At 69.9% G+C, this 81765-nt stretch carries 66 protein-coding genes and 4 tRNA genes; 57 read left to right on the top strand and 13 right to left on the bottom strand.

The window, feature by feature from the left end; all coding sequences use genetic code 11:
• Positions 1-91: 91 nt before the first annotated feature.
• The gene (locus AB0D34_RS34550) at positions 92-1189 is read right to left on the bottom strand and encodes an acyltransferase family protein (RefSeq protein WP_362668857.1); all 1098 of its coding nucleotides are present in this window, start codon (positions 1187-1189) and stop codon (positions 92-94) included.
• 365 nt (positions 1190-1554) lie between these two features.
• Here AB0D34_RS34550 and AB0D34_RS34545 point away from each other — a divergent pair, with 365 nt between their 5' ends.
• Positions 1555-1749, top strand: a complete 195-nt coding sequence (locus tag AB0D34_RS34545) for a hypothetical protein (protein WP_020136157.1) — start codon at positions 1555-1557, stop codon at positions 1747-1749.
• Between the two features lie 350 nt (positions 1750-2099).
• Here AB0D34_RS34545 and AB0D34_RS34540 read toward each other — a convergent pair.
• Positions 2100-2173: transfer RNA gene (locus AB0D34_RS34540), tRNA-Gly, on the bottom strand.
• A 577-nt stretch (positions 2174-2750) separates the two neighbouring features.
• On the opposite strand from AB0D34_RS34540, the gene AB0D34_RS34535 reads away from it, so the two are divergent.
• The 5 genes from AB0D34_RS34535 to clpX all read left to right on the top strand — a co-directional run bounded on the left by AB0D34_RS34535 (position 2751) and on the right by clpX (position 7408).
• Positions 2751-2827: transfer RNA gene (locus tag AB0D34_RS34535), tRNA-Pro, on the top strand.
• A 196-nt stretch (positions 2828-3023) separates the two neighbouring features.
• Positions 3024-4409 carry a trigger factor gene (gene tig / locus AB0D34_RS34530; RefSeq protein WP_362668854.1) on the top strand — a complete coding sequence of 462 codons (1386 nt, stop codon included), beginning with the start codon at positions 3024-3026 and terminating at the stop codon, positions 4407-4409.
• 213 nt (positions 4410-4622) lie between these two features.
• Positions 4623-5231, top strand: coding sequence for an ATP-dependent Clp protease proteolytic subunit (locus AB0D34_RS34525; RefSeq protein WP_030052245.1), 609 nt, complete (start codon positions 4623-4625; stop codon positions 5229-5231).
• A gap of 49 nt (positions 5232-5280) precedes the next feature.
• Entirely contained in the window at positions 5281-5961 is a 681-nt protein-coding gene (locus tag AB0D34_RS34520) for an ATP-dependent Clp protease proteolytic subunit (protein WP_123760725.1), read from the top strand.
• Positions 5962-6121: 160 nt separating this feature from the next.
• A complete protein-coding gene (clpX, locus tag AB0D34_RS34515; protein ID WP_362668851.1) occupies positions 6122-7408 on the top strand; it encodes an ATP-dependent Clp protease ATP-binding subunit ClpX in 1287 nt (428 codons plus the stop codon).
• A gap of 71 nt (positions 7409-7479) precedes the next feature.
• Here clpX and AB0D34_RS34510 read toward each other — a convergent pair whose 3' ends face one another.
• Positions 7480-8490: a hypothetical protein gene (locus AB0D34_RS34510; RefSeq protein WP_362668849.1), complete on the bottom strand. Its 1011-nt coding sequence runs from the start codon at positions 8488-8490 to the stop codon at positions 7480-7482.
• Positions 8491-8626: 136 nt separating this feature from the next.
• Here AB0D34_RS34510 and AB0D34_RS34505 point away from each other — a divergent pair, with 136 nt between their 5' ends.
• The 11 genes from AB0D34_RS34505 (at position 8627) to AB0D34_RS34455 (ending at position 24022) form a co-directional block, all read left to right on the top strand.
• Positions 8627-11251 carry a valine--tRNA ligase gene (locus AB0D34_RS34505; RefSeq protein ID WP_362668847.1) on the top strand — a complete coding sequence of 875 codons (2625 nt, stop codon included), beginning with the start codon at positions 8627-8629 and terminating at the stop codon, positions 11249-11251.
• 159 nt (positions 11252-11410) lie between these two features.
• The gene (locus tag AB0D34_RS34500; protein ID WP_362668845.1) at positions 11411-12895 is read left to right on the top strand and encodes a folylpolyglutamate synthase/dihydrofolate synthase family protein; all 1485 of its coding nucleotides are present in this window, start codon (positions 11411-11413) and stop codon (positions 12893-12895) included.
• 9 nt (positions 12896-12904) lie between these two features.
• Positions 12905-13288, top strand: coding sequence for a DUF4233 domain-containing protein (locus tag AB0D34_RS34495; protein ID WP_362668843.1), 384 nt, complete (start codon positions 12905-12907; stop codon positions 13286-13288).
• A gap of 64 nt (positions 13289-13352) precedes the next feature.
• Positions 13353-13766, top strand: coding sequence for a nucleoside-diphosphate kinase (gene ndk, locus AB0D34_RS34490; RefSeq protein WP_362668841.1), 414 nt, complete (start codon positions 13353-13355; stop codon positions 13764-13766).
• 320 nt (positions 13767-14086) lie between these two features.
• Complete coding sequence (locus AB0D34_RS34485; protein ID WP_004931372.1) at positions 14087-15106, top strand: rod shape-determining protein; 1020 nt, start codon at positions 14087-14089, stop codon at positions 15104-15106.
• A 115-nt stretch (positions 15107-15221) separates the two neighbouring features.
• Complete coding sequence (gene mreC, locus AB0D34_RS34480; RefSeq protein ID WP_362668839.1) at positions 15222-16169, top strand: rod shape-determining protein MreC; 948 nt, start codon at positions 15222-15224, stop codon at positions 16167-16169.
• 12 nt (positions 16170-16181) lie between these two features.
• Positions 16182-16859 (top strand): rod shape-determining protein MreD, encoded by a 678-nt coding sequence (gene mreD / locus AB0D34_RS34475; RefSeq protein WP_362668837.1) that lies wholly within the window; start codon positions 16182-16184, stop codon positions 16857-16859.
• Between the two features lie 80 nt (positions 16860-16939).
• Positions 16940-19195 carry a penicillin-binding protein 2 gene (gene mrdA, locus AB0D34_RS34470; RefSeq protein WP_362668835.1) on the top strand — a complete coding sequence of 752 codons (2256 nt, stop codon included), beginning with the start codon at positions 16940-16942 and terminating at the stop codon, positions 19193-19195.
• A complete protein-coding gene (rodA, locus tag AB0D34_RS34465; protein WP_362668833.1) occupies positions 19192-20391 on the top strand; it encodes a rod shape-determining protein RodA in 1200 nt (399 codons plus the stop codon). Before mrdA ends, rodA begins: the two co-directional genes overlap by 4 nt.
• Positions 20392-20454: 63 nt before the next feature.
• Positions 20455-21954 carry a CYTH and CHAD domain-containing protein gene (locus AB0D34_RS34460; RefSeq protein WP_362668831.1) on the top strand — a complete coding sequence of 500 codons (1500 nt, stop codon included), beginning with the start codon at positions 20455-20457 and terminating at the stop codon, positions 21952-21954.
• An 88-nt stretch (positions 21955-22042) separates the two neighbouring features.
• Positions 22043-24022 carry a TIGR03960 family B12-binding radical SAM protein gene (locus tag AB0D34_RS34455; RefSeq protein ID WP_362668828.1) on the top strand — a complete coding sequence of 660 codons (1980 nt, stop codon included), beginning with the start codon at positions 22043-22045 and terminating at the stop codon, positions 24020-24022.
• A gap of 61 nt (positions 24023-24083) precedes the next feature.
• Here AB0D34_RS34455 and AB0D34_RS34450 read toward each other — a convergent pair whose 3' ends face one another.
• Positions 24084-24668, bottom strand: a complete 585-nt coding sequence (locus tag AB0D34_RS34450; RefSeq protein ID WP_362668826.1) for a DinB family protein — start codon at positions 24666-24668, stop codon at positions 24084-24086.
• Between the two features lie 79 nt (positions 24669-24747).
• On the opposite strand from AB0D34_RS34450, the gene AB0D34_RS34445 reads away from it, so the two are divergent.
• The gene (locus tag AB0D34_RS34445) at positions 24748-25290 is read left to right on the top strand and encodes an ATP-binding protein (protein ID WP_362668824.1); all 543 of its coding nucleotides are present in this window, start codon (positions 24748-24750) and stop codon (positions 25288-25290) included.
• A gap of 33 nt (positions 25291-25323) precedes the next feature.
• On the opposite strand, the gene AB0D34_RS34440 is transcribed toward AB0D34_RS34445, so the two are convergent.
• Both AB0D34_RS34440 and AB0D34_RS34435 read right to left on the bottom strand, forming a co-directional pair.
• Positions 25324-26022: a DUF899 family protein gene (locus AB0D34_RS34440; protein WP_362668821.1), complete on the bottom strand. Its 699-nt coding sequence runs from the start codon at positions 26020-26022 to the stop codon at positions 25324-25326.
• A gap of 143 nt (positions 26023-26165) precedes the next feature.
• Complete coding sequence (locus AB0D34_RS34435; RefSeq protein ID WP_362668819.1) at positions 26166-26750, bottom strand: TerD family protein; 585 nt, start codon at positions 26748-26750, stop codon at positions 26166-26168.
• A gap of 92 nt (positions 26751-26842) precedes the next feature.
• Here AB0D34_RS34435 and AB0D34_RS34430 point away from each other — a divergent pair, with 92 nt between their 5' ends.
• The 8 genes from AB0D34_RS34430 (at position 26843) to AB0D34_RS34395 (ending at position 37675) form a co-directional block, all read left to right on the top strand.
• Positions 26843-27370 carry a GNAT family N-acetyltransferase gene (locus tag AB0D34_RS34430; RefSeq protein ID WP_362668817.1) on the top strand — a complete coding sequence of 176 codons (528 nt, stop codon included), beginning with the start codon at positions 26843-26845 and terminating at the stop codon, positions 27368-27370.
• 15 nt (positions 27371-27385) lie between these two features.
• Positions 27386-28399, top strand: a complete 1014-nt coding sequence (locus AB0D34_RS34425; RefSeq protein ID WP_362668815.1) for a hypothetical protein — start codon at positions 27386-27388, stop codon at positions 28397-28399.
• 48 nt (positions 28400-28447) lie between these two features.
• Positions 28448-29212: a TIGR03936 family radical SAM-associated protein gene (locus AB0D34_RS34420; protein ID WP_362668813.1), complete on the top strand. Its 765-nt coding sequence runs from the start codon at positions 28448-28450 to the stop codon at positions 29210-29212.
• A 262-nt stretch (positions 29213-29474) separates the two neighbouring features.
• Positions 29475-33473 (top strand): Rne/Rng family ribonuclease, encoded by a 3999-nt coding sequence (locus AB0D34_RS34415; protein WP_362668810.1) that lies wholly within the window; start codon positions 29475-29477, stop codon positions 33471-33473.
• A gap of 211 nt (positions 33474-33684) precedes the next feature.
• On the top strand, positions 33685-34752 hold the full coding sequence (locus AB0D34_RS34410; protein ID WP_362668808.1) for a glucose-1-phosphate thymidylyltransferase: 1068 nt from the start codon (positions 33685-33687) through the stop codon (positions 34750-34752).
• Complete coding sequence (gene rfbB / locus AB0D34_RS34405; RefSeq protein WP_330266958.1) at positions 34749-35735, top strand: dTDP-glucose 4,6-dehydratase; 987 nt, start codon at positions 34749-34751, stop codon at positions 35733-35735. Before AB0D34_RS34410 ends, rfbB begins: the two co-directional genes overlap by 4 nt.
• Positions 35732-36616 carry a dTDP-4-dehydrorhamnose reductase gene (gene rfbD / locus AB0D34_RS34400; protein WP_362668806.1) on the top strand — a complete coding sequence of 295 codons (885 nt, stop codon included), beginning with the start codon at positions 35732-35734 and terminating at the stop codon, positions 36614-36616. Before rfbB ends, rfbD begins: the two co-directional genes overlap by 4 nt.
• Before the next feature lie 264 nt (positions 36617-36880).
• Positions 36881-37675, top strand: coding sequence for a class I SAM-dependent methyltransferase (locus tag AB0D34_RS34395; protein WP_362668803.1), 795 nt, complete (start codon positions 36881-36883; stop codon positions 37673-37675).
• Positions 37676-37762: 87 nt separating this feature from the next.
• Here AB0D34_RS34395 and rfbC read toward each other — a convergent pair whose 3' ends face one another.
• Both rfbC and AB0D34_RS34385 read right to left on the bottom strand, forming a co-directional pair.
• Positions 37763-38356, bottom strand: a complete 594-nt coding sequence (rfbC, locus tag AB0D34_RS34390; protein WP_362668800.1) for a dTDP-4-dehydrorhamnose 3,5-epimerase — start codon at positions 38354-38356, stop codon at positions 37763-37765.
• A 68-nt stretch (positions 38357-38424) separates the two neighbouring features.
• Entirely contained in the window at positions 38425-40455 is a 2031-nt protein-coding gene (locus AB0D34_RS34385; RefSeq protein ID WP_362668798.1) for a glycosyltransferase family 2 protein, read from the bottom strand.
• Between the two features lie 330 nt (positions 40456-40785).
• On the opposite strand from AB0D34_RS34385, the gene rplU reads away from it, so the two are divergent.
• The 7 genes from rplU to AB0D34_RS34350 all read left to right on the top strand — a co-directional run bounded on the left by rplU (position 40786) and on the right by AB0D34_RS34350 (position 50546).
• Complete coding sequence (rplU, locus tag AB0D34_RS34380) at positions 40786-41106, top strand: 50S ribosomal protein L21 (RefSeq protein ID WP_007381993.1); 321 nt, start codon at positions 40786-40788, stop codon at positions 41104-41106.
• Between the two features lie 14 nt (positions 41107-41120).
• Complete coding sequence (rpmA, locus tag AB0D34_RS34375; RefSeq protein WP_004950923.1) at positions 41121-41375, top strand: 50S ribosomal protein L27; 255 nt, start codon at positions 41121-41123, stop codon at positions 41373-41375.
• Positions 41376-41492: 117 nt separating this feature from the next.
• The gene (obgE, locus tag AB0D34_RS34370) at positions 41493-42929 is read left to right on the top strand and encodes a GTPase ObgE (RefSeq protein ID WP_362668796.1); all 1437 of its coding nucleotides are present in this window, start codon (positions 41493-41495) and stop codon (positions 42927-42929) included.
• Positions 42930-43237: 308 nt separating this feature from the next.
• The gene (locus tag AB0D34_RS34365; RefSeq protein WP_362668793.1) at positions 43238-44785 is read left to right on the top strand and encodes an alkaline phosphatase D family protein; all 1548 of its coding nucleotides are present in this window, start codon (positions 43238-43240) and stop codon (positions 44783-44785) included.
• A 660-nt stretch (positions 44786-45445) separates the two neighbouring features.
• Positions 45446-46945 carry a bifunctional cytidylyltransferase/SDR family oxidoreductase gene (locus AB0D34_RS34360; RefSeq protein ID WP_362668791.1) on the top strand — a complete coding sequence of 500 codons (1500 nt, stop codon included), beginning with the start codon at positions 45446-45448 and terminating at the stop codon, positions 46943-46945.
• 129 nt (positions 46946-47074) lie between these two features.
• Positions 47075-49189, top strand: a complete 2115-nt coding sequence (locus AB0D34_RS34355) for a hypothetical protein (RefSeq protein WP_362668789.1) — start codon at positions 47075-47077, stop codon at positions 49187-49189.
• 163 nt (positions 49190-49352) lie between these two features.
• Positions 49353-50546, top strand: a complete 1194-nt coding sequence (locus AB0D34_RS34350) for a glycosyltransferase (RefSeq protein ID WP_362668787.1) — start codon at positions 49353-49355, stop codon at positions 50544-50546.
• Here AB0D34_RS34350 and AB0D34_RS34345 read toward each other — a convergent pair.
• On the bottom strand, positions 50530-52548 hold the full coding sequence (locus AB0D34_RS34345) for a hypothetical protein (protein ID WP_362668881.1): 2019 nt from the start codon (positions 52546-52548) through the stop codon (positions 50530-50532). The two genes, AB0D34_RS34350 and AB0D34_RS34345, sit on opposite strands and share 17 nt — an antisense overlap.
• A gap of 250 nt (positions 52549-52798) precedes the next feature.
• Between AB0D34_RS34345 and proB the strand changes: the two genes are divergently transcribed.
• From proB to AB0D34_RS34320, 5 genes are all read left to right on the top strand, one after another.
• A complete protein-coding gene (proB, locus tag AB0D34_RS34340; protein WP_362668878.1) occupies positions 52799-53905 on the top strand; it encodes a glutamate 5-kinase in 1107 nt (368 codons plus the stop codon).
• Between the two features lie 558 nt (positions 53906-54463).
• Entirely contained in the window at positions 54464-54925 is a 462-nt protein-coding gene (locus tag AB0D34_RS34335) for a hypothetical protein (RefSeq protein WP_362668875.1), read from the top strand.
• Between the two features lie 102 nt (positions 54926-55027).
• On the top strand, positions 55028-56314 hold the full coding sequence (locus AB0D34_RS34330; protein ID WP_362668785.1) for a glutamate-5-semialdehyde dehydrogenase: 1287 nt from the start codon (positions 55028-55030) through the stop codon (positions 56312-56314).
• A 67-nt stretch (positions 56315-56381) separates the two neighbouring features.
• A complete protein-coding gene (locus AB0D34_RS34325; protein ID WP_362668783.1) occupies positions 56382-56963 on the top strand; it encodes a hypothetical protein in 582 nt (193 codons plus the stop codon).
• Between the two features lie 78 nt (positions 56964-57041).
• Positions 57042-58109 (top strand): hypothetical protein, encoded by a 1068-nt coding sequence (locus tag AB0D34_RS34320; protein ID WP_362668780.1) that lies wholly within the window; start codon positions 57042-57044, stop codon positions 58107-58109.
• Positions 58110-58123: 14 nt separating this feature from the next.
• Here AB0D34_RS34320 and AB0D34_RS34315 read toward each other — a convergent pair whose 3' ends face one another.
• Positions 58124-59221: a M48 family metallopeptidase gene (locus AB0D34_RS34315; RefSeq protein ID WP_362668778.1), complete on the bottom strand. Its 1098-nt coding sequence runs from the start codon at positions 59219-59221 to the stop codon at positions 58124-58126.
• A 159-nt stretch (positions 59222-59380) separates the two neighbouring features.
• Between AB0D34_RS34315 and AB0D34_RS34310 the strand changes: the two genes are divergently transcribed.
• The 7 genes from AB0D34_RS34310 (at position 59381) to AB0D34_RS34280 (ending at position 63748) form a co-directional block, all read left to right on the top strand.
• Positions 59381-59539: a hypothetical protein gene (locus tag AB0D34_RS34310; protein ID WP_356587255.1), complete on the top strand. Its 159-nt coding sequence runs from the start codon at positions 59381-59383 to the stop codon at positions 59537-59539.
• Positions 59540-59669: 130 nt separating this feature from the next.
• Entirely contained in the window at positions 59670-59834 is a 165-nt protein-coding gene (locus AB0D34_RS34305; RefSeq protein ID WP_362668775.1) for a hypothetical protein, read from the top strand.
• 79 nt (positions 59835-59913) lie between these two features.
• Positions 59914-60552 carry a nicotinate-nucleotide adenylyltransferase gene (nadD, locus tag AB0D34_RS34300; protein ID WP_362668773.1) on the top strand — a complete coding sequence of 213 codons (639 nt, stop codon included), beginning with the start codon at positions 59914-59916 and terminating at the stop codon, positions 60550-60552.
• A gap of 16 nt (positions 60553-60568) precedes the next feature.
• Positions 60569-62368, top strand: coding sequence for an LCP family protein (locus AB0D34_RS34295; protein WP_362668771.1), 1800 nt, complete (start codon positions 60569-60571; stop codon positions 62366-62368).
• A gap of 112 nt (positions 62369-62480) precedes the next feature.
• A complete protein-coding gene (gene rsfS / locus AB0D34_RS34290; RefSeq protein ID WP_362668769.1) occupies positions 62481-62924 on the top strand; it encodes a ribosome silencing factor in 444 nt (147 codons plus the stop codon).
• On the top strand, positions 62921-63580 hold the full coding sequence (locus AB0D34_RS34285; RefSeq protein ID WP_362668767.1) for a histidine phosphatase family protein: 660 nt from the start codon (positions 62921-62923) through the stop codon (positions 63578-63580). The genes rsfS and AB0D34_RS34285 overlap by 4 nt, the downstream gene beginning before the upstream one ends.
• A 95-nt stretch (positions 63581-63675) precedes the next feature.
• Positions 63676-63748: transfer RNA gene (locus AB0D34_RS34280), tRNA-Ala, on the top strand.
• A gap of 23 nt (positions 63749-63771) precedes the next feature.
• Here AB0D34_RS34280 and AB0D34_RS34275 read toward each other — a convergent pair.
• Complete coding sequence (locus tag AB0D34_RS34275) at positions 63772-64623, bottom strand: helix-turn-helix transcriptional regulator (RefSeq protein ID WP_362668764.1); 852 nt, start codon at positions 64621-64623, stop codon at positions 63772-63774.
• Positions 64624-64848: 225 nt separating this feature from the next.
• Between AB0D34_RS34275 and AB0D34_RS34270 the strand changes: the two genes are divergently transcribed.
• From AB0D34_RS34270 to AB0D34_RS34255, 4 genes are all read left to right on the top strand, one after another.
• Positions 64849-66216, top strand: coding sequence for an MFS transporter (locus AB0D34_RS34270; RefSeq protein ID WP_362668873.1), 1368 nt, complete (start codon positions 64849-64851; stop codon positions 66214-66216).
• 69 nt (positions 66217-66285) lie between these two features.
• On the top strand, positions 66286-66459 hold the full coding sequence (locus AB0D34_RS34265) for a hypothetical protein (protein ID WP_306981341.1): 174 nt from the start codon (positions 66286-66288) through the stop codon (positions 66457-66459).
• Positions 66460-66462: 3 nt separating this feature from the next.
• The gene (locus AB0D34_RS34260) at positions 66463-66696 is read left to right on the top strand and encodes a hypothetical protein (RefSeq protein WP_003976229.1); all 234 of its coding nucleotides are present in this window, start codon (positions 66463-66465) and stop codon (positions 66694-66696) included.
• Between the two features lie 99 nt (positions 66697-66795).
• A tRNA-Ala gene (locus tag AB0D34_RS34255) sits at positions 66796-66868 on the top strand.
• 106 nt (positions 66869-66974) lie between these two features.
• Here AB0D34_RS34255 and AB0D34_RS34250 read toward each other — a convergent pair.
• Positions 66975-68588 carry an NADH-ubiquinone oxidoreductase-F iron-sulfur binding region domain-containing protein gene (locus AB0D34_RS34250; RefSeq protein ID WP_362668762.1) on the bottom strand — a complete coding sequence of 538 codons (1614 nt, stop codon included), beginning with the start codon at positions 68586-68588 and terminating at the stop codon, positions 66975-66977.
• A complete protein-coding gene (locus tag AB0D34_RS34245) occupies positions 68585-69916 on the bottom strand; it encodes a cytochrome b/b6 domain-containing protein (protein ID WP_362668760.1) in 1332 nt (443 codons plus the stop codon). Before AB0D34_RS34245 ends, AB0D34_RS34250 begins: the two co-directional genes overlap by 4 nt.
• A 448-nt stretch (positions 69917-70364) precedes the next feature.
• Between AB0D34_RS34245 and leuS the strand changes: the two genes are divergently transcribed.
• The 8 genes from leuS (at position 70365) to holA (ending at position 81318) form a co-directional block, all read left to right on the top strand.
• Positions 70365-73241: a leucine--tRNA ligase gene (gene leuS, locus AB0D34_RS34240; RefSeq protein ID WP_362668758.1), complete on the top strand. Its 2877-nt coding sequence runs from the start codon at positions 70365-70367 to the stop codon at positions 73239-73241.
• A 149-nt stretch (positions 73242-73390) separates the two neighbouring features.
• Positions 73391-74125, top strand: coding sequence for a hypothetical protein (locus tag AB0D34_RS34235; protein ID WP_362668755.1), 735 nt, complete (start codon positions 73391-73393; stop codon positions 74123-74125).
• 72 nt (positions 74126-74197) lie between these two features.
• Positions 74198-75043, top strand: coding sequence for a DegV family protein (locus AB0D34_RS34230; protein ID WP_362668753.1), 846 nt, complete (start codon positions 74198-74200; stop codon positions 75041-75043).
• 129 nt (positions 75044-75172) lie between these two features.
• Complete coding sequence (locus tag AB0D34_RS34225) at positions 75173-76264, top strand: ComEA family DNA-binding protein (protein ID WP_362668751.1); 1092 nt, start codon at positions 75173-75175, stop codon at positions 76262-76264.
• Between the two features lie 80 nt (positions 76265-76344).
• Positions 76345-78945 carry a ComEC/Rec2 family competence protein gene (locus AB0D34_RS34220; protein ID WP_362668871.1) on the top strand — a complete coding sequence of 867 codons (2601 nt, stop codon included), beginning with the start codon at positions 76345-76347 and terminating at the stop codon, positions 78943-78945.
• Positions 78946-78949: 4 nt separating this feature from the next.
• Entirely contained in the window at positions 78950-79804 is an 855-nt protein-coding gene (locus AB0D34_RS34215; RefSeq protein WP_362668748.1) for an arylamine N-acetyltransferase, read from the top strand.
• 16 nt (positions 79805-79820) lie between these two features.
• Positions 79821-80066 carry a hypothetical protein gene (locus AB0D34_RS34210; RefSeq protein WP_362668746.1) on the top strand — a complete coding sequence of 82 codons (246 nt, stop codon included), beginning with the start codon at positions 79821-79823 and terminating at the stop codon, positions 80064-80066.
• A gap of 262 nt (positions 80067-80328) precedes the next feature.
• Positions 80329-81318 carry a DNA polymerase III subunit delta gene (gene holA / locus AB0D34_RS34205; protein WP_362668743.1) on the top strand — a complete coding sequence of 330 codons (990 nt, stop codon included), beginning with the start codon at positions 80329-80331 and terminating at the stop codon, positions 81316-81318.
• The last annotated feature ends 447 nt before the right edge of the window (positions 81319-81765 follow it).

Below are 81765 nucleotides of genomic sequence, written 5' to 3'. Positions count from 1 at the left end.
CCTCCGCCTTGCAGCTGCACGCACCAGACCCCGCTCACCTGCGCTGACAAGGCGCCGTTCCTTGGAGCCGGCCTGATCCGCCGGACAGGCCCTAGACGCCGACCTTCTCCCGCGGAGCCGGCGCCTTCTGCTCGCGCTGCCGGGCCACTTCGACCGTGTCCGGCCGGAACGCCCAGTTCATGTCGGGCTCCATCACACACCGGAAGACCCGGCGCACCGGCGCGGTGCACAGCAGGGTGACGGCGAGCGCGGCGAGAGCACTGACGAAGAGCTCGCCGAGCGGCCGGTGCAGCCAGGCGTGGTCGAACCAGCCCGCGAAACCGGCGCCCTTGATCAGGAAGCCGTGCAGCAGATAGCCGTACAGCGTGCCCGCGCCGAGCGCGGTGAACCACAGCGGCCGGCCCGGCACCCAGGCGAAGAAGCAGGCCGTCAGCAGCAGCGAGGCACCGAACATGGCCAGCACCATGACCGGCCCCGTCCACCAGGGAGCGCCCAACTCCTGGACGGCGTCGCGGTGGTAGAACCACTCGGTGTTCATCCGCGGCACCGCCCACCAGCCGACGGCGAGGGCGGCCGCGAACACCGGCACCGCCGCGATCCGCATCGAGCGGCGCCGCACCATCCGGAAGTGCTCGGGCTTCATGACCAGGCCAAGGACGAAGTACGGCAGGAACTGCAGCACCCGCTGGAGGTCCAGGTCGTCACCGATGTTCGGGGTCACGGACGCCAGCATCGCGATGCCGAGCGCGAGCGGCAGCGGTCGGCGCACCAGCTTCCAGATCGGCGTGGTCAGCCGCCAGATGAACAGCGCCACCAGGAACCAGGTCAGAAACCAGGGGTCCAGGAGGCTGATGTCCATCCCCGGGTCGTGGTCGGCGTAGCGCTTGAAGAGGGAGTACGCCGTCTCGAAGACGACGTACGGCACGGCGACACCGGTGATCAGCCGCCGCAGCCGGTCGGGGCGCATGTCGAAACTGCGGGAGAAGAACCCCGAGATGATGATGAACGCCGGCATGTGGAACGAGTACACGACCGTGTACACGCCCTCCAGGATGCGGCTGTCACTCTTGAGTGGCTCCCAGGAGTGCGCGACGGCCACCAGGACGATGGCCAGGTACTTGGCGTTGTCGAAGAAGGCGTCGCGCTGTTTGCGCGGAGGGGGGACTGCGTCGGCGGCGGCTGAAAACATCTGAGGCACCCTAGCCGCGGCTGTGTGCTGCCGTAAAACTGTCTGTTTCGTTGCCCGTTGTTCACGTCTGGGTCGGCTTCAACAGGCCTGCATTATCAGGATTCATCCGGCCGAACCGGGCCATAACTCCGACTGTCGTACGTCTGTGTCGGCCATTCGAATTTGCTGCGAACGGGATGTGTGGACGCGGTGGGCGGGTACCGAAAGGAACCGGCCAGTGGGTGCGGAGCGTGTATCGGCATGGCCAAACGTTGCCTCACCGGCCGCATATGCGGGCCGCGTTGGTGGCACGATGGTTCTGGCGGGGGTCGCGGGGTCGCGTCCCCGGGCCGGGAGAGCGGGACCGACCGAGGGTGTGATCAGTTGTGGCCATTTCGCTGTCAGTGGTGCTGCTGTTGGGGATCATCCTCGTGGTGTTGATGCGAGGGGGCTCCATCAAGGCCGGGCCCGCCATCGTGGCGGTGCTCTTCGGCTTCTTCCTCGCCTCGACCGGCATGGCCGACGACATCCAACGCTTCCTGGACTCGATAGCGGACACCATCAACTCGATCCAGTTCTAGTCGCCGCTTCGACCGACGGTGGAAGTGGTCGAGGACGGCGCCTGCGGCCGTCGCCGCGCCCACGAGCAGCAGGAGGATGGACACGTACCGCATCGCCCCCTCGCCATACAGGGCCTGGTAGCCGAACCAAGCTACGGCGACACAGTTCATCAGGCCGTTGCCGAGTCTCTTGAGGCGCGGGTCCATACGCACTCCTGAGTCAGGTGTGCCCGAAACCGGGCCTGCTGAGTGTGGCACGGGTGGCTGGATCGCACTGCGGTGGCCACCGCGATGGCGGACGGGATGGAAGCCCCACGGAAACGATCAGGGCCAGGCGGAGGATTGATCCTCTGACCTGGCCCTGAGCCGTATGGAGCGGGCGACGGGAATCGAACCCGCGTAGCTAGTTTGGAAGACTAGGGCTCTACCATTGAGCTACGCCCGCACAGCACGCGCCGCGGATCACTGACCGACGGCACGCAAGCATCGTAGCGGGTCGTCACCCCTCGTCGCACACCCCTTCCACCTCACCCGCCGAACGGGCCCGCGCTCCCGACGGATCGGCCGGGGCCGAGGAACCGGGCTTCCAGCCGTCGACAGGCCCACTCCGGACCGAGCCCACCTCGCGCGCCCTGCACCGGGCCCCGGTACCGACACCACCACCCGCCGCGACGAGCTGCGGAGCCGATGTGGCGGGTCGCGCAACCCCGGTCGGCGTGTAAATGGGCCGGTCGTACGAGCGCGCCACCGCATCTGCCCTGCCTCTGCCCGCCCCGCCCCACCCGTCCCGCGCTCGCCCACAGGGAATGGCACCGTTCAGCCGCGCGGCACGCCCGGGGCCGATCGCCCGCAGGGCGCGGCACGTCGCGATGTTGCGGAGTTGCGAATGTTCTGGCCGCGCCCCCGGCGCACGCCCCGCCGCGGACCTGCCCCGGCGACCCGTACGTACTCCGGACGCGTGGTGCTCGTGAAATGCGGTAACCCCGCTGCCTGCGGGCATGTACCCTACGTGTCGCACCAGACGGGGTGTGGCGCAGCTTGGTAGCGCGTCCGCTTTGGGAGCGGAAGGCCGTGGGTTCAAATCCCGCCACCCCGACCACCTGCGCGATCACCTCGCGCCGCCGTACCCAGTGATCGCCTTTGGGGCGTGTCGCCGCTGCCGTTACTATGCAAGCTGCACGCCCGTGTGCCTCATCCACTGGATCTCCACTGGAAAGTCCTCCGGGCGGCGAATCCGCCGGAGCCGCTCTGGCTCCGGCAGAAACCAAGAAGTCAGCCCCCAAGGAGACCGAACCGTGAAGAGCGCCGTGGAGACCCTGAACCCGACCCGGGTTCGGCTCAGCATCGAGGTGCCCTTCGAGGAGCTCAAGGACAGCCTCGACGCGGCGTACAAGAAGATCAACCAGCAGGTCACGGTGAAGGGCTTCCGCAAGGGCAAGATCCCGGCCCGCGTCATCGACCAGCGGTTCGGCCGCGGTGCGGTGCTGGAGGAGGCCGTCAACGACGCGCTTCCGAAGTTCTACACCGAGGCGGTCAACGAGGCCGAGATCGACGTCCTCGGCCAGCCCGAGGTCGACATCACCGAGCTGAAGGACGGCGAGACGCTGAACTTCACCGCCGAGGTCGACGTCCGCCCCGCCATCGAGATCCCGGACTACTCCGGCATCGAGGTCGAGGTCGACGCCGTCGAGGTCACCGAAGAGGACATCGACAAGTCGGTCGAGCAGCTCCGCGAGCGCTTCGCCTCGACCTCCCCGGTCGAGCGTGCCGCCGAGGACGGCGACGTCATCACGATCGACCTGCAGGCCAAGGTCGAGGGCGAGGTCCTGGAGGACGGCGTCGCCGACGGCGTCTCCTACACGATCGGCTCCGGCGAGCTCCTCGACGGCATCGACGACGCCGTGAAGGGCCTGGAGGCCGGTGGCGAGGCCACCTTCACCTCCGAGCTCAAGGGCGGCTCCGCGGCCGGCAAGGAGGCCGAGGTCACCGTCAAGGTCACCCAGGTCGCCGCCCGCGAACTGCCCGAGCTGGACGATGAGTTCGCGCAGCTCGCCTCCGAGTTCGACACCCTGGAGGAGCTGCGGGCCGACAGCCGCAAGCGCCTCGAGAACATGAAGCAGTACGACCAGGCCACCCAGGCCCAGGAGCGCGTCCTGGAGAAGCTCCTGGAGCTCGTCGAGGTGCCCGTCCCCGAGAAGCTCCTCGAGGACGAGATCAACACCCGCAAGCACAACCTGGAGCACCACCAGCTCGGCCAGATGGGCCTCGACCTCGAGAAGTACCTCGAGATCCAGGGCAAGACGGCCGAGGAGTTCGACACCGAGACCAAGGACGCCGCGGTCAAGGGCATCAAGACCCAGTTCGTCCTCGACGAGCTCGTCAAGCGCGAGAAGCTGAACGTCAACCAGGAGGAGCTCACCGAGCACCTCATGCGGCGTGCGGCCTCCTCCGGCATGTCCCCCGACCAGTTCGCCCAGGCGGTCGTCGAGGGCGGTCAGGTCCCGCTCCTCGTCGGCGAGGTCGCCCGCGGCAAGGCCCTGGCCGTCGTGGTCGAGGCCGCCACGGTCAAGGACACCAACGGCGAGGTCGTCGACCTGGACGACGACGAGGACGAGACGGCCGAGACGGTCGAGGCCACCTCCGAGGAGACCCCGGCCGAGGACGAGAAGACCGAGGCCTGATCGCCTACGGCGCCTCGAACGACGTACGACGGGCCCCGGGAGCATCCGCACCCGGGGCCCGTCGGCCTACCCGCCGCGGTCTCTACGCCCCCGGCGAACAGCCCTCTATCCGGGATTCCCCGAAGGGACCAGCGCGTTAGGGTCCGTGAATAGGGAAACGTAAGACGGCCCGGCGCCGTCGTAAGACGAGCAGGTGGATACGTGACGAATCTGATGCCCTCAGCCGCCGGCGAGCCCTCCATCGGTGGTGGCCTCGGCGACCAGGTCTACAACCGGCTGCTCAACGAGCGGATCATCTTCCTCGGCCAGCCGGTCGACGATGACATCGCCAACAAGATCACCGCACAGTTGCTTCTCCTTGCCGCGGCCGACCCGGACAAGGACATCAACCTCTACATCAACAGCCCGGGCGGCTCGATCACGGCCGGCATGGCGATCTACGACACCATGCAGTTCATCAAGAACGACGTGATGACGATCGCGATGGGCCTCGCCGCCTCCATGGGGCAGTTCCTGCTCAGCGCGGGCACCCCGGGCAAGCGGTTCGCCCTTCCGAACGCCGAGATCCTGATCCACCAGCCCTCCGCCGGTCTGGCCGGTTCGGCCTCCGACATCAAGATCCACGCCGAGCGGCTGCTGCACACCAAGAAGCGCATGGCCGAGCTCACGGCCCAGCACACGGGCCAGACCGTCGAGCAGGTCACCCGTGACTCGGACCGCGACCGCTGGTTCGACCCCGAGGAGGCCAAGGAGTACGGCCTCATCGACGACGTCATCACCACGGCTGCCGGTATCCCGGGCGGTGGCGGCACCGGGGCCTGAGCCCCGTAGAGCCCCCCAGCCGACCGCCTGAGCCCCTAGGAGACAGACAGTGAACGACTTCCCCGGCAGCGGCCTCTACGCCCGCACCGAGGCCGAGTACACCGGCCCGCGCGCCGAGTCCCGGTACGTGATCCCCCGCTTCGTCGAGCGCACCTCGCAGGGCATCCGCGAGTACGACCCGTACGCGAAGCTCTTCGAGGAGCGCGTGATCTTCCTCGGCGTGCAGATCGACGACGCCTCCGCCAACGACGTCATGGCACAGCTGCTGTGCCTGGAGTCGATGGACCCCGACCGGGACATCTCGGTCTACATCAACAGCCCCGGCGGCTCCTTCACCGCGCTGACGGCCATCTACGACACGATGCAGTTCGTGAAGCCCGACATCCAGACGGTCTGCATGGGTCAGGCTGCCTCCGCCGCCGCGATCCTGCTGGCCGCCGGCACGCCGGGCAAGCGCATGGCGCTGCCCAACGCGCGTGTGCTGATCCACCAGCCGTACAGCGAGACCGGCCGCGGTCAGGTCTCCGACCTGGAGATCGCCGCCAACGAGATCCTCCGGATGCGCGCGCAGCTGGAAGACCTGCTGGCCAAGCACTCCACCACGCCGATCGAGAAGATCCGCGAGGACATCGAGCGCGACAAGATCCTCACGGCCGAGGACGCCCTGTCGTACGGCCTGATCGACCAGATCATCTCCACCCGGAAGATGAACAACGCCGCCGTCCGCTAGGCGGAAGCCGTAGGATATGCCGCCCCTTGGCACCGTGCACGTCAAAGTGAACCCTGCCAAGGGGGGCCCGAACGGGGGGCCCGGCAAGGTACCGTCGGACATAAGGCAGCACCAGGAGCCGCTGGACCTAGGCGTCTCCCAGGCGAAGGGGAAGCACACCGTGGCACGCATCGGTGACGGCGGCGATCTGCTCAAGTGCTCGTTCTGCGGCAAGAGCCAGAAGCAGGTCAAGAAGCTCATCGCAGGGCCTGGTGTGTACATCTGCGACGAGTGCATCGATCTCTGCAACGAGATCATCGAGGAAGAGCTCGCGGAGACCAGCGAGGTGCGCTGGGAGGAACTCCCCAAGCCCCGCGAGATCTTCGAGTTCCTCGAGGGCTACGTGGTGGGCCAGGACGCGGCCAAGAAGGCCCTCTCCGTGGCGGTGTACAACCACTACAAGCGCGTCCAGGCCGGCGAGAACGGCGGCGGCAACGGCCGTGACGACGCGATCGAGTTGGCGAAGTCCAACATCCTCCTGCTGGGCCCCACCGGCTCCGGCAAGACCCTCCTCGCGCAGACGCTGGCCCGCATGCTGAACGTCCCGTTCGCGATCGCCGACGCGACCGCGCTCACCGAGGCGGGCTATGTCGGCGAGGACGTCGAGAACATCCTGCTGAAGCTGATCCAGGCGGCCGACTACGACGTCAAGAAGGCCGAGACCGGGATCATCTACATCGACGAGATCGACAAGGTCGCGCGGAAGAGTGAAAACCCCTCCATCACGAGGGACGTGAGCGGCGAGGGCGTCCAGCAGGCCCTGCTGAAGATCCTGGAGGGCACCACGGCCTCCGTGCCGCCGCAGGGCGGACGCAAGCACCCGCACCAGGAGTTCATCCAGATCGACACGACGAACGTCCTGTTCATCGTGGGCGGTGCCTTCGCGGGCCTGGAGAAGATCATCGAGTCCCGGGCGGGCGCCAAGGGCATCGGCTTCGGCGCGACGATCCGCTCCAAGCGCGAGCTGGAGGCCAAGGACCAGTTCGAGGACGTCATGCCCGAGGACCTGGTGAAGTTCGGGATGATCCCCGAGTTCATCGGCCGTCTCCCGGTCATCACCTCGGTCCACAACCTCGACCGCGAGGCCCTCCTCCAGATCCTGATCGAGCCGCGCAACGCCCTGGTCAAGCAGTACCAGCGGCTCTTCGAACTCGACGGCGTGGAGCTGGACTTCGAGCGCGAGGCGCTGGAGGCCATCGCCGACCAGGCCATCCTCCGCCAGACCGGCGCGCGCGGCCTGCGCGCCATCATGGAAGAGGTCCTGCAGGGCGTCATGTACGAGATCCCCTCCCGCAAGGACGTGGCCCGCGTCGTCATCACGGCGGACGTCGTCCACTCCAACGTCAACCCGACACTGATCCCGAGGGACGCCCGCGGGCGCGGTTCGGGCGAGCAGAAGACGGCGTAGCACCACAGGACATACGAAGGGGCCCCGGTCAACCGACCGGGGCCCCTTCGCCGTTGAGGTGCCGGCGTCCGTCAGGCCTTGACGCGTACGTCGTTGCGGAGCTTCGCCGCCAGGGCGGCCGCGTCCTCCATGGAGGTGCTCTTGCCCTGCGCCAGGCCGGCCAGGTCGAACGACAGCACATAGGTGACGGTGCTGTGGTCGGCCCAGATGCAGAACGGCATCGTCACGGTCTGCCCGGACTCGGTGGTCTTGATCTCCTGGCACTTCATGACGCCGTTCTCGAAACCGGCGGGCTTGAACTCCTTCGGGCTGCCGACGAGTTCGCCGCCACTGGAGCTCTTCGACGCCTCCGACTTGCTCTGGGCGAACATGGAGTCGATGACCTTCTCCGGGTCGTCGATGGTCCCGTACACGCCCGAGAACGTCAGGTTCTTGGAGGCCAGGCCCGAGCCCGAGGTGTAAGTCCCGGTGACCTCCTGGGGGTTCTCCACACCCCAGGACTCCGCGTCCTTGATCTCGTCGTCGCTCAACCCCCCGGCCCCGGCGTCGGAACCCTTCTTGTACTCCCCGCCGAGGACGGTCGCCGGCGCGGTCAGCTTGTGCGCGCCGTCGTCCGGGATGTCCGAACCGCTGCCGCCGCTCCCGCCACCGCCGATCACCAGATACGCCCCGACCCCGATCGCGGCCACGACCGCCACCGCGCCGACGATGATGCCGATCTTCTTGCCGTTGCCGCCGCCCGGCGGCGGGGGCTGCGGGACGCCGTAGGGGGCCTGGCCGTACGGCGGCTGCTGCTGGCCGTACGGGGCCTGCTGGCCGTAGGGAGCCTGCGGCTGGCCGTACGGCGGGGTCTGCGGAGGGACGCCGCCCTGCTGCGGATAGCCGTAACCGGGCTGCTGTGCGGGCTGCTGGGGCGGCGGTGGCTGCTGGGGGTAGCCGTAGCCGGGCTGGGGCTGGCCCTGCGGCGCCTGCGGGGTCTGCGGCGGCTGGCCGTAGGGGCCCGGCTGGCCGTACGGCCCGGGCTGCTGCGGCTGCCCCGGCTGCTGGGGCTGCCCGTACGGGCCCGGCTGGTTGTGACTCATCTCTGGGTTCCCCTCCAGATGTTTATGTGTTGCCGACATCCTGGCCCAGGTGCGGTCGGCGCACTGCGCCGGGGGCCCCACCGTTACAGAACAAACGCGTTTCGGGGCATGCCCGCGGCACCCCTAAACTGACCCCGTGACCGAGAACGCTCAGCAGCAGCCCACAGCGCCCAGCACCGAACTGCCGACCCAGTACGCGCCGGCCGAGGTAGAGGGGACGCTGTACGAGCGCTGGGTGGAGCGCGGTTACTTCGCCGCCGACGCGAAGAGCGACAAGCCCCCGTACACCATCGTCATCCCGCCGCCGAACGTCACCGGCTCGCTCCACCTGGGCCACGCCTTCCAGCACACGCTCATGGACGCCCTCACCCGCCGCAAGCGCATGCAGGGCTACGAGGCGCTGTGGCTGCCGGGCATGGACCACGCCGGTATCGCCACCCAGAACAAGGTCGAGCAGCAGCTCGCCGAGGAGGGCAAGTCCCGCCACGACCTGGGCCGCGAGGAGTTCGTCGAGCGCGTCTGGCAGTGGAAGGAGGAGTACGGCGGCCGGATCCTCGGCCAGATGCGGCGCCTCGGTGACGGCGTCGACTGGGACCGCGAGCGGTTCACCATGGACGAGGGCCTCTCCAAGGCCGTCCTCACCATCTTCAAGCGGCTCTACGAGGACGAGCTGATCTACCGCGCCGAGCGCATCATCAACTGGTGCCCGCGCTGTCTGACGGCCATCTCCGACATCGAGGTGGAATACCAGGAGGACGCGGGCGAGTTGGTCTCCATCCGCTACGGCGAGGGTGAGGACAGCCTCGTCGTCGCGACCACCCGCGCGGAGACGATGCTCGGTGACACCGCCGTCGCCGTCCACCCCGACGACGAGCGCTACCAGCACCTCATCGGCAAGCAGATCAAGCTCCCGCTGACCGACCGCACCATCCCGGTCGTCGCCGACACCCACGTCGACCCCGAGTTCGGCACCGGCGCGGTCAAGGTGACCCCGGCGCACGACCCGAACGACTTCGAGATCGGCCGCCGCCACGACCTGCCGTCCCTGACGATCATGGACGAGCACGGCGTCATCACCGTCCACGGCCCCTTCATCGGCCTGGACCGCTACGAGGCCCGCTCGGCCGTCGTCGGCGCCCTCAAGGAGCAGGGCCGGATCGTCGCAGAGAAGCGCCCGTACATGCACTCCGTCGGCCACTGCTCGCGCTGCAAGACCACGGTCGAGCCGCGCCTGTCCCTGCAGTGGTGGGTCAAGGTCGCCCCGCTCGCCAAGGCCGCCGGTGACGCGGTCCGCGACGGCCGCGTCAAGATCCACCCCGAGGACATGTCGAAGCGCTACTTCGACTGGGTCGACAACATGCACGACTGGTGCATCTCGCGCCAGCTGTGGTGGGGCCACCGCATCCCGATCTGGTACGGCCCCGACGGCGAGGTCGTCTGCGTCGGCCCCGACGAGGAGCCGCCCACCGGCGAGGGCTGGACCCAGGACTCCGACGTCCTGGACACCTGGTTCTCCTCCGGTCTGTGGCCCTTCTCCACGCTCGGCTGGCCCGAACAGACCGAGGACCTGCGGAAGTTCTATCCGACCGACGTCCTGCTCACCGGCCACGACATCATCTTCTTCTGGGTCGCCCGGATGATGATGTTCGGCCTCTACGCCATGGACGGCCAGGCTCCCTTCCACACCATCGCGCTGACCGGCCTGGTCCGCGACGAGTTCGGCAAGAAGATGTCGAAGTCGAACCCCAACGCGGTGGACCCGCTGGTCTGGATGGACGCCTACGGCTCCGACGCCGTCCGCTTCACCCTCGCCAACGGCGCCAACCCGGGCGCGGACGTGCCGATCGGCGAGGACTGGGTCAAGGCGTCCCGGAACTTCACCAACAAGATCTGGAACGCCACCCGCTTCGCCCTCATGAACGGCGCCACGGTCGAGGGCCCGCTGCCGGACGCCTCCGAGATGTCGGCGACGGACCGCTGGATCCTCTCGCGCCTGAACACCACGGTCGCCCAGGTCGACGCGTACTACGACGACTACCAGTTCGCCAAACTCGCCGACGCGCTCTACCACTTCGCGTGGGACGAGGTCTTCGACTGGTACGTCGAGCTGTCGAAGACGACGTTCTTCGCGGGCGGCGAGCAGGCCCGGGTCTCCGGCCGGGTCCTCGGCGAGGTCCTCGACGTGACGCTGCGTCTGCTCCACCCGGTCATCCCGTTCGTCACGGACGCCCTGTGGACCACCCTCACGGGCGGCGAGTCCCTGGTCATCGGTGACTGGCCGGCCGACAGCGGCTTCCGCGACAGGGACGCCGAGCAGGAGATCGCGCTGGTCCAGCGGGTCATCACGGAGGTCCGCCGGTTCCGTAAGGACCAGGGCCTCAAGGACGGCCAGAAGGTCCCGGCCCGCCTGGACCTGACCGGCACCGCGCTCGCCCCGCACGAGCCCGCCATCCGCCAGCTCCTCCGCCTCCAGCCCGAGGACGAGACCTTCGCGGCCACGGCGACCCTCCCGGTCGCCGGAGCCACGGTCGCCCTCGACCTCTCCGGCACGATCGACGTGGCGGCGGAGCGCAAGCGCCTCGCGAAGGACCTGGCGGCGGCTGAGAAGGAAAAGGCCCAGGCGACGGGGAAGCTCGGCAACGAGGCGTTCCTCGCGAAGGCCCCGGACAACGTGGTGGACAAGATCCGCGGCCGCCTGGCCAAGGCGGACGAGGACATCGAGAGGATCAAGGCCCAGCTGGATCGCTTGCCTCAGGCGTAAGGCTTTGTGGGCCCCGGGGTCTTCTGGACTCCGGGGCCCTGCTGTTTTCAGGGGCGCGGGGAACTGCGCGACCAGCCCCCACCAACCCGCAGCCGCCCGCGAAGCCCAGCCACCCACTCCGTAGGCACGCTGTCAGTCCGCGTCCGTAGACTGGGCCCCGTGAGTGAGACCGACCCCTTCGACGAGATCGTCGCCGCCGAGACCGACCGCGACCCCGACCTCGCGGTCATCGAGGCCGGCAGCCGCACCCTGCGCACCCAGGGCGCCCCGCCGGAGGCCGACGTACCCGCACGCCCCGAGGACCCCGAGGTCGACAAGGCCCTGCGCCAGGTCGAGGCGGACCTCGCGACAAGGTGGGGCGAGACCAAGCTGGAACCCTCCGTCAGCCGCATCGCCGCCCTGATGGACGTCCTCGGCGAGCCGCAGCGGTCGTACCCCTCGATCCACATCACGGGCACGAACGGCAAGACCTCGACGGCCCGCATGATCGAGGCCCTCCTCGGCGCCTTCGAACTGCGCACCGGCCGCTACACCAGCCCCCACGTCCAGTCGATCACCGAGCGCATCAGCCTGGACGGCGCCCCGATCTCCGCCGAGCGGTTCATCGAGACGTACGACGACATCAAGCCGTACGTCGAGATGGTCGACGCCCAGCAGCAGTACCGGCTGTCGTTCTTCGAGGTGCTGACCGGCATGGCGTACGCCGCCTTCGCGGACGCGCCCGTGGACGTGGCCGTCGTCGAGGTCGGCATGGGCGGCTCCTGGGACGCGACCAACGTCATCGACGGCGATGTCGCCGTGGTCACCCCCATCGACCTGGACCACACCGACCGGCTCGGCGAGACCCACGCGGCGATCGCCACCGAGAAGGCCGGGATCATCAAGCAGGACGCGACCGTGATCCTGGCCCAGCAGCCGGTGGACGCGGCGCAGGTGCTGCTGAAGAAGGCCGTGGAGGTCGACGCCACCGTGGCCCGCGAGGGCCTGGAGTTCGGTGTGGTCGCGCGCCAGGTCGCCGTCGGCGGCCAGCTGGTGACCCTGCGCGGTCTCGGCGGTGAGTACGAAGAGGTGTACCTCCCGCTGCACGGCCCCTACCAGGCGCACAACGCGGCCGTGGCGCTCGCCGCCGTGGAGGCGTTCTTCGGGGTCGGCGCCCAGCGTCCGGACCGCCTGGACATCGACACCGTCCGCAAGGCCTTCGCGGCCGTCTCCTCCCCGGGCCGCCTCGAAGTCGTACGGCGTTCCCCGACCGTCGTCCTGGACGCGGCCCACAACCCGGCGGGCGCCCGCGCCACCGCCGAGGCGGTCGGTGAGGCCTTCGACTTCAGTCGGCTGATCGGCGTGGTGGGCGCGAGCGGCGACAAGAACGTGCGAGGGCTGCTCGAAGCCTTCGAGCCGATCTTCGCCGAAGTCGTGATCACGCAGAACTCCAGCCATCGCGCGATGGACGCCGACGAGCTCGCCGCGATCGCCGTCGAGGTGTTCGGCGAGGAGCGGGTGCAGGTCGAGCCCCGGCTGCCGGACGCGCTGGAGGAGGCGATCACGCTGGCCGAGGAGGACGGCGAGTTCGCGGGCGGCGGAGTGCTGGTCACCGGGTCGGTCATCACGGTCGGCGAGGCCCGGCTGCTCCTCGGAAGGGGCTGAGCCGCAGCCATGCGTACGCTCTGTGCATCAACCCTGATCGGCGAGTTCTTCGTCATCGGCTTCGCCGCCCTGGTCGCGATGAAGGACCCCGACCTGGCCACGTCCACGGTGTGGACGGTCAGCGGCATCGCCATGTTCCTGTGTGTCGCGCTGTGCGGGGTGGTGACCCGGCCCGGCGGCATCGCCCTCGGCTGGGCGCTGCAGATCGCCCTGATCGCCTCCGGCTTCGTCATCCCGACCATGTTCTTCATGGGCGCGATCTTCGCGGCGCTGTGGTGGGCCTCGGTGCACTACGGCCGGAAGATCGACGAGGCGAAGGCGAGATTCGCCGCCCAGGCTGACCAAGCCGCCCAAGCCACGCAGGCCGACTCCGCTACACCTGACGCTGTGTGACGAACGCGCCGACACGCCCTGTAATCTCGTCCCACCGCATATGACAGCAGGCAAGGAGCCCCTCGTGAGCCAGCGCACCCTCGTCCTCCTCAAGCCCGACGCCGTCCGTCGTGGCCTGACCGGCGAGATCATCAGCCGTATCGAGCGCAAGGCCGGCTGGGAGATCACCGCGCTGGAGCTGCGCACCCTGGACCAGGACACGCTGGAGCAGCACTACGGCGAGCACAAGGGCAAGCCCTTCTACGAGCCGCTGGTGGAGTTCATGGCCTCCGGTCCGGTCGTCGCCCTGATCGTCGAGGGCGAGCGGGTGATCGAGGGCGTCCGCGCGCTCGCCGGCCCGACCGACCCGATCGCCGCCGCGCCCGGCTCCATCCGTGGCGACTTCGGTGTGATCGTCCGCGAGAACCTCATCCACGCGTCCGACTCGGAGGAGTCCGCCGAGCGCGAGGTGAAGATCTTCTTCCCCGGCCGCGCATAGGCCCGCGCACAGGCCTGTGCGTAGGTTTGGTGGCATTTTCTGACGGCGTGTCAGTTCACCCGACTGCCTGACCTGGGACGGCCGTACATTTTCGGCCGTCCCTCGGCATATGCGTGCCGATCGGGGGAACGAGTGGCCCTTATGGACCGTCTCCACAAGCGAGGCGGCTTTACATCTGCTGACAATGGCGAAGACCCTCGCGCAGTGTTCGTGCAGGCGCGTCTACGATGGAAGCCTTCACGTCACAGCACCCACTTCGCCGACCTGAAATGCCCTCAAAAGCTCCCGGGAAGGCCAGACGAATCCTGATGGGGAACTCAATGTCGTTCATCGGCCGTGACATGGCTGTCGACCTCGGGACCGCCAACACGCTGGTGTACGTCAGGGGTCGCGGGATCGTACTCAACGAGCCGTCCGTCGTCGCGATCAACACGAACACCGGTGGAATTCTGGCAGTCGGTGCCGAGGCCAAGAAGATGATCGGGCGGACCCCCGGCAACATCGTTGCCGTGCGGCCGCTGAAGGACGGCGTGATCGCCGACTTCGAGATCACCGAGCGGATGCTGCGCTACTTCATCCTGAAGATCCACAAGCGGCGGTATCTCGCGAGGCCGCGCGTCGTCGTGTGTGTCCCCTCGGGCATCACCGGCGTCGAGCGCCGCGCCGTCATCGAGGCGTCGTCCCAGGCCGGCGCCCGCCAGGTGCACATCATCGAGGAGCCCATGGCGGCCGCCATCGGCTCCGGCCTGCCGGTCCACGAGGCCACGGGCAACATGGTGGTGGACATCGGCGGCGGCACCACGGAGGTCGCGGTCATCTCCCTCGGCGGCATCGTCACCGCCCAGTCGATCCGGGTCGCGGGCGACGAACTGGACAACGCGATCATCCAGCACATCAAGAAGGAGTACTCCCTCCTGCTGGGTGAGCGGACGGCCGAGCAGATCAAGATCACGATCGGTTCGGCGTACGACCTCGACGCTGACGAGCACACCGAAATCCGCGGCCGGGACCTCGTCTCCGGGCTGCCCAAGACCGTCGTCATCTCGGCCGCCGAAGTCCGCAAGGCGATCGAGGAACCCGTCAACGCCATCGTCGACGCCGTCAAGACGACCCTCGACAAGTGCCCTCCGGAGCTCTCCGGCGACATCATGGACCGCGGCATCGTCCTCACCGGCGGCGGCGCCCTGCTGCGCGGGCTCGACGAGCGGCTGCGCCGGGAGACCGGCATGCCGATCCACATCGCCGAGGATCCGCTGGACAGCGTGGCGCTCGGTTCCGGCAAGTGCGTCGAGGAGTTCGAGGCACTCCAGCAGGTGCTGGACGCCCAGCCGCGCAGATGACGTAACTCTTCGATTCCGCCGTACGGGATGATCTCCTCTCGTGCGGCGGATCGTTGATATCGAGGCATAAGCTCCCACAAACGCAACTCCAATGAGAAGGGCACGGCCGCCGCACGTGAGGGACACACGAGAGAGCCGGCTGCTCCTGGTGCTGCTGATCGCCGTCGCGTTCGCGCTGATCACGGTGGACATCCGCGGCGGGGAGGACTCACCGGTCGACGGTGCCCGCCAGGCCGCGGCCGCCGTGTTCGGTCCGATAGAGGACGGTGTGTCGACCGCGGTCGATCCGGTCGGCAACGCCGTGTCGGCCATCCGCGACTCCGGCGAACGGCACGACCGGCTCGCCGCGCTGGAGAAGGAGAACGCGGCCCTCAAGGCGAGACTCGGCAGCGACGACCGCAACTCCAGCCGGCTCAAGCAGCTCGACAAGATGATGAAGATCGCCGGCGAGGGCCAGTACGGCATCAAGGGCGCCCAGGTCATCGCCATAGGAGCGGCCCAGGGCTTCTCCTGGACCATTACCGTGGACGTCGGCGCCAACGACGGCATCAAGCGCGACATGACCGTCCTCAACGGCGACGGCCTGGTCGGCCGCGTCACCACGGTCGGCCCGAACACCGCCACCGTGCTGCTCGCCAACGACCCCGACTTCACCGTCGGCACCCGCATGGAGGCCAGCGACGAGCTCGGCTTCGCCTCCGGACAGGGCGACCGCCCGCTGCGCGTCGAACTCCTCAACGGCAAGGCCGAGATCAAGAAGGGCGACCGTCTGGTCACCTTCGGCTCCCAGGCCGACAAGCCCTTCGTGCCCGGCGTCCCGGTCGGCGTGGTCTCCCGCGTCGAGCCCTCCGGCGGCGACCTCACCAAGACCCTCTACGTCACGCCGTACGTCAGCTTCACCAAGCTCGACATCGTCGGAATCGTCGTCGAGGCCCCGAAGAAGGACCCGCGCGACACGGTGCTGCCCGCCAAGCCGAAGCCGACGCCCACGCCGACCGTGACGGTCACCGTCACCCCGTCCGCCAATGCGCCGGTCGACGGCGAGATCCAGCAAGAGCAGTAGGAGCTGTAAGCCATGCGCGTCAACCGGATCCTGCTCTCGTCGGCCCTGATCGTCGTCGCCCTGGTCCTCCAGGTGAGCGTCCTCGCCCGCCTCCACCTCCCGGGCGCCGTCCCCGACCTGCTGCTCCTCACCGTCCTCGGCCTGGCTCTCGTCTACGGCCATGTCGGCGGCGCCCTCGTCGGCTTCGGCGCCGGTCTCCTCGCCGACCTCGCCCCGCCCGCCGACCACGCCGCCGGGCGCTACGCCCTGGTGCTGTGCGTCATCGGCTACCTCGCCGGGCTCGCCAAACCGGAGAACGGCAGACTCAAGTCGGCCACCGGCCCCATGGTCGTCGTGGTCGCCGCCGCCATCGGCACCACCCTGCTGTACGCCGGTGTCGGCGCCCTCGTCGGCGACACCGCCGCCCGCCATGTGGGCCTCGGCAGCCTGCTGTTCACGGCCGCCCTGTACGACCTGCTGCTCGCCCCGTTCGTCGTCCCCGGCATCATGGCGCTCGCCCGCCGCGCCGAGAACGACCCGCTGGCCGAGACCAGTTCGGCGGCCAAGTCGACGGACATCTCCTCGGGCTGGCTGTCCTCGGGCACGGGTCTGAAGATCGGCGGTCAGCGCGGCGGCCTCGGCAGCCTGAAGACCAAGGCACGGACCCGTACGGCCCGGGTGGGCCGCATCAAGGGAGTCAGGCGGCTGTGACCCCACGGAAGTTGGCGGACCCCGTTCACAGGTTCGCCGTATATGACACATACACACACTGAGAGGGGGCGGCAGCCGCAGTGACCAACATCCCCGAGACCGGACGGACCCCACGGGTCCAGATCCGCCTCGTCGTCATCCAGATCCTGGTGCTGTCCCTCCTCGGCACCCTCGGCGGGCGCCTGTGGTACCTCCAGATCCGGGAGGGCGACGAGTACGCCAAGGAGGCCTCCGGCAACCACGTCCAGCAGGTCGTCGAACCCGCCGTACGCGGCTCGATCCTGGACGCGCGCGGAGTACCCCTCGCGGACAACGAGACCCGGCTCGTGGTCTCCGCCTCCCGCACCGACCTGCTGAAGATGAAGGACGACGGCAAGGCCGTCCTCACCAAGCTGGCCGGCGTCCTCGGGATGAAGCCCGCGGAGGTCATGCAGAAGGTCCGGCTCTGCGACGCCAAGACCCCCCAGCCCTGCTGGAACGGCTCGCCCTACCAGCCGATCCCCATCACCGACGAGGCCACCGCCAAGCAGGCCCTGCAGATCCGCGAGCGCGCCGAGGACTTCCCCGGCATCACCGCCGAACCCGAGGCCGTGCGCCGCTACGGCGCCCCCGCCAAGTCCAACGCCGCCCAGGTCCTCGGCTACCTCTCGCCGGTCACCGACGACGAGATCACCAAGGCCCAGAACACCGACTCGCCCTACCTGCGCTCCGACCAGGTCGGCCGCTCGGGACTTGAGCGCGAGTACGACAAGGAACTGCGCGGCAAGGCCGGCGTCACCCGCTACGAGGTCGACAACCTCGGCCGCGTCATCGGCCAGGCCGAGGCCGACGAGGCCCAGCCCGGCGCCAACCTCGTCACCAGCATCGACGCCCGCGTCCAGCGTGTCGCCGAGTACGAGCTCAACGACGCGATGAAGGAAGCCCGCAAGCAGTGGGACCGCAACACCAACGAGAAGTACAAGGCCGACTCCGGCGCGGTCGTCGTCATGGAGGCCAAGACCGGCCGGATCGTCGCCATGGCCTCCAACCCGACGTATGACCCCAACGCCTGGGTCGGCGGCATCTCCGCCAAGGACTACGCGAAGCTCACCGGCAAGTCCTCCAACTACCCGCTGCTCAACCGGGCCATCCAGGGTCTGTCGGCGCCCGGCTCCACCTTCAAGGTGATCTCCACGGCCGCCGCCGTGGAGGCCGGCTACGACTTCGACGGCCGCTACCCCTGCACGAGTTCGTACTCCGTCGGCGGCCAGGTCTTCAAGAACTTCGAGTCGGAGAACTTCGGCCCCATCTCGCTCGGCCGGGCCCTCGAGGTCTCCTGCGACACCGTCTTCTACGGCCTCGCCCACCAGCAGTGGCAGCGGGACGGCGGCATCAACCCGAAGAAGGGTGAGCCCAAGGACTACTTCTTCAAGGCCGCCCACCAGTTCGGCCTCGGCAAGACCACCGGCATCGACCTGCCCAACGAGGTCGCCGGGCGCATCCCCGACCGCCAGTGGAAGCAGGACTACTGGAAGGCCAACAAGGACGCCTGGTGCAAGACCGGCAAGAAGGACGGCAGTTACGTCGAGAAGATCGCGTACGAGAACTGCCTCGAAGGCAACAAGATGCGTGCCGGTGACGAGATCAACTACTCCATCGGCCAGGGCGACACCATGGTCACCCCCATCCAGATGGCCACGATCTACGCGGCGATCGCCAACGGCGGCACCCTGCACGACCCGACGGTCGGCAAGGCCGTCGTGAGCGCCGACGGCAAGAGCGTGCAGGAGATCAAGCCCAAGTCGCACGGCAGGCTGCCGATAAGCCAGGCCACGCTCAAGAAGATGGACACGGCCCTCGCGGGCGTCGCCACCTCGGGCACCGCCGCCTGGCGCTTCGCCCAGGTCGGCTGGCCGCAGGACAAGATCCCGATGCACGCCAAGACCGGTACCGCCGAGGTCTACGGCAAGCAGACGACGTCCTGGTTCGCCACGTACACCAAGGACTACACCGTCGTCATGACGATCTCCCAGGGTGGTACGGGTTCCGGCGCCTCGGGCCCCGCCGTCCGCAACATCTACGACGCGCTGTACGGCGTCTCCGACGACGGTGCCATCAACAAGAAGAACGCCCTGCTGCCGACCCCCGAGAAGAGCCTGCCGAAGATCCAGACCGACGGGACCATCAAGGCCCCGAAGGTCGCCAAGGACCCGGCCAAGGACCAGCGGGCGAGCCAGGAGGGCGCACCCGAGCCGGACGAGACACAGCAGGCCGCGACCGTGAACACGTCGACCGGCGGGAACCGTGACACCCGCCGCCGGCGCCGCAAGAGGGGGAGCCGGAGGATGCTGACATGACCGGGGCGAACAGCTTCCAGGTCTCCGGGTACGGCCCCGCGCGCGCGGGCTGGACCCGGCTGCTGGCCCGCGACTCGCTCGCCCGCCGCCTCGACTGGCCGATACTGTTCTCGGCCCTCGCCCTGTCCATGATCGGCTCGCTGCTGGTCTTCTCGGCGACCCGCAACCGCACCGAGATCAACCAGGGCGACCCGTACTACTTCCTGATCCGGCACCTCATGAACACCGGCATCGGGTTCGCCCTGATGATCGGCACGGTGTGGGTCGGCCACCGCACCCTGCGCACCGCCGTGCCCCTGCTGTACGGCGCCTCGGTCTTCCTGATCCTGCTGGTGCTCACCCCGCTGGGCTCCACGGTCAACGGCGCCCACTCCTGGATCGTGCTCGGCGGCGGCTTCTCGCTCCAGCCCTCGGAGTTCGTGAAGATCACGATCATCCTCGGCATGGCGATGCTGCTCGCGGCCCGGGTCGACGCGGGCGACAAGCCCTACCCCGACCACCGCACGGTGCTCCAGGCCCTCGGCCTCGCCGCCGTGCCGATGCTGATCGTGATGCTCATGCCCGACCTCGGGTCGGTCATGGTCATGGTCATCATCGTGCTCGGCGTGCTGCTCGCCTCCGGCGCCTCCAACCGCTGGGTGTTCGGGCTGCTGGGCGCGGGCACGCTCGGCGCGGTCGCGGTGTGGCAGCTCGGAATCCTCGACGAGTACCAGATCGCCCGCTTCGCCGCCTTCGCCAACCCGAGCCTCGACCCGGCGGGCGTCGGCTACAACACCAACCAGGCCAGGATCGCCATCGGTTCGGGCGGTCTGACCGGCGCGGGCCTCTTCCACGGCTCGCAGACCACGGGCCAGTTCGTCCCCGAACAGCAGACCGACTTCGTCTTCACCGTCGCCGGCGAGGAGCTCGGCTTCGTCGGCGCGGGCCTGATCATCGTCCTGCTCGGGATCGTGCTATGGCGGGCCTGCCGCATCGCCCGCGAGACCACCGAGCTGTACGGCACGATCGTGGCCGCCGGCATCGTCGCCTGGTTCGCCTTCCAGTCCTTCGAGAACATCGGCATGACCCTCGGGATCATGCCGGTCACCGGTCTGCCGCTGCCGTTCGTGTCGTACGGCGGATCCTCGATGTTCGCGGTGTGGGTGGCGGTGGGGCTGTTGCAGTCGATCAGAGTGCAGCGGCCGATGTCGGCGTAGGCCGGGTGGGCCGGCAGACGGGCCCCTCTGCCGTAATCGCCTTCTGACCACTAGATTCGAATTATGGCGGACACAAAGCGGGAGATCGAGCGGAAGTACGAGTCCGACGACAGCGGGCTGCCCGACCTGACCGGTGTCGCCGGGGTGGAGTCCGTCGTCGACAAGGGTGTGGCACATCTGGACGCCACCTACTACGACACGGCCGACGAACGCCTCGTTGCGTCCTCCATCACCCTGCGCCGCCGCACCGGCGGATCGGACGCGGGCTGGCACCTGAAGTTCCCCGTCGCCCCGGGGGTGCGCGACGAGATCCAGGCCCCCATGTCCGAGACCCTCCCCGACGAACTCACCGCCCTGGTCCGCTCCAGGGCCCGGGACGTCGAACTGCTGCCCGTGGTCCGACTGCGCTCGGACCGCGACGTACGCCACCTCCTCGACGCGGAGGGGCGCCTCCTCGCCGAGGTCAGCGTGGACGCCGTGCACGCCGAACGGCTCAGCGGCGGCGTGGGCGACGTCCAGTGGACCGAGATCGAGGTGGAGCTCGCCGACGGCGGCGACCCTGCCTTCCTCGACAAGGTGGAGAAGCGGCTGCGCAAGGCGGGCGTACGGCCGTCCGAGTCGGCGTCGAAGCTCGCCCGGGCCCTCGCGGAGACGGCACCGAAGAAGCAGAGCCCCGTCACCGGCGACCCCGTGACCGCCGGCGACCACGTCCTCGCGTACGTCCGCGCCCAGCGGGACGCGATCGTCGGGCTCGACCCGGCGGTACGCCAGGACGCCGAGGACTCCGTGCACAGCATGCGCGTCGCCACCCGCCGGATGCGCAGCACCTTCAAGTCGTACGGCAAAGTCCTCGACCGGAACGTCACCGACCCGATCGGCGACGAACTGAAGTGGCTGGCCGGCGAGCTCGGCGTGGACCGGGACCGTGAGGTGCTGAGCGAACGCCTGACGGGCGCCCTCGACGAGGTCCCCGGGGCGTTGGTCTCGGGGCCCGTGGCCGAGCGGCTGCGCACCTGGGCCGGGGACAGCCCCGGCGGGGCGAGCGCCCGGCTGATCGGCGTCCTGGACTCCCACCGCTATCTCGCCCTGCTCGACACCCTGGACGCGCTGCTCGCCGACCCGCCGCTGCTGAAGGCGGCCGGGAAGAAGCCCGAGAAGGTGCTCGCCAAGGCCGTCAAGAAGGACTTCGGGAAGGTCACCGGGCTCGTCGAGCAGTCACTCGACCTGGAACCCGGCACCGACCGGGACGTCGCCATCCACGAGGCCCGCAAGAAGACCAAGCGCACCCGCTACGCGGCGGAGGCGGCCCAGCCCGCCCTCGGCAAGTCGGCCAAGGACCTGGTCAAGTCCATGAAATCCCTGCAGAACCTGCTGGGGGAGCACCAGGACAGCGTGATGTCCCGGGGCACCCTGCGCGAGCTGTCCGCGGTCGCCCACGCGGCGGGCGAGAGCGCCTTCACCTACGGGCTGCTCTACGGCCGCGAGGAGCAGCGGGCGGCCGCCGTGGAGGCCGAGCTGCCCGGGTTCTGGGACGGGGTCAAGGACGGGGCCGCGGCCCTCTGAGCCCTCGGACGTACGGGGGGTGGCCGCGATCGCGTTAGGCTAGATGGTCACCCCTGTCAGTTCAGTCCAGCCCACGAAGGTGCGCGAGATGCCTGCCGAAGTCGCTGCGGCCGCGGAATCTGTGTTCCCGCAGCTCGAAGCTCTGCTCCCGCATGTGCAGAAGCCGATCCAGTACGTCGGCGGAGAGCTCAACTCCACCGTCAAACCGTGGGAGTCGTGTGACGTCCGCTGGGCACTGATGTACCCGGACGCGTACGAGGTCGGCTTGCCCAACCAGGGCGTCATGATCCTCTACGAGGTCCTGAACGAGCAGGAGGGCGTCCTCGCCGAGCGCACGTACAGCGTGTGGCCGGACCTGGAGGCGCTGATGCGGGAGCACGACGTCCCGCAGTTCACGGTCGACAGCCACCGTCCGGTGGGCGCCTTCGACGTGTTCGGCCTGTCCTTCTCCACGGAGCTGGGCTACACCAACATGCTGACGGCCCTGGACCTGGCGGGCATCCCGCTGGAGTCTCGCGAGCGCACCGTGGACGACCCGATCGTGTTGGCCGGCGGCCACGCGGCCTTCAACCCCGAGCCGATCGCGGACTTCATCGACGCGGCGATCATCGGCGACGGTGAGCAGGCCGTCCTCGACATGACGAAGATCATCCGCGAGTGGAAGGCGGAGGGCCGGCCGGGCGGCCGCGAGGAGGTCCTGTTCCGACTGGCGCGCACGGGCGGGGTGTACATCCCGGCGTTCTACGACGTGGAGTACCTCCCGGACGGCCGTATCGCCCGTGTCGTACCGAACAAGAGCGGTGTCCCCTGGCGCGTGTCGAAGCACACGGTCATGGACCTGGACGAGTGGCCGTACCCCAAGCAGCCCCTGGTCCCCCTGGCCGAGACGGTCCACGAGCGCATGTCGGTGGAGATCTTCCGCGGCTGCACCCGCGGTTGCCGCTTCTGCCAGGCGGGCATGATCACCCGTCCGGTCCGCGAGCGCTCCATCACGGGCATCGGCGACATGGTGGAGAAGGGCCTGAAGGCGACGGGCTTCGAGGAGGTAGGTCTGCTCTCCCTGTCGTCCGCGGACCACTCGGAGATCGGCGACATCGCGAAGGGCCTGGCCGACCGGTACGAGGAGGACAAGATCGGCCTGTCGCTCCCCTCGACCCGCGTGGACGCCTTCAACGTGGACCTGGCGAACGAACTGACCCGCAACGGCCGCCGCTCGGGCCTGACCTTCGCGCCGGAGGGCGGCTCGGAGCGCATGCGCAAGGTCATCAACAAGATGGTCTCGGAGGACGACCTCATCCGCACGGTCTCCACGGCGTACGGCAACGGCTGGCGCCAGGTGAAGCTGTACTTCATGTGCGGCCTGCCGACGGAGACCGACGAGGACGTCCTGCAGATCGCCGACATGGCGACGAAGGTGATCGCCGAGGGCCGCAAGGTCTCCGGCCAGAACGACATCCGCTGCACGGTGTCGATCGGCGGCTTCGTCCCCAAGCCGCACACCCCCTTCCAGTGGGCGCCGCAGCTCTCCGCCGAGGAGACGGACGCGCGCCTGGAGAAGCTCCGCGACAAGATCCGCGGTGACAAGAAGTACGGCCGCTCGATCGGCTTCCGCTACCACGACGGCAAGCCGGGCATCGTGGAGGGCCTGTTGTCGCGCGGCGACAGGCGGATCGGCGCCGTGATCCGCGCCGTCTACGAGGACGGCGGCCGCTTCGACGGCTGGCGCGAGCACTTCTCCTACGACCGCTGGATGGCCTGCGCCGACAAGACGCTGCCGGCCTTCGGCGTGGACGTCGACTGGTACACCACCCGCGAGAAGACCTACGAGGAGGTCCTCCCCTGGGACCACCTCGACTCCGGCCTCGACAAGGACTGGCTCTGGGAGGACTGGCAGGACGCCCTCGACGAGACGGAGGTGGAGGACTGCCGGTGGACGCCTTGCTTTGACTGTGGGGTGTGTCCGCAGATGGACACGAGCATCCAAATCGGGCCGACCGGGAAGAAGTTGCTTCCGTTGACGGTCAAGAACGCTGGGTCGGCGCCTGCTTCGAGCGGTCACTCGCACTGACGAGACAGAGCGGCCGTGCGGGACTGCGGGTTGGGCGGGACGGGGCTCGCTGAGACAGCCTCTAAGCCCTGATCGGTGCGGCCGATCTGGCGGCCTGCTCGATCTTGGCGCAGTAGGCTGCGCGGGCTTCCTCGTCGATCTGCTGCTCGTGTTCGGCGCGCAGTCCGGTCCGGCCGTCGAGGCCCTCGCGCAGGATGTCGGCGTGCCCGGTATGCCGGATGGACTCGCCGAGGACATGGACCATGACGGCGAACAGGTTCGTGTTGAGATGAGGCTCCGGCCACCACGGCACGTGGCCGGGGGCGTCGAGGGGAAGCTCGTTGATCGTCGCGTCCGAGTGCTCCCACGTGCGCCGGTAGAACCCGATGATCTGATCGCGGGTCTCGTCCTCGGTCGCCCACAGATCGCTGCCGTTGTGGTCCTGCCACCGGGGCAGCGGTTCCGGGGAAGGGCGGTCGAAGACCTCGCCGAAGTACCTGGCCTCGACGGTGGCCACGTGTTTGACCAGGCCGAGGAGGTTGGTCCCGGTCGCTGTCAGAGGTCGGCGGGCGTCGTATTCGGACAAGCCGTCGAGTTTCCAGAGCAGCGCCTTGCGGTCCCGCCGCAGTCTCCCGTGCAGGTTGTCTTTCGCGAATTCGTCGATCATGCGGGATGAGCCTGCCATGGGCCGCTCGTGCTCTCAAGATCAGCCGTGATCACTTGGCCCTCCGTGACAGGATCTGGGCGTGACGACGTTGTTCCTGACGGTTGGCCTGCCCGGCGCCGGAAAGACCACGAGAGCTCGACAACTGGCCGAGGAGCACAACGCGCTGCGGCTGACGCCGGATGAGTGGATGCTCCCGCTGTTCGGTGATCCGCAGCCGGCCGGGAAGCGCGATGTGCTGGAAGGACGGCTGCTCTGGCTGGGCCTGGAGGCGCTGAAGCTCGGAACGAACGTGGTCCTGGACTTCGGATGCTGGTCTCGTGACGAGAGGTCAGCGATCCGCTGGTTGGTGACGGCTGCGGGTGCGACCTGTCAACTCGTATACGTGGCGGTGGACCAGGAAACCCAACGTGCTCGGATCGCCCATCGCCAGTCGACCACCCCTGAGCAGACCTTCGTGATGCGCGAGACCGACCTCTTGCACTGGAGGGCGCTGTTCGAGGAGCCCGACGTCGCGGAACTCGATGACCACGAGGTAGGAGGTCCGCCTCCTGGGTGGTCAGGTTGGCTGGAGTGGGCCGCCCACCGGTGGCCATCGCTCGCGGGACACCTGCCTCTTCCCTGATGCGGATGCGCGTCGGATGGTCCGGTTCAACCTTCAGTGCGCGTCGACGCCGTCGGGGCCGTAGAGCCTGGCGATGTCCTTGGACGTCGCCCAGCGGCTGTAGGTGGGGGACTGGGGCCAGCCCTCGGGGGAGTCCTGCCATTCCTCCTGGCGGCCGTAGGGGAGGAGGTCGATCAGGGGGAAGGTGTGGCCGAGTTGTTCGGTGCCCCGGCCGTCGGTGTGCCAGGTGCGGTAGACGGTGTCGCCGTCGCGGAGGAACACGTTGACCGCGAATCCTCCGTCGGGTGGTGCGCCGACGTCGGAGCCGAAGGGGCTGCCCGCGGTCGAGTACCAGGTCATCCGGTTGCCGACCCGCCGCTTGTAGGCCAGCGCCTCCTTGATGGGGCCCTGGGTGACGACGACGAATCGCGCGTCGTAGTTGTCCAGGAACTCCAGGCGGGTGTACTGCGAGGTGAAACCCGTGCAGCCCGGGCACTGCCATTCCTGGCCGGCGAACCACATGTGGTGGTAGACGATCAGCTGCCGCTTGCCGTCGAAGACGTCCGCCAGCCGTACGGGACCCTCCTCGCCCTCCAGGGTGTAGTCGGGCATCTCCACCATGGGCAGGCGGCGACGCTCGGCGGCGATGGCGTCGAGCTCCCGTGTCGCGGCCTTCTCCCGGGCCCTCAGTGCCCGGAGCCGGTCCTCCCAGGTCGCGGTGTCGACGACGGGTGGCAGTGCGTGTGCGTTCATGATCCCCTCACAGAACTCGTACGAGACTGTCGCTGGTGTGGGGTCAGACTCCACGGGGCTGCGGAACTCATCGGTCGGAGCAGCGAGGGGCGCGGCCGCCGGGCCGTGCCCCTCCCGCTCACCCTTGCCGCCTCCCTCACCCGCTACTTGCTCGCGGCGAAGCGCATCAGGGCCAGTTCGTCGCCCTGCTTGATCTTGCCGGTGACGTTGATGACTTCGAGCTTCCAGGCGTCGCCCACGCGGACCGCCTTGGCGACGGCGCAGCCGTTGTCCGAGGTGAGCATGCTCGGCCAGATGTCGGCGACCTGCTGGGAGCTGCCACCGGTGGCGTCGTACACCTTGAAGCTGATGTTGCGGGCCTTCTGGAAGGAGCTGCCCTTCTTGTAGGCGGCGGCGACGAAGATGATCGACGTGATGTGCGGCGGGATCTTCGCGAACTCGACGGTGACCGTCTCGTCGTCGCCGTCCCCGTGGCCGGTCTGGTTGTCGCCGCTGTGGAGCAGGGAGCCGTTGCCGATGGGGTCGAGCGAGTCGAGGCCCGCCAGGCGCACCGGGTCGCCGTCGTGCATGGCGATGGCGATCAGGTCGAGGTCCGTGCCGGTCTTGCGGCGCAGCTTGCCGATCACCCCGCCGCTGGCGCCCGCGGTGGGGTCCCAGGAGACCCCTATGGACAGATGGGTCACGCCGTCCAGGTCGGCGGGGCCGTCTTCCTTCGTAAGCGTAATCATGGGGACATACTGCACGTGCTTTCTCCGGGGTCCCAGGACAGGCCCGGGAAACCCGGTGGCCCGGCGGTCCGCGCTCTCGCCATCATGGGAAGATGCCGCAGCTGACCTCGCCCCACGTCCGGTTCCACGCCTCCTTCCTCGACGCGGTACGGGAGTTCACCGAGGCGGGCCTGGACGCGCTCGTGCTGGTGGGCGAGTCCATCGCGCCGTACGAGAGGACGTGGCGCGAGCCGGCGGGATTCGCCGCCTTCGTGGACATGTTGCTCGCGGAGCCGGAGCGGCCGCGTCGGCCGGACTGGGTGGAGATGACGAACCTCTGGTACGCCGAGAGCGACACCTTCCTCGGCAGACTCTCGATCCGGCACCGGCTCAACCCGTACCTGCTGGAGCTCGGCGGCCACATCGGATACGCGGTCCGCCCCGGCGCCCGGCGGCAGGGACACGCCACCGCCATGCTCCGTGCCGCCCTGCCCCGTTGCCGTCAACTGGGCATCGACCGCGCCCTGCTGACCTGTGACACCACCAACACCGCTTCTCGTAAGGTGATCGAGGCCAATGGTGGAGAATTCGAGGATCAGCGCGGCGCGAAGCTGCGGTACTGGATCCGCACGGGGAACTGAGGCGTCTACGTCGTTATGGACCTGGAGAAGCAGCCCGCGCCGCAGTCGCCCGCGCCGGAGGGGTGTCTGACCGTCGCGATCCGCATCCCTGTGCGCATCGTCGTACTCGTGCTGGTCGTGCCCGTGCGGATGGTGTGGGACGCGCTCGTCGTGGTGGGGCGGTTCCTGCGGGACAGCGTGCTGCGGCCGCTGTGGCGGGCGTTGGTGGTCTGGCCGCTGACAGCGCTGTGGCGGTACGTCGTCGTGCCCCTCGCCAAGGCGGTCGGATGGCTCGTCAAGGTGCTCGTCGTCGTCCCCCTGGTGTGGCTGTACCGGTATGTGCTGACCCCGGTCGGGCACGGCATCGCCTGGGTCGCGCGCGGGATCGGGGCGGGGGCCGAGTGGCTCTACGCGCGCGTGCTGACCCCGATCGGGCACGGGATCGTGTGGCTCCTCAAGGGCGCTGGTGCCGTGCTCGCCTGGATCTTCACACCCGTCGGGCACGCCATCGCCTGGTGCGCCAGGGGGATCGCGTGGCTGGCGGGCACGATCGCCGAGGGTGTGGGCGTCGCCCTGTACTGGATCGCCCGCATCCTGCTCGTCCTGCCCGCCGTCGCCCTGTGGCGCTGGGTCCTCGCGCCCGTCGGACGCGTCCTCGCCGTCATCGGCCGGGAGGTCTGGGACGCGCTCGGGCACGCCTGGCGGATCGCCGGGCACATCTCACTCGCCGTCGGACGGTTCCTCGGGACCCTCTTCCGGTGGATCTTCGTCGAGCCGGTGCGCTGGGTCTACCGCACGGTGCTGACGCCGGTCGGGCACGTGATCCGGGACGTGGTGCTGCGCCCCGTCGCCGAGGCCGCGCGCAGTGTGGGCCGGATCACCCGGGCCGCGCTGGCCTCCGCCCGCGAGTCCGTACGGGAGGCCCGGGCCGACTTCCGGCGCATGCTCTTCGGTGAACCCCGTCAGAGGGAAGCGGTGGCCCGCCGGGAACCCAGCGCCGCCGACACGCGTACTCTAGGTAGCAGTACGACCGCACTCACGAAGGACTGAGCGACACTGGGCAAGCGACAGCCCGAAGGCCCGCCGCCCGCACCGGCGGTGCAGCGCATCCGACTGCGCTACACCAAGCGCGGCCGCCTCCGGTTCACCAGCCACCGTGACTTCCAGCGCGCCTTCGAGCGTGCGCTGCGCCGTGCCGAGGTGCCCATGGCGTACTCGGCGGGGTTCACGCCGCATCCGAAGGTGTCGTACGCCAATGCCGCACCCACCGGCACGGGCAGTGAGGCGGAGTACCTGGAGATCGCGCTCACCCAGGCGCGCGACCCGGAGAAGCTCCGGCTCCTCCTCGACGAGTCGCTGCCCACCGGGCTCGACATCGTCGACGCGGTCGAGGTCAGGACCTCGGGACTCGCCGACCGGCTCACCGCTTCCGTGTGGGAGCTCAGGCTGGACGGAGTGGACCGGGCCGAGGCCGAGCGCGCGGTCGCCGCGTTCAACGCCGCCGAGGCGGTCGAGGTCCAGCGGACCACCAAGAACGGCCTGCGTACCTTCGACGCCCGCCCCGCGGTCGTACAACTTGAAACGCACAGTGAACCTGCTGATAGGCCGACCGACCAGCCCTGTGCGATACTGCGGCTGGTTGTTCGGCACGTGACGCCTGCCGTACGACCCGACGACGTCCTGTCCGGTCTCCGCGCCGTGGCCGACCTGGCGCCGCCGGTCCCCGCAGCGGTGACCAGGCTGGCGCAGGGGCTGCTCGATGAAGAGACCGGCACGGTGACCGACCCGCTTGCGCCCGACCGCGAGGCAGTCGAGGCCCATTCAACGGCCGAACCGACTGCCGCCGCGAAGGTGCCGGCGTAAGGAAGGTCCCGCGAAGGACGGGCGTCGTAGCGCAGCCCTCGTACTCGGGAGCCACCTGGGTCGGGCAGCGCACTGACCACAAGACTTTCGCCAGGCCGTACCCAAGAGGGCGTACGGAACCGGCGAGACAGGACACAGAGAGCTCCCGTGCGGCGCCCGCGCCCCGGACGGCGGCACCGCGCATCGCGCGAGCCGCGGACGTCACCGGCATCCCCGCCGGACCAGGCGCGGCGCCCGGGAGCCTGACGGGAGATAAACCCGCATGCTCGAACCGACCGAGCCCGTCGAGGGTTCCGAACAGAACACCCCCAGCGACACCCTGCCGCCGCGTCGTCGGCGCCGTGCCGCGTCCAGGCCGGCGGGGCCGCCGGTCGCCGCCGTCTCGGACGGCGAGGAGGTCGTCGCTCCGGCCATACCGGTCGCGGAGGCCGAGGACCTCGTCACGGACGAGGAGGAGAAGCTCGACGAGAACGTCGAGAGCGCGGAGGCAGTCGCGAGCGCCGAGACCGAGGAGCCGGCCGAGGCCGCCGCTCCTGCCGGGCGTCCGCGTCGGCGTGCGACGCGTCGGGTGTCCGCGCCCGCCGGGGCTCCGGAGGCGGCCGAGGCTGCCGAGACCGTGGTGCCGGTGGCCGCCGAGGCGCCCGCCGCGCCGGTGGCCGAGGAGAGTGCCCCCGCTGTCGAGACAGAGACCGAGGACGCGGCTCCGCGTCGCACTCGTCGCCGTGCCACGCGTCGGGTGTCCGCGCCCGCCGGGGCTCCGGAGGCGGCCGAGGCTGCCGAGACCGAGGTGCCGGTGACGGCCGAGGCGCCCACCGCGTCCGAGGCCGCCGATGAGGCGCCTGCCGCCGAGCCCGCCGTCGAGACCCCCGCGCCCGCCGCGCGTACCCGTCGCCGGGCCACCCGGCGTGCGTCCGCGCCCGAGGGTGCTCCGGAGACCGCCGAGGTTTCCGAGACCGTTGAGCCGGTGGTCGCGGAAGCGCCCGCCGAGGTCGAGACCGAGGCCGAGGACGCCGCCCCGCGTCGTGGCCGTCGGCGTACCACTCGGCGTGGCTCCGCGCCCGCCGACGCCCCCGAGGTCGAGGCCGCCGAGGCCGCCGCTCCTGTCGACGCCCCCGTCGAGGCCCCCGTAGAGGAGGCCGCGCCCCGCCGTGGCCGTCGTCGGTCCGTGCGACAGGCCGCCGCCACCGGGTTCTCCGAGCCCGCGCGGCGGTCCGCCGAGGACGAGGACGAGTCACCGCGACGGCCGGCGCGCCCCGCGGTCGCCGTGTTCCAGGCGCCCGTCTTCACCGAGCCGCAGTTCCAGACCCCGCAGCGGGCCGCCGCCGAGGCAGCCGCGGTCGCGGAGGCCGGGCAGAGCGAGCCGGAGCCGGTCGAGTCCGTCGAGCCGGTCGAGGAGATCGCCGAGGAGCAGACCGGGTCGCGGCGCCGTCGTCGTCGCCGGGGTGCCGGTGACGAGCCCGAGGTGCAGGAGGCCGCCGCCGAGACCGCCGTAGAGGAAGAGGACGCGGACGACGTCGCCGAGGACTCCGCGGAGGACGAGGCCGAGGAGACCGGGTCGCGTCGGCGTCGTCGTCGCGGTGGCCGTCGCCGTCGCAGGGGCGAGTCCGCCGAGGCGTCCGGTGACGAGTACGCCGAGGACTCCGCGGACTCTGACGAACTCGCCGCCGAGCAGGGCGACGACGCTGCCGAGCGGGACGACGAGGACGACGAGGACGCCCGTTCCGACGAGTCCGGCGGGTCCAGCTCCAGCAGCCGTCGCCGCCGTCGCCGTCGGCGCCGGGCCGGGGACTCCGCCGCCGAGGGCGAGCCCGGTGACGGTGACCCGGAGCGGACCGTCGTCAAGGTGCGCGAGCCCCGTCCGAAGGCGGAGCCGTCCGACGAGGTGCAGTCCATCAAGGGCTCGACCCGTCTGGAGGCCAAGAAGCAGCGCCGCCGTGAGGGGCGCGAGCAGGGCCGTCGGCGGGTGCCGATCATCACCGAGGCCGAGTTCCTGGCCCGCCGTGAGGCCGTCGAGCGCGTGATGGTCGTCCGGCAGAGCGGTGAGCGCACCCAGATCGGTGTCCTCGAGGACGGTGTGCTCGTCGAGCACTACGTCAACAAGGAGCAGGCCACCTCGTACGTCGGCAACGTCTACCTGGGCAAGGTCCAGAACGTGCTGCCGTCGATGGAGGCCGCCTTCATCGACATCGGCAAGGGCCGCAACGCGGTGCTCTACGCCGGTGAGGTCAACTTCGAGGCGCTCGGCATGGCCAACGGGCCGCGCCGCATCGAGTCCGCGCTCAAGTCCGGCCAGCCCGTGCTCGTCCAGGTCACCAAGGACCCGATCGGGCACAAGGGCGCCAGGCTCACCAGCCAGGTCTCCCTCCCCGGGCGCTACCTCGTGTACGTCCCCGAGGGCTCGATGACGGGCATCAGCCGCAAGCTGCCCGACACCGAGCGCGCGCGTCTGAAGACCATCCTCAAGAAGATCGTCCCCGAGGACGCGGGCGTCATCGTCCGTACGGCCGCGGAAGGCGCCTCCGAAGACGAGCTGCGCCGTGACGTCGAGCGGCTCCAGGCGCAGTGGGAGGACATCCAGAAGAAGGCGAAGAGCGGCAACGCCCCGACGCTGCTCTACGGCGAGCCGGACATGACCGTCCGGGTCGTCCGCGACATCTTCAACGAGGACTTCTCCAAGGTCGTCGTCAGCGGTGACGAGGGCTGGGAGACCATCCACGGATACGTCTCGCACGTCGCTCCCGACCTGGCCGACCGGCTGTCGAAGTGGACCTCCGAGGTCGACGTCTTCGCCACGTACCGGATCGACGAGCAGCTCGCCAAGGCGCTGGACCGCAAGGTCTGGCTGCCGAGCGGTGGTTCGCTGGTGATCGACCGGACCGAGGCGATGGTCGTCGTCGACGTCAACACCGGCAAGTTCACCGGCCAGGGCGGCAACCTGGAGGAGACGGTCACCAGGAACAACCTGGAGGCGGCCGAGGAGATCGTGCGTCAGCTGCGGCTGCGCGACCTCGGTGGCATCATCGTGATCGACTTCATCGACATGGTCCTGGAGTCCAACCGGGACCTGGTGCTCAGGCGTCTGCTGGAGTGCCTGGGCCGTGACCGGACCAAGCACCAGGTCGCCGAGGTGACCTCGCTGGGCCTGGTCCAGATGACCCGTAAGCGGGTCGGCCAGGGCCTGCTGGAGTCGTTCTCCGAGACCTGCGTCCACTGCAACGGCCGCGGTGTCATCGTGCACATGGAGCAGCCGACCTCCGCCGGTGGTGGCGGCAAGCGCAAGAAGCGCGGGCGTGGCGGTGACGGGCACGAGCACATCCACGAGGCCGTGGCCGTCGTGGAGGCGCCGGAGGAGATCGAGGTCGAGACCGAGGCCGAGGTCGCCGCGGAGGTTGCCGAGCCGATCGCGCTCGCGCCGGCTGAGTTCGCCCCTGACGAGGAGCTGTACAGCAGCGTCGCCGAGGCGGAGGCCGCGGCCACGCGCGGGCGTGGTCGCCGCAGGGCGGGCCGTCGGGCGTCGGCTCCGGCCGGGGCGCCGAGGGGTGCCGGGCGGAGGTCGGGCGGTGCCGAGGCGCCGGCCGACCTGGAGAGCCCGGTGTCCGAGGACGTCGAGGTTCCGACCGCCCAGGCCGTGCCGGCCGAGGTGGAGGCCGAGCGTCCCGTGCAGCCGGAGACGGCCGCCGAGGCGCAGGCCGAGCCGGTCGCGGTGGAGGACCCGGTCGTCGAGGCCGCTCCCGTCGCCGAGGAGGCCGCTCTGAAGGGCCGTACCCGTCGTCGCGCCACCCGCAAGGTGTCCGCGCCCGCCGGGTCGCCCGCGGGGGCGGAGACCACCGTGGTGACGGTCGCCGAGACCGCGCCGGTGACCGAGCCGCAGGCCGAACCGGCTCCGGCCGCGTCGGCCGAGCCCGAGGCGACCGCCGAGAGCGCCGCCCCGGCCCGTCCCCGTCGTCGTGCCGTCCGCAAGGCCACCGCGCCCACCGCGTCCGAGGAGGCGGCCGTCGTGGTCGTGCCCTCGGCGGAGGCCCCGGCCGAGGTGGACGAGTCCGCCGAGGAGGCGGCTCCGGCCAAGAAGACGGCCCGCAAGACGGCCAAGAAGGCCACGGCGAAGAAGGCCGCGACCAAGAAGGCCACCACCGCCAAGAAGACGGCCGCGAAGAAGACTGTCGCCAAGAAGACGACCGCGAAGAAGGCGGCGGCGAAGAAGACGGTGGCGGCCGAGCAGCAGTCGTCGGGGTCCGTCTCCACCCAGGCGGACGAGGCCTGACGGACGGTCACCGATCAGATTCAGCCGTATGGAGATCGAAATCCGCTCCCGGTTCGCCGGGGGCGGATTTCGTGCTTCTGTGGGTATTGAGTCCGACAGACAGTTGTCAACCGGTGATCGATCGTGTGAATGGCTGGTGAATCCCCGGCCTGTCCCCAGGGTTATGATGTGAGCCGAGATTGACGCTTAATTTCGACAAATAGGGATTTTCGTGAAGGCTCTCGTGCTCTCCGGGGGAGCGGGCACCCGCCTCCGCCCGATCACCCACACCTCCGCCAAGCAGTTGGTGCCGGTCGCCAACAAGCCCGTGCTGTTCTACGGCCTGGAGGCGATCGCCGAGGCCGGGATCAGCGAGGTGGGCATCGTCGTCGGCGACACCGCCGACGAGATCCGCGAGGCGGTCGGTGACGGCTCCCAGTTCGGGATCAAGGTCACCTACATCCCGCAGGACGCGCCGCTGGGCCTCGCCCACGCCGTCCTCATCGCGCAGGAGTTCCTCGGTGACGACGACTTCGTCATGTACCTCGGCGACAACTTCATCGTCGGTGGCATCACCGGTCTGGTGGACGAGTTCCGCGCCGAGCGCCCCGAGGCGCAGATCCTGCTGACCCGGGTCCCCAACCCCACCTCCTTCGGTGTCGCCGAACTCGACGGCAGCGGCCGCGTGGTGGGCCTGGAGGAGAAGCCGAAGCAGCCCAAGAGCGACCTCGCCCTCGTCGGCGTCTACCTCTTCACCCCCGCCATCCACGAGGCCGTCCGCTCCATCGAGCCCTCCTGGCGCGGCGAGCTGGAGATCACCCATGCGATCCAGTGGCTGATCGACCAGAAGCGTGACGTCCGTTCCACGACCATCTCCGGGTACTGGAAGGACACCGGCAACGTCACCGACATGCTGGAGGTCAACCGGTCGGTCCTGGAGACCGTCGACCCGGTGAACGAGGGCACGGTCGACGAGAGCAGCGAGATCATCGGCCGGGTCCGTATCGAGGCGGGCGCCAGCGTCAGTGGCAGCCGGATCGTCGGGCCTGCCATCATCGGTGCCGGCACGGTGGTCAACGACGCCTACATCGGTCCGTTCACGTCCGTCTCCGAGGACTGCCGGATCGAGGACAGCGAAATCGAGTACTCCATCGTGCTGCGCGGGTCCTCCGTGACCGGCGTGCGCCGCGTGGAGGCCTCGCTCATCGGACGTGACGTGGAGGTCACGCCCGCGCCCCGTAACCCCAAGGCACACCGGCTCGTGCTCGGTGATCACAGCAAGGTGCAGATCTCTTCATGACCACTCGGATTCTGGTGACCGGCGGTGCCGGCTTCATCGGCTCGCACTACGTCCGTACCGTGCTCGGCCCCGAGGGACCCGGTGACGTCTCGATCACCGTCCTCGACAAGCTGACGTACGCGGGCAACCCGGCCAACCTCGACGAGGTGCGCGAGCACCCCGGATTCGCCTTCGTGCAGGGCGACATCTGCGACCCCGAGCTGGTCGGCAAGCTGATGGCCGAGCACGACCAGGTGGTGCACTTCGCCGCCGAGTCGCACGTGGACCGGTCCATCGACGGCGGCGCCGAGTTCGTGCGCACCAACGTGGTCGGCACCCACACCCTCATCGACGCGGCCCACCGCGCGGGCATCAAGACCTTCGTGCACATCTCCACCGACGAGGTCTACGGCTCGATCGACGAGGGCTCCTGGCCCGAGACGCACCCGCTGGAGCCCAACTCGCCGTACTCCTCGGCGAAGGCGTCCAGCGACCTGATCGCGCTGTCGTACCACCGCACCCACGGCCTCGACGTGCGCGTGACGCGCTGCTCCAACAACTACGGGCACCACCACTTCCCCGAGAAGGTCATCCCGCTCTTCGTGACCAACCTCCTCGACGGCAAGAAGGTCCCGCTGTACGGCGACGGCGGCAACGTCCGCGACTGGCTGCACATCGACGACCACGTCCAGGGCATCGAGCTCGTGCGCACCAAGGGCCGGGCCGGCGAGGTCTACAACATCGGCGGCGGCACCGAGCTCTCCAACAAGGAGCTCACCGGGCTGCTGCTGAAGGCGTGCGGCGCCGACTGGGAGACCAGCGTCGAGTACGTCGAGGACCGCAAGGGCCACGACCGCCGCTACTCCGTCGACTGCACGAAGATCCGCGAGGAGCTCGGCTACGAGCCCCGCAAGAGCTTCGAGCAGGGCCTCGCCGAGACCGTGCAATGGTACCGCGACAACCGCGCCTGGTGGGAGCCGCTGAAGGAGCGGGCCGCGCTGTGACCGAGGCCTGGCTTGTCACCGGGGCGGGCGGCATGCTCGCCCAGGATGTCCTCGCGCGCCTCGCCGAGGCGGGGATCCCGGCCGTCGCGGCGACCCGAGCCGAGCTGGACATCACCGAACCGGCCTCCGTGCGCGCCGCGTTCGCCCGGCACCGGCCCGCTGTCGTCGTCAACTGCGCCGCCTGGACCGCCGTGGACGACGCCGAGTCCCGCGAGGACGAGGCGCTGCGGATCAACGGCGACGGACCGCGCCACCTCGCCGAGGCGTGCGCGGAGACCGGGGCCGTACTCCTGCAGGTGTCCACGGACTACGTGTTCACCGGGGACGCCGAGAAGCCGTACCCCGAGGACGCGCCCACCGGGCCGCGCAGCGCGTACGGACGCACCAAGCTGGCGGGCGAGCAGGCGGTCCTCGCCGCGCTCCCGGAGACCGGCTACGTGGTGCGCACGGCCTGGCTGTACGGCGCGGGCGGCGGCAACTTCGTCCGTACGATGATCAAGCTCGAGAGCGTCAAGGACACCCTCGACGTGGTCGACGACCAGCGCGGTCAGCCCACTTGGACGGTCGATCTCGCCGACCGGCTGGTCCGCCTCGGCCAGGGCGCCCTCGCGGGCTCCGCCCCGGCCGGCGTCTACCACGGCACCAGCGGCGGCGAGACGACGTGGTTCGGCTTCACGCGGGCCATCTTCGAGCAGCTGGGCGCCGACCCGGAGCGGGTCCGCCCCACCACCAGTGCGGCCTTCGTACGGCCGGCGCCCCGGCCCGCGTACAGCGTGCTGGGCCACGATCGGTGGGCGGCGGCGGGCATCGAGCCGATCCGGGACTGGCGCGAGGCACTGACCGAGGCGTTCACCGCGCTGCTCGCGGCGGAACGGGGCTGACCGGGACGACCGTGGTGGCCGGGTCCTGCCTTGGGTCGGGGCCCGGCCACCGGCATTCCTGGCGCGTGCCGAGTACGTCGTCACCCAGGCGGGCCGGCGAGGGGCGAGCCCCGGTAGCTACTTCAGGTGGTCGACTGGCACCCAGGGGCCTACTGGCGAGTACGTAAACCTTCCGTGAACTTCCGCGAAAGCTTACGCCAGAGCATTTAAATGAGTAACTTCGCCGGAAACAAGAACACCCGAACCCCTCGAAAGGCCGCTTCAGTGGACCGTCATGAACTCCTGCGTGGACTGCACCGAGTCTACCGGCCGCGAAACTACCTGGAGATCGGCGTCAACGACGGCCGCAGCCTGGCACTTTCGCGCGTCGCGTCCGTCGCGATCGACCCCGCCTTCAAGGTGGTGACGTCGCTCAGCTGCGACGTCCACCTGGTCCAGTCGACCAGTGACGACTTCTTCGCCCGCAAAGACCCGTTGGTGCACCTGCGCCGTGGCCGTAACCCCTTCCGCGCCCTCGCCCGCCGCGACCCGCTGGGGGTCCTCGGCGGCGATCCCACGCTGGAACTGTCCTTCATCGACGGCATGCACCTCTTCGAGTACGCGCTGCGCGACTTCATGAACGTGGAGCGCCACTCGCGCTGGTCCAGCGTGATCGTGCTCGACGACATGCTGCCTCGCGACGTCGACGAGGCGGCGCGCGACCGGCACACCAAGTACTGGACGGGCGACGTCTACAAGGTGGTGACCGTGCTGCGCAAGTACCGCCCCGATCTGACGGTGCTCGAGATCGACACCGCGCCGACCGGCGTCGCCGTGGTCTTCGGAGCCGATCCGCAGAACACGGTGCTCAAGGAGGCTTACGACGACATCATCAAGGAGTACGTCACCCCGGACCCGCAGCCGGTCCCGGAAGAGGTGCTCGTGCGCAAGAACGCCGTGCAGCCCGAGGCGCTGCTGAAGGCGGACTTCTGGCCGGCCCTGGCCCGGGCCCGGAACCTGCGCCGCCCGCGCGCGGGCTTCGAGAAGGTGCGCGGGCAGATCGCCGCGCTGGGCGGCTGAGCGGCTCGCAGAGCGACGAGAGGGGCCTCGCGGACACACTCCCCGCGAGGCCCCTTCTCATGCGCTCTCAGGCGCGTTCCGCGGCCCTCAGCCGCGCAACTGCGCCTGGTAGGCCCGGCACGCCTCGTACGACGGCAGCAGACCCTTCGCCTCGGCCTCGGCCAGGGTCGGCGCCGCGGAGTCCTTGTCGGACAGGACCGGTGTCAGGCCCGACGGCCACTCGATGCCCAGCTCGGGGTCGAGCGGGTGGATGCCGTGTTCGCGCTGCGGGGCGTACCCCTCGGAGCACAGGTAGACCACGGTCGCGTCGTCGGTCAGCGCCATGAAGGCGTGCCCGAGCCCCTCGGAGAGATAGACGGAGTGGTGGTCCACGTCGTCCAGGCGCACGGCCTCCCACTGCTTGTACGTGGGGGAGCCGGTGCGGATGTCGACGATGACGTCCAGCACCGCGCCGCGTACGCACTTCACGTACTTGGCCTGGCTGGGCGGCACGTCGGCGAAGTGGATGCCGCGCAGGGTGCCGCGGCTGGAGACCGAGCAGTTGGCCTGGGCCAGCTTCAGGCCGTGGCCCGTGGACTCCGCGAAGTCCGCTCCCTTGAACCACTCGTGGAAGCTCCCGCGAGCGTCTGGAAAGACCTTCGGTTCGTGCACCCAGGCGCCGGCGATTCCGAGCTCCCGCATGGTGATCACTCCTCAACTGTGCTGCATGTCCGTGGTGATGCCGGCCGTGTCCGTCCGGGGCGTGCCGGTCAGGCGACCAGTTTCGCGGCGAGCCTACGGATCTTCTTGCGGGCGGGGGCGGGAAGCCTGCGGACGACCGGGCCGCCGACGGCGCGCAGCTTGCGCCGTACGGCCGCCTTGCGCCGTATGGTCACCTCCGCGCGCACGATCTGGGCGTCGACGAGCGGAAGACCGTCGTCGAGCTGCAGCCGCCCGTTGCCGTCGACCTTCACCGCGCACAGCGCCAGGGCGGGGTTCTTCTCGCCGTCCAGCCTCACGGAGAGGTCCCAGCTGCCGGCGGGTACACCCTTCGGGCGGAGGGGGAGGGAGATGTGGGCGAGGCCGGCGGCGGGGCGGACCTCGGCGGGCAGCGTGTACGTACGGCCGTCCGCGGAGCTCAGGACCAGCTCGGTCTTCATCGGAGCGGTCTTCTGGCGGGCGAACATGTCGAGCCGGAGCTCCGGTCGGCTGCCGGGCATCCGCAGTACAGGGCGGCCTTCGAGGTACGTCGCCAGTCGCTTGCTGCGGCGGGCGACATCGAGGGTGAGGTTGCCGTGCGGGTCGGTGAAGTACGGGATGACCGGGCGGGAGGGGGAACCGAGCAGCGCGGGCCGGCAGTCCTGGTCGACGTGTGCGGCGCGGTCGGCACCCAGGCGGGCCTTGCGGACCACACCGAGACCGCGGACCGGGACCCAGATGTCCCAGAACCCGCGGGAGACGGGGCCGCGGCCCTTGCCGCCCTGCGGATTGACGTGGCCGGTGCCGCGCATGACGACCTCGCAGGCGTCGTCGCCCAGGTCCTCGACGGTGGAGGTGTACTTCGCGGGGCAGGCCCACTCGACGGCCGTCTCGCGGTTGCGCAGGGACATCTCCGCCTTGAAGCCGGTGATCTCGTCCGTGACGTCGACCAGCTCGCCGTCCTTCAGCACTCCCTCGGTGAACTCGGGGTGCAGGAAGAGCCGGCCGTCGCGGCGCAGCAGCTTGAGCGGTTCGTTGTTCTCACCGTGGACGAGCCGGGCGCTGACCGTGACGGCCAACCTGCCGTCGGCCTGCCAGGCGACGTTCTCCAGCCGGGCCGTTCCCTTGACGGAGGCGGCGAAGCGGGCGATCCGCACCAGGCCCTCGCGGTCGTCGCGGCGCAGCAGCGTGGACCGGACACGGCTGAGAGCACCGAGCCCGTCGTGCACGCCGTCTCCCATGAAGTCCTCGGCCAGCGGCTGCACGGCTTCGACCATCTCGTCGAGATAGGCCGGGTCGTACTTGAGGACGGAGGGTTCGCTGAGTCGGCCGAGCATCTCCACCCGGTAGAACCGGCGCAGCAGCAGGTCCCGGAATTCGCCGGGTTCGGTGTTGGCGACGACTACGTCGAGGACCTCGCGGAGGTTTCCGTAGTAGCCGGACGGGACGATCTTGGCGGATCCCGCGTTGTTCCCGTCGTCGCGCTTCGAGTAGTAGTAGCAGGTGTAACTGCCGAGGATGGAGACGACCTTCGCGGGGAAGTACGCCTCCATCATGTACAGCTGGTCCTCCAGGCGCCGCTTGCCCTCGGGATAGGCGATGTTGTTCTCCCGGAGGAACTCCGTGCGGAACATCTTGTGCGGCGTGAGGCTGTCGTACAGCGGCGCGTCCTTGAGGCTGCACTTCTCCCGGTCCACGCGGAAGACACCGTGCGGGACGCCGCGGAAGTTGCTGGCCACCTTGCCGATGACGATGTCAGAGCCGTTGCGGTGCCCCATGTCGTACATCCGGCGCAGAGCGTCGGAGGCGAGGTAGTCGTCCTGGTCGAGGAACTGCACGTACTCCCCGGCCGCCTCGCTCACACCGATGTTCCTCGGCTTCCCGGGCCAGCCGGAGTTCGGTATGTGAATCACCCGGAAATGCGGGTGCTCCTTGGCCAGGGCGTCCAGCTCGGCGGGAGTGTCGTCGGTCGACCCGTCATCGACGAAGAGCACCTCGAATTCGTCCGAAGGCAGGGTCTGTCGCAACAGCGAGTCAATACAAGGCTTGATGTACTTCCCTGGGTTGTACACCGGGATGATGACGCTCACCTTGGTCGGCATCTGCTGTTTTCTCCTGTCGGAAGCCCTGAGAGGGTTACCCTTGCATGTATGCGGGGCGACCAGTGGGTGTATGGCCGGAGTCACAGAGTATCCGCAGGCGTTTCGGGTATGCGAACAGACTTCTGACGTCGAGCCGGGAGCCGGGAGCCCTCGGTTTGACCGGGCCTGGGACGGCCCGTAACCTTGACCGTCGGCATGTCCATCGTGTCTGCCACGTCCCCGTAAACCTCTTCCTTCCGGGTACTCCGGTGTCCGGGAGAGGTCGCCCGTGCTCTTGGCCGGGCGGCTGGCCTTCGGGGATGCCGTTCTTCGAGTGAGAGTGAGATCCGCGTGTACGCCATCGTGCGCAGCGGTGGTCGCCAGCACAAGGTTGCTGTCGGCGACATCGTTGAGGTTGACAAGATTTCCACTGCCAAGGTTGGCGACACGGTCGAGCTCTCGACCCTGCTCGTTGTCGACGGCGACGCTGTGACCAGCGACCCGTGGGTCCTGGCCGGCATCAAGGTCCAGGCCGAGGTCGTGGACCACCACAAGGGCGTCAAGATCGACATCCTTCGCTACAAGAACAAGACCGGCTACCGCCGTCGTCAGGGCCACCGCCAGCAGTACACGGCGATCAAGGTCACTGAGATCCCCGCGGCTGCGAAGTAAGGGACTGAGGAGAGATGGCACACAAGAAGGGCGCATCGTCCACCCGTAACGGTCGTGACTCCAACGCTCAGCGCCTCGGCGTGAAGCGCTTCGGTGGTCAGGTCGTCAGCGCGGGCGAGATCCTGGTCCGCCAGCGCGGCACCCACTTCCACCCGGGTGCGGGCGTCGGCCGTGGCGGCGACGACACGCTGTTCGCGCTGAACGCCGGTGCGGTGCAGTTCGGCACCCACCGTGGCCGCAAGGTCGTGAACATCGTTCCGGTCGCCTGAGCTCAGGCCTAGACCGAACTTTTCGCGAGGCGGACCTCACTTCCCTGGTGGGAAGGCGGGTCCGCCTTTCGCGTGTTACGCCAGTAGTACCCATGACGTTTTTGGAGGCACCGAACCATGACCACCTTCGTGGACCGCGTCGAACTGCATGTCGCCGCGGGTAACGGAGGTCACGGCTGTGCCTCCGTCCACCGTGAGAAGTTCAAACCGCTCGGTGGACCCGACGGTGGCAACGGCGGCCGGGGCGGGGACGTGATCCTCACCGTCGACCAGTCCGTGACCACGCTGCTCGAGTACCACCACTCACCGCACCGCAAGGCCACCAACGGCAAGCCCGGTGAGGGCGGCAACCGCTCCGGCAAGGACGGCCAGGACCTGGTCCTGCCGGTGCCGGACGGCACGGTGGTCCTCGACAAGGCGGGCAACGTCCTCGCCGACCTGGTCGGACACGGCACCTCCTACGTCGCCGCCCAGGGCGGCCGCGGCGGCCTCGGCAACGCGGCGCTGGCCTCCGCCCGCCGCAAGGCCCCCGGGTTCGCGCTGCTCGGCGTCCCCGGCGACCTCCAGGACATCGTCCTGGAGCTCAAGACCGTCGCCGACGTGGCGCTGGTGGGCTACCCGAGCGCGGGCAAGTCCTCGCTGATTTCCGTCCTTTCGGCGGCCAAGCCGAAGATCGCCGACTACCCGTTCACCACCCTCGTTCCCAACCTGGGCGTGGTGACCGCGGGCGAGACCGTCTACACCATCGCCGACGTGCCGGGCCTGATCCCGGGCGCCAGCCAGGGCAAGGGCCTGGGCCTCGAGTTCCTGCGGCACGTGGAGCGCTGCAGCGTCCTCGTGCACGTCCTGGACACCGCCACCCTGGAGTCCGAGCGCGACCCGGTCTCCGACCTCGACATCATCGAGGCGGAGCTCAGGGAGTACGGCGGCCTCGACAACCGTCCCCGCATCGTCGTCCTGAACAAGATCGACGTACCGGACGGCAAGGACCTCGCCGAGATGGTGCGGCCGGATCTGGAGGCGCGGGGCTACCGGGTCTTCGAGGTGTCCGCGGTCGCCCACATGGGGCTGAAGGAGCTGTCCTTCGCGCTCGCCGACCTGGTCGGCAGGGCGCGGGCCGCGAAGCCCAAGGAGGAGGCGACCCGCATCGTCATCCGGCCCAAGGCCGTGGACGACGCCGGCTTCACCGTGGTCCGCGAGGAGGACGGCCTGTTCCGGGTGCGCGGCGAGAAGCCGGAGCGCTGGGTGCGGCAGACCGACTTCAACAACGACGAGGCCGTCGGCTATCTCGCCGACCGCCTCAACCGCCTCGGTGTGGAAGAGGCGCTGATGAAGGCGGGCGCCCGTTCGGGTGACGGCGTCGCCATCGGACCCGAGGACAACGCGGTCGTCTTCGACTGGGAGCCGACCGTGATGGCCGGTGCCGAGATGCTCGGCCGGCGTGGCGAGGACCACCGCTTCGAGGAGCCCCGGCCCGCGGCCCAGCGCCGCCGGGACCGGCAGGCCGAGCGGGACGAGGCGTCAGAGGAGTTCGACGACTTCGAGCCCTTCTGAGCGGCGCGGGAAAGGTTCTGACGGCCCGGCTCACGACATCGTCGTGGGCCGGGCCGTCCATGTGGGTGACATGAACGGGGCCGGGTCCGCCGGCTTTGCCAACCAGAACCCAAAAGATCGTCAGTCGGCGGTGTCCTGAAGGCCGTTGCGCCGGAACCACGTTCATCATGTGGTTCGCGAGTCGCAACGGCTCTTCTGTTGTCTACCTGTTTGTCATGTACGCGAAAGCCCTGGTTCAACGCACGGATCACCCCGAAGCGTGAGCTTCCGGGGTGTCCAAGGGGTAAGCGACGCAAGGGAGTTCGCCCATGTACGGAGCAGCATCACCCGGCCGACGCCGCTTTCTGACCGCAGGCGCCGCCGCGCTCGCCGCCGCCTCCGCCCAGCTGTGGCTGCCGGGCACCGCGCGAGCAGCGGAGACCCCGCTGCCCGACGGTGTGTTCAGCCTCGGCGTGACCTCGGGCGACCCGCTGCCGGACGGCATCGTGCTGTGGACGCGGCTCGCCCCCGACCCCCTGAACGGCGGAGGCATGCCCGACAGGGCCGTGCCGGTCGAGTGGGAACTCGCCGAGGACGAGCGCTTCAGGAAGGTCGTCCGCCGGGGCACGGCCCAGGCCCTGCCCGCATACGGGCACAGCGTCCACGTCGATGTACGGGGTCTGCGCGCGGGCTGTACGTACTGGTACCGCTTCCGCGCCCACGGCCAGCTCTCGCGCACCGGCCGCACCCGCACCGCCCCCGCCCGCAACAGCTCCGGCAGCAACCTCCGGGTCGCGCTCGCCTCCTGCCAGAACTGGCAGCACGGCTACTTCACGCCGTACGCCGACATGCTGGACCAGGACCCCGACGTCGTGGTGTTCGTCGGCGACTACATCTACGAGTCGGCACCGTCGTCGACGGCCCTGCGCCGGCACGAGGGCACGGGGGAGCCGTACAGCCTCGTGCAGTACCGCAACCGGTACGCCCAGTACCGCACCGACCCGGACCTCGCCGAGATGCACGCGAACGCGCCCTGGGTGGTCACCTTCGACGACCACGAGATCGACAACGACTGGGCCGGCGAGATTCCGCAGGACCCCGACAAGCAGCCGCACGACGCCTTCGTGGCCCGGATCACGGCGGCCTACCAGGCGTTCTACGAGCACATGCCGGTACGCGCCACCGCCGTCCCGAACGGCCCGCACATCCAGATGTACCGGCGCCTGGATTTCGGCCGCCTGGTCCGGATGAACGTGCTCGACACCCGGCAGTTCCGCAGCGACCAGGTCACCAGCCAGGCCGCCGCCCAGGACCCCTCGCTCACCATGCTCGGCGCCGAGCAGAAGCAGTGGCTGCTCGACGGACTGCACGGCTCACCGGCCCGCTGGAACCTCATCGCCTCGCAGATCATGATGGCCGAGACCGACATCCTGCCCGGCGAGGGCAAGCTCTGGTACTACGACGCCTGGGACGGCTACCAGGTCGAACGCAACGCCCTGATGGCGGACTTCCGGAGCGTGCGCAACCCGGTCGTGCTCTCCGGCGACCGCCACTTCACGATGATCAGCGACCTCAAGGAGGACTTCGCCGACCCGTCCTCGCGGGTGGTCGGCGCCGAGTTCGTCGGTACGTCGGTCTCCAGCAACGGCGATCAGGACCAGGCCGCCTTCCACGCCCAGTGGGACCCGCTGCTGGCCGACAACCCGCACTGGAAGGTCATCGACGCCCACCGCGGCTACCACCTCTTCGACATCGACCGGCACGGCATCGACGCGCAGGTGCGGGTCGTGGACACCGTGGTCGGGCCGCAGGCCGTGCCGAGCACGATCGCGCGGCTGCGGGTGGACTCGGGCAGGCCCGGAGTCCGTCTGGTATGAGCAGGGTGGCCGAGAGGGGCGCGGTCCTCATGGACTGTTACGAGAGACGACCTTCCGGTGAGCGGCGCCACCGCTCCGCTGCCCGCGGGCAGGCGCCTGCTGCACATCGGCTCCCACAAGACGGCACGACCTCCGTCCAGGGCGCGCCTACCGAGAAGCACGGGATCCGCCTGCTGGGACTGGTCGAGGCCACCGAGGACGACGACACGATCGCGCGGATCGTCGAGCAGTTCCTCGGGCTGCCCGAGAATCTCCTCCAGCCCGTTCCGGACACCGCGAATCGTTCTCTTACCCTCGCCGAGACCGAAATGCTGCGGAATCTTAACAAGGAATTCCGCGGCAATGGACTGCCCGGCGAGTTGTATTCCAAGCTCGTTCCGCCACGGCGCGGTCATGCATATGAAGAACGCGTGCAGCCCCTCCCTCGAGGACGTGAAGATACTCACGCCCGAGCGGGCCGCCCCGGGCTCCTGTCCGCCGTACCGACGGCACCCGCCCTGGACGGGATCCGGCCCGGGCGCTGCACTGTCACCGCTACCGGCAGTGCAAGATGAATGACAGGTAGCGCGTACATATGCAGTGAACGGCGGTCACCTTGCACTGCGGTAACCGCAAGTGGGACCATTTCCTCGTTCCCTGTCGCCCCGAGGTAGGTCTTCTGTGTCCCAGCACATCGCCAAGCCCCGTACCACCGCAGTGATCCTGGCCGGTGGTACCGGTCAGCGCGTGGGTCTCTCGATCCCCAAGCAGCTGCTGAAGATCGCCGGCAAGGCAGTCATCGAGCACACCCTGACCACCTTCGAGAAGGCCGACTCCATCGACGACATCATCGTCCTGATGGCGCCGGGTTACGTGCCCGACATAGAGAAGATCGTCGCCAAGGCCGGGTTCACGAAGGTCAAGAAGATCATTGAGGGTGGCTCCACCCGGAACGAGACCACCGAGCGCGCCATCGCCGCCCTCGGTGAGGGCCTGTCCGAGGGCGAGGACCTCAACGTCCTGTTCCACGACGCCGTACGCCCGCTGCTCTCGCGGCGCGTGATCGACGACTGCGTGGTCGCCCTCGAGCGCTTCCAGGCGGTCGACGTCGCCATCCCGTCCGCGGACACCATCATCGTCACGCGCACGCACGGCGAGGACGGCGAGTTCATCACCGAGATCCCGGACCGCTCCCGGCTGCGCCGCGGCCAGACCCCGCAGGCCTTCAAGCTGTCCACCATCAGGCGGGCCTACGAGGTCGCCGCCGGTGACCCCAACTTCCAGGCCACGGACGACTGTTCGGTCGTACTCAAGTACCTGCCGGACGTGCCGATCCACGTCGTCGCGGGTGACGAGTACAACATGAAGGTCACCCAGCCCGTCGACGTCTTCATCGCCGACAAGCTCTTCCAGCTCGCCTCGACCGCGACCCCCGAACAGGTCAGCGACGAGGCCTACCGCGAGCTGCTCACCGGCAAGACCATCGTCGTCTTCGGCGGCTCCTACGGCATCGGCAAGGACATCGGCGAACTCGCCGAGTCCTACGGCGCCAAGGTGTACGCGCTGGGTCGCTCCACCACCGGCACCCACGTCGAGAACCCGGAGGAGGTCGACGACGCGCTGTCCAAGGCGTACGCCGAGACCGGGCGCATCGACTACGTCGTCAACACCGCGGGCGTGCTGCGCATCGGCAAGCTCGCGGAGACCGACAACGCCACCATCGAGGAGGCGCTGAAGGTCAACTACCTGGCCCCGGTGCAGATCGCGCGGTCGAGCTACAAGTACCTGGCGGAGACCAAGGGCCAGCTGCTGCTGTACACCTCCAGCAGCTACACCCGCGGCCGTGCCGAGTACAGCCTGTACTCCTCGACCAAGGCGGCGATGGTCAACCTGACGCAGGCCCTGTCCGACGAATGGGCGGGTGACGGCGTCCGGGTGAACTGCATCAACCCGGAGCGCACCGCCACGCCCATGCGCACCAAGGCCTTCGGCCAGGAGCCCGCGGGCAGCCTGCTGTCCTCCGAGGCGGTGGCCCGCACCTCCCTCGACGTGCTGCTCTCCGAACTGACCGGCCACGTCATCGACGTCCGCCAGCAGGACCCGACGGCCTCCGCGGGCCAGGCGTCCGGCTTCGAGCAGGCGCTGGCCAGTGTCCTGGACCGTCAGGACGGCGTGGCATAATCAAGGCCAAATAGTCTTCTGTTATTCAGGCCTCTGTGGCTGCCCGTTCATGGCGCATTCGCAGGGGCCTGAATCCGTAAGCCGCCTGAATCCACAACCAACCGGCATCCCTCCCAGAGCAGGTTTTCAGTGATAAGCACCGCTATTCGCGTCGCCCGGGTGGGCAGCGCGGCCGAGCTGGCCGCGGCGGTCCTCATGCTGGCGGGCTTCCCCGCCGTCATGGTGGCCGCACTCATCCCGAGCGTTCCCGCCTTCGCGGCCGCGACCGCCGTGACATACCTTGCGGACCACTATCTGCACCGCCAGGGCAGTTATCTGGTCAACCGCCTCAGCAAGGTGCGCGCCGGCCTGTCGATCCGATTCCTGATCAGACAGCTCCTGCTGATCCTGCTGCTGGCCCGGATGAACCTCTCCGACGGTCTGATCTTCTACGGCGCGACGGCCTGCTTCATCGCGTTCTACGGCCTCCAGGCCCCGCACGGCGCACTGGTCACCCTGATCCGCAACCGCCGCCGGCTGCCCGTCGCCACCCGCAACGTCGACCTGGCCTCCCGCATCCGCATCCCGGACGCCCCGCCGATGGGTCTGCTCAACCGGTCCGCCGAGAAGATGCTCCACCTCGACCTCGCGGCCGTGGTCGGCATACTCGTCGCCGCCCAGCTGGACTCGGAGCTGCCCGCCTTCATCGGTATCGGCGTGACCATCGCGCTCGGCTCCCTCTACGTCCTCGCGCTGACGCCGTACGTGCGCGGCAAGCGGATTCCGCCGAACGCCGACAAGGTGCTCGCCGAGGTCGACGACTGGCTGCGCGAGTACAAGCCGGAGACCGTGCTCTACTTCTCCGGCTCCAAGGACTCCGCCTACCAGGTCAACATGTGGCTGGAGACCATGGAGCAGCTGGACTCCAGGCCGCTGATCATCCTGCGTGAACGCGTCATCCTGCAGAACCTCGCGCCCACCACGGTCCCCGTCATCTGCGTGCCCGGAGGGGTGCACCTGATGAACATGGACCTGTCCACGGTGCGGGTCGCGCTGTACGCGGCGAACGTCGGCAAGAACATCCACCTGCTGCGCGTCCCCACCATGAAGCACGTCTTCATCGGACACGGCGACAGCGACAAGCTGGCGAGCGTCAACCCGTACAGCAAGGCGTACGACGAGGTGTGGACCGCGGGCCGGGCCGGCCGCGACCGCTACGCCATCGCCGACGTCGGCGTCCGCGACGAGGACATCGTCGAGGTCGGCCGCCCGCAGCTGGCACCGATCCAGACCTGGCAGGGTGTGCCGGACGGTCCCCGCGGCGGAGCCGCTGATGGACGCTGCCCCACCGTGTTGTACGCGCCCACCTGGGAGGGCTGGGACGGCGACCCGGGCAACACCTCGCTGATGCTGGCCGGCGAGAACATCGTGAAGAAGCTGCTGAAGGCCGACCCGCCGGTGCGGGTCCTCTACAAGCCGCACCCCTTCACCGGCACGGTCCTCGCCAAGGCGGGCGCCGCGCACCAGAAGGTCACCGCCCTGATCGAGCAGGCGGCGGCCGAGCGTGCCACCGACGCCCGCTTCCAGGCCGACGCGGCCGCGATGGCCGCGGCCAAGGCCGAGCTGGCCCGGATCGAGGCCCGGCTCGCCGTCCTCGTCGGCAGCGGCGGCGGCGACAAGGGCGACGAGGCCGAGGCCACGCGGGACGGCGTGGTCGACGTGGCCAGGTACGAGGAGATCGCCCGGCTGCGCGGCGAGTGGAACGACGCGTACTGGCGCTCCTTCCCGGTGTGGGAGCACCGGGTGGTCACCGGCCCCGAGCCGCGGCTGTTCGACTGCTTCAACGTCTCCGACGCGATGGTCTCCGACATCTCCAGCGTGGTCTCCGACTTCCTCGCGAGCGGCAAGCCGTACGCGGTGACGGACTCCGCCGAGCTGGGCGTGGAGGAGTTCAAGCGCCAGAACACCGCGGTGCGCGCGGCCACGATTCTGTCGAACAACGCCACCGAGCTGGGCGAGCTGCTGGACGCGGTCCGCGACCCGGCGGGCGACCCGCTGGCCGAGGACCGGGTGGAGCTCAAGCAGTACCTGCTCGGTCCCGACGAGCCCCCCTCCATCGCCCAGTTCAACACCGCGGTGGCGAACCTCGCGATCAAGGCCGAGGCACGCAACGTCGGCCAGGAGTCACGGGCGGCGGCCGGGGCGACGGAGGCGACTGAGCCCATGGAGGCGACGGAGGCGACTGAGGCGACGACCAAGGCCTGACCTCCACTTCGTAAAGAAAGGGCCCGGTTTTCGGGGGTGATCCCGAAAACCGGGCCCTTCTTGCGTATGTCCCCGTGCCGGATGCAACCTTTTCCCCCGGTCGGCCGTCTAGGGGTTTGCCCCTGAGTGGACTTGGGGGGAACAGACCGTAACTGGGGGAGAAGTGACCGTTGCGCAGCCTGATGTGACCGTTGTCATCGGGGCGTACGAAGCGATGCCGTACCTCGTCGAGTGCCTGGCCTCCGTCGAGGCGCAGACCCTCGGCCCGTCGCGCATCGAGGTCATCGCGGTCGACGACGGCTCGGCGGACGGCACCGGGGAGTACCTGGAGGAGTTCGCCGCCCGCACGCCCCTCGACATGACGGTCGTCCGCCAGGACAACTCCGGCGGCCCGAGCGGCCCGCGCAACGTCGGTCTGGGCAAGGCCACCGGGCGGTACGTCTTCTTCCTGGACGCCGACGACCGGCTCGGCCCCGAGGCCCTGCAGCGGATGGTCGCGATGGCCGACCGCAACGGCACGGATGTCGTCCTCGGCCGGGTCGAGGGCGTCAACCGCAAGCCGCCCACGTCGATGTGGGGGCAGAGCCTGGAGCGCACCGACGTCTTCTCCTCCAACATCAAGTTCACGCTGAGCGCGCAGAAGCTGTTCCGCCGCGATTTCCTCACCCGGCACGACATGCGCTTCGACGAGTCCCTGTGGACCGGCGAGGACGCCGTGTTCACCATGGAGGCCTATCTGCGGGCCGACGGCGTCTCCGTGATCGCCGACCACACCTGCTACTACCTGGTGGGCCGCGAGGACGGCAAGCACGTCACGAAGACCGGCAGCCACACCCTGCGCTTCGACTCGGCACGTGCCCTCATGACCCTGATCGCCGACATGGTCCCGCCGGGAGCGAGACGCGACGCGCTGATGGTCCGCCCCTTTCTCGTCACCCTGCTTCCGCAGTTCGGCCCGAAGTTCCTGAAGGACACCGAGGCGGTCCGCGAGGAGAAGCTGGCCCTGGCGAAGCCGCTGGTCGACGCGTACTGGACGGGTGAGGTGGCCCACCGCCTGCGGGTCCATGAGCGGCTGCGGCTCCAGCTGGTGGCGATGGGCCGGCCGGATCTCCTGGTGGAGGTCCTGGAGTTCATGAACGCGAAGAAGACGCCGGAGGCGGTGCTGGAGAAGGGCGGCCGCCGGGTGTACTTCGCCTACCCGTTCTTCCGCGACCGGTCGACGGGCCTCCCGGACTCCCTTTATCTGGCTGAGCCGCGGGAAGCCCGAGAGGTGCCGGGCTACCGGGAGGTCGGCGCGGACCAGTTGCTGCGGCGAGCGGTCCGCAAAGCGCGAAGGGTCCTCACTTCAGCAGGGTGAGTGTCCCGGAAGCCGACACGGTCTCCTCGTCCCGCCGCTGCCCGGGGACCCTCCGCCTCTCGGCCGCCGCACACAGTGCCCGTACGGCCAGGTCGAACCGTTCCTGCGAAGAAGGCTCGTCCGGCCCCAGCAACCGCCGCTTCAACTCGGCCCGCGCACCCGCGAGTTCGTCCCGCTCCGGATGACGTACCGCATCCAGCAGCGCGGCCACCCCCACCGCGTCCGGCGTCAACACCGTCGCCGCCCCGGCGGTGGGGAACGCCGTACGGAACGCTGATTCCGTGAGCCCGCTCGTGTTGGCGACCGCGTACGGCTTACCGCTCGCCAGGAAGTCGCTGACCACGCTCGACACGTCGCTGACCAGCAGGTCGGCCCGGTTGAAGCAGGCGTACAGCGCGGGCCGGGCGTCGGTGACGACCTGGTGCTCCCACTCCGGCAGCGAGGCCCAGTACGCGCGCTCCCAGGCCGCGGTCGCCCGGGCCACCGCTCGGGAGCGGCCCGGCTCCGGCGTGGACTGGAGCAGCATCCGCTCGACGGAGTCCGCGGCGGCCCGGAAGGACGCGGTGGTGAGCTGGTCCAACTCATGCGTCCTTCGGGCGAGTTCACCGGTGTCGGCGGGCCGTTCCCCCGTCCGCTCCCGGTTCGCCGCCCGCACCAGCTCACGGATCCGTCGGTCCGCCGCACCCGCCCGCGGATCCACCGACCCGGTCAGCGGATGCGGCTTGTACAGCAGCCGTACCCCGGGGTCCGCCAGCAGCGCCCGTACGAGGTTCTCGCCGGCCTCGATCACCGAGGTGTTGCCGGGGTTGCCGTCCCAGCCCTCCCAGGTCGGCGCGTACAGCACGTCCGTGTACGGTCCGGTCGGCGGTCCCGCGTACGGCCGTACGGCGTCCAGCTGCGGGCGGCCGATCTCCACCACGTCCTTGTCCTCGACACCGACCTCGGCCGCCGCGTACCGCTCGCGGGCCGCGGGGCCGGCCACCCACACCTCGTCGTAGGCCTTCGCGTACGGGTTGCAGGAGGACAGCTTGTCGCTCTCGCCGTGGTTGACGAAGGTGTGCCGGATCGTCGGGATGCGCAGGACCTGGGAGGTCTTGCCGGAGTTCGAGGGGTGGATGAGGACCTGGAGCGTGGACTGCTCGAGGCGCAGCAGCGTGGAGACCTTCGGCAGGCAGACGATCGGGACGTCGGTCGCGGCGATCTTCTGCATCATGAACCGCTCGCGCAGCACGATGACCGGCTTGCCGTGAAGCTTCGCGAGCGGCTCCAGCCACATGTTGGCCTGGTAGGCGGAGGAGGCGCCGCCGGAGAAGTACAGGCCGACGGTGGGCCGGTACTCGGCCAGCCACGCGTCGAACCAGTCCAGCACCTCACGCTCACCGGCCGGCCGACGGCTCGGCAGCAGTCGTACGAGAAGGTCCGCCAGGCCCATGAGCGCGAGCCCGAGGGACATGGCGATACCGAAGGCCGCGCAGAGGGGCTCGCCGGTGGCCGCGGTGACCAGCAGACCCGCCGTGGCGGGCAGGCCGTGGACCAGGAGGCGGGGGCCGGGGCGGCGCAGCAGGGCGGGCGGGGCCGCGGTCAGGCGGAGTGCGGAGGCGTCGATGTTGCGGGTGAGGACCGGGAGCGTGCGGGTGCGGCGGACCAGGACGGAGGCCGCCTGGATCGCGCAGTGCAGGGCGTAGAAGGCGAGCAGACCGGCCACCAGCACGGTGTACGCCGTCTCCTCGTCCTCCGGGGTCAGCCGCAGCAGGCCGAAGACCAGCAGCAGGTCGCGCAGGACGTGCCGCACGGTGACGTCCGCGTGGGTCTTGGCGAACAGGGACACCATGCCGCGCTGCCAGCGGTGCAGAACGCCCTCGACGGCCAGGGAGGCGACCGTCGCGGCGAGCAGCAGCGGGACGTGCGGGCGCAGGGCGGCGACGGCCTGGGCGACGACGGCGGCTGCCAGGACGGCGGCGACGAGCACTCTCGTCACGGTCTGCCGGCCCGGCAGCCGCAGCGCGGACCGGAGGCGGGGGAGGGGTTTTCGCACGGGGGTCACTCCAGGGTCGTCGCGAGACGGACGCCTTGGTTAACGCGTGCCGACGTCCTGACGACACGCGTGTGTCCTGCGTGGGCGGGGTCACCGGGCGCCGGGTCCGGGGATCGGACGGACGCGCGCCGCCGCGTCCCCTTCGCGTACATTGCGAGCGAGGTACCCACAGTGGCGCGAGGGGACAGGACACAAGGTGGCAGGGGCAAGGCAGGCCGTGGGCGAGGCCCGCAGGATCGTCGTCAAGGTGGGTTCCTCGTCGCTGACCACCGCCTCCGGCGGCCTCGACGCCGACCGGGTCGACGCGCTCGTCGACGTCCTCGCCAAGAGCCGCAGCGGGGGCGAACGCGAGATCGTCCTCGTCTCCTCCGGAGCCATCGCCGCCGGACTCGCCCCGCTGGGGCTGCGCCGCCGCCCGAGGGACCTGGCCCGCCAGCAGGCCGCCGCCAGCGTCGGCCAGGGCCTGCTCGTCGCCCGCTACACCGCCTCCTTCGCCCGCTACGGCGTCCGCGTCGGCCAGGTGCTGCTGACCAGCGACGACATGAGCCGCCGCGCCCACCACCGCAACGCCTCGCGCACCCTCGACAAGCTCCTCGCGATGGGGGCCTTCCCGATCGTGAACGAGAACGACACCGTCGCCACCGACGAGATCCGCTTCGGTGACAACGACCGACTCGCCGCGCTGGTGGCCCACCTGGTCCACGCCGACCTGCTGGTCCTGCTCTCCGACATCGACGGCGTCTACGACGGCGACCCCAGCAGGCCGGGGACCTCGCGGATAGCGGAGGTGCGGGGACCGGAGGACCTGGCGGGCGTCGAGATCGGCAGCGCAGGGAAGGCCGGAGTCGGCACCGGCGGCATGGTCACCAAGGTCGAGGCCGCCCGGATCGCGGCCGCCGCCGGCATCCCCGTGGTGCTGTCCAGCGCGATCCACGCGGCCGAGGCGCTGTCCGGCGGCGACACCGGCACCTACTTCCACCCCGCCGACAAGCGCTCCGCCGACCGGCTGCTGTGGCTGCAGCACGCGTCCACCCCGCAGGGCGCGCTGACCCTGGACGACGGCGCGGTGAAGGCGGTCGTCGACCGCCGCAAGTCGCTGCTGCCGGCCGGGATCGCCTCCGTCGAGGGCGAGTTCGTCGCGGGCGACCCCGTCGAACTGCGGGACGGCACCGGGCACGCGGTGGCCCGGGGACTCGTCAACTTCGACGCCAAGGAGATCCCGCGGCTGATCGGCCGCTCGACCCGGGAACTCGCGCGGGAGCTGGGTCCGGCGTACGAGAGGGAGGTCGTCCACCGGGACGATCTGGTGATCCTGCATCCCTGAGGCGCGGGGCTGTGGGGGCGTGCGTGGGGTGTGGCGTGGGGGGTGTGCGTGGGTGGGGTGTGGTGTCGGGGGGTGTGCGTGGGTGGGGTGTGGCGTCGGGAGGCTGTGCGCGGGGTGAGGTACGGCCGAGGGGTCCCCGTACGCCGCTGAGGCCCGCCGCCGGGTCCGTAGGCCGCTGCGGCCCGCCGCCCGAGGGGCTCGTTCGTCGCTGACGCCCATCGCCGGGGGCTCGTTCGTCGCTGCGGCCCGCCGCCCGAGGGGCTCGTTCGTCGCTGACGCCCATCGCCGGGGGCTCGTTCGTCGCTGCGGCCCGCCGCCCGGGGGCTCGTAGGCCGCTGACGCCCATCGCCGGGGGCTCGTACGTCGCTGAGGCCCGCCGCCCAGGGGCTCGTACGCCCGAAAACGGGGTGAACGCCCCGCCAAGAACGTCGCCCTGAGGTGGACGTTCCGCAAAATCGCCCCACGAGCCCTTGCGGCCTGCTCAACTTTGTCTCAGGGACACATTCCGCCCGACCCGTGGGGTCGACCTGTGCGTAGAAGGAGGCCGTCGTGAGACGAGTGCGCCCTGGGGCGGCGGCGTCCCGCGATGGTGCCGCGATGGCCAAGGCGCCCGGTGAGGAGCGCGCCCTGACGAGTGTGGCCGCCGGAGACCGGTTCGAGGGCGAGAAGCCCGCGGACCTGCCCCGTCTGTGGCATGTCACCCTCAGCGTCTCCGGCGAGGAGGCCCCGCTCAAGGAGGTCAGGCGCGCCCTCGAACAGCTTGCCCACGACCATCCCTTCCTGCTGACCAGCCGTTACGCCAACGACCACGCGGAGATCCGGTACTGGGAGGAGGCCCGCGACCTGCACGACGCGGCCGCCGTCGCCCTGCGCCTGTGGGGCGAGCACCGGCAGACCGCGGGACTGCCCCCGTGGGAGATCGTCGGCCTGGAGGTCATCGACCGCCAGACCTACCACCAGCGCATCGCCGAGGGCTACGGCCCGCCTCCGGCCTCGCCGGTCGGGGTCCACCCGTACTGACCGCGGCCCGCCTGGCCGGGCCCCTGAGCGTGTCCCTTTGATCCCGTCTCGCGCTGTGGAACGCGCGGTGGACGGCCCCGCGCGGCGCACTACCCTTCCCCTATGACCTCGCTCTCGCCGTACGACTCCATGACCCCGGTCATCCAGGCCGCCTACCGGGCCAAGGCGGCCGCCGCCGACCTCGCCCCGCTGCCGAGGGCCGAGAAGGACGACGCGCTGCTCGCCATCGCGGACGCCCTGGAGGTCCGTACGAGCGAGATCGTCGAGGCCAACGCCAAGGACATCGCCAAGGCCCGCGAGGCCGGCACCAGCGAGGCGATCATCGACCGGCTCACCCTCACCCCGGAGCGGGTGCGGGCGATCGCCTCCGACGTACGGGACGTCGTGGCGCTGCCCGACCCCGTCGGAGAGGTCGTCCGCGGGTCCACCCTGCCGAACGGCATCGACCTGCGCCAGGTCCGCGTCCCGCTCGGTGTGGTCGGCATCATCTACGAGGCACGCCCGAACGTCACGGTGGACGCCGCCGCCCTCTGCCTGAAGTCCGGCAACGCCGTCCTGCTGCGCGGTTCGGCCTCCGCGTACGAGTCGAACACCGCGCTCGTACGGGTCCTGCGCGACGCCGTGGGCGGCTCCGGACTGCCCGCCGACGCGATCCAGCTCGTGCCCGGCCAGTCCCGGGAGAGCGTGCAGGAGCTGATGCGCGCCCGCGGCCTGGTCGACGTGCTCATCCCGCGCGGCGGTGCCTCGCTGATCCAGACCGTCGTGACGGAGTCGATCGTCCCCGTCATCGAGACCGGCACCGGCAACTGCCACGTCTACGTCGACGCCCGGGCCGACCTCGACATGGCGATCGACATCCTGATCAACTCCAAGGCCCAGCGAGTCAGCGTCTGCAACGCCGCCGAGACCCTCCTGGTCCACCAGGACATCGCCCCCGACTTCCTGCCCCGCGCCCTGGACGCCCTTGCCGAGGCCGGCGTGACCGTCCACGCCGACCCGCGGGTGCTGGCGTACGCGAAGGACACCAAGGCGACCGTCGTCGAGGCCACGCTGGAGGACTGGGACACCGAGTACCTCTCCTACGACATCGCCGCCGCCGTCGTCGACTCGCTCGACAAGGCCGTCGAGCACATCCGGCTGTGGACCTCCGGCCACACCGAGGCCATCGTCACCACCTCCCAGCAGGCCGCCCGCCGCTTCACCCAGCTGGTCGATTCCACGACCGTCGCGGTGAACGCCTCGACCCGCTTCACCGACGGCGGCCAGTTCGGCTTCGGCGCGGAGATCGGCATCTCCACCCAGAAGCTGCACGCCCGCGGTCCGATGGGCCTTCCGGAGCTGACGAGCACGAAGTACATCGTGACCGGGGACGGGCACATCCGACGCTGAACCGGGCGCCGGGGACGCACGAGAGGTGTCTCACAAGGCGGATGAATTTCCATACCGTCTGCCCAAATTGACCCCCCAGGTCTACTCTGGATTCGTGCCGGAGGACGTGGGGGGCACGCCGTTCCCTGACGGCTGGGAGCCCGACGACGACCACGACCGCGGGGTGTCGGACGAAGAGTTCGCCTCCGTGGTCTTCGACGAGGCCTTCGTACGGGCGGCCGTGGTGCACGAGCCGACCGCCGTCGAACGCCTCCTGGCCGCCGCCCAGGCGAGAGCGGAGGCCTCCGAGGCCGAGGCCCGCCGCGCGCACCCCAGAGGCGAGGGATACGGCCCTGGTGGTTTCGGCCATGATCCCGAGCTCGACGACCTGGACGACACCGAGGTCCTAGAAGGCCGCTACGGCGCCCCGGGGACGTACGGCAAACAGGTCCGCTGGCATCGCCCCGTCGCCTGGATGCTCGCCATGGTCATGGGCATCGGCATGGTCGCGCTGGCTTTCACGGCCGTCTACCGGGGCGCCTCCTCGGGCAGTCGCGACCGGGTTCCGCCGCCCGCCTCGACCGGTCTGGAGCAGGGGAGCACGGTGACGCCCTCGGCGTCGGCCGACTACTCCCAGCCAGCCGTCTCCGCGGTGCCGCGAACGCCCTGACACTCCTGGTGAGAACCTGTCAGAAGTTGTCGTGTGGCCGGGCGTTTACCCGAGCTCTCCGAGACCTACCCTGAAGATATGGGAGGGCCAGGAGACCCACCTGAGGGGACACCCGAGGGCGGCCCCGTGGGTGGTGAGGACGAGTACCGATCCGTCGTCTTCGACGAGTCGTTCGTCCGCGCTGCCCGCCTTCAGGAGTACTCCGCGCAGGAGCGCATCGCCGACCACGCGCCCGCCGTACGCCGCCGCCCGCAGCTGCGCCGGGGACTGTCCCGGCAGGTGCTGATCCTGGTTCTGCTGATCGCCGTCGCCTTCGGCACCGCGATCTACATGGGCGTACGCCACCCGTACCAGAACTCCGCGGTCCCGCAGCCCGTCGAGCCCCTGCGGATGACCGTCATCCCGCTGGCCCCCGAGGGCAGGGTCCCAGGGCACCGCGACGCCGAGTACCTGTACGCGCACAGCCCCGCCGCGCAGTTCCGGGTCGGCGCGGAGGGCATTCCGCTGCCCGCCTCCCGGCGCACCGAGCACTTCTCCGACAGCCAGGTCGTGAGCGCGCTGACCACCGCCAAGGACTACATCGTGCGGTCCTCGCTCGACCCGGACGTCCTCCTCGGCGACCAGGTCCGTGCCGTGCGGGTGCTCCTCGACACGGACCAACTCGACCAGTTCGACCAGAGTTTCGCCCACCCGGCCGCGGACGGGCGGCACGCGCCGACCGGCTGGCTGGTTCGCTTCGATCCGGCCGAGGCGCGGCTCGCCGACGGCAGGATCCGGGTGCAGGGCAGTCTCCAGGCCGCCGAGACCGACTCGTCGACACTGGAGGTGACCGCGGACCACACGTTCGTGTACGCGCTGCGGCCGGCCGGCGGTGCGGACTCCGAGGTCTCGCTGTTCACCGTCCGGCGCGAGCTGCACTTCCGGTTCGACCGGAACGATCTGCGGATGCACACGGCCCAGCTGGTCGTGTCGTACGTCCAGGCTGGGCCGCTGTCGTGCGTGGAGGACTCCACGGATCGCCTGCATCCGTTGCTGGCGGGGGAGACGGCGAAGGCGGGTGGGCCGGCGGGGACGGATCCCTATGCGACGGGGAGTGCGACCGCTTTGTGCGGGTCGCTGGCTACCAGTGCGCAACCGAAGGTGTAGTCGACGGGCCGGTTCTAGTCGGTCTGTGTCGGTCCGCCCTCATCGTTCGGCCTGTCCTGCCTCGGCGTCGAGTTCGAGAAGCCGCCGAAGCCCCTCCGCACCCGGCCGCCCAGGTCGCCCGCTCCGCCCGCGATGTCGTTGACCAGCTTCATCAAGGGGTCCTTGGAGGTCTTGACGTTGCTCGCGTAGCTGGCCGCGGACTCGCGGAAGCTGTCGGAGACCGAGGTGTTCTTGTCCTCGGTGCGGCGCGGGTAGTGGCCGTCCATGATCCGCTGGAAATCGCGCGACTCGGACCACTTCTTCAGCTCGGCGGCCCGGATGGTGGTGAAGGGGTGGGTGCGCGGGAGGACGTTCAGGATCTTCAGGACCGAGTCGCGCAGGTCGCCGCCGGCTTCGTACTCCTCGGCCTGCTTCAGGAACGCGTCCACGTTCATCTCGTGCAGATGGTGGCCGCCGGCCAGCTTCATCAGACCGCGCATCGAGGCCTTGAGGTCCTGGCCGACCAGGAGTCCGGCCCGGTCCGCCGACAGCTCCGACTTGCGGAACCACTCGCGCAGCGCGGTCACGATCGCCATGATCGCGATGTTGCCCAGCGGGATCCACGCCACCCGCAGGGCGAGGCTGGTCAGGAACAGCAGGATGGTCCGGTAGACCGAGTGGCCGGACAGGGCATGGCCCACCTCGTGGCCGACGACCGCCCGCATCTCCTCCTCGTCGAGCAGGTCGACCAGGCCGGTGGTGACGACGATGATCGGCTCGTCCAGGCCGATGCACATCGCGTTCGGCTGCGGGTCCTGGTTGACGTACATCGGCGGGACCTTCTCCAGGTCCAGGATGTAACAGGCGTCCCGCAGCATGTCGTTGAGGTACGCGAACTGCTGGTCGGAGACGCGCACCGAGTCGGACAGGAACAGCAGCCTGAGGCTCCGCTCGGGAAGCAGACCGCTGAGCGCCTTGAACACCGTGTCGAAGCCGCTCAGCTTGCGCAGCGCCACCAGGGCCGAGCGGTCGGCGGGATGTTCGTACGCACGCGAGGAGATACCCGGGAAACGCCTGCGCTGCCTGCTCGGCACGTTCTCGTGTCCGTTGTTCTGATGGCCGTCGTCGGACATGTCTTCCCCCATGTGCGTCTTTGGCTGTGCCTCTTGGCCGTGCCTCTTCGACCGCTGTGATCCTTTACGGACCCTTGTGCGGCCCTTTGCGCCCCCGAAGCAGAGCCCAGCCTAGGCGGAGATAGCGTGGACGGGCAGTACAGCGAAGGAGTCCATGTCATGGAGCACACCCGGGCCGCCTGGCTCACCGAGGCCGCGAGCGCGGCCGAGCAGCAAGGGGCCGGAAATCTGCTCCGGGTCGTACTGGTCGTGATGTTCCTGGGCTGTGCGTTCACCGCGTGGTTCCTGCTGCGGGGGTACAAGCGGAAGGACGACTGAGCGAGGGCGAAGGTTCCCCGAGTCCTCCTGGCGCCCGCCAACGGTGGAGTCGGGGTGATCGCCGCCTCGGCGCCCGCTTACCATGGGCCGACATCTTTATCCCGCCCTCACCGGATAGGTCCTGCCGAAGATGAGCTTCCACAGCACCGCTGCCCAGTTGGTCACCCTCGCTGCCGAGGGCGAGGAGCACGGCGGCAACCACGAGAGCCTCAACCCGCTGATCACCGGTGGTGGCGCGTTCATCATCCTGATGCTGCTGCTGTGGATCACCACCCGTTTCAACCGCGACCGCTGAGGCACCGGGTGCCCAAAGCGGGGCACTCCGGGCCTCCACCGGCCGGTGTCCTCAGGACGGGCCGGTAGGGTCTGCACGCATGGGAGAGCAGGACATGCCTACCGGCCCGGGCAACGGCCCGTCGAACCCCGGCAAGCGCCGCCTCGGCGTCATGGGCGGGACGTTCGACCCGATCCACCACGGGCACCTCGTGGCGGCCAGTGAGGTCGCCGCGCAGTTCCACCTGGACGAGGTCGTGTTCGTGCCGACCGGCCAGCCGTGGCAGAAGACCCACCGCGCGGTCTCACCGGCCGAGGACCGCTATCTGATGACGGTCATCGCGACCGCCGAGAACCCGCAGTTCTCGGTCAGCCGAATCGACATCGACCGCGGTGGTGCGACCTACACCACGGACACGCTGCGCGACCTCAAGGCCCTGAACCCCGACACCGACCTCTTCTTCATCACGGGCGCCGACGCCCTCGGCCAGATCCTCACCTGGCGGGACGCGGAAGAGCTGTTCTCCCTCGCGCACTTCATCGGAGTCACCCGGCCCGGCCACACCCTGGCCGATCCCGGACTGCCCGAGGGCGGCGTCTCGCTCGTGGAGGTCCCGGCCCTGGCCATCTCCTCCACCGACTGTCGGGCGAGAGTCGCCAAGGGCGACCCCGTCTGGTACCTGGTGCCGGACGGTGTCGTGCGCTACATCGACAAGCGCGAGCTGTACCGCGGCGAGTGAGCCGAGAGGGGCACCGGTGAACGACCGATACGACGCGGGCTACGGCGACGATCACGAGAACCCGTACGAACTCGTCGGCTACGACGAGTACGGCCGGCCGGTCTACCAGCAGGTCCCGCCGCAACAGGCCCCACAGCAGCAGTACGACCCCTACGCACAGCAGGGATACGGCTACGACCCGTACGCCACGGGCAGCCAGAACCCCGTCCCGCCCTATGACCCCTACGGCGGCGGCGACACCGGACAGCAGGCTCCCGTGCCGCCCTACGACGCCTACGGCAACGGTGGCCGACAGGGTGGCGGCTCCGCGACGGCGTACGACCCCTACGGCCGGGCCGCGGCGAGCGGGCAACGGCCCCGTGTCGCCGAGCAGACCGCGTACATCCCGCAACAGGGTGGGCCGGCCGGGGCGACACAGGCCGGCCAGGGCTACCGTCCCGCGGTCGACGAGGGCCGTGCCGACGCGGGTCCTGCCGGTGCCGGTCGTCCCGGTGCGGGTCACGCCGGTGCGGAGGCCGCCGACGGGGACGAACGGCAGTACCACACCGCACAGTTCGCGTTCGTCGAGGAGCCCGACAGCGACTCCGAGGACGTCATCGACTGGCTCAACTTCACCGAGAACCGCACCGAGCGCCGCGAGGAGGCCAAGCGCCGCGCCCGCAGCCGGCTCGTCGCCCTCGTCGTCGTCCTCGCCCTGGTCGCGGTGGGCGGTGTCGGCTACCTCTGGTACGCCGGGAAACTGCCCGGCCTGTCGGACTCGGAGAGCAAGAAGGGCACCACGATCGCGGCGAGCGCCCAGAACCGCGACGTGATCGTCGTCCACCTGCACAACACCACCAAGGGCGGCACCTCCACGGCGCTGCTCGTCGACAACACCACCACCAACCAGGGCACCACCGTCCTGATCCCGAACTCCCTCGTCCTGACGGCCGACGACGGCTCCACGACGACCCTCGCCAAGTCGGTCGACGACGACGGCTCCTCGGGGACCGTCGACTCCCTCGACACCGTCCTCGGCACCGACATCGAGGGCACCTGGCGTCTGGACACCCCCTACCTCCAGAACCTGGTCGACCTCGTCGGCAACATCGACGTCGACACCAACGTGGCCGTGCCCGACCCGGCCGCCAAGAAGAAGGGCCAGGCGCCCTTGGTGAGCAAGGGGAAGGACCAGACCCTCAGCGGCAAGATGGCCGTCGCCTACGCCACCTACCGCGCCCCCGGCGAGGCCCAGGACGCCCAGCTGGAGCGCTTCGGCCAGGTCATGCAGGGCATGCTGCGCAAGCTGTCCTCCGACCCGGCGGCCGCGACCACCACCGTGCAGACGCTCGCGCAGATCCTCGACCCGTCCCTCACCGACAAGGACCTCGGCACCTTCCTCGCCAAGCTCGCCGACCTCGCCAAGGGCGGCGACTACAAGACCGCGCTGCTGCCCGTCCAGCAGGACGGCACCCTGAGCGCCGCGGCCAGCGCGAGCGTGGTCAAGGACGTCCTCGGCGGCAAGGCGAAGAGCCCCGACAAGGACGCGGCCGTCAGCGTCTCCGTGCAGAACGCCACCGGCACCAGGGACAACACCGAGAAGGCCCGCGTCGTCCTCCTCAACGGCGGCTTCACCTTCATCGACGGCGGTACACCCTCCTCGTCCCAGGCCACCTCCAAGGTCGTCTACGCCGACGCCGCCGACAAGACGAACGCCACCGAGGTCGCCAAGACCCTGGGCCTGCCCGCCGGCGCCGTCACCAAGGGCACGGTCTCGTCGAGCGCGAACGTCTCCGTGGTCCTCGGCCAGGACTACAAGCCGGACTCCTCGTCCTAGCCGGGCTCAGGGCCCGAGGCGTCACCCCACGTGATCTCCACCATCACGTGGGGTGCCGTCGGCGGTCCGTGAGACCCTTGGTGTCAAGTGACCGCCGACCGAAAGCCTTGTAGTGACCGCCACTGACCGTTCTCTCGAGCTCGTCCACACCGCCGCGCAGGCGGCCGCCGACAAGCTCGCCCATGATGTGATCGCCTACGACGTCAGCGACGTCCTGTCGATCACCGACGCCTTCCTCCTGGCGTCCGCGCCCAACGACCGTCAGGTCAAGTCCATCGTCGACGAGATCGAGGAGCGGCTCTCGAAGGAGCTCGGCGCCAAGCCGGTGCGCCGCGAGGGCGACCGCGAGGCCCGCTGGGTGCTGCTCGACTACGTGGACATCGTCGTCCACGTCCAGCACAGCGAGGAGCGGGTCTTCTACGCCCTGGAGCGGCTGTGGAAGGACTGCCCCGAGCTGGAGCTGCCGGCCGACGCCAAGGCGACCCGCGGCAAGGCCGAGGAGCACGCCAAGCTCCGGGCCGAGGAGGACGACGCCGAGTTCGGGGAGCCGCGGTGACCGCTCCCGCCGACCGCAAGGGCCGGGGCCGCCGCGTCATCCTGTGGCGGCACGGGCAGACCTCCTGGAACGTGGAGCGCCGCTTCCAGGGCACCACCGACGTCGAGCTCACCGAGACCGGCGTCGGCCAGGCCCGCCGCGCCGCCCGGCTGCTGGCCTCCCTCCAGCCCGACGCGATCGTCGCCTCCGACCTGCGGCGGGCCGCGAACACGGCCGCCGAGCTCGCCGAGCTCACCGGCCTGGACGTGGCCCACGACGAAGGCCTGCGCGAGACCTACGCGGGCGTCTGGCAGGGACTGACGCACGAGGAGATCATCGCCCGGCACGGCGAGGAGTACGCCGCGTGGAAGCGCGGTGAGCCGGTGCGCCGCGGTGGCGGCGAACTGGAGACCGAGGTCGCCGACCGCGCCGCCCCCGTGGTGCTCCGGCACACCGAGAAGCTCCCCGAGGACGGCACCCTCGTCGTGGTCAGCCACGGCGGCACGATCCGCACCACCATCGGCCGGCTCCTCGGCCTGGACTCCCGGCACTGGGAGAGCCTCGGCGGCCTCTCCAACTGCTGCTGGTCCGTCCTCGGCCAAGGCGCCCGCGGCTGGCGCCTGCTGGAGCACAACGCCGGCACCCTCCCGGAGCCGGTGCTCGGCGACGACGACTGAGGGGTCCGGACAGGGCTCCGGACCGGATTTCACTTTCCGGCAGGTCGCAGGCTAAAGTTCTTCTTGTTCGCCCCCGCCGAGCGGGAAGAGCACTCGGGGCTATAGCTCAGTTGGTAGAGCGCCTGCATGGCATGCAGGAGGTCAGGAGTTCAATTCTCCTTAGCTCCACAGATCGACACTCTGTTGAGTTGTCAAAGACCGATTGATGAGGATCCCGTCTCCCTCAGGAGGCGGGATTTTTCACGTGTCTCCTCGTCCACCGGGGTGTAGACCACGATCCGGCACTCCGGCATCCCGTCGATCGACAGCGACTGGGACGTCATCCGCAGTTCGCCCACGGCCCTGTGACGGAACGTCTTGACCCGTGGCCCGGGCTGGACCACCTCTCCGCTCGCCCACAGTTCGGCGAAGTAAGGGCTGGCCGCCGCCAGCGCGGCTATGTAGCTCTCCCAGGCCGGCTCGCCCACATGTCTGCCGTAGGAGGACCGCAGGGTCGCCACCATGACCGGCAGCTCGCGCTCCCGATACATGACCGGGCAGGCTTCCTCGGACACCGTGAACAGCGTCCACAGCGCGTTGGGTACCCCGATCTCGATGACCTCCCGGATCAGGAACAGGTCCCGGTAACCCGGATTCGTGGCCAGGATGTCGTAGCGCGAGTTGTAGACGACCGCCGGGAGCGGGGCGAGAGCGTCGATGATGCCCTGTATCTCCGGCCCCGCCTCCTGGGTCAGTCGCTCCGGGGCCGCAGCGAAGGGCACCTCCGCCAGGCGGTAGAGATGCTCCCGCTCCGGTGGGTCGAGCCGCAGGGTGCGGGCCACGGCGTCCAGGACCTGCGCGGACGCGTTGATCGGCCGGCCCTGCTCCAGCCAGGTGTACCAGGTCACGCCGACCCCTGAGAGCTGGGCGACCTCCTCACGGCGCAGCCCCGGAGTACGGCGCCTGAGGCCCGGCGGCATGCCCACGTCGGCCGGGGTCACCCGGGCCCGCCTGCTGCGCAGGAACGAGGCCAGCTCGGGCCGTCGTCGCTGTGTCGTCCTCATCGTCACGTCCCCCTCGTCACGACCATCCTGGGTCCCGCGCCCGGCGCTTGCCAGGTGCTGGCAGTACCAGCATCGGCGGGCTCTCGGCACCCGTACCGGAATGTCCTCAGGCTCGACGGCATGACGACAACGCCCCGGACGGGACCGAATCCCGCACCCGTTTCCCCACCTGTCAGAAGTGAAGCACCCGCCACTGACAACCGGCCCCGGCCGCTGCTCGCGCTGGTGCTCGCCGCCCAGTTCATGGCGCTGCTCGACGTGTTCATCGTGAATGTCGCCGCCCCCACGATCGGCACGGAACTGCACGCCTCGGGCGCCCAACTCCAGCTGGTCATCGCCGGATACGCCATCACGTACTCGGTGCTGCTGATCACCGGCGCCCGGCTCGGCGAACGGTTCGGCCACGGCCGCGTCCACCTGGCCGGGCTCGCCCTGTTCACCGCGGCCTCACTCGCCTGCGGGCTGGCCCAGGGCGCCACCGAACTGATCGTCTTCCGGCTGGTGCAGGGCGCCGGTTCGGCGGTGATGATCCCGCAGGTGCTCAGCCTGGTCCAGCGCAACTTCACCGGCGAGGCCAGGGCGAAGGCGCTCGGCGCGTACTCGGCGGTCCTCGCCGTCGGCGCCGCCGCCGGGCAGGTCGTCGGCGGGCTCCTGGTCAGTGCCGACCTGTTAGGCACGGGCTGGCGGCCGGTGTTCCTGGTGAACGTGCCGGTGGGCGTCGTACTCCTGGCTGTCGGGAGCCGTGTCCTGCCGCCCGGGGACCGTACGACGTCCCGGAACCGGGCACGCGGCCTCGACCTGCCGGGTCTGGTGCTGCTCGGGGCGGCGGTGTCGCTCTTCACGGTGCCGCTGGTGCTCGGACAGGAGCAGGACTGGCCGCTGTGGTCCTGGCTGTCGCTGCTCACCGCGGCCGTCCTGTTCGCCGTCTTCTGCGCGTACGAGTCCCAACTGGCCCGGCATGGAGGCACCCCGCTGATCACTCCGAGTGTGGTGCGTCACCCCGGCATGGGCCTCGCCGCGTTCCGGATCCTCGCGGTCATGGCCGTCAACGGAGGTTTCCTGTTCGCGCTGACCCTGCACATCCAGGGCGGCCTCGGCTTCAGTGCCCTGCGGACAGGCCTCACCTTCGCGCCGACCGCCATCGTCTTCGGTCTGGTCGGGCTGACCTGGCGCGGCTGGCCGGCGTCCTGGCAGCGACTGCTGACACCCGTCGGGTTCCTGGTGCTGGCTCTGGGCGCGGCGGGCGTGGGCCTGGTCCTGAAGGGCGGCGACTCCGGCGGCCCCTTGCTGTACGTCGTGTACGCCGTCGTGGGAGTGGGCCTCGCACTCGCCTTCAGTCCCACGCTCACCCGGGCCCTCGCCACGGTGCCGCCCGAGCACGCGGCGGACGCCAGCGGTCTGCTCGCCACGGTCACCCAGCTCGGTCAGCTGACCGGAGTCGCGGGCTTCGGCACACTCTTCTTGAACCGACTTGAGTCACTCGGCCCCTCTGCGGCGTATACCTCTGCGGAGGCGCTGTTGGCGTGCATGTTCGCGCTGGCCGGGACCGCCGCGGTGGGCGCCGTGTCCGGACTGGTACTCAGGCGTCGCTGACCGTATTGGTCCGGCCGTGGCAGAATCAAACGGCCGGAAGGGGGCGCGGCCCGACGGGAGGGAGTAGTGATGCCTGCGAGCATCCTCGTGGAGGTCGGCCACCTCCACGAAGCGGCGTCGACAAGGGACACGACGGTCCGCCTCATCTGCCCTTCCTGCGGTTCCGTCCATGTGGCGCAAGTACTCGGCGACAATGGCGGGATCTCCTACGTGTGCACGGCCTGCGGCCACAGCTGGAGCTGATCGATGGGTGCACACAGGCGAAAATGCGACTGGTGCGGCAGCGGGACGCCGATCGTGCGGGACATGGAGCCGGTCAATCCCGACTACCAGTACTGGTGCGAGGAGTGCGCGCGGGCGCTGATCATAAAAGGCGACCCCATCGAGACGTACCGCGAACTCGAGGGCGAGCCGATCTACGGCCGACTTCTTGAAGAACACTGCACGCTGAAGCGGTTCTACTCGTTCGTGACCGCTTGACGTCGGTCCTCCTGCCCACAGGGAAACGATTTGGTGTTCCACCCGGTGGACCGTGTAATGTTGGCGTCGCCGCCGGGGAAACCGGGTGGCACGCAACACGGGGCTATAGCTCAGTTGGTAGAGCACCTGCATGGCATGCAGGGGGTCAGGAGTTCAAATCTCCTTAGCTCCACAGAAAGATCCCGCCGGGTCATCTCGATCCGGCGGGATTTACTTGTTTACAGAGGTAGTTACGACAGAGGGGGCCGCCCGATCCGGGCGGCCCCCTCTGTGCTGTCTCAGCGTCCCAGCGCTCGGCGTCCCCGGCCTTGCGAGAGGACCGGCAGGTTGCGGGAGGGACCCTTGTCGCGCGGAGCCTCCTCCTCCAGGCGCAGGGCGAGGGCGGGGCAGCGACGCACCGCGCGTAGCGCCTTCGCCTCGGCGTAGCGCGGTACTTGGGCCTGGGCGACGGTCGGGAAGCCGTCGGCGCCGAGCTCGAAGACCTCGGGCAGGATGTCGGCGCACAGGCCGTGGCCCCGGCACAGCGTCCAGTCGACGTAGATCTTCTGACGGCTGGGGCCGCTCTCCTCGGCCTCGCCGCCGCCCGGGATGCCCGTCGGCATCTTCCCGCCCTCGAAGAGCGGCAGAACGCCCTCCACGGGCCGTCCGCAGCCGTTGCCGAGGACGTGGGCGGCCAGGTCGTCGGTGAACGCCTTGATGGTCGACTCCAGGAACATCGCGGAGCCGTCCGGGTGCGAGCACGCGCCGCGCCGCTTCACGTTCTTGGCGACCTGCTTGAGCGCCTCCAGGGCGGCAGGACCGCCGCCGTTGAGGATGTCCTCCATGCCGCGCGCGGCGGCCGGCAGACCGAGGTAGCAGGGGCCGCACTGGCCCGCGCTCTCCTCGGCCAGCCACTGCGCCACCCGCAGCGACTCGCCCAGCGGGCAGGTCTCCTGAGTGATCGGCAGGATCGCGCCGGCGCCGAGCGCGCCGCCCACGGCGTCCAGGGAGTTGCGGGAGACGATCGCCTCGTTGACCGTCGCCGCGTCGATCCACTTGCCGTGATAGCCGCCGGTCAGCACGCCCTGCGGGACCGGCGGGGCGCCGGCCAACTGCAGGACGTAGCGCAGCGGTACGCCGGTCGGGACCTCGATCACCATGGGGCGCGCGACGGCGCCGGATACCGTGAGCATGACGGTGCCCGGCTCGTCGTACAGCCCGGTGTTGCCGTAGCGCTCCGGGCCGATGCGCGCGGCGATCGCCAGTTGCGCGAAGGTCTCGGCGTTGGACAGCAGGGTCGGCGCGCCGCCGACGCCGCTCTGGGAGGCGCTGATCTTGCGGCCGGGCGGGATGGCCGGGCCGCCGTCGATGGAACGGATCAGCGAGGCCGCCGCTCCGGTGACCATACGGACGGGGTTGCGCTGCACGCGCGCGCGTAGAGCCGATCTGCGGCCGTTGCTGAGGCCGCGTTCGGCGAGGGCGGCCTCCATGGACCGCTGGGTGGATTCCCGGGTGACCCCCACCACGAGCGTGCGGGCACCCAGGGCTTCGGCGGCCAGGAGAGCGCCGTCCAGGATGAGGTGCGGGGCACGGTTGATGAGCACCGTGTCCTTGCGGCAGGCCGGTTCGTCCTCGCTGCCGTTGACGACGACGACCGGCCGGACGCCGCGCTTGATCGCCGCTTCGGCGACCGAACGCAGCTTCTTGTGGAAGGGGAAGCCGGCACCGCCGCGCCCCTTCAGGTTGATGGCTTCGGACAGCTTCGCGAGCTGTTCGCCGCCCATGGGTTCGAGCGGCCCGTGCACCTTCAGGTGCATGGGCAGGTCAAGTCGTTCGACAAGGTCGAAGCCCGACGTGAGCTGAGGAAGTCCGACGACGCGGACTTCTGGTACGTCGGGCAGGGCCTCGTTCACCTATAGCCTCCGGAAGGCGTGTTCCAAGGTTCGCCCGATCCCGGTGAGTCGAAGTCGTACGACTGACCGGGCGTTGGATCAGTGGCGGGACCGCTGTTGTACGTGTCGTTGGGGTTGTACGCGCCATAGAGGTTGTTCGACTCACCCGTGTCGCGCACATCACTCGTGAGATAACTGGCGGTGCCCGAATTGCCGCCATAGGTGGGGATGTTGTATCCCGTGTCCTGGAGTGGGTCGTAGGCCGAGGGCGGTGCCTCGCCGACCGGCGGCGGGGACGGGATCGGCCAGCTGCCGGACGTGCTGCCGCCCATGTCCATGCGCGCGATGGGCTCGGTGGCCGCCTGCATGTCCATCGGCATGTCCATGCGCGCGGTCTGGCCGGTGTCGTAGGGCTGCTGAGCGTTGGGCGACACCGCGCGGTAGGCCGCGGCGAATCCGCTGCCCGCGGGTTCCGGGGCCGGGGCGGCCTGGTAGGCGGGCATGGAGCCGGTCTGGGTGAGGCCCTCGTAGCCGGGCAGGGCGGACTCCGAGCGCCGGCCGGCGGACTCGGGTGCCCTGCGGCTCTCGCGGCCCGGTGCGGCGCTCTCGGCGGCCCTCCTGGCCCGGCTGGCCTCAAGCTCCTCGCGGCCCGGTCGTTCCTCGGCACCGAGGAGCATGGCGATCCGGTCGGTGACCTTGCGCTTGAAGGGGCGCGGTGCCGCGCGCAGGGCGAGGGCCGCTATGACAGCGAGCACGCAGAGCGCGTACATGTACGTGAAGATCGGGGCCTTCACCGCGCGCCCCGCGTACAGGCCGTGGATCAGCGCGGCGCACCAGGCCGGGTAGGCCAGCATGTGCATCGCCCGCCACCGTGCCGCGATGGGGGCCGGGGACGCGAACCGGTTGCGCAGCGCGCCGGTGATGCCGACGAAGATCATGAGCTGGCCGGCCAGGGTGCCGAGACCTATGAGGCCTCCGCTGCTGCTGAAGCCGAGCCCGAACGGGATGAACGCGGCGATCCATGTCGTGTGGTCGAGGGTCAGTTTGATCCCGATGTGCAGCAGGAGGAACGCGATCGACCCCACCGCGGTGATCCGGTGGACGCCCTGCGTGACGATCCGCTGCCGGGTGTTGAGGATCAGCCGGTCCTGTGCCACGAGCCCCCAGATCACGGAACACGTGAGGAGGACAAGCGTCAGCACGCCCGCCCCGAAGTTGAGGAAGTCCTGGAGCCAGACACCTCCGTAGGTCACGACCAGGGGGATGGCCAGCAGAAAGACGGCCGTCGCCACCCCGTAGGCCGACCGGCCTGCCTTGGGGGGCGTGCTGTAACTACTGCGAGCGTTCATGGGGGCAACTCCGAGCGGTTCGGGAAGGCGGTCCCGCTGCCGCACTCTAAGTGGCGCCATACCGGTGGGTACGGCGTTTGAGTTATTGCGTTGTTATCAAACGACTGCGGGGCCGTTGTAATGTCCCTTAGTGGCTGTTACGCGAAGTAACCATTGGCCTTGATTCTGTTCCTGTGTCGGATCGGACGGTTGCGCTCGACTGCGGCGGCGAGTGCGGCACCCGGTGCCAAAGAGGCATACGTAAGCCCGTCGCGGCTTGCTCAACGGCTGCGGTACTCTGACGCCATGCGTGCCGTACGCCTTCTGCTTAGCGAGCCGCGCTGATCAGTCCCGACCACCGGTGAAGACGTGGTCGGAATCGGCGCGGCGTCCCCTCCTGTGCGAGGGGATTTTTCGTTTCCGGACGACACAGCCGCTGGCAGAGACGATCGATGGAGCTTTGAGGACCATGAGCGAGACGAACCCCGCTGCCCCCGCCGAGGTGGCCGCGCCGCACCGCTACACGGCCGCCGTCGCGGCCGAGATCGAGGCACGCTGGCAGGACTTCTGGGACGCCGACGGCACCTATGCGGCCCCGAACCCCAAGGGTGACCTGGCAGGCGACCCGGAGCTGGCCGCCAAGCCCAAGAAGTTCATCATGGACATGTTCCCGTACCCCTCCGGTTCGGGCCTGCACGTCGGCCACCCGCTGGGCTACATCGCCACCGACGTCTCCGCCCGCTTCCAGCGGATGAACGGCCACAACGTCCTGCACACCCTGGGCTTCGACGCCTTCGGCCTGCCCGCCGAGCAGCACGCCGTGCAGACCGGCGAGCACCCGCGGATCACCACCGAGGCCGCGATCAACAACATGAAGTCCCAGCTGCGCCGGCTGGGCCTGGGCCACGACAAGCGCCGGTCGTTCGCCACGATCGACCCGGAGTACTACAAGTGGACCCAGTGGATCTTCGTCCAGATCTTCAACTCCTGGTACGACGACGAGGCCAAGCAGGCCCGCCCGATCCCCGAGCTGGTCGCGCGGTTCGAGTCCGGTGAGCGCGCGGTTCCCGGTGGCCGTTCCTGGGACGCCCTGACCGCCGCCGAGCGTGCCGACGTCCTGGGCGAGTACCGCCTGGCGTACGCCTCCGACGCGCCGGTCAACTGGTGCCCGGGCCTGGGTACCGTGCTGGCCAACGAGGAGGTCACCGCCGACGGCCGCTCCGAGCGCGGCAACTTCCCGGTCTTCAAGGCCAAGCTGCGCCAGTGGAACATGCGGATCACCGCCTACGCCGACCGCCTGCTGGACGACCTGAACGAGCTGGACTGGCCCGAGGCCATCAAGCTGCAGCAGCGCAACTGGATCGGCCGCTCCGAGGGTGCCCGCGTCGACTTCCCGATCGACGGCGAGCGCATCACCGTCTTCACGACGCGCCCGGACACCCTGTTCGGCGCGACCTACATGGTGCTGGCGCCCGAGCACCCGCTGGTCGAGAAGTTCACGCCGGCCGCCTGGCCCGAGGGCACGCACGACGCCTGGACCGGCGGTCACGCCACCCCGGCCGAGGCCGTCGCCGCCTACCGCGCGCAGGCCGCCTCCAAGTCCGACGTCGAGCGCCAGGCCGAGGCCAAGGACAAGACCGGCGTCTTCATCGGCTCGTACGCGACCAACCCGGTCAACGGCGAGCAGATCCCCGTCTTCATCGCCGACTACGTCCTGATGGGCTACGGCACCGGTGCGATCATGGCCGTCCCCGGCCACGACTCCCGCGACTTCGAGTTCGCGCGCGCCTTCGAGCTGCCGATCCAGTGCGTCGTCGAGCCGGCCGACGGGCGCGGCACGGACACCTCCGTGTGGGAGGACGCCTTCGTCTCGTACGACGCGAAGATCGTCAACTCCACCGGTCAGGGCGTCTCCCTGGACGGCCTGGGCGTCGTCGAGGCCAAGGCGCGCATCACCGAGTGGCTGGAGCGCGAGGGCATCGGTGAGGGCACCGTCAACTTCCGCCTGCGCGACTGGCTGTTCAGCCGCCAGCGCTACTGGGGCGAGCCCTTCCCGATCGTCTACGACGAGGACGGCATCGCGCACTCGCTGCCCGAGTCGATGCTGCCGCTGGAGCTGCCCGAGGTCGAGGACTACTCGCCCCGTACCTTCGACCCGGACGACGCGGACACCTCCCCGGAGACCCCGCTGTCCCGCAACGAGGACTGGGTGAACGTCACCCTGGACCTGGGCGACGGACGCGGCCCGCGCGCGTACCGCCGTGAGACCAACACCATGCCCAACTGGGCCGGTTCCTGCTGGTACGAACTGCGCTACCTGGACCCGCACAACAGCGAGAAGCTGGTCGACCCGGAAATCGAGCAGTACTGGATGGGCCCGCGCGCGGGGCAGCCGCACGGCGGTGTCGACCTGTACGTCGGCGGCGCCGAGCACGCGGTGCTGCACCTGCTGTACGCGCGCTTCTGGTCCAAGGTCCTGTTCGACCTGGGGCACATCTCGTCGCCCGAGCCCTTCCACAAGCTGTTCAACCAGGGCATGATCCAGGCCTTCGTCTACCGCGACAGCCGTGGCTTCCCGGTGCCGGCCGCCGAGATCGAGGAGCGCGACGGCCAGTTCTTCCACGCCGGTGAGCCCGTCAGGCGCGAGCTGGGCAAGATGGGCAAGTCCCTGAAGAACGCCGTCACCCCCGAGGCGATCTGCGACGAGTACGGCGCCGACACCCTGCGCCTGTACGAGATGGCGATGGGCCCACTGGACGTCTCCAGGCCGTGGGACACGCGCGCGGTGGTCGGCCAGTACCGCCTGCTGCAGCGGCTGTGGCGCAACATCGTCGACGAGGCCACCGGTGAGGTGACCGTCGTCGACACCGAGCCCGACGAGGCCACGCTGCGTGCCCTGCACAAGGCGATCGACGGGGTGCGCCACGACCTGGAGGGCCTGCGCTTCAACACCGCCATCGCCAAGGTCACCGAGCTGAACAACCACCTGACCAAGGCGGGCGGCGCGGTCTCGCGACCCGTCGCCGAGGCGCTGGTGCTGCTGGTCACGCCGCTGGCCCCGCACATCGCCGAGGAGCTGTGGCGCAAGCTGGGCCACACCGACTCGGTCGTCCACCAGGACTTCCCCGTAGCCGACCCGCAGTACGTCGTGGACGAGACCGTGACCTGCGTGGTCCAGGTCAAGGGCAAGGTCAAGGCCCGCCTGGAGGTCTCGCCGGCCATCTCCGACGACGAGCTGGAGAAGGTCGCGCTGGCCGACGAGAAGGTCGTGGCGGCGCTGGACGGGGCGGGCATCCGCAAGGTGATCGTGCGGGCACCGAAGCTGGTGAACATCGTTCCGGCGTAGTGCCTGTCCGGCGCGATGCGCCGGGTCTCGGCCCCCTAGGGGTCCCGTGCGGGCAGGTTCGGGGTTCTTCCGGAACTCCGGGCCTGCCTGTTGCGTTTACCTTTGAAGAGCGGCGCGGGAAGTGCCGTGCGGGTCTGAGGAGGAGCGTCGTGGAAGCAGTGATCGCAATCGTGGCCCTGCTTTTCGTGCTCTTCGTGGTGCTCGGCGTGTACGCGACGGTGAAGGTGGTCGGCGCCGCCAAGCGAGGAGTGGACCGCACCATCACCCAGGCCCGGCGCACGGTCGAGGACCACACCCTGCGGGCCAAGTCCTTCGCGCAGCTCGGCCCCGCGGGCGAACTGGCCCAGCTGCGGCTGAAACTGCGCACCTCGATGCGGGCCACCCAGGACGCGCTGCACGCGGGCGTGGCCGAGGACGAGTCCCTCAAGGAGTCCCTCGGCCTCTTCCAGCGGCTCAGCGCGCACGGCCACGAGCTGGACGGCGAACTCAAGCGCCTGGAGGCGGAGCCCGACCGGGCGACGCTCGCCGAGCGACTGCCCGGTCTGCGTGAGCGCACCGAGCGCATCACACAGTCGGCGGACTCCCTGCGTTGGGCGGCTCGCGATCGCGCCCGCAGGTTCGCCGACGACGACCTGGACACGCTGAGCGCGCAGATCGACGTCGAGTCCGGCGCCCTGAGGCACTGGATGAAGACGGAGCCCGCCGCGACACCGCCCCCGTGGCCCGAGGCCCCCGCCGCTGAGAACAGCACCCAACAGCAGACCTGGCCCGAGACGCCCCGCTCCCGCACCGCCGAGGAGCCGACGAAGCCCGCCATCACGCCGCCGGGTCCGCGCCCCACCTATCCCTGGCAGAAGAAACCCCGTCCCGAGAGCACGACTTGATCCGGACACGGCAGCCCCGGGTGACAGGGGCCGGGCTGCCGTCCGGACGCTACGGCAGGTAACCTCCAGCTCATGTCCCGCCATGTCGCGATCGTCACGGATTCAACGGCCTACCTGCCGCAGGGGACGATGGAGCGGCACGGCATCACCGCGGTACCCCTGACCGTGGTCCTCGGGGACCGCGCGCTGGAAGAGGGCACCGAGATCTCGACCCGGTCACTGGCCCAGGCGCTCCAGAAGCGACGCCCCGTCACCACCTCACGGCCCAGCCCCCAACTCTTCGCGGAGCACTACCGCAAGGTCGCCGAGTCCGGCGCCACGGGCATCGTGTCGCTGCACCTGTCCGCCGAACTCTCCGGCACGTACGACGCGGCGGTCCTGGCAGCGCGCGAGGCACCGGTGCCGGTGCGCGTCGTCGACACCGGCATGATCGCGATGGCCCTCGGATTCTGCGCGCTCTCCGCCGCCGAGGCCGCGGAGACGGGCGGCACGGTCGACGAGGCGGTCACCGCCGCCGAGAAGCGGGCCGCCGGCACGTCCGCCTACTTCTACGTCGACACCCTCGACTATCTGCGCCGTGGCGGCCGGATCGGGGCGGCACAGGCCCTCCTGGGTTCCGCGCTCGCCGTGAAACCGCTGCTGAAGCTGGACGGCGGCCGGATCGAACCGTTGGAGAAGGTGCGGACGGCGTCGAGGGCCATCGCCCGACTGGAGGAGATCGCGGCCGACCGGGCCGGCAGCGCGCAGGTCGACATCGCGGTGCATCATCTGGCCGCCCCCGACCGGGCGTCGGCCCTCGCGGACCGGCTGCGGGCGCGGGTGACGGGACTTGCCGACCTGCATGTGAGCGAGGTCGGGGCGGTGATCGGGGCGCACACGGGGCCCGGGTTGCTGGGGGTCGTGGTCTCTCCTCGGTGACGGGCGCCCAGGTTGCCTGGGGCGGATTCTTCACTCGTGTGGGTGGCGGGGTTTTCCACAACCGGTGGGTAATCCCCGGGAATTGACCAAGATCATCGCGAGTGTGCGGGTGTGGCCGATCCTCGGCGCATGGCACTTCGATCACGCTCACGTACAGCGACGGCGACCAGCGGTCCGGGCCGCGGTCCCCATTCCGACGGACGCTCACGGCACCGCCGTCCGCCCGCCACCCGGGGCCGGGTCCGGCAGCGGCATGCCGCCTCGGCGGACGAACTCCATCGGCGGGCGGAGGTGTTGTTCGCCGAACGTCCGGAGGGGAGGGGGTCGGGGAAGGGGCCACCAGCAGGCGGGCGGGGCCTGGACGACGCCGTGGAGGCCGTTGAAGCCGCCGGTGCCGTGGAGGTCGCCGAGGCCGACTCGGCGGAGCGGGTCTGGCCGGATGACGATTCCGGGGGTGAAGCCTGGCGGGGCGCCGACTCCGGAGACGGGGCCTGGCGGGAGCGGGCCGGGCTCGCTCTGCGGGAGCGGATGCCGGTGTGGTTGCAGGCGCGGTGTGGGCTGGAGCGGCGGAACGTGGTCGCGCTCTCGGTGCTGCTCGTCGTGGCCGCGGTCTTCGCCGTGCAGCACTTCTGGACCGGCCGGGCACAGTCCGTCCAGGCGCCCGAAGTGGTGCGTGCGGCTGCTCCGTTCGGACAGAGTGGGACCGGCGGAGACAGTGCGCAGGGCGGGGAGGCTGAGCCGGCAGTCTCGGGCGGGGGCCCGGGCACGGCGGGACCGGCCGGGGCCGAGATCGTCGTGGACGTCAGTGGGAAGGTCCGTGAGCCCGGGATCCAGCGGCTTCCGGCAGGGTCCAGGGTCGCTGACGCGTTGCGGGCGGCCGGTGGAGTGCGGCCGGGCACGAACACCGATGCCCTCAACCGTGCCCGGTTCCTGGTGGACGGTGAGCAGGTCGTCGTCGGCGGCCCGGCCGCACCCGCGGTGGGCGGGCCCGTCGCCGGTGCTCCTGCCGGGTCTGTGGCGGGGGTGGCGGCGCCCGTCTCCCTGAACACGGCCACCGTGGACCAGCTCGACACCCTGCCCGGCGTCGGTCCCGTACTGGCCCAGCACATCGTCGACTACCGCACCCAGCACGGCGGCTTCCGCTCGGTGGGCGAACTGCGCGAGGTCAACGGCATCGGCGACCGCCGCTTCGCCGACCTGCGGAATCTCGTACAGCCATGAGGTACGGCGTGAGGGTGCGGCGAGGGGATGAGGACGAGGAACGGAGGGAGGCCGGTGCCGGAGAGCATGCGCGGGCTGCTGTGCACGCTGCCTCGGGGAAGCGGCTCGGGGACGCTCACCCCCGGCAGGAAGGGCCTACGGATCTGCGGCTGGTACCGCCGGCGCTCGCGGCGTGGGTGACGGCCGCGGTCACCCTGGACGCTCCGGCGGGGTGGCTCACGGGGCTCGTGGCCGGGTGTCTCGTCGTGGCCTGCGGGTTGCTGCCGGGACGGCGGCGAGACGCGCGGGGCCTTCGGGGGAGCGGTCGGATCCCGGTCGCCGCCGTGCTGCTCTGTGTCGCGGCGGCAGCCGCGTCCGCCGGGCTGCATGGGGCGGATCTGCGACGGGGACCGGTACCCGTGCTGGCCCGGCAGTACGCCACCGTGACCGCCGAGGTGGAGGTGACCTCCGACCCCCGGCTCACCCGGCCCCGGATCACAGGTGATCACGCGGCCCCGACGGCAGTGGTCGTCGACGCCGACGTCCGGCGGGTGGAGACGGCGGACGGGAGGGCGGTGGCGACGCGGGCGCCGGTGCTCTTGATCGTCGACGCGCGGGCGGGTGCCGGCCCGGACGCGGAAGGGGCGGTGCGCGGCGGGCGGACGCCCGTCTCGCCGCACGACGTGGAAGGTCCGGCGCGGTCGCCGTGGCTCGGTTTGCTGCCGTCCACGCGGGTGCGGGTCGTCGCGCGGATCGCCCCGCCGATGGCCGGAGGCGACCGTGTCGCCGCGGTGCTGCGGGTGCAGGACCGGGAGAGCCCCACAGTCGTCGGGGAGCCATCGGGGACACAGCGGTTCGCGGGACGGCTGCGGGCGGGGCTGCGGGAGGCCACCGACGGACTGCCCGCGGATGCCCGGGCGCTGTTGCCGGGGCTGGTCGTGGGGGACACCGCGCGCATCACGCCGGAGTTGGACGAGGCCTTCAAGGAGACCGACCTCGCGCACACGCTCGCCGTCTCCGGCAGCAACCTCACGATCCTGCTCGCCCTGCTCATCGGACCGCCCGGACTCGCCCAGCTCGTCGAGAGACGAGGCCTTGCGCCCCGCCTCGGGATGCCGCTGCGGACGACCGCGTTGCTCGGCGGGGGGCTCACCCTCGGATTCGTCGTCGTGTGCCGGCCGGACCCGAGCGTGCTGCGGGCCGCGGCCTGCGGGGCCGTCGCCTTGCTCGCCCTCGCGACCGGGCGCCGCAGATCACTGATCCCGGCGCTGGCGACGGCCGTACTGCTGCTGGTGCTGTACGACCCGTGGCTGGCCCGTAGTTACGGCTTCCTGCTCTCCGTCCTGGCCACCGGTGCCCTGCTCACGCTCGCGCCGCGCTGGAGCCTGGCGTTGCGCCGGCGCAGGGTGCCACCGCGGCTGGCGGAGGCGTTGGCGGCGGCGGCCGCCGCGCAGGCCTTGTGCGCACCGGTGGTCGCCGTGCTGTCGGCGCGGGTGAGTCTGGTCGCGGTGCCGTGCAATCTGCTCGTGGAGTTCGCGGTCGCCCCGGCCACGGTGCTGGGCTTCGCGGCGCTGGCGACGGCGCCCGTGGCCATGCCGGTGGCCAAGGCGCTGGCCTGGTGCGCGAGTTGGCCCGCCGGGTGGATCGCGGACGTGGCCCGGACCGGGGCGTCGCTGCCCGGCGGGGGAGTGGACTGGCCCGGCAGCTGGACTGGGGCGGGGCTGCTCGCCCTGGCCACCGGGGTCGTACTGCTCGTCGGGCGACGGCTGTTGCGGCATCCCTGGTGGTGTGCGGTCTGCGCGGTGCTGTTCCTGCTGGCGGTCGTGCAGCCGCCGCCGCTGACGAGGGTGGTCACGGGCTGGCCGCCGCCGGGCTGGAGGCTGGCGATGTGCGACGTGGGGCAGGGCGACGCGACCGTGCTGGCGGCCGGCGAGGGCACCGGCGTGGTCGTGGACGCGGGCCCCGATCCGACCCTCGTCGACGACTGCCTGCGCACGCTCGGCATCACCAAGGTGCCCCTCGTGGTCCTGACCCACTTCCACGCCGACCACGTGGCGGGTCTGCCCGGGGTGCTGCGAGGGCGGTCGGTGGGAGCGATCGAGACGACGGGCTTCGAGGAACCGGTGGACCAGGCTGAGTCCGTACGGCGGGAGGCGGCGGCCCGGCACATTCCGGTGACGCGTGCCGCCGCTGGGGAGGAGCGGCGTGCGGGGGCTCTCACCTGGGAGGTGCTGTGGCCCCCGGCGGGCCCCGCGTCGGCGGCGGCGGACGGGCCGAACGACGCCAGCGTCACGATGCTCGTCCGGTCGGCCGGGCTGCGCTTCCTCCTGCTCGGGGACCTCGAACCCCCGGCGCAGCAGGAGCTGTTGAGGTCACCGGCGGGAGCGCGGCTGGCCGGGGTCGACGTGCTCAAGGTCGCTCACCATGGTTCCGCCTACCAGGACCCGGAGCTGATACGCCGGGCCGCTCCGAGGGTCGCGCTCATCTCTGTCGGCGCCGACAACTCGTACGGCCATCCGGCTCCCAGCACGGTTGACGCGCTGCGGGCCGGGGGTGCGGTGGTGCTTCGGACGGACAGGGACGGGGCGTTGGCGGTCGTCGGGACGGGTGGCGGCAGCGGTGGAGGAGGTGACGGTGAAGGCATCCGTGGCGGTCCAGGAGGTGGCGTGCGGGGTGGGGAGCTGTGGGTGGCGCGAGACTGAAGGCATGAATCCGACAGAGGTCGACGCGTATCTCCGCCGCCTGGGCGTTCAGCACCCGGCGTGGCCCACCGTGGAGGTCCTGCGCGAGCTGCATCTGCGCCATCTGCAGACCGTGCCCTTCGAGAACCTGTCGGTGCACCTCGGCGAGGAGATCGTGCTGGCGGAGGAGCGGCTGGTGGACAAGGTGGTGGGCGCCCGGAGGGGAGGGTTCTGCTATGAACTGAACGGGGCGTTCGGGGCCCTGCTGGCCGCGCTCGGCTTCGACGTCACGCTGCTCGCGGGCCGGGTGTACGGGGACGAGGGGCGGCTCGGGATCCCGTACGACCATCTCGCGCTGCGGGTGCGGACGGTGGACGGGGGCGAGTGGCTGGCCGATGTCGGGTTCGGGGCGCACAGCCACTATCCGCTGGCGTTCGGGGCGCGCGGAGAGCAGGAGGATCCCGGTGGCGTCTTCCGGATCGTCGAGGCGGGGCCCGATGCGGCGGGGGTGCGGGGCGGGGACGGTGCGGGGAAGCAGGGCGGGGGTGAGGTCGCGGATCTGGAGGTCCGCAACGGCGACAGGAGGCAGTACCGGCTGGAGGTGCGGCCCAGGGTGCTCGGTGACTTCGTGGCCGGAGCGTGGTGGCACAGCACCTCGCCGGCCTCGCACTTCACACAGTCACTGGTGTGTTCGAGAGTGACGGAGGAGGGAGGGCGGATCACGCTCAGTGGACGGGTCCTCAAGTCGACGTCGGCCGACGGGGCGCGGGAGGAAAGGGAGTTGGAGACGGACGAGGAGGTGCTGGAGGTGTATCGGGACCGGTTCGGTATCGAGCTCGGTGCTGTGCCGGTGGTGCGGAATCCCGGCCGAAGCGGCTGACCTGGAAAATGGTGGCGTGAGGGATGTGAGACATGTGCTGGTGCTGCCTGACCGGGATGCCGCGGAGGCGGTGGTCGAGGCGCTCGGGGAGCGGTTCGGGGTGGATGAGGAGCCTCAGGTCGTTCGGGACGCGTTGGCGGGGGAGGACGACGCGGAGGATGCGCAGTGGCTGGTCGTGCTGCGGGACGAGGCGGGGCGGCTGGATCCGGGGGAGCTGGACGCGTTCGTGGGGGAGTGGGAGGGGTGGCGGGAGGAGCCGTAGGGCGCCGGCAACGCCGAGGTCGACGCCCAGCTGGGGCGGCTGGGCGACGCCGACCACCTCGCCACCGACGCTGCCCGGGCGGGGTGTCGTCGCTTGCCCGCGCCGGTGAGGCGTCGTCGATGATGACACCCGGACGTCGACGCCGTGCCGGTGCGCCCCCGTCCCGCCCCAGCGGCATGACTGCCCGCGGCTGTGCATGGTGAGCCGCTGCTGGATTCTGCTCTGACCTTCGTTGTCAGTGGTCCGTGGGATGCTGTGCGGGATGGCCAGGAAGAGTGCTGATGACGATGTTCTTGCCCCGGTGACGGTTGCCGTGGGGCAGGAGGACCTGCTGCTTGATCGGGCTGTGCAGGAGGTGGTGGCCGCTGCTCGGGCCGCTGACGCGGACACGGATGTGCGGGATCTGACTTCGGAGCAGTTGCAGCCGGGGACGCTGGCCGAGTTGACCAGTCCGTCGTTGTTCGCGGAGCGCAAGGTCGTCGTCGTGCGCAATGCGCAGGATCTTTCGGCCGACACCGTCAAGGACGTGAAGGCGTATCTCGGGGCGCCCGCCGAGGAGATCACCCTGGTGCTGCTGCACGCGGGGGGAGCGAAGGGCAAGGCGCTGCTCGATGCCGCGCGGAAGGCGGGAGCCCGGGAGGTCGCCTGTCCGAAGATGACCAAGCCGGCGGATCGGCTGGCCTTCGTGCGGCAGGAGTTCCGGGGGACCGGGCGGTCCGCCACGCCCGAGGCGTGCCAGGCGCTGGTCGACTCGATCGGCAGTGACCTGCGGGAGCTTGCCTCCGCGGTGGCGCAGCTGGTCGCCGATGTCGAGGGCACGATCGACGAATCTGTTGTGGGGCGGTACTACACGGGGCGGGCCGAGGCCTCCAGTTTCACCGTCGCCGACCGGGCCGTGGAGGGGCGGGCGGCGGAGGCGTTGGAGGCGCTCAGGTGGTCGTTGGCGACCGGGGTCGCGCCGGTCATGATCACCAGTGCGTTGGCGCAGGGGGTGCGGGCGATCGGGAAGCTGTCGTCCGCTCGGGGTGGGCGTCCTGCTGATCTCGCGCGCGAGCTGGGGATGCCGCCGTGGAAGATCGATCGGGTGCGGCAGCAGATGCGTGGGTGGACGCCGGATGGGGTGGCGGTCGCGTTGCGGGCGGTGGCCGAGGCGGACGCGGGGGTGAAGGGCGGGGGGGACGATCCCGAGTACGCGTTGGAGAAGGCCGTGGTCGCGATCGCTCGGGCGGCTCGGTCTCGGGGGCGCGGGTAGTCGGCTGGGCTGCTGACGTAGGTGGGGCCGGGTGGGGGTGGGTTTTCGCCGGCCCGAGTCAGCGGGGTGCCGCTGCGCCTACCCGTGTCGCACTGGTGGCACGAATACCTGCCGCTGTGCGAGGCGTACGGTGCTGCTCCCTGCGGTGCGACTGTGGGTGGGCGCCAACTTAGTGGTGGGTTGCCCGCAGTTGTGTGAGGCGGGTGGTGTTCTCCTCTTGCGGTGCGAGGGTCTGTGGCTGGGCGAGTGGGGTAGGTGGGTGGGCGCCGCCTCCTGGTGGGATGGCCTGCAGTTGTGCGGAGTCGGGTGGGTGCTGCCTTTGTGATGCGACTGCCCGCAGATGTGTGAGGTGGGTGGTGTTCTCCTCTTGCGGTGCGAGGGTCTGTGGCTGGGCGAGTGGGGTAGGTGGGTGGGCGCCGCCTCCTGGTGGGATGGCCTGCAGTTGTG

It is taken from the genome of Streptomyces sp. NPDC048420 (assembly GCF_040651535.1).
Taxonomy (GTDB): domain Bacteria; phylum Actinomycetota; class Actinomycetes; order Streptomycetales; family Streptomycetaceae; genus Streptomyces.
Note: the sequence above shows the minus strand (reverse complement) of the source record. Positions and strands in the feature narration are given on the sequence as shown.

What these genes read in the sequence shown, in the direction of transcription:
- AB0D34_RS34550 (WP_362668857.1), bottom strand. Translation starts at nt 1,189, where the DNA reads ATGTTTTCAGCCGCCGCCGACGCAGTCCCCCCTCCGCGCAAACAGCGC.
- AB0D34_RS34245 (WP_362668760.1), bottom strand. Translation starts at nt 69,916, where the DNA reads ATGAACGCTCGCAGTAGTTACAGCACGCCCCCCAAGGCAGGCCGGTCG.
- AB0D34_RS34225 (WP_362668751.1), top strand. Translation starts at nt 75,173, where the DNA reads ATGGCACTTCGATCACGCTCACGTACAGCGACGGCGACCAGCGGTCCG.
- AB0D34_RS34315 (WP_362668778.1), bottom strand. Translation starts at nt 59,221, where the DNA reads ATGTCCGACGACGGCCATCAGAACAACGGACACGAGAACGTGCCGAGC.
- AB0D34_RS34425 (WP_362668815.1), top strand. Translation starts at nt 27,386, where the DNA reads ATGGACCTGGAGAAGCAGCCCGCGCCGCAGTCGCCCGCGCCGGAGGGG.
- obgE (WP_362668796.1), top strand. Translation starts at nt 41,493, where the DNA reads ATGACCACCTTCGTGGACCGCGTCGAACTGCATGTCGCCGCGGGTAAC.
- AB0D34_RS34320 (WP_362668780.1), top strand. Translation starts at nt 57,042, where the DNA reads ATGGGAGGGCCAGGAGACCCACCTGAGGGGACACCCGAGGGCGGCCCC.
- AB0D34_RS34450 (WP_362668826.1), bottom strand. Translation starts at nt 24,668, where the DNA reads ATGATCGACGAATTCGCGAAAGACAACCTGCACGGGAGACTGCGGCGG.
- rfbB (WP_330266958.1), top strand. Translation starts at nt 34,749, where the DNA reads ATGACCACTCGGATTCTGGTGACCGGCGGTGCCGGCTTCATCGGCTCG.
- AB0D34_RS34265 (WP_306981341.1), top strand. Translation starts at nt 66,286, where the DNA reads ATGCCTGCGAGCATCCTCGTGGAGGTCGGCCACCTCCACGAAGCGGCG.
- AB0D34_RS34415 (WP_362668810.1), top strand. Translation starts at nt 29,475, where the DNA reads ATGCTCGAACCGACCGAGCCCGTCGAGGGTTCCGAACAGAACACCCCC.
- leuS (WP_362668758.1), top strand. Translation starts at nt 70,365, where the DNA reads ATGAGCGAGACGAACCCCGCTGCCCCCGCCGAGGTGGCCGCGCCGCAC.
- AB0D34_RS34495 (WP_362668843.1), top strand. Translation starts at nt 12,905, where the DNA reads ATGCGTACGCTCTGTGCATCAACCCTGATCGGCGAGTTCTTCGTCATC.
- rpmA (WP_004950923.1), top strand. Translation starts at nt 41,121, where the DNA reads ATGGCACACAAGAAGGGCGCATCGTCCACCCGTAACGGTCGTGACTCC.
- AB0D34_RS34330 (WP_362668785.1), top strand. Translation starts at nt 55,028, where the DNA reads ATGACCTCGCTCTCGCCGTACGACTCCATGACCCCGGTCATCCAGGCC.
- rodA (WP_362668833.1), top strand. Translation starts at nt 19,192, where the DNA reads ATGACCGGGGCGAACAGCTTCCAGGTCTCCGGGTACGGCCCCGCGCGC.
- mreD (WP_362668837.1), top strand. Translation starts at nt 16,182, where the DNA reads ATGCGCGTCAACCGGATCCTGCTCTCGTCGGCCCTGATCGTCGTCGCC.
- AB0D34_RS34275 (WP_362668764.1), bottom strand. Translation starts at nt 64,623, where the DNA reads ATGAGGACGACACAGCGACGACGGCCCGAGCTGGCCTCGTTCCTGCGC.
- AB0D34_RS34525 (WP_030052245.1), top strand. Translation starts at nt 4,623, where the DNA reads ATGCCCTCAGCCGCCGGCGAGCCCTCCATCGGTGGTGGCCTCGGCGAC.
- AB0D34_RS34435 (WP_362668819.1), bottom strand. Translation starts at nt 26,750, where the DNA reads ATGATTACGCTTACGAAGGAAGACGGCCCCGCCGACCTGGACGGCGTG.
- rfbC (WP_362668800.1), bottom strand. Translation starts at nt 38,356, where the DNA reads ATGCGGGAGCTCGGAATCGCCGGCGCCTGGGTGCACGAACCGAAGGTC.
- AB0D34_RS34215 (WP_362668748.1), top strand. Translation starts at nt 78,950, where the DNA reads ATGAATCCGACAGAGGTCGACGCGTATCTCCGCCGCCTGGGCGTTCAG.
- AB0D34_RS34310 (WP_356587255.1), top strand. Translation starts at nt 59,381, where the DNA reads ATGGAGCACACCCGGGCCGCCTGGCTCACCGAGGCCGCGAGCGCGGCC.
- nadD (WP_362668773.1), top strand. Translation starts at nt 59,914, where the DNA reads ATGGGAGAGCAGGACATGCCTACCGGCCCGGGCAACGGCCCGTCGAAC.
- AB0D34_RS34440 (WP_362668821.1), bottom strand. Translation starts at nt 26,022, where the DNA reads ATGAACGCACACGCACTGCCACCCGTCGTCGACACCGCGACCTGGGAG.
- holA (WP_362668743.1), top strand. Translation starts at nt 80,329, where the DNA reads ATGGCCAGGAAGAGTGCTGATGACGATGTTCTTGCCCCGGTGACGGTT.
- AB0D34_RS34230 (WP_362668753.1), top strand. Translation starts at nt 74,198, where the DNA reads ATGTCCCGCCATGTCGCGATCGTCACGGATTCAACGGCCTACCTGCCG.
- AB0D34_RS34305 (WP_362668775.1), top strand. Translation starts at nt 59,670, where the DNA reads ATGAGCTTCCACAGCACCGCTGCCCAGTTGGTCACCCTCGCTGCCGAG.
- AB0D34_RS34385 (WP_362668798.1), bottom strand. Translation starts at nt 40,455, where the DNA reads ATGCCGACCAAGGTGAGCGTCATCATCCCGGTGTACAACCCAGGGAAG.
- AB0D34_RS34485 (WP_004931372.1), top strand. Translation starts at nt 14,087, where the DNA reads ATGTCGTTCATCGGCCGTGACATGGCTGTCGACCTCGGGACCGCCAAC.
- AB0D34_RS34460 (WP_362668831.1), top strand. Translation starts at nt 20,455, where the DNA reads ATGGCGGACACAAAGCGGGAGATCGAGCGGAAGTACGAGTCCGACGAC.
- AB0D34_RS34260 (WP_003976229.1), top strand. Translation starts at nt 66,463, where the DNA reads ATGGGTGCACACAGGCGAAAATGCGACTGGTGCGGCAGCGGGACGCCG.
- AB0D34_RS34430 (WP_362668817.1), top strand. Translation starts at nt 26,843, where the DNA reads ATGCCGCAGCTGACCTCGCCCCACGTCCGGTTCCACGCCTCCTTCCTC.
- AB0D34_RS34365 (WP_362668793.1), top strand. Translation starts at nt 43,238, where the DNA reads ATGTACGGAGCAGCATCACCCGGCCGACGCCGCTTTCTGACCGCAGGC.
- AB0D34_RS34510 (WP_362668849.1), bottom strand. Translation starts at nt 8,490, where the DNA reads ATGAGTCACAACCAGCCGGGCCCGTACGGGCAGCCCCAGCAGCCGGGG.
- AB0D34_RS34455 (WP_362668828.1), top strand. Translation starts at nt 22,043, where the DNA reads ATGCCTGCCGAAGTCGCTGCGGCCGCGGAATCTGTGTTCCCGCAGCTC.